We start from the raw sequence: 110,653 nt of genomic DNA, 5'->3' as shown, positions 1-110,653 counted from the left end.
AGAACTGTAATCTTTTCTGCCTCACTGAACTACTTATTCGTCCAGTTTTGCCGCGCAGCGTTGTGTGCGTCAGCAGCAGAGAAACGAGATTATGAAGCACTTTACTTCCCCTGTCAACACCCGCTGCTCTTTTCGTTTCTCTTCGCTCTTGCGAACGACTTAAACTGTTGCATGGTATTCACAGCAACCGAATCATTCCGCAATCTATTCAATCGCTCACTTCTTCAGTCTTGCTTTGCTTCATTTCTCACCCGCTTCTCAGCGGGAGCCGAACTATAGCAAACCTTCTCCCTTCTTTGCAAGTACCTTGGGGAAATTATTTGGATGGTTCTTTGGTTGGGCGGCGTTGGGGTGGTTTTGTAGGGTGCGCTGCGCGCACCGGACTTTGGTTGGCCGTGCCTTGTACATATGTAGATGCAATGGTGCGCATGGCGCACCCTACTATTCTTCCGCATTATCTACTCTCAAGGAAATCCTGATACCCCCCTGTCACATGCGGTTAAAATACGGGATTCATCAAACCATTAATCCAGCCCGTCGCTATTTAAGAGCTAAGAGCAATGGGCGCTTAGTGTTATCCGGACCGAATTTATGTTGCGCATTACCGATTTACAACTCCCGCTGGACCACACCGAAGCCGAACTGAGGACCGCTGTATTGACTGAACTGGGTATCGATGACCAGGAGCTTGTCAGCTTTTCCATTTTCCGCCGTGGTTATGATGCCCGCAAAAAGACTGCGATCATTCTTATATATACGATAGATGTCGTCACTACGCTGGATGAAGAGTTATTGCGCCGCCACAAGAATCGCACTCGCCTGTCCCCCACCCCGGATACGGCATACAAATATGTCACCCGCGCCGGGGATGCGGCATTTCAGCGCCCGGTCGTCATAGGCTTTGGCCCCTGTGGGCTGTTTGTCGCGCTTTTGCTTGCAGAAATGGGTTTTCGCCCTATCGTATTGGAACGCGGGAAACCAGTCAGGGAACGAACCAAGGATACCTGGGGTCTGTGGCGTAAGCGTGAACTGCATCCGGAATCAAATGTACAGTTTGGCGAGGGCGGTGCCGGCACTTTCTCTGACGGCAAGTTGTACAGCCAGATCAAAGATCCCAAACATTATGGCCGCAAGGTATTGACAGAATTCGTCAAGGCCGGTGCGCCAGAAGAGATACTGTATGTGAGCAAGCCCCATATCGGCACCTTCCGTCTGGTCAAGATGATAGAGGAAATGCGCCACAATATAGAAGCCATGGGCGGGGAAATACGTTTCCAGCAAAAAGTGACGGATATCGATGTGGTGGATGGCGAAGTCCAGGGCGTGCGCCTGAACGACAGCGAATATATCGCCACATCGCATGTGGTACTGGCCATAGGTCACAGCGCCAGAGATACCTTCAAGATGATTGCGGAGCGCGGTATCTATGTGGAAGCCAAACCATTTTCCATAGGTTTTCGTATTGAGCACCCGCAATCCGTCATTGACAAGGCGCGCTTTGGCCCGAATGCAGGCAACGAGATTTTGGGAGCCGCCGATTACAAATTGGTTCACCATGCCAGGAATGGCCGCTCCGTTTACAGTTTTTGCATGTGCCCGGGTGGTACTGTCGTGGCTGCCACATCGGAACCAGGCCGGGTAGTCACGAATGGCATGAGTCAATATTCACGCAATGAACGCAATGCCAACAGTGCCATCGTGGTCGGCATTACGCCAGCGGATTACCCTGGCGACCCGCTGGCCGGCATTGATTTACAAAGGAAGCTGGAAGAAAAGGCGTATGCCATGGGCGGTAGCAATTACAATGCCCCCGGCCAGTTGATAGGTGATTTTCTGGCGGCACGTGCGTCGACTGAGCTTGGTAGCGTGGAGCCCTCCTACAAACCGGGAATCACCCTGTGCGATCTGGCCGAAGCCCTGCCCGACTTCGCCATACAGGCCATGCGCGAAGCCATCCCGGAATTTGACAAGAAGATCAAGGGTTTTGCCATGAAGGACGCGATACTGACCGGCGTCGAAACACGGACTTCATCACCCATCCGCATCAAACGCAATGACGGTGATTTGCAGAGTCTGAACACCCGTGGTTTGTTCCCGGCGGGTGAAGGTGCAGGCTATGCGGGCGGGATTTTATCTGCTGCCGTCGATGGCATCCGGGTTGCCGAAGCAGTCGCCATGGATATACAGGGCATTCAAGCCCAGCAAGCAAGCAAGTAGCATACAGGGCAGATAAGCGCCAGGCTTATCTGCCCTGCTTCAGTCTTTCCTGCGGCTGGATTAGCCCAGCAAGTCTTCAAGACCGGCGCTCAGTTCACTCAAAGGCGGCATGTCAACCGTGATCACTTCGGGTTTGAGTCCCAATTTCTGCGCTACATCGGTAGGGAAGGTTGCCTCTTGTTCCTCTTTCGAATAATGATTTTCTTCACCGCGGGCACACCAGGATGCCACATGAACCACGGCACCGATCTGATCAAACTCGGCCTGCTGCAAAGGTTCGGCACAAGCCTTGATCGCCGTCGCAAAACTGTCGGGGAAACGCCAGCGCTTTGACAGTTCGGCACCGACATCAAAAAAATCATACCCAAACGAGGTGCGTTCCACATCTGGCCTGCGGACATCGAGGGGGCCGGCTATTTTATCGACCTGCAGCATTTGTTCAGGCATGCCTGCATGCATAACCAGTTGTCCAATGGCATGCATCAAACCAACGGTAAAGGCAAAGTCTGAATTGGCACGGGCTTTTTTTGCCAGCCATTTTGCTACTACCGCAGTATGCAGGCTGTAACGCCAGAATTGCTTGAGATCGACACCCGGCATAGATTTGAAACCGCTGGTCAGGCCGCTGCTGACGACCAGCGTACGTACCGTCATAAAGCCCAGCATCAATACCGCATCATCGACAGAACCCACCGTTCTTGACGCATGGTAATAGGATGAATTTGCCAGACGCAACAACTTGGCACTGAGTACCTGGTCCGCCGAGAGTTTCCTGGCAATTTCGTCGATAGACACATCATCGTTATTAAAACTGTCTATCACTTCCTGCACAACCTTGGGAATGGAAGGCAAAGCATTTTGTTGCTGGAACAGAGTCTCGATTTTCATAGGGCATCTCCTTTAGATGAGGGGACAGCGACTACATGTCTCTCTTTTTATGTCTGGAAATTGATACGCCAGTCAGCAAATTGCCCAGAACGCATTTCATGAACAGCATGAATGCATTCTAATAATGCAAGAGCATTAATAATTGCTATAAAAAATCATACTCTGATATGCGTTTTTCAGAAATGTTTTTTTTGATATCAGTCGTGATTTAAACAGAAGAACGTGTTTACGATCTGTAGCGAGCGAACGTCAGCGGGGTGAAGAGCCGCGCAAAAAGCGGAATGTACTTAAGACCATGAGCATTTTGAGCAGCGCATGAGCCCCGATCACGCTCGCACAGTAAGATCGCAAACACGTTCTAAGGCACAATTGATACAAGGCACTTATTTAAGACTTACGGTGTGTGTGAAGGTACTTGTCGCCTCCATTTAAATCAAGCTGCTTTCAGGCAGTCCTATTATTTTGCATATGCCGTAAATTTTGAAGATTTTTCATGAATTCGTCTTCATCAGTATCTCATCGCGAATAGAGACTGGCTTTCTTTTCCTGTCTCATCAATTCCAGATGATTTACAAACACTATGCTGTCTTTGCTTCACTTCCTGCCAGACATGGTGGTAAAGTAAGTTTATACACGTCATGCCGTAGTAACCAGACAGGAGACAAATCATGAAAAATGCCCTTGAACTCGCAGCACAAGTCGGTGAAGAACTCAAATCCAGAAAGCTAATACTTACCATTGCAGAATCATGTACCGGCGGTGGGGTCGCCCACGCAATTACAGAAATTGCCGGTTCTTCAGAATGGTTTGACTGTGGTTTTGTCACTTATTCCAATTCATCGAAGATTGAGTTGCTGGATATTCCTGCGGCACTGATTGCGCAGAATGGTGCCGTCAGCGAAGAAATCGCGGCAGCCATGGCGCAAGGTGCGATTGCCAATTCAGAAGCACATATTTCTCTTTCCACCACCGGCATTGCCGGCCCTACCGGTGCGATGCCGGGCAAACCTGTAGGCACCATCTGTTTTGGCTGGCATGTTGGTGGCATCACGCATACAGAAAGGCTGGTCTTTGCCGGCGACCGCCAGGCAGTACGCGAGCAAACCGTAGTGCATGCGCTCGACAAACTGCTCAGGTTTGTCAGGGAGTTGTGATTTGCCAGTAAACACAGGACGTCTCCAAGTATTGCTGGTGGATGATGATGCTGACATAGGTCAATTGCTGAGCAATTACCTGGAAAAATTCGATATCAGTTGTGTTGCCGTACAGGATGGCGTAGCGATGCAGGCAGCAATCCAGGCGCAGGATTTCGATGTCATTTTGCTCGATTTGATGTTGCCGGGCGATGATGGACTGACTTTGCTACGCAAGCTGCGCCGCCATGCAACAACACCGGTCATCATGCTGACGGCAAGAGGCGAATTCGCCGACAAGATACTCGGGCTGGAATCCGGTGCCGACGATTATCTGATCAAACCGCTGGATGCACGTGAACTGGTGGCGCGCATACAAAGTGTGGTCAGGCGCTGCAGCACGGCGGTAAGGCAAACCCATGAAACGGCAGAAAACCAGCCGGCGGAACTGCGTTTTGCATCCTGGACCCTGCATCTGGCGACCCGCCAGTTGCGCAGTCCGGACAAACTGGTGATCCCATTGTCAAATGCCGAATTTCGCCTGCTGCATGCATTCATCCGCCGGCCTGGCCAGGTACTAAGCCGGGATCAGCTACTGGACATTGCCCGCAATAAGTCCAGCGAAGTATTTGATCGCAGCATAGACTTGCTGGTATCCAGATTGCGGCAAAAACTGGGGGATGATCCGCGTCATCCCAGCATGCTGAAAACCATACGTGGTGAAGGCTATATGTTCAGCGCCAGCCTGAAATGAAACGACTGTTTCGCGACACCATTTTCAGCCGCCTGTTTGGTCTGGCCATGGCCGCCGTTGTAGTCAGCCATATCGCCACCTTTATATTGATGTTTGTATTTCTGGGTGATCACCGGCAGCCACCCCGGCCCGGCCCGCATCTGCACCATCATCAGGCACCCGGCTTGCTGGATGGCCCTTTGATGGGCTTTACCCTGAGCATGCTGCTGCAACTGCTGGTGCTGGCAATTGCCGCATGGATAGGCTCACGCAGCCTGGCCCGCCCCATGCAAGACCTGGCTGCCGCTGCCAGTACGCTGGGGGATGCAAAAAAACCCACGCCCATACCTGAGACAGGCCCGGAAGAAGCCCGGCAAAGCGCACTGGTATTCAACCAGATGCAGCAACGCCTGTATCAGCAAATGGAAGAAAGAGAACGCTTTCTGGTTGCGGTTTCGCATGATCTGCGGACACCATTGACGCGCATGAAATTGCGCCTTGTCCAGTTGCATGAAGATGGTAACGGCGAAAAACTCTTGCAGGACATAGAAGAAATGCGTCTCATGCTGGACGCCACCCTGGAATATCTGCGCGGCAGCGAAGAAACACTGCAAATGCTGGATGTCAGTTCCCTCGTCACTGCCATTGTCGACAATATGCAGGATGAAGGCAAAGCCATCAGCATGCAGGGCACGGCCAAGCCACTGCTGGCATTCCCGAACGAACTCAGGCGCTGCCTTTGCAATGTGCTGGAGAATGCCATTTTCTACGGCACGTCTGCCGACATCTGCCTGCAGGACAGCGATGCCGAACTGGTCATACGCATTACAGATCAGGGGCCGGGTATCCCTGAGCGGGAACTGGAAAACGTATTTTCACCTTTTGTCCGCCTGGCCACATCGCGGAATAAAAACAGCGGCGGCGTAGGACTGGGCCTGAGTATTGCCAGGGAAATAGCCAGACGACACCGTGGCTCACTGATACTCAGCAATCGCACGGAAGGGACTGGCCTGGTAGCAGAACTGCATTTGCCACGTCATTAAAATCCAGTCCATTTGTTACAGACCGCGCCTCCTCACCACGCATCTTTACATTTCCCCCGATTTTGTATCAGCACCGATACAAAGCCGACACAAGCAGGCAACATCGTGATGTCACACTGACATCTGACTGATAGTGGTTTGACTTCCAGGAGAATGCGATGACAAGCGTAAGTGGCGTTAGCGGCAGTAGCAATTATTTTTCCCAGGCCAGCAGTGGCGTTCAAAGACATGGGCGCGGCGATCCGGCCAAAATAGCGGACAGTGTATTTTCCAAGCTGGATACGAAAAACCAGGGTTACCTGGAAATCTCGGATCTGGAAACAGCATTTGGAAACATCTCAGATACTTCATCCAGCACGACCAGCTCAAGCACGACCAGTACGGCCAGTAGCACGTCCAGTGCCGGTACGAGCAACACGTCCAGTTCCTCCACCGTCAATGACTTGTTCAAGAAACTCGACAGTGATGGCGATGGCAAGGTCACCAAGGATGAATTCAGCAGCGGCATCAAGAAATTAAGTGATGAGCTGGAAAGCCAGTTCAATGCACGTCGCACCAGCGGCTCGCGTCCGCCACCACCACCCGACGGAGGAGGCGGACCAGGTGGAGACGGCGGCCTGGACAAAACCCAGTTGACAGATCTTGCCTCGAAAGTAGGCGAAAGCAATAGCAGTGCGGGCGCAGCCCTGACGCAGGTGGCACAGAACTTTGAGGCAGCCGATACCAATCAGGATGGCAAGGTCAGCATACAGGAATCGATTGCCTATCTTGAAAAGACTGCCTCCACCAGCAGCACGGCAAGCACTGGTGCCAGCACGACCAGCAGTTCTTCCGGTACCACGACCAGCAACGACAGTACTGGTACTGGCACCAGCACTGGCACTACCTCGGGCACCAGCAGCACGACAGCAAGTTCTGGCACGGACAGCACCAGCAACACCAGTGACGCGGCCATCTTCAAAAAGGCCCTGCAACTGCTGCGCGCCTATGCCGTTCCACCACAAGACCAGACTCAGGGCCTGTCAGTCACTGCCTGAATGGATTGAATGGATTGATATGGCACTGACGTGCTGATACCTCAGTCAGCAGGTTTTAGAAAACAAAAAGCCCGGATAGTCATTGAAGACCATCCGGGCTTTTTTTACACAGCGATCCAGAGCGTGTTGACTAGCGGACTGTAACAGCCCACTAGTCAGGGTCGCGGTTTTGCATGAGCAGCTCATTAATCAATACCGACTCTATCTTGTCGGTTTTCAGGGCCTTGTTCAGACCATCCTTCAATTGTACCCTGACCAGTTCAAACCCCGCTTCCGAATGCAGGTCGTCGGGATTCACCTTGGCCAGCTCAATCTGGTAATAAGTAGCAAGGGTCTTTTTATTTTCGAACAGCCATTCCCTGTCTTCGTCCCTCACCTGTATGGTGACCTTCATACGCACCACCTGTCCCTCCACATACGCCACCTGTTGCGGTAGTTCGATATAGCTAAGACCGGCCGCATTGCCAGTTGGGGTGCGAAAGTAGAAGAAAATTGCCAATAAAATAGCAAATCCACACAAGATAATCAGGGCAGCATAACGACCAAAATGATCGGGTTCAGACGCTTTTGCTACTTTGACAGGTTTTCTTTCCAGCGCCGGTTTCTTGGGTGCCGGGCGCTTGCTCGCTGCGGCTGGTCTTTGAGCAGCCGACGATGCAGATTTGGCAGCGGATGCCGGTGGCTCTACTTCGAATTCCAGCGCACCATTCTCTGGCGCCCCGGATTCGCCATTGATCGATTCAAAATCCAGTTGCTCACTTAACAAGCTCGCCTTTGACCTGTCTTTCGGCATACCTACCTTATCTGGCAAACATTCTGCGTTTGACTGCTACATAATTTTAATGCAATTTTCCACATATTTTTCCATGCGGAAACTTTTTTGAGAAGATAATCCAGCATAAGTTCCCTTTATTTTACTTAAATTAAGTGACCGTTTGATAAAACCGGGGCGGTAATTTTGTCCAAAAAAATGATACACAGTAACTTAAAATCAAATTTCGTTACAAACTAAGGGTGTAAAACACTAGCTGATTTCGCTATCATGACGACATTTCAAGCATTTGTATTAATCGCATGTCAAGCTCCCCCACTCTTTCCGACCGAAATTCCAGCATAGACAATATCAAAGCCGTTTTGATATTTCTGGTGGTTTTTGGCCATCTGATTGAAATATATGTCGGTGAAGATCATGTCTTGCGTTCCATCTGGATTTTTGTCTACGCCTTTCACATGCCGATGTTTGCACTCATGTCTGGCATGTTTTCCAAAGCACAATGGAATGAAAAAAGTGCTGGCCAGCTGATTTCTGGCGTACTCGCGCCCTTGCTGGCCTTTGAAATCATTTATGAGCTGACAGAATTTGCCCTCAGGGGTAGTGTCAGCGTGTATGCCAATCTGGTGGCACCTTACTGGATGCTTTGGTATCTGCTGAGTTTGCTGTGCTGGCGGCTTCTATTGCCGCTGTTTGCGCGCATACAGTTCCCGGTCATGCTGGCACTGGCACTGTCTTTGGTGGGCAGCTATTCCGAACATGCGGGTTATTTCCTTGGCGCATCAAGGACGCTGGTCTTCTTCCCCTATTTTTTATTGGGCTGGCAACTCGGTCATCGTGGGCTGTCAGACAAGAAAAAAGGCAAGCTGATCTTCAGCGCCATCGTGGTAGTGGCCGCCTTCATCGGTTCTTTCATGCTGCAAAGCGATTTTGATTATCGCTGGTTCTATGGCAGTTATTCCCTGCACAGACTGGAAATGGCGACGCTGGCCGGTTCGGCCTACCAGTTACTACAATATGCGGTGTCGACCGTCATTGGCCTGTCTGTCCTGTATTTGCTGGCACAAAAGAATTTGCGTCTGTCCGGCATCGGTCAACGCTCGATTTATGTACTGGTATGGCATGGCATGGCGCTGATCATCTTGCAGGAAACAGGTGTCTTGCGGCATATCTTCAAGCTTGACAACGGACTGGCACTGCTGATTTCTGCTCTGGTATCGATGGCCATCGTCTGGCTGTGCGCGCATGAAAAATGCGAAGCGCTGACCAAACGCTTTATTCTGAACCCCATGAGCTGGCTGCTGACAGCCCAGGGCAACAGCGGCAAACTGGCCCCTGAGACTGCGGCCATGCCGGAACCGGCTGAAAAAGCCCTGCGCCAGGAACCTTAGAAGCAGCAAGCGATGGCCATGCACTGACCTGGCCAAGCTGCTTTTAATCCCTGTGTTGATTTTTCTTGCAGGTCTGTATCGTTTCGCTATCAAACTGCTGGGGGTTCTTGCCTGAAATACCGCAATAGAACTCTTGAATCTGCGCCATGTCGACAGCGATATCCCCTGTAGGCACAAACATCTTGCCTATGCCACCAGCTTTACGCTTGAAATCCAGGTATCCCAGTGCGATAGGAACGCCCGCGCCCACGGCGATGTAATAAAAGCCAGTTTTCCAGTGCGTTACCTTGTCCCGGGTTCCTTCTGGCGGCACGATCACTGTCAGTCGCTGATTCTCATTGAAGGCATCCACCGTACCCTGCACCAGGTTGCCCGATTTGCTACGGTCTACCGCAATCCCGCCCAACCAGCGCATGATGCCGCCTATGACAGGTGGAAACAGGCTGGACTTGCCCATCCAGTACACCCGCAGGCGCAAGGCAAAACAGACTGCCAGCGTGACCGGGAAATCCCAGTTGCTGGTATGCGGTGCCGCGATCAATACATATTTCTGCTCTGTCGGGACGATGCCCTCGACTTTCCATCCTGCCAGGCGCAAACCCAGGAGAGACAGATAGCGCATGAACGCATTGATGAGGGGAGTTTCAAAAATAGTAAGATGCATGCCGCAAGTCTTTGATCACAAAAGAGAATTTTGCCTTCTCTTCAAGCAAGCGGCATTATAGTGATCTACGGCAAATAGAGGGGAGTAAATCGGGAAGTTTTTCCAAATTTCACGAAGTTGTCATACGCATTTCCCAGGCGCCAGAACAATCAACACTAACTATTTTTCAGCCACTTCAAGACTTCTTCCCACTGCGGCAAGTCCTTCTCGACGCGGGATGGAGCCACGTCCCACAGTGTGGCACCATGGGCCGCCAGTTGTATGTAGTTCTGGGTATCGCGCAAAAATCCCAGCACCGGCAAACCCAGTTGGCCGACATAATGGCCCAACTGATCGGCGGCACGGCTGCGGGTATTCACCCGCATGCCCAGTATGCCTATCTGGCCGTTCAGCTTCATTTTGGACAGGGATTTCAAAAAATCCTCAGTCGCCAGAATATCAAAAATCGACGCCTGCAAAGGGACTATGACCTTGTCGGCCAGTTTCAGCACCGCTTCCAGCTTGTTACCCTTCAAGCCAGCCGGGGTATCCAACACCACATGGGTGGTTCCTTTTGGTGGTTTCAACACATTGCCGTCAGCAATATCCCAGGGATGGATAACAGCCAGATTGGCAGGACGTAAAGACAGCCAGGTACGCGATGATTGCTGTACATCGGTATCGCCCAGCATCACCTTGTGCCCCTGCGCAGCAAAATAGCCTGCCAGATTGGTAGCAACCGTGCTTTTTCCTACCCCGCCCTTGGGATTGACAATGGCAATGACTGGCATGTGCGTTCCTTTATTCAATTCACGGAAGCGATACCTGCCAAACAGCAGTTGTGCTTCCCGATTTCATGGTTGAAACCAACAAACTACAAGCAAACCATCTACAGCGCTACTGACTTATTGTCTTTCCTATCCCTATGGTACCAGCAAGCCCAGTTGTTCGGGTGTCAAGTAACACCATTCACCTTCCGCAATACCCAGCGAAGCCAGCGTCAGCTTGCCTAAGGCGGTGCGCTGCAGGGCGGCGCAATGGTTGCCTGCTGCTGCCAGCATGCGCTTGACCTGGTGATACTTGCCCTGTTCCAGCACGATTTCTATCAGATATTCATCCAGCTTCTGGCAATGCACTGCTGCCAGTGGAGCAGGTTCATCATGTAGTTTGACGCCTTGCAACAACAACTTGACCAGTTCCTCTGTCACCGGCTCTGCGGTAGTTGCCTGGTACACCTTGGGCACATGCCGTTTGGGTGAGGATTGTGTATGAATAAACGGGCCGTCATCCGACATCAACAACATGCCGGTCGTGTCATGATCCAGACGTCCGACCGGCTGTACGTCACGCCAGCTAAATTGTTCCGGCAACAGCGTCAACACGCCGGGGTGATGACTGGGCTTGCGCGAGCATTCAAAATTCGGCGGTTTATTGAGCACGATATACACGCGTTCACGGTATTTCCAGTCTTCATCAAAAATATGGAATTGCAGCTCACTGGTTTCAAAGCTCATCTTGGTACTGCGTACCACTTCGCCATTCACGCTCACTTCGCCATCTTCCACCAGATCGCGACAGTATTTCCGGGTTCCAAATCCTTGCGACTGCAAGATTTTATCTAAGCTTAATTTTGTCATGACGCGACTTTATCAGATGTAGCCACTACCACGCTAGCCGGTCCCGGCTTTCATTCGGCGCTGTCTTGCTCATCGTCATTCAGTTTTGGCGACAGCGGCAGGGTGATTCTGAAACTGGTTCCCTTATTCAGCGCACTTTCCACCACGATATTGCCACACAGCACTTCGCTGACCAGGTTATAGGCAATATTCAAGCCCAGACCGCTACCACCTTGCCCCAGTCTGGTGGTAAAGAAGGGGTCAAAAATGCGGCCAAGATTTGCTTCCAGTATCCCCTTGCCATCATCGCTGACGACGATTTCTGCAAATTTCTCATCGACTACCCGTGCCGTGATAGATACAGTCCCACGATAATCCCCTTCAAACGCATGGATGAAGGCATTGTTGATCAAGTTAGTGAGCACCTGCCCCAGAGGTCCGGGGTAACTGTCCATCATCAGCTTGGGTGGCACCTTGAGGATGATATCGTGACGTGTCTTGCGTATTGTCGGCCCCAGCGTAACGATCAGTTCGGACAGCATTTCATCCAGGGCAAACAGGCGACGGTTGGCACTGGTGCGGTCTACCGCCACCTGTTTGAAGCTGATCACCAATTCCGATGCCTTGCTCAAGTTGCGTAACAGCAAGTCAGCCCCGGTCTTGGCATTCCTTAGATATTCTTCCAATACCGAGCGACGCATGCCTTTGTCAAATTCGAGCAAGACATCATCGGTATGCTGCGCCAGCGTACTGGCCACCGTGACACTGGTACCGATAGGGGTATTCAGTTCATGCGCAATACCTGCCACCAGCGAACCGAGTGCCGCCATTTTTTCGGTACGCAACAGCTCGCGCTGGGCGCGCTGCAGGTTTTCCAGCACCACTGTCAATTCGCTATTGGCTGCTTCCAGTGCCTGGGTTCTTTCTGATACCCGTCTTTCCAGCGTGGTATTCATATTCCGGATTTCTTGTTCGTTCTGGCGTTTTTCGGTAATGTCTTCCTGCACCAGGATGATCAGAGGCTCATTTCCCAGCCGTATCATGCGCCCCGATACCTGGCAGAGAATGATTTTTTCTTGCCGGCCACAAGTCAGCCAGGCTTCGTAATCGTGGATTTCACCATCGCGCTCAACAATACGCAGAATTTCAAAGAAATCATTTTCACTGCGCCATAAAGCTTGCTGGGTGTCGGCATCACCCAGGATTTCATCATGTGACCACAAAAACTGCCTGACCCAGGCATGATTGACGTCGATCATGCTGTAATGCTGTGCCTTGCGCAAGACTGTCATGGCGACCGGGGATGCCTGGAAGATGCCGATGAATTTTTCTTCGGTAATCTTCAGTGCCTGCTCAGCACGCAAGCGCTCATTCAATTCCTGTTGCAGAACAACGTTTTGAGCTTCGCGCTCTGTGATTAAACGCCCCAGGTTCAGGCGCATTTTATCCAGCCCCTGCGCCAGGTTACCGATTTCATCCTGCCGCAGCCATTCCAGCGGTTGATCCAGTTTGCCGCGTGCCAGCCGGCCCGTCGCCAGTTGCAATTCCTGTATCGGCCTGACGATACGCCGCTCGAACAGAAACCAGATCAGGATGAATGAAAACACCACCTGCACCACCAGGGCCAGCCCCAGTTTGAGAAAGTCGGCCCACAATTCTTTTTCTATGTGTTCTGTGGTCAGTTCCAGCATGACCGTGCCGATCACTTTGGTTTCCAGCAGGATGGGTCTTTCCTCGTGCAGGAATTTGGCATCCGCTTTCTTGAATTTGGCACTACGCGCAAAGATGGATTTGGACTCGTCAAATACTTCAACGCTGACCACTTCGGGATTGCGCATGACGGCCTGGATAAATTGATTCGCCACTGCCTTGTCCAGCGTCCAGACTGGTACTGCCATGGCCCTGGACAACATGTCGGCATATTGCGACATGGGATTACGTACACGTAATTGCAACTCGCGTTCATAGCGGTCTTGCACCAGAAAACGCCCCAGCACGGTCGCTGGCAACACTATCCCCACTACAACACCAAGAATAAGAATTTGTCTGAGAGAAAGCGTACGCAATGGATTACCTGTTGTCAGCGGCAGCTACTTCGATTGCTGCTTGCGCCATAACTGTATATTCGACACTATCAATTTATTCATCACGTTCTGTTTATCCAGTTTATATACGGCCTTGGCAATTCGCCCGCGCATTTCCGGTGTATTGCAGGGTGATTTATGCGACAGAGTCAGATACAGATTTTCATTCGTGATGGGCGGCGAGACCGTTTTCAGTCCCGTAATATTCAGCTTGGCTACATAGGCCAGGCCAGGGTCTTCTTCATAGATCAGATAATCGGCACGCGACAGGCTCAACATCTTCAAGGCCTGTTCCAGGCTGGGCACCATGGAAATTTTCAGTGATTCCTTGGCATAGCGGTCGAACTCTTCACCAAAACTATTATTGATCACCGTCACACCCTGTTTGCCAGCCAGATCTGCCCACTTCTTGTAAGGCAGATTGAAATTGCTGCGCGTCCAGATCACGGTGCGTGTTTCACGAAAAGCCGGATAGAAATAATCCATGTATTCCAGCCGTGGCTGGGTAAAGAATGCACCGGCCAACAAATCGACACGGCCCAATTTTGCTTCTTCCTGCACCCTGCCCCAGGGACCGACATATTTCACATCAATGGGCACACCGATTTCCTTGGACAGCAGTTGCATCCATTCGGCATTGGCACCTATCAGGCGATTTTCATCTTCAGGGTCACGCCACAGATAGGGAGGATATTCAGGATTGCCGGTTGCCAGCAAGCCCTTGCAGGATTCATTCGCGTGGGCAGCAAAACCTACTGTCATCAATGCTGCCAGTAGCATCCAGCGCACCAGTTGCCGTGCAGTACTATTAGAAGGAGTAGCGTTGCAAGAGTACCGCTTCATAGCACAACCTTCTCAGCAAGAATGGGGTGGACAGTCGCTTAAGTCTAACTGCTGGGATTAGGCTTGGCAAGAATGTAGTTGTGCTTAAGGAACGGTTTCCAAAAAGAAAATAATTGACCGGCTTTTACCGGTCAATTTGCCCGTCGTCACGCACCACAAGCATGCGTTTCCAGACAGGATATGTCCGGTTTAACGTCTGGCGATACTGTTGCCGTTAGTTCTCACCAGATCACCAGAAACCATGCCGGGATCATGCTCAAAACTATAGGTCAGTCTGTTACCGCCTTCAAACACGACCGTGACATTCCAGATCTTGGTCGTTTTTACTTTTTGCTCAATTTTGTGGCCAGCCAGGGCACCACCTGCAGCACCGGCAATAGTGGCCAGGTCACGTCCAGTACCACCACCTACCTGGTTACCCAGCAGGGCACCGGCGACACCACCGGCAATCACACCCAGTGCACCGCCCTCGCCTTCCTTCTCGGCCATCTCTACCGCCACCACTTTGCCACATTCAGGGCAGATCGGTTCTGCCTTGGCAGCCGGTACCGGCAGGGGCTTGCTCATGTTTTGCTTGGCCTGGGCCAGTGCGGCATTGTATTCAGCCCTGGCGTCACGCAGGCATTGCATTCTGGCAGATGAAGTGGAAGCGTCAGCACACAGTTTTTTATCATCGTTATAGCGTACAGAAGCGCGTTTGCTTTCTTCGGCATAACGCTGCTTGGGGGTAGGATTTTGCGCAAATGCGCCTGTCACTGCAGTCAACATCAGGCTGGCTATCAGCACTTTCTTGTTCATGTAAGCTCCTTAATTAATCAAAATTTGTGTCACGGGGTGAAACATATACCCATAACGTCGACAAAGGAAAATTGATGACCTAAATTACAATAATTGACAGTTCCCATCCTACATTAAACCAGAGCTTAACTGGTGGTGCATACGCCCACAGGCGTGCTCGTTGTCGCGGATGGGCTCAGTGACGCCAGGATCTTGTCGCGGCAGATGGACAGGATTTCGTCGGCCAAGGGCGAATCGTCCGGGCAGGCGCGCGACATGACAATGGCACCAACCGCGTGCGCCAGTATATCGAGGGACCTGGCTCGCGCCTGGCCTGCGTCTGCACCGGCCAACGAAGTGTCCGGCTGGCTCAGCGCAGCCAGCTGGATCTCGATGCCGTCCGCAAACGTGGTCCGGACCGCTTCCGGTTGACGCACGGCATCCCCGCACAACGCAGCCATCGTGCAGCCGGTCGCACGGGTGTCGCGGTGCGCGCGCGACAGATAAATCTGCACGAACTCCGACATATCCACACCAGCGGTCAGCGCTGCGGAATGTGCAATGCCGCAGGCTGCCGATTCCGCCATCAGGTCGGCCTTGGAGCCGAAGTGTTTGTAGAAGCCGCCGTGGGTGAAGCCAGCAGCAGCCATCAGATCAGCTACGCCAACCCCATCGTAGCCGCGCTCCCGGAACAGGGTGGATGCCGTCTCGACAACATGTGCCCGGTTGGCCTGCGCCTGGGCCTTGGTGATCTTCATTTCTCGTCCTCGGTGGGTTTATGCATGTATGAAGGCCTCATTATATATTGATGTCAATCGTAATCAAAGTCTTGACAAGATAGATTATGATCGTCATCATTACAGAAATTCCCAACACCTGCGACTGAAACGACATGACCAAGAACACACTTTTCGAAGCATACAAACTGGGCGGTGGCATCGAAGGCGATGTCGACTATCCACCCCTTGCAGACGCTAACGCCCAGTAAGGTCAGCGGGGCCGCGCGCAGGTGCAGCCTCAATTTAGATATCCCCCATAGGGAGCTATGCCCCTTCATCACCCAGAGAGAAAACACATGACTACATCTACTTCCGTTCTTATTACAGGCGCCTCCACCGGCATTGGTGCCACCTACGCCGAGCGTTTCGCCCGGCGCGGCCACGACCTCGTGCTGGTGGCACGCGACAAAGTGCGACTGGATGCCCTTGCAGCCCGCCTACACCAGGAACATGGCGTTGCCGTCGATGTCTTGCCGGCTGACCTTACCAAATCCAGTGACCTGCTACTCGTCGAAGCGCGTCTGCGTGACGACGAACGCATAGCAACGCTGATCAATAATGCGGGGATGGCACAGTCTGGTAGCTTCATCGAGCAAACCCCCGATCAGGTCGAGCGGGTCATTGCGCTCAACATCACGGCACTGGCGCGGCTCTCAAACGCAGTTGCTCCGCGCTTGGCAGGTGCTGGTAAAGGCGCAATCGTCAACATCAGCTCAGTCGTTGGCCTGGCACCTGAATTCAACATGCCGGTCTATGGCGCAACCAAGGCCTTCGTACTGTTTCTTTCGCAAGGCCTGCACTTGGAACTCTCACCCAAAGGCGTCTATGTCCAAGCCGTGCTTCCCGCTGGCACCTACACTGAGATTTGGGAGCGTGCGGGCATCGACATCAGTACCTACGCCGAAATGATGAAAGTAGATGACCTGGTTGATGCTGCACTGGTCGGCTTTGATCGTCGTGAACTCGTCACCATTCCGCCGCTGCAAACCGCTGCACGCTGGGACGCTCTCGATACCGCACGGCAAGCGCTACTTGCGGATCTTCAACAAGCGAAGGTGGCCGAGCGCTATCGACCATAAGCCTGACCTTTTCCGTTTTCACCCCAACCTTACCCAAAGAGCCACGCCATGCCGTCTCTACTAAAAACTACCCTTCGCCTGCTGGCGCTGTCCGTGGTGCTTGTTTCACCGCTTGTTTCACCGTTTGCCGTGGCCAGCGATGCGAATCCAGCGGTCGTCGATACAACCACGGCAACCACTACGGCCACGCCACAGGGGATGACGTGGAAGGATGTGCCTACGCAGAGCCTGTCCGCCGGCGGCGTGGACTTCGCGTATCGTGAACTCGGGCAACAAAACGGTGGCACTCCAGTGGTGTTTCTCGTCCACCTGGCCGCCGTCCTGGACAACTGGGATCCCCGAGTACTTGATGGGTTTTCCGCAAAGCATCACGTCGTGGCATTCGACAATCGTGGCGTCGGTGCATCCTCCGGCACGCCCGCCAACACGATTGAACAAATGGCGGACGACGCCATCACTTTCATCAAGGCCAAGGGGTTCAAACAGGTCGATCTGTTTGGCTTCTCGATGGGAGGCATGATCGCGCAAGAGATAGTACTGAAGGAGCCTGATCTGGTGCGCAAACTGATCCTGGCTGGCACCGGACCTGCGGGTGGCCCGGGTATCAGCGCCGTGGCAGGTGTGGCGAACTACGACTTGCTGCGTGCGACCTTCACCGGCCAGGATCCGAAGCAGTATCTTTTCTTCACGCGCACGCCGAACGGTATCGAGGCAGGGAAATTCTTCTTGAAGCGCTTGCAAGAACGCACAGAGAACCGCGACAAGGAAATCACAGTGCGGGCCTACGTGGCGCAGCTTCAGGCGCTCGGCGCGTGGGGGCAGAAGCAGCCGGCCGATCTCTCGGTGGTCAGGCAACCAGTTCTTGTGGTCAATGGCGATGATGATCGGATGGTTCCGACCAGCAATTCATATGACCTCGCCAAGCGACTGCCGCATAGCCAGTTGATCATCTACCCTGATGCTGGCCATGGCGGGGTGTTCCAGTACCACGAGAACTTCGTACCCAAAGCGCTGGCATTCCTGGCGAACTGAGCTTGCATCCTTTTTTTGCTATCCTGAATGATGCTTAACATACCAACCCTGTACCCCCCAAAGGAGAAATGATCATGACATTCAAGGCACTGCTTACCACCAAAACGGGCGATGTGATTTCCACCGCCCTGGTCGACTTCGATGAAGCTGACCTGATGCCGGGCGACGTCACTGTCGCGATCGACTATTCGACGGTGAACTACAAGGACGCGATGGCGATCAGTGGCCGCTCGCCGGTGATACGCCAGTTTCCGCTGATTCCGGGTATTGACTTCTCGGGCATCGTGGAAGCCTCGTCGCACCCAGGATTCGCGGTGGGTGACCGCGTTGTCGCCAACGGCTGGGGCCTGAGCCAAACCCACCATGGCGGTTTCGCGCAGAAGGCGCGTGTCAGCGGCGACTGGCTGGTCAAACTGCCTGAGGTGTTTTCAACCCGTGATGCCATGGCCGTCGGCACGGCAGGGTACACCGCGATGCTGTCGGTGCTCGCGCTGGAACATGCAGGAGTGACGCCGGACAAAGGCGATGTGCTGGTGACTGGGGCCGGTGGTGGATCCGGGTCAATCGCTATCGCTTTGCTGTCCAGGCTGGGTTATCGGGTGGTCGCCTCGACCGGGCGGCTGGAGGAGTCTGACTACCTGCGCGAGCTGGGTGCGGCTGAGATCATCGACCGCCACACGCTGTCCGAGCCGGGCACGCCGATCGCCAAGGAACGCTGGGCCGGCGCGATCGACTCGGTGGGCAGCCACACACTGGCCAACGTGTTGGCGCAAACCCGCTACCGCGGTGCGGTGGCGGCCTTCGGGCTGGCACAGGGTGCAGACCTGCCCGGCTCGGTGCTGCCCTTCATTTTGCGCAACGTGACCCTGGCCGGTATCGACTCGGTCAATGCGCCGCAGGACGTGCGGCTGCAGGCATGGGCACGTCTGGCCACCGATCTGGACTTGGGTAAGCTGGCACGCGCTACGCAAGTGGTCGGCCTGGCCGAAGTGCCTGGCCTTGCAGGCCCGGTGCTCCAAGGCCAGGTGCGTGGCCGCACGGTCGTGGACGTCAACGCGTGAAGGCCGGTAGCACTACACCCCCGATCAGCCGCATTCGGCGCGAACGTCACAGTTAAAAAAAACCCGCCATCTGGCGGGTCTGTACTGAGGACAACAGGGACGCTTACAGTTTTGCCTTGATCAGTTTGCCGAGTTTTTCCACGCCTTCATTGATGCGCTCTGGTGACACGGTCACGAACGACAGGCGGAAGGTATTCGGGGCCGGGTTATTGGCATAGAAAGGGCCACCTGGAACAAAGGCCACGTTTTGCAGAATCGCTTCATCCAGCAATTGCTTGCTGTCCATATGCGCAGGCAGGGTGACCCAGATGAACATACCGCCTTCTGGCCGGGTCCACTGCACGCTTTCAGGAAAATGTTTGCTCATGGCTTCCAGCATGGCATTGCATTGCTTGGCATACAAAGCACGGATGGTAGGAATATGCTCGGTCAGGAAACCATCCTTGATGACTTCATGCACCACCATCTGCGTCAATTGCGCTGTATGCAAATCTGCCGCCTGTTTGGCTTGTTCCAGCTTGCGTATCAGGGGTGTAGGGCCAACCACATAACCAAGCCGTATGCCGGGTGTCAGCACCTTAGAGAAGGACCCCATATAAATCACACCACCCGGATTCATGTTCAGCATTTTGGGCAAGGGTTCGCCGCTATAACAGAGGTCACCGTAAGGATTGTCTTCGATCAGCGGTATGCCCATGCGTGCGCAGGTTTCCACCAGTTCAAAGCGACGTTCCACGGACAGGGTGCGGCCAGTCGGGTTCTGGAAATTCGGCAAGGCATACATCAGGCGCGCGCCGGCACCCTTGGCGGCAACAGATGCCGGTACAACGCCATGCTCGTCGGTATCCACCGATTCAAATTCAGGACGATACACAGAAAATGCCTGCAAGGCACCCAGGTAGCTGGGCGTTTCCACCAATACTTTACTGCCTTCATCGACCAGTACTTTGCCGATCAGGTCCAGGCCCTGTTGCGAGCCGGATACCATCAGCAATTGATCGGGCAGGATTTTGGAATCACTGGTGGACAAAGAATCAGCCAGAAATTCGCGCAGCGGTGCATAGCCATCGGTAGGTCCGTATTGCAGGGCCGACTTACCCTGTTGTGACAATACTTTGTCAAAGGCAGCGCGCATGCGCTCCACCGGGAAAGTTTCAGGGGATGGCAATCCACCAGCGAAAGAAATGACTTCAGGACGCATGGTCACTTTCAGAATTTCGCGGATGGCCGAGCTTTGCAACTGCTCTGCACGTTGGGAAAATTTCCAATCTATCGGGCTGGGATTCTCAAGTTTCATGCTGGTCTCACTGTATAAGGATTGCCATCACAGGCAGGTTATCGTTTTATTAAATTCAGGCGATTTCGGCGATCAATTCGATTTCCACGCACGCACCCAGAGGGATTTGCGCCACACCGAATGCTGAACGGGCATGCTTGCCCTGCTCACCAAAAATTTCGCCTATCAATTCGGATGCCCCGTTGGTCACCAGATGTTGCTCGATATAGTCAGGCGTGGAATTCACCAGGCTCATGACTTTGACGATGCGTTTGACGCGGTTCAGGTCGCCGCCACAAGCAGCCTGCAAGGTGGCGATCAGGTCAATCGCTACCGCACGTGCCGCCAGTTTGCCTTCTTCGGTGGAAATATTTTTACCTAGTTGACCTACCCATGGCTTGCCCTCTTTTTTGGCAATATGACCAGAGAGGAAAACCGTATTTCCGGTTTGTGCATACATCACATAAGCGGCAGCCGGTGCGGCTACTGCTGGCAGTTCAATGTTCAGTGCTTGAAGCTTTGCATAAAATGACATGTGTTTTTCCAGGAAAAGTTGGACAGCCCGCACTGGCCTACTTGATTAAATTAAATTATTGTTTTTTGCAAAAAAATCTACTTTTGCAAAATGAAGAATCTCGCTCACCAGTCCGGGGAAATGATGGAAGTCTTCTTTATCAGACCTCTATTGTAAGCCCCTGCCACCCCGATTGACACCCCCAAAGCTGGCACTGGAGGCAGATTAAATTTGGTCATGGCATTTTTTCAAGTCGTTTCAGCGCTGAATATTCATGCGCCTGCCAAAGCCCACCACCACGATCACCGCCAGGGCGAACAGGATTTCCCTGCCACTCAGGGTCTCGCCCAGTATCAGGGCGGCCCCCAGCAGACTCAAAAAAGGTTGCAGTAATTGCACTTGCCCGACCCGGGCAATCCCCCCCAGCGCCAGCGCCTTGTACCAAAAGAAAAAACCGATAAACATGGAAAATACAGATACGTAGGCAAACCCGGCCCAGGCCCGGCCCGACGCCTGTACCCCATAGTGCCAGCCCAGCCACAGTGTTAACGGCAACAATACCGGCATCGCCAGCAGCAGGGCCCAGGAAATCACCTGTTGTCCGCCCATACTTTGCGACAGACGCCCGCCTTCGGCATAACCCATGGCAGCGGCGATCACGGCCACGAACAAGGCCAGGTCAGCCATCTGGAAAGAGCCGCCACCCTGCATCAGGACAAACACAATCACCAGGCCACTACCCAGCAAGGCCATCAACCAAAAGCCAGTAGATGGTTTTTCATTAAAGCGCAGTGCCGCAAACAAGGCCGTTGCCAGTGGCAGGATGCCCAGCACGATAGCCCCGTGTGAAGCGGGCACATGGGCCATCGCGATAGAACTGAACAAGGGGAAACCCACCACCACACCCAGTGCCGTAATCAGCAGTGGTTTCATTTGCGCACGTTGCGGCCACTTGCCGCCCTGCATCCATAACAATATGCCGGAACAACAGGCGGCCACCACGGCCCGCCCCAGCGCCACAAACACCGGGTTCAGCTCTGCCACTGCCATGCGGGTAAACGGCAGGGTCAGGCTGAAGATGACGACCCCGACCAGGCCCAATACCATGCCCTTGTTTTCCTGTATCACCATAGCGCGCCTGCTTGTTTAGTAAATAAGTTGTCGTACGCCGGGTTATCCATAATTATGCAGTCACCAGCATGGGGTACAGCGACAACACCAGCAGCAAGGCCATGCCATAGTTGAAGATACGCAGATTGCGTTCCACCTTCAGCAAATGCCTGACTTTGGCACCAAACAACACCCACAAGCTAATACTCGGTAAATTGATCAGGGCAAACAGGCCTGCTGCCAAAGCGACTATCCAAAAACCGCTGGCGGCAGGGACATACGTACTGAAAGCACCCAGTGCCATGATCCAGGCTTTGGGATTGATCCATTGAAACGCAGCCGCACCCATGAAACTCATGGGACTCGCTGTATATTTATCTTCCTGCGCCTTGTTTTCCAGCGGCCCGGCATTGGCGATATTCCAGGCCAAATACAGCAGGTAAGCTGCGCCAACCCATTTCAAAACGACATACAGCCAGGGGAAAACCGCAAACAGGCCGGCCAGGCCCACGCCAACGGCCAGCACCAAGATCATGAAACCCATGTTGATGCCCATCATATGTGGCAAAGTGGCACGAAAACCAAAATTCACGCCTGAAGCCAGCAACATCAGGTTATTCGGGCCAGGGGTGATGGAAGAAACCAGGGCAAACAGGGCAAATGCCATCAGGGTATCAAGTGCCATATCATGCTCTCCCTGTCGTACGGGGCAGCATCGTGTACTCGCTGCATGTCAGTGTCTCGCCCATCATGATTCTCCGTTTTTGTTTTGGTGTTGTGCTATCCTAAACGCAAAAACCAATACAGTACCAATACACTACAACCAATAATATTCATACTGTAATGGCCCTTCATCCATTACAGCACGGAGACATGGCATGCTGACACCGACCTTTTATATCTCGCGCGACTCTGGTGGCTCACTGGTAGAGCAAATCGTCAATGCGGTGGCGAATCGCATCGACGACAAATTGTTGCGCACAGGGGCACGCATGCCGTCGATACGCCAGTTTGCCGATGAGCAGGTGGTGTCGCGTTTTACCGTGGTGGAAGCCTATGACAGGCTGGTCGCCAAGGGTTACCTGGAATCGCGTCGCGGGGCAGGTTTTTTTGTGCGCGAACGTGCTTCCATGCTCAACAATGTGCCAAGCACAACGCAGACGATCATACCCACCCAGCAACTTGATGTGGTGTGGCTGGTACGCAATATGTTTCGCCAGTTACCACCGCAAAAAATGCCGGGATCAGGCGTCTTGCCGCATGACTGGCTGGATGGTGAACTGGTGGCCAATGGCCTGCGGGCTATCAGCCGCCTGAACCAGAATCTGTTACTGCATTACGGCACGCCACAAGGCTTCTTGCCGCTGCGTCAGCAATTGCAACTGAAACTGGCCGAACTGGAAATTGCCGCTTCGCCTGAACAGATCGTCATGACCAGTGGCGTCACCCAGGCGCTGGACCTGGTAGCGCGCGAATTCACCCAGCCCGGTGACACCATCTTTGTCGATGATCCTGCCTGGTTTCTGATGTTTGGTTCTTTCGCCATCCTTGGCACCAAGGTGATCGGCATACCGCGCCTGCATGATGGTCCGGATGTGGCCAAACTGGCAGAACTGGCCGCCTTGCACAAGCCCAAGCTGTATATCATCAACTCGGTTTTGCACAATCCGACCTCGACTTCCCTGTCCGCCGCCAAGGCTTTCCAGGTCTTGAAAACCGCAGAAGAGCATGATTTCATCGTGGTTGAAGATGATGTGTACTGCGACATGCATCCCGGTGCGGCGGTACAGGCGGCGACGCGTATCGCCGCACTGGACCAGTTGCACAGGGTGATCTATCTGGGTGGTTTTTCCAAGACACTGGCGGCAAATCTGCGGGTCGGCTTCATCGCCACCTCGCCTGAACTGGCGATCCGTCTGGCTGACCGCAAAATGCTGTCAACCCTGACCACGACCGAAATTGGTGAACGGGTCGTCTACAAAATCCTGTCGGAAGGACATTACCGCAAGCATGTCGACCGCATACGCGTCAAACTCGATAGCGTGCGTGACGACATCACCAAACGCATTGAACAACTGGGAATGAAGGTGGACTACCGCACGCCGGCAGGCATGTTCTTGTGGACAGAAACTGGCTGCGACACCAACAAACTGACAGAGAAAGCCATGGAGCAAGGTTACTTGCTGGCACCTGGCAGCCTGTTTTCACCTAACCAGTTACCGTCCACCAGGATGCGCATCAATATCGCCGCAATGTCCGACCCTGGTGTGTGGGAATTTTTGAAACGCGAAGTGGCTTGATCGCTGTGTATTCGCGCTTTTGTGAGGCAAATTTCAAGCAAATTTCAATGCAGGCTGGCATTCGCCAGCTTGACGCCAAACCAGACAAACAAGCTACCAACACCACTGGACAGGCTGGCCGACAAACGACGACGCTGGCTAAAGCCGCGTGCCAGGCGTGCGCCCAGAAAAATCAATACCGACAAATACAATGAACTGAACACCATCACCACCGCGCTGAGGATAAGAAAGGGAATCGCCGGTGTCGGGTAGTTCGGATCAATGAATTGCACAAAGAAGGACAGCAGGAACAAAATCGCTTTGGGGTTAAGCAAACTGATGACCAGTGCGCGTTTGAACGGGTTTTGCATATTCAGCGCAACCGCCTGGCTTTCAGTCACCGTCGCCACCTTGTTGCGCCACTTTTGTATCGCAGCCCAGATCAAGTTGATACCCACCCAGGCCAGGTAAGCCGCACCTGCATACTTCACCACCAGGAACAAGGCCGGGTAAGTACGCAAGATACCTGCGGCCCCCAGCGCAGTCAGCATCAGCAAGACGCTGTCACCGACAAAAATACCCATAGCCCCTTTGTAACCCTCACGCACACCACGTGCGGTAGCAACTGCCAGTACATAGATGGAATTCGGTCCTGGTAACAAGACGATACCCAATGCCCCCAGCACATAGGTCAACAAATCGGTTACGCCATAGAAACTCATTTTTTCCTGCCCTCACAGATAGCTGAACGATGCCGTATGTTTGCTACCACTTATACGGATACAGCCTCAAGATTAACAGTTTGTCTTGCTTCCTGCTCGTGCCGGACCAAAGCCTCACCGGCCCTGCGCATCAGGCTAAGGGCGGTATCCCCTTCACGCAGGGTTGCCGTGCGCACTGTAGCGCTGATCTTCATTTCCCTGCCGGATACAGAAATAGGCATGGCCACCACGGTGGCGTGTGCGCGGTCAGCAATTCTATCGGCATCTTCTGCTGACGCTTCCGGCAACAGGACGCAGAATTCTTCACCACTATAACGGGCAATGCAGTCATAGGAACGCATGGCACGTTTGACACGCCGGCTGACCTCGACCAGGATGACATCGCCGACCTGTGGTCCATGGATGTCATTGATATGTTTGAAATCACTCAGATCCAGCACCAGCACCGATAACTGCTTGCCAAGACGCGTATGGCGCTGCAGTTCAACATCGGAAACACGCATGAACTCACGCCAGTTGGCTACCCCAGTGACCGGGTCGGTGCTGGCCTGTCTTTCCAGTTCCTCTTCGGCACTCAGCAATTTTCTTCTATATCTATGCACATAGGCCGCAACCGCATGGCCGGTAATGGCAACGGCGGGCAAGATCAGCACCACGCTGGCCGCCAGGGAAAACGTGCTGGCTTGCTTATACAGCAGCAAGAAACAGGATGCTGCTGCAAATGCAAACAAGGGAACACGCAACTGGTTCAAGGCCAGCGGCAAGGAAATAAAGGCCATCAGCAGCAACCAGGCATCCACCATGTAATGCCCGAAATAATCACGCGGCAAACAGGCATTGCTAATGAATTGTGTCAGCAATACCATCACAATCCAGTGCAGGGCGTAGCGATCCAGCACAGGTACATTTTCCACCCGCGCATATTGCCTGATCAGCCACAGCGAATACGCCAGCACCGACAAGCGCAGCAACAACAGAGCAGCCAGCGGCCAGCCTGTGTCATGAAACAATATATCCACCAGTGCCAGCGGCAAGAATGCCCACAACATGATGCGTACCACCCGGCGTACCTGCGCCCGGTCTTGCTTCGTATATTGAGAACGATAATTCTCTTCGCTGACATCTTTGTAGTTCATTTGGATTCCACAAACTGAATTTTAATGATGTTAATTTCCCGACCAAAAAATTATCCATTTGATACTGCATTTGGCCATCTGCGCATATCTATGCTACATTCTCATTCTGAATTTCCATCGCTTCAGATCAGCCAGATAAAGTCTTACTTAATTATATGCCCCACTTGCCGCAGCAACATGTTAAACATTGCATAGGCGACGCGCCTGTGTCAGGCATGTGCGTGCGCGCAAACATCGTCACGCCGACCGCCGCAGCAATCAGCGCGCCAGTCTTCCACGCTAGCTGTCCTTGTTGTTGAGTCTGCACAATTAACGCAGACAGGCCTGGCCCGGCTCTGCGAAGCTCCAGGCCTCACCCACCACATTTTCAATTTCATATTTTTATAACAAGATGGACATACTTCTCTACGACAATTGGGAACGCCGCCTGCGCCCCTTCAGCCCATTGAACAAAGACTGGGTGGGCCTGTATTGCTGCGGTCCTACCGTGTATGACTATGCCCACATCGGCAACCTGCGCACCTATCTGTTTGAAGACTTGCTGCGTAGGGTCCTGGAATGGAATAACTACACCGTGCGTCATGTCATCAACATCACCGATGTGGGTCATCTGGTGTCCGATGGTGATGACGGTGAAGACAAGATGGAAAAAGGCAGCCGCAAAGCCGGTGAATCTGCCTGGCAGATTGCCGACCGCTTCACAGCTGCCTTCAAGGATGACTTGCAGCGCCTGCACATCCTGGAACCAGCCATCTGGTGCAAGGCCACCGACCATATCGCTGAACAAATCGATTTCATCGCTGCCATAGAAAAAAATGGCTATACCTATCGCACCAGCGATGGCATTTATTTTGACACCAGCAAGCAGGATGACTATGGCTTCCTGGCGCGCATCAAGCGCGACGCCATCAAGGCTGGCAGCCGGGTGGACCTGGGTGAAAAACTGCATGCAACCGACTTCGCCCTGTGGAAATTCAGCCCACCGGATGAACACCGTCAAATGGAATGGGATAGCCCCTGGGGCCGTGGTTTCCCTGGCTGGCATATAGAATGCTCGGCCATGTCGGCCAAATACCTGACGCCCTGGTTTGACATCCATTGCGGTGGTGAAGACCATATCGCCATCCATCACAGCAATGAGATAGCGCAAAACCAGGCTTGCCATGGCACCCGTCTGGCCAACTTCTGGATGCATGGTTATTTCCTGCAAATTGATTCTGGCAAGATGTCCAAATCCAGCGGTGAATTCTTGCGCCTGCAAACCCTGCTGGACCAGAACATCGATCCGCTGGCATATCGCTACCTGTGTCTGACTGCACATTACCGCAGCCAGATGCAGTTCAGCTTTGAAGCCCTGTTGTCGGCACAAACCGCCTTGCAACGCCTGCGTGAAACTTACCATGGCTGGCCAGAAGGCGGCAACGTCAGTGCAGAATACCGCGAGAAATTCACAGCCTTCATCAATGAAGACCTGAACGTCCCGCGCGCTTTGGCGCTGGTCTGGGAAATGCTGAAAGCTGATTTATCCGACGCCGACAAAAAAGCTACATTGACAGAATTCGACAACGTGTTTGGCCTGGGTCTGGCGCAATGGCAACCCACCGTGCTGACAATTCCGGCGGAAGTGCAAAGTCTGGCTGAACAACGTCAGGCTGCGCGCAAGGCCAAGAACTGGGCAGAGGCAGATCGCCTGCGTGGCGAGCTGCATGCACTGGGTTATGAAGTCGAGGATAAAGCCGAAGGCATGCAGATCAAGGCACTATAAAGCTTAACAGTCATACACCACCTGGGGAAACCATCGTTTCCCCATTTTTTTACAAGCCCTTTTTAAACTGCAGGCGTACCGTTGTACTTCCGGTCGTCACCGTGCGGCGCAGCCTGCACCCATCCTGATCACTATATTGCGAAGCCTGCAGCACATCCGGATGCAAGAGATTGCTTACTGACAGGCGCAGGTGCATTTTATTTTATTGAAGTGATGAGGCAGACCTAACCAAGCAAGGCCTACTCAGCAAGAGGTGACTAAGCAGGAGGTGACTGAGCAAGAAGTGACCGGGCAGCTATTTTGCTGGCAGCAATCCTGATTTGGTGTATTTCAAAAAATCATCAACGATGCGGGCGATGCTGCCATCATTCTTCATCGCCAGCAGGTTTGCGCTCAATGCTTTTGAGGTGGTGCTGGAAGCAAATTCCGGCCGCACCCGCATCACATGGGAACCATAGGCAATCACCAGGCTAGGCCCCAATAACTGCATCGACGCATTTCTTTCTGCTGCAGCCACAATGGCCGGCTGGCTACCGACGATACCAGAAATGCGGCCAGCTTCCAGCATGCGCAAACCGTTTTCCAGGGTATTGATTTCAACCTTTCTGATTCGCTCATCCTGCCCGAAGCTGCCATAACTCAGCCTGCGCATCATGCCTATGCCTTTTTCCGCAGACAGTGTAATCAAGTCGTCAAAATTTTTCAGGATTGCACCACGGTGTGCGACAACGACGATGGGGTATTGCGTTACCTCTGACAGGATAACGCCATCCAGATCAGAAAAATTTTCAGCCTGGGAAATGCTATACGCTTCTTTGTCAGCCGGAAACATCGCCACATGGCGGGAACTGGGCACGATCTGCAACTCTATGGACACGCCGGACCGTCTGCGCAATTCATTCACTATACGCACATTGATGCCATCATAAACGTTCTTGCCATCCTTGCTGTCCCTGGCAAAGGCAAAAGGTGCCACTTCTGTCAGGTACAGGTTTGCCGCCATGAGCAGTGGTGTATATCCACACAGCAGACAAAAACCGAGAATATTCACTGCCTTAAACAACATTCAATCACTCCATGCTCATGGCAACAGCAGAAAAGTATTTCGTCATTAATGAAAGTTTAGTAATTTTTTGTAAAAAATACAAATATTCGTGTGCATCGGGAAGTAGTGCCTGTGCATAAAGAATAAATATTTCATGTTTTTTCTACAACGATCTTGAAATCCACTAAAGCGGCCTCACCTACCGTCTGCAAAATCAATGTTGCAATAAAAAGCGGCAAGCAAAATACCCATAAAACATCAATGAAATCTTTGAGGGAAACCATGTCAGAAAAGCAAACCCTGGGCTTTCAGGCCGAAGTCAAACAACTCTTGCAGTTGATGATCCATTCCTTGTATTCAAACAAGGAAATCTTTTTACGTGAACTGATCTCTAACGCTTCCGATGCGGCAGACAAACTGCGCTTTGAAGCCATCAATGATGCCAGCCTGTTTGAAAGCGACCCAGACCTGCAGATTCAGGTCAGCTTCAACAAAGATGCACGTACCATCACCATCGCCGACAATGGCATAGGCATGAGCAAGGCCGATACCATTGAGCATCTGGGCACCATCGCCAAATCCGGCACCAAGGAATTTTTCGGCAAACTGTCGGGTGACCAGCAAAAAGACGCGGCCATGATAGGCCAGTTCGGCGTCGGCTTTTACTCTGGCTTTATCGTTGCCGACCGCATTACCGTCGAAACCCGTCGCGCCGGTCTGCCTGCAGACCAGGCCGTACGCTGGGAATCCGAAGGCGCGGGCGACTTCAGTGTCGAAGACATCGTCAAACTTGGTCGCGGCACCAGCATCACACTGCATTTGCGTGAAGGTGAAGATGAATTCCTGTCGGCATGGAAACTGAAATCCGTGATCCGTACCTATTCCGACCATATCTCACTGCCTATCAAAATGCAGAAAGAAGAATGGGATGAAGAGAAAAAAGAACAGGTATTGAAAGATGAGCTGGAAACCATCAACCAGGCCAGTGCCTTGTGGGCCCGCAGCAAGTCTGACATCACGCCTGAGCAGTATGATGAGTTCTACAAGCATGTCTCGCATGATTACACAGCACCGCTGACGCATACGCATAACCGTGTCGAAGGCCGCAGCGAATATACCCAATTGCTGTATATCCCGGCACGTGCGCCGTTTGACATGTGGGACCGCAACAAGCGTGGCGGCATCAAGCTGTATGTGAAGCGCGTCTTCATCATGGATGATGCAGAACAACTGATGCCAGTCTATCTGCGCTTTGTCAAAGGTGTCATTGATTCGAATGACCTGCCTTTGAATGTCTCCCGCGAAATCTTGCAGGAAAGCCGCGACATCAAGGCGATTCGCGAAGGCTCGACCAAGCGCGTACTGGGCATGCTGGAAGACCTGGCAAATGCCGATGGTGATGACGATGCACAGGCCAAAAAAGACAAGTACGCGACCTTCTGGAAAGAATTCGGTCAGGTGCTGAAAGAAGGCGTAGGCGAAGACAGCGCCAACAAGGAACGCGTCGCCAAACTGCTGCGCTTTGCATCCACGCACAATGACAGCGATGTGCAGAATGTCTCACTGCAAGATTACCTGGCACGCGCCAAAGAAGGTCAGGACAAGATTTACTATGTGACGGCAGAAAGCTATGCCACAGCCAAGAACAGCCCGCACCTGGAAATCTTCCGCAAAAAAGGTGTCGAAGTCTTGTTGTTGACTGATCGTGTGGATGAATGGATGTTGTCCTTCCTCAACGACTTCGAAGGCAAGGAGCTGGCATCCGTCGCCAAAGGTGGGCTGGACCTGGGCCAACTGGAAGATGAAGCTGAAAAGAAACAGCATGAAGAAACGCAGACCGAGTTCAAAGACCTGGTCGAAAAAATGAAAACAGCGCTGGCCGACAAAGCCAAGGATGTACGGGTGACTTTCCGCCTGACTGATTCACCAGCCTGCCTGGTCGCAGATGAACATGATTTGTCTGGCAATCTGGCACGCATGTTGAAAGCTGCAGGCCAAAGCGCGCCAGAATCCAAGCCTATTCTGGAAATCAATCCTGAGCATCCGCTGGTTCAGAAATTGAAATATGAAGAAGCGAAATTCAGTGACTGGTCACACATCCTGTTTGACCAGGCCTTGCTGGCCGAAGGCGGTAACCTCAGCGATCCTAGCGGTTTCGTGAAACGCCTGAATGAATTGTTGTTGGACAAATAAGCAGATTAAATAGGCAATTCGCTCAAAAAAAACGGACTCAGCTTTAAATGAGTCCGTTTTCTTATGTCACATCAATGTCAGCGTACCGGAAAAAATTTTTCCTTTTGCTTTTTGTTGAACCAGTCACGCAGCATCTGTTCTTCATACTGAAAACTGGTATGGCCGCTGGCGACACCCATGCGCGTCAGGAAATTCATGTCCTTCACATCTTCGGTGCCGGATGCCACGGTCTTGCCCTGTTCATCCTTGAGGTCAAAGCGGAAACTCATGCGTGGCCAATATAGATCCTTGATCACACGAATGTCATTTACCATAGGGCTGAAGAAGGGTCTGACATCGCCAGCCAGATCGACATCCGTTACCGTGATGTTCCATTCATAGCCATCCGGCAGTTTTTTTGCCAAGTCGTCAAACATCCGGTCAAATTCCTTGATGACTCTTTCCTGAAAACCGATCTTGCTTTCATTGGTGGGTCGAATATCGGTAAATTTCTCTGGTTCTTGCCAACTGACCTTGGCGCTACCGGCATAGGCCGGTCCCGCCATGGCGGTGGCCAGCAACATTAGGGTACAAATCTTTTTCACTTTGACCTCCTTTTACCTGCTCACTGATGATGTATGGGCGCACCCGGACCCTTTACTATACTTGAATTCCCGCTACGGTCAGCCGATCGCCTGTGGCGGGAGCAAGCACAAAAAAACCTGGTCGCTTTGCTCTTCAAGCATAGTCGATGAAAACAAAAACGACCAGACTGGCTGGTCGTTTCCGGGGATCAAATTTGTGACAAGACTTTTCAGCCCCTGGCATTCATCCGCCAGGGTAAGCAGGCTACTTTATGGCCGAATTCATGCCCGAATTTATGGCTGAATTTATGCCCGAATCAATGTGTTACGCGGGTAGTCCTGCCGTTCGACAGCAAACGTACTCTGTCACCTGCACGGAAGGGTTCATCCGCATCCTGGGTAACGGCGCGCAATTCACCATTATCCAGCTTGACCGTAATTTCCAGACCACGCACCTGGGTCGCGTTCTTTTCTACATTCTGTCCTATCACGCCACCAGCAATCGCGCCGACAATGCCGGCCGCCAGGGAACCATTGCCCTTGCCTATGGATGATCCGGCGGCAATCCCGCCCAATGCTGCACCTGCAGCAGTACCAACACCGCTCTGGCCACGGTCTATGGTGACTTCGCGCAGGGATTCTACATAGCCCATACGTACACTTTGCTCATTCTGAGTCTGTCTGGAGTTATACACACTGCCCGAATTGTGCGACGTGACGGCACAGGCACTCAGGCTGGCTACCGCAACCAGAATAATAAGACGTTTCAAGATACACTCCTTTGTCATTTCAATTAGCATAAAACGCACGACTGTTAATACGGTTGACCGGCATAGGCACAGCTAAGTTCCGTGTTTTAAATTTCACGGGCGAGCGAAATTGACAAATGCTTGCTAAGCTCCCGATTTCAAATAAACATCTCTGAAAGAATAAGGCATGCAGGCCGACACTACTTTGCCACTCTTGCAAGGCTTTCCCCCTGTCATCGATCAGCGCACCCATACGCTGGTACTTGGTAGTTTCCCCGGTGAAGCCTCACTGCATGTCGTTCAATACTATGCGTATAAGCAAAACCAGTTCTGGCGCCTGATGTCAGCCTCGCTGGAAACCGATATGCTGACCCTGGATTATCCGCAGCGGCTGGATTGTTTGCTGGCGCATGGCGTCGGTTTGTGGGATGTCTTTCATTCCTGCCTGCGATCCGGCAGTCTGGATTCGGCCATACGCCAGGGCAAGCTGAATGATTTCAGCAGCTTGCAGGCACGCCATCCACAATTGCGGAAACTCTGCTTCAACGGCCAGACCGCCGGGAAAATGGCTGGCTATTTCAGTGAACGCGGCTACCAGACCGCTATCCTGCCCTCCTCTTCCCCGGCTTATGCCATGCGTTCTTTTGAAGACAAGCTGCGGGAATGGAAGGCAGAATTTCAAACCGGCCTCAAGGCTGAAATGTAAGCAAGTGCTTAACACCCTGACACTGATGTCGCGGATGACAAGGCTGGATTTTTGTCAAATAGCTGGTTTATGTCTGGAAATCTGCTCAAATGAGGCATTTTCAGGCGAAAATCATCACTGGCAACAGGAATCATGTAAATTTCCTTTTTAAGCGCCAGGTGACTGGTTAAAATAAGCCCATGCTAATCAAACGAAAATCCATAGAAGCCGAAGCAAATCATCGTTCCGGCCCCAAAGCTGCGGTTATCAAAAAAGCCAACCGCAAACCCAAATTTGCCCCGGTTACCCTGTCCGAATTCGATGGCGTACGCTTTCTCCATTTTGGTACTGAATGGGTACAAGGTGCCATGCGTCTGCGCAAACCGGATGCCATAGAATTGGAATACGCTCAACAGATGATGGCCTGGATGCTGTTCATCGATACGCCCGTCCATCTGGTGCAACTGGGTCTGGGCACCGGTGCTCTGAGCAAATTCAGCTACCGCCAGTTTGTAGATGCCCGCGTGACCGCAGTGGAACTGAATCCCTCAGTCATTGCCATCTGTGAAAGCATGTTTAAACTGCCGGCCAACGATGATCGTCTGCAAGTGCTGGAAATGGATGCCCTGGATTACGTCAATGATGAAAACAACCATGGCAACATAGATGCCATGCAGGTGGACCTGTATGACGCCACCGCACGTGGCCCGGTACTGGACAGTGCCGAGTTTTACCAGGCCTGCGCTGCCTGCCTGAAAGATGATGGCATACTGACCGTCAACCTGTTTGGTGACCACCCCAGCTATACCCGCAATGTGAAAGCTCTGCGCTTCGCCTTTGAGCAGGTGTTGTGCCTGCCCGAAGTGCATGACGGCAATGTGGTGGCGATCGCCTTCAAGCAAAGACCATCACTGGATTTCGACAGCCTGTATGAACGCGCAGAGAAAATCAAGGCCAGCACCAAACTTCCAGCCAAAACCTGGGTCAACGGGCTGAAAGCAGCCTGCAATCCCAACTGATTATTTGACATACCAAAACAATATGAATAAACCCGTACACCGCAGCCTGAATCTTCAGCAGATTTTTACCTGGCTGATGGCAGATGGCGTCGTCCCCAAAGAAGAAGCAAAAGCGCATTTTAATGCGACCCAGGCATTTCTGAAAAATGGCCCGGCTTCCATGCATCCGCTGACAGCAGTGGCGCAGGCTAAACTACATTCCGCCATTGCCCCACATATTTTATTGACGCTGGACTGGCTGACAGAATGGGCTGCGGGCAAGGTCAACATGCCGTTCTACCGCATAGACCCGCTGAAAATTGACTTTACCAATGTTTCGGACGTGATGTCGTCTTCGTATGCGACCCGCTTCAACATCCTGCCGGTAGAGTCCACTGCCACTACAGTCGTCATTGCCACCACCGAGCCTTTCAATCTTGAATGGCAACAGGAAATCCTTAAATTCACGCGCAAGGAAATCCGCCTGGTCCTGGCGAATCCACTGGAAATTTCGCAATACATCGTCCAGTTTTTCTCGCTGGCGAAATCGATCAAGGATGCACGCAAGTCCAACAAGAATGATGCTGCCCTGCGCCAGAACTTTGAACAACTGGTCGAACTTGGCAAAGCCAACAAGCAGGTGGACGCCAACGACCAGCACGTCATCAATATCGTGGACTGGTTGTGGCAGTTTGCCTTTGACCAGCGCGCCTCGGATATCCACCTGGAACCGAAACGCGATATTTCCATCATCCGTTTCCGTATCGACGGTGTGCTGCATCAGGTCTACCAGGTGCCGGCCACGGTCATGATCGCCATGACGGCGCGTATCAAATTGCTGGGCCGCATGGACGTGATCGAAAAACGACGTCCACAGGATGGCCGTATCAAGACCAGGACCAATGATGGCCAGGAAGTGGAATTGCGTTTATCCACCCTGCCTACCGTCTTTGGCGAAAAAATGGTCATGCGTATTTTCGATCCTGAAGTCGTGGTCAAGACCCTGCCCGAACTGGGTTTCCCCGTCAATGACGCGAAACGCTGGGATCACCTGACCAGCAAGCCGCATGGCATCATCCTGGTGACCGGGCCTACCGGTTCCGGCAAGACCACTACCCTGTACACCACGCTGAAAGCGCTGGCGACACCAGACGTCAACGTCTGTACGGTCGAAGACCCTATCGAGATGGTGGAAGGTTCGTTCAACCAGATGCAGGTGCAGGCTTCCATCGACCTCGGCTTTGCCGACGGTATCCGGGCACTGATGCGTCAGGATCCGGACATCATCATGGTGGGTGAGATCCGTGACTTGCCCACTGCCGAAATGGCGATACAGGCCGCACTGACCGGCCATCTGGTCTTGTCCACCCTGCATACCAATGATGCGCCCTCTGCCATCATGCGCCTGCTGGAACTGGGCGTACCGTATTATTTGCTGGAAGCAACCATCATCGGCATCCTGGCGCAAAGGCTGGTACGTACCCTGTGCATACACTGCAAATCCCCGGACGGAGAAATGCAGGATGCGGTCTGGTCGTCGCTGGTAGAAGACTGGGGTATTCCCAAGCCACAAGCCATTTATCGCCCGGTCGGCTGTCCGGAATGCCGGCAAACCGGCTTCCTGGGGCGTACCGGCCTGTATGAACTATTGACCGTCACCCTGCCGTTCAGCAAGCTCATTACTGAAGCAGCCGATATCCACGCCCTGCGCACACAAAGTGTCAAGGATGATATGAAACCCTTGCGCATTGCCGGTGCCTATAAGATCATAGAAGGTGTCACCACCGCCGATGAAGTGTTGAAAGTGACTTCATCACTGATTTAGCGCAGTTTTCAGGGTACGCAGGAATGCAGCCAGCTCCGTCCAGCACCTCCATCACAACCCGGCAACTGCTACCACACATCCTGGCAGTCGCCTTGGTCTATGCGGTGTTAGGACGGTTTTCGCTGCTGCTGGCCATCCCGCCCGGCTACTCGATCGCCATTTTCCCGCCCGCCGGTGTTGCCCTGGGCGTGGTGTTGACCTGTGGTTACCGGCTCTTGCCCGGGGTGGCCGCCGGTGCTCTGCTTGCCAATCTGCTCATCAATTTTGCCATTAGTGGCAGACTGGATGCCAGTGCCTGGATCGCCTCTTCCGTCGTCGCTACCGGTGCCGTGCTGCAAGCCGCTGCTGGCGGCCGCATGGTGCGCCATTTCTTACAGAATGACCTGTCACTTGGCACCGACAAGCGTATCTTCCAGTTCTTTTTTTACGGTGCCCTGGTCGCCTGCCTGATCAGCGCCAGCATCGGTGTGACCACCCTGGCAGCCCTGAATATCATCCCCTGGCCAGAATTCATCAACAACTGGATAGCCTGGTGGACCGGCGACACCTTTGGGGTGTTGACGATTACGCCCATCGTCATGGTCCTGTATGGCAAACCGCGCGCCATCTGGCGTGCCAGAAGGTGGAGTGTCATGCTACCGCTGTTTGTCTGCCTGCTATTGGTGGTCACGGCATTCGCTTTTACCCGCTATCGCGAAGAGCAAAAACAGCAGCTTGAATTTCGCCTGAAAGCAGAGCGCGTCGGGCAAAGTCTGCAAAACCGGCTGGACAATCACTCCGACATCATGCGCAATATTGAACGTCTGTATGCCAGTTCCAGCCAGGTAAACAGGGGTGAATTCGGCACTTTCGTCAACCACACTTTAGCCAATCAAAAAGCGATTTCCTTTTTGGCCTGGGTACCCAAAGTCACGCTGGCGCAACGGGAAAATTTTGAAGTCTCGGTGCTGCGGGAAGGCTTTGCCAATTTCCAGATACTGGAAATGAATGAACGCCAGTCTCTGGAAGAAGCAAAAGTCAGGGATGAGTATTACCCGATCAAATACATAGAACCATTTCTTAGCAATCAGGCATTCTTCGGCTATGACATGGGTTCCAGCGTATTGCGCAGGAACGCCATCGAAGATGCGCGTGACAGTGGCAGCCTGACCGTCACCGACCCGCTGACATCGCTGGAAGCTGGCGACCAGCAACTGCATGTGCTGTTGTTCGCCCCGGTATATGAACATGGCAAGCCCCTGGATAATATCGACCAAAGAAAAGCTGCATTTTCCGGTACTGCCGTCAGCAAGTTACGCATGGCGGAGCTGGTCAAGGATAACCTCACGTCTGAAGATTTAAAAAATGTCATGGTCAAATTCTATGACCTGTCTTATCCCGGGAAAAAAGGCATCTTCCTTGACGACATCGCAGAAATCGATAATCGTTACCTGTTCCAGGCCACCATCAATTTCGGGGGCAGGCAATATGCCTTCCTGGCCCAGCCTTCGTCCGCATACTGGAAATCCCATGTCGCCTGGATCACCTGGATCACCATGATAGGTGGCCTGCTGTTCACCGGCCTGCTGGGTACCTATCTGCTGGTCGCCACCGCACACACCTATGGCGTCGAAAAACTGGTCGCACAAAGAACCACGCAACTGCACGACAGTGAAGAAAGAATGCGCACCATACTCGACAATGCGGCAGAAGGCATACTCACTACCGATGAATATGGCGTCATCGAATCAGCCAATCAATCGGCGGAAATTCTGCTCACCTATACACATGGCAGCCTGCCTGGGCTGAACTTGCTGACCCTGTTTCCCGATCCTGGTTCGTGCCAGTTACTGGTACGCCATTTGACCAGCTCGCCGCCTGACATGTCATTTGAAGAAAGCGGGAAAAGCGACCGCGAAGAAGTCATGGCCATCAAAAAAGACGGTCAGGAAGTACCGGTAGAACTGGCCATCACCCGCGTCAAGCTTGGGCAGAAAGTGCTGCTGGTCATCATCATGCATGACCTGTCAGAGAAAAAAAGGGCTGAAAAACTGAAATCTGAATTTGTATCTGCCGTTTCGCATGAATTGCGCACACCGCTGACCTCCATACGCGGGGCACTGGGTTTGCTGGTGGGTGGCGTCGCCGGGGAAATCCCTGACAAGGCACGCAGCATGCTGCTCATGGCAAACGACAATGCCACACGCCTGACCAAGCTGATCAATGACTTGCTGGATTTTGAAAAACTTGAATACGGCAACATGCAATTTCATTTTGAAAGCCTGTTGCTGGACGAATTGGTGCAACACACCATACAGTCAAACCTGGGTTATGCCCAAAATTTTGGCGTGGACATACGCTGCAAGCTGCTGGCAGAACGTGCCTTGCCGGTCTGGTTAGATTCGCAGCGTTTTACCCAGGTCTTGTCGAATTTATTGTCCAACGCCATCAAGTTTTCGCGTGAGAACGGACGGGTTGATGTCACCATCATTGCCAATGCAAATCATGCCCGGATTGAAGTGCAGGACTATGGCATCGGTATTTCAGAAGCATTCAAAAGCAGCATTTTTCAAAAATTTACCCAGGAAGATGCCAAGGCTGCCCGCAAATATGCGGGGACCGGGCTGGGCCTCAGCCTGAGCAAGACCATGATAGAAAAAATGGGGGGCGAAATCGGCTTCCACAGCGAAGAAGGTCAGGGTTCGGTCTTCTTTGTCGTCCTGCCGCTGGATTCCAGCGCAGCCAGCACGCCTTCCCTGACCGAGGTATAACGCAGGCGAGCCCCCAGTTCCAGCTTGATGCGCTGATTGCGCAAACGCCGCGATTCCGACATGAAAGACAGCAATACCGGACTGACCTGTTGCGCCAGTTCTGCCCGTGGCAGACGCGGCGGGCGTGGCAGTTCAAAGCTATCCGCCACCAGGTCAAAATAGGCTGCCATCTTCATATCACTGTCGTCCACCGCATGATAAACACGGTTGGGTGAAGCACGAAACAGTGCCAGCCGTATCAACTGCGCCAGGTCATCGGCATGGATATGATTGGTGTATACGTCATCAGCCTCGGTCAGGGCTGGTGTCCCCTTGTGCAAGCGTTCCAGTGGCAGGCGCTCTGCCGCATAAATACCGGGCACGCGCAAGATGGCCAAACAGGACTGGCTGCGCCTGGCCCAGGCACGCAAGCTAAGCTCTGCCGCTACCCGCCGTGTTGCCCGGGCATTCTGCGGTTTCACGCTTCTGGTTTCATCAAACTCGGTACCGCCACAATCACCATACACACCGGTGGTGCTGACATAGACCAGTTGGCTCTGGTCAGCCAAAACTGCAATCAGGTTTTGGGTACGGATGTCGGTATCCCCTTCACTGCGCGGCGGTGCCAGATGCACGACCCGCTTTGCCAAACCGGCCAGCCGGGCCAGGCTATGCGGCTGGTCCAGATTGGCCAGGATGGGCACTGCCCCTGCTGCCCGCAATTCGGCACAGCGGGCCGCCTGGCTGGTCAGGGCAAATACCCGGAAGTGCGTCTGCAACAAAGGCAGCAGGCGCATGCCGACATCACCACAACCCACGATAAGCAAGCGCGGCTTGCCGATTTGCATACATTGTTTTGTCATGTCCAGGATTGTATGCCAAAGTTTCTCTTTATGATTTTTAAGGCAGCCATGGACACATTTTCTTGACCGATCAAACACCATCCGTACACCCGGTGTCGGCACGAGAGAGCGGCACTAAAGAGTGACGCGTTTGCGCAGTAAAAGATTTGCGCTTTTACCACAGTCAAGTTACAAGGAATATGGCACTATTTGTTGCTACATCGCTTAGAACCTTACGATCTTACATCCGGCAGCGGGACTGCATTGCACTCCTGACGTTGACGGGTACAGATGCCTGGGGACAGGCAAGGAACCGGTACAAGGAACAAACAAGGAACAATCAATGAATGTGATGGCCTTGCTACTTGCGACAAATCTTGTCGCAGAAACGCCTGCACCCCTGCAGATTTCAGTCAATGTCGACTCTGCCACCGGGCTTGTTGGCGCGTCCATACTGAGTGAAGTATACAAGCAGGCAGGGCTGCGTTTTTGCGTTATCAACCTGCCGCCCCTGCGAGCCACCAAAGAAGCCAAGGCCGGGCATATTGACGGCGAAGCCCTGCGCCCACCCAATTATGCCGCAGCACACCCGGAACTCTTGCGCATAGACCCAGCCTATATCGTGGTTGAAACACTGGCTTATGCGATAAAAAGCCGCGATCTCAGCATCAACAAGAAAAGTGATTTGCAGACGCTGAAAGTAGGTGTGGTCCGTGGCATCATGAACGCCCAGAATGCCACCGAAGGCCTGCCCGGAATCACGTTTGCAGATACCTCGGAAAGTCTTTTCAAGATGCTGGTGGCTGGCCGTATCGATGTGGCCGTGGATTCCAGGTATAGCGCCTACCGGGCCATGAACAAGATAGCGGGGGCTGACGCCATCTCAGAAAAAATGGTCTTGCTGGTCCAGCCCGCCCATCATTACCTGAATATCAGGCACAAATCGCTGGCGGCGACTATCGCTGGCACCATCAGCCAATTCACAGCCAATGGCGAATTGCAGCGATTGACGAAAATGGCGGAATCCGATCTGCTGAAAAAAGACAGCACTCCAGCGACACTGAGCATAAAAAACTGCCACTGACCAGCGCCGCTTAAGTTCGACCTACCTCGGCCGACCCCTGTCTACCTTGGCGTAGCCCTGCGCACAGTAGTTGCATCCAGCCTGAATACGCTGACGGCATTGGTCAGTTGTACGGCCTGGTCTTGCATGGATTGCGCGGCAGCAGCGGCTTCTTCCACCAGTGCGGCGTTTTGCTGCGTGACTTCATCCATCTTGATGATGGCGGTGTTGACTTCTTCTATGCCACTGCTTTGCTCCATCGTGGCAGAGCTGATCTCGTTGACGATGTCACTGACTTTACGCACGCTGTCGACCACTTCTTCCATGGTGCTGCCGGCTTGGGTCACCAGCTTGCTGCCGGCCCCGACTTTTTCTACCGAGTCATTGATCAATTCCTTGATTTCCTTGGCGGCGGAGGCACTGCGTTGCGCCAGGTTACGCACTTCGCTGGCGACCACGGCAAAGCCGCGCCCCTGTTCGCCGGCACGGGCTGCTTCGACGGCGGCATTCAGCGCAAGAATATTGGTCTGGAAGGCGATGCCGTCAATGACGCTGATGATGTCCACAATCTTGCGGGACGAATCATTGATGGAGCTCATGGTCGCGATCACTTCATTGACCACCTGACCACCCTTGCCCGCCACCGTGGTGGCGGACGCAGCCAGGCTATTGGCATGACGTGCGTTATCTGCATTCTGCTTGACGGTGGAAGTCAGTTCTTCCATCGCCGATGCGGTCTCTTCCAGCGATGCTGCCTGTTGTTCGGTCCTGGCCGATAAATCAAGATTGCCGGTAGCAATTTCTTGCGACGCTGTGCCAATGGCGTCGGTCCCTTCGCGTACCTGGCCTACCAGTTTCTGCAAGCTGGTATTCATCGTTTGCATGGCGCGCAACAACTGACCGATTTCATCTTCAGAACCGGCTTCAATCGATACCGTCAGGTCGCCGCTGGCAGCGCTTTCGGCAATGCTGACTGCGGCACGCAATGGCCGGCTGATCAGGCGTGCAATCCACAGTGCCAGGATCACGCTGAGTACCATGGCAACCGCCAGGATGCCGGCTATCCATAAACGGGACGATGAAAACAGGCTGTCATTGGTCACCAGGGCACGTTCACTTTCCGCCTGGCTCAGTTCCACCAGTTTATCGACCAGATCATTCACGCCACGGAATAATTTGACGGAATCACCGCGGATCGCCTTGCGTGCTTCTTCAGTATTCCCCGCCCGCGACAAGGTCAGCAATTTTTTGCTGGCATTTCCATACGAAGTGAAGGACTGTGCCAGAGAATCGAATATCTGTTTTTCTTCCGGCGAACTGACCAGCAGGCGGTACTTGGATTCATAGCCCATGAATTCCGTGGTGCGGGATTCTATGCTTTTTTCGTAGTAGCTGTAATCAGCTTCTTCGTTGGACAGGATGTGCTGCAGTTCGGACACCCGCATGCGGTTGAGGGTTGCCTTCATCAGCAGGGCATAACGCACGCTGGGCAAGGTGTCGGTAAGAACACCGGTGGAAGCTACATTCAGGCGCGAGATTTGCACAATCCCAAAAATGCCCGTGGCCAGTGTCAGACTCAAGGCCACCAAAAAAGAAAGCAACAATTTGTAGGCGATCTTCAAATTCAGGAACCAGCTCATATCAACTCCTTTAAAGCTTTTACGACGACACTGCCGTCATGTTTCTATTGCGAAGCACCATTTTCTTCGTCAGAACGCATTCTGCAAACAAGAAAACCGGCACTTGAGCCAAGAATGCACTCAATATGACAATTGTACTGGGTTCCCTGGAGGAAATAATTAACATAAGTTAAATACCCCGCAAAAATGGTAAGGTCCGCCCCCTCCTCATTTATACTCAGATACTGATCGTACTCAGCAGATAATATACCGTAACGCGCTCTATTTTCATGCCTTCCTGCCAATAAGTGACGGTCACCCAAGTGCTGTCAGTATGCGCGCTTTTGGTCTTGCCGGATTTACGCTATCATGTGCTCCCGTTTGATTCCTGTCTGCCCTCGTTTGGCAGAGCAAGCCCGGCGTAAGCGTTGCGGTATCCAGAACAGACCCTACTTATTTCAAAACATACCCGATGACTTTTCAAGTAACTGTCACCCCTAGTGGTCGTCAATTCAGCTGTGACGAAGATGAAACCGTGCTGTCAGCAGCCCTGCGCGCTGGCATAGTATTGCCCTACGGCTGTAAAAATGGTGCCTGCGGCTCGTGCAAAGGCAAGGTAGCCAGCGGCACGGTCAAACACGGCCCGCATCAGGTGCGTGCCCTGCCAGAAGCTGAAGAGGCACAGGGCATGTCCCTGTTCTGCTGCGCCAGGCCACAATCCGACCTGACCATAGAAGCACGCGAAATCGTTGCTGACGGTGATTACCCTGTCAAGAAAATGCCTAGCCGCATTGCCAAACTGGAAAAACTGTCTGACGATGTCATGCTCATCGCCTTGCAATTGCCTGCCAACGAGCGCCTGCAATACCGCGCCGGCCAGTACATAGAATTCATGCTGCGGGATGGCAAGCGCCGCAGCTACAGCATGGCCAATGCCCCTCACCTGGATGAACATATCAGCTTACACGTGCGCCATATGCCGGGCGGACTGTTCACCGACCAGGTCTTTTCCACACTGAAGGAACGCGACATCCTGCGTTTTGAGGGCCCGCAAGGCACCTTCTTCCTGCGTGAAGATAGCGAAAAGCCCATTATCCTGCTAGCGTCCGGTACCGGTTTCGCCCCGATCAAGGCACTGGTGGAGCACCTGATCCATATCGAATCCAAACGCCCTGTCAGCCTGTACTGGGGTGGCCGCCGCCCAGCCGACCTGTACATGGATGCCCTGTGCAAGGACTGGGCCGCGCAATTGCCTGGCTTCCTTTATATCCCGGTGATCTCTGATGCCCTGCCACAAGATGGCTGGACTGGCCGTCAAGGCTTTGTACACCAGGCTGTCATAGCCGATCATGCCGACCTGTCGGGCTACCAGGTATATGCCTGCGGCGCACCGGTCGTGGTGGAATCAGCCAAACGTGACTTCACGGCACAGTGCCAGTTACCTGCGGACGAGTTCTATGCAGATTCCTTTACCTCAGAGGCAGATCTGGCGAATTGACCCTGTCAGCCTGCTGCATGTCATAAAAGCATGTGGCAGGTATTGATACAAAAAATCATACAAAATTATTTTGACGCAGTGCGCAAAAAGTCCTACTATCCGTTTTATGAAAATTTTTACTGACATGTCTTCACCAAATATTGCACGACGTCGCGTCTCGCCAAGCGAGCCTGGGCCGATGTAAGAGTGAGCGTGCGCGTAAAAAGCGGCACCACGAATATCCAGCCACAGGTTCCATCCTGTGGCTTTTTTTTATCCTGATTTTTTGTCCTTCCCCCCACTGTAACGACCTTAGGAGTCTTGAAATGGAATTCAGTCAGTACAACGTAAATTCCCTGATGTACATCACACCGCGCCCCGAACTCGTGTTCGTCGAAGGCAAGGGCATGTGGCTGACTGATCACAAGGGCAAGCGATATCTGGACTATCTGCAAGGCTGGGCCGTCAATTGCCTGGGCCACTGCCCCGACGTCATCCACGAAGCCCTGGTCAGCCAGTCCAAAAAACTGCTGAACCCTTCCCCGGCGTTCTATAACGCACCGATGCTGGAGTTTGCCGATCTGCTGACTAAAAATTCTTGCTTTGATCGCGTGTTTTTCACCAACAGCGGTGCCGAAGCCAATGAAGGCGCCGTCAAACTGGCACGCAAGTGGGGGCAGTTGAACAAGAATGGCGCGTTTGAAATCATTACCTTTGACCATGGCTTCCATGGACGTACCCTGGCGATGATGTCGGCGTCCGGCAAACCAGGCTGGGACACGATTTTTGCCCCGCAAGTTAGCGGTTTTCCCAAGGCAGATCTGAACAATATCGCTTCGGTAGAAAAGCTGATCACCGACAAAACCGTCGGCATCATGCTGGAGCCGGTACAAGGTGAAGGCGGTGTCATTCCTGCCAGCCCGGAATTCATGCAAGCCTTGCGCGCCCTGACCAAGAAACACGGCATCCTGCTGATCGTGGATGAAGTGCAATCCGGCATGGGGCGTACCGGTGAACTGTTCGGCTATCAGTTGTCAAATATAGAACCAGACATCATGACGCTGGCCAAAGGTATCGGTGGCGGCGTACCACTGGGTGCCTTGCTGTGCCGTGAAGAAGTGGCCTGCTTCGTTCCTGGCGACCAGGGCGGCACCTACAACGGCGCACCGTTGATGACCGCCGTCGGCATTGCCGTGTTCAAGGAACTGACCAAGCCCGGCTTCCTGGCAGCAGTCAAGGAAAAAGGCGAGTACCTGAGCCAGCAACTGGAGCAATTGTCTGCCGAATTCGGCATGCAGGGTGAACGCGGCTTTGGCTTGCTACGCGCCTTGAAGCTGGGCGACAGCATCGGCGGCAAACTGGTGGAGGCTGCACGCGATATGGAACCGGTAGGCTTGCTGCTCAATTCACCCCGCCCTGACCTACTGCGCTTCATGCCGGCACTGAATGTGACGAAGGAAGAAATTGACCAGTTGATCAGCATGTTGCGTGTGCTGATACAGCAAGTCAAAAACTAAGTTTCACCTTCAGCTAAGTTTCACCTTCAGTTTCAATGAATTGGTCTGTGCGGCGAGAGTTGCACAGACCTTTTTTATTGCAGTAAAAATACTGCCTAAAAAACATTTTTGTCTTTTTTAAAATGTATACAATGCAGAATTCCATTCACGCAATCAAAGCGCACATGCACAATTTTTATAAGCCAGTGGCCTGCAAAATCGCATTCAGCATTTTTAGCAGCCTGTTTGTACTCCACGCCCCGATATCGTATGCGGCGGCTGAGCCCATCCCTATCGCCAGCTTTTTCAAAGAATCCCAGTTCAGCGATGCCCGCCTGTCACCTGATGGTAAAAACATTGCCATGATCATGAAGGGTGCCCATGACCGCATGGTACTGGCCGTACTGGAAGTCGGCAAACTGCGCCCTGAAATTATTGCCAATTATGAAGACAAGGATGTCAGGACTTTCCATTGGATTAATAATGACAGGCTGGTCTATGACCTGACGGATTTGCAATACAAGGAAGCTCAACGCTTTTTTGGCCACGGCCTGTATGCCGTCAACAAAGACCGCAGCAAACGTCTGCGCCTGGTAACACATGAATTCACTGGCAGACATACCAAGGTTGTCGGTAATGAATTACCCTGGTACACCCATTTCCTTGATATTGCCCATGGTTCCACATCGCCGGATATTTATGTGATCCAGGCAGTAGAAGCAGGCTCCGATGTGTTTGATCTGTATCGCCTGAACACCATGACGGGCAATACTGAACTGGTCCCCCGTCCCGGCAAGGTCAATACCTGGCTCATAGACAAGGCTGGCGTAGCACGGATTGCGGTCACGACCGAGAACGAAAAATCCATCATTCATTATAAAGATCCGAAAACAAATGCCTGGCGCACACTGGCCACCTCAACCTGGACTTCGTACGACAGAATTACCCCTGTTTTTTTCAGCCCGGAAGGTGATTTATACGTGCGGGCCAACAATGGTAAAGATCTCAGTTCACTATATCGTTTTGATCTGGAAAAGAATCAATTGGAATCTGAGCCTGTGATTTCACTCAAAGGCTATGATTTTTCCGGGCAACTGGTCTACAACGGGCCACAAAAGAAAGTGCTGGGCCTGCGTTATGAAATGAGCCGGCCAGCCACACTATGGTTTGATGACTCCATCGCAGAGAAACAAAAACAGATTGATGCGCTGCTGCCCGACACGTATAACTCCCTGCATTTTCCTTCTGACCTGAAAACCAATATTGCGCTGGTCCATTCTTATTCAGATATTGCACCAGGTGTATGGCAATTGTTTGATTTCAGCACAGGTAAGTTGGTACGCCTGGGTGTCAGCAAGCCTGACATCAAGCCCGAGCAAATGGCTGAAAAAGCAATGCTGAACTACACGACCCGCGATGGCATGCAGATACCAGTTAATCTGACCCTGCCGAAAAACAGTCCTGGCAAAAACCTGCCCGCCGTAGTGTTAGTGCATGGCGGCCCGTATTTACGCGGCAACCACTGGAGTTGGGATCCACAAGCTCAATTTCTCGCTTCACGCGGTTATGCAGTCATAGAACCGGATTATCGCGGCAGCGTCGGTTATGGCACAAAACATTTCCGCGCCGGCATCAAGCAGTGGGGACTTGCTATGCAGGATGACGTTGCCGATGCGGCCAAATGGGCGGTTGCCCAAGGCTACGTCGATCCCCAGCGTATTTGCATTGCGGGTGCCAGTTATGGTGGTTATGCCACCCTGATGGGCCTGATCAAAGACCCGGACATTTTCCGCTGTGGCATAGAGTGGGTAGGCGTGACGGATATCAACCTGATGTACGACATCCACTGGAGTGATTTTTCAGATGAGTGGAAATGGTTCGGCATGCCTGTACTGATCGGTGACCAGGTCAAGGATGCAGCGCAACTGAAAGCCACTTCACCTTTGCAAAATACCGATAAGCTGACCCGCCCTTTACTGATGGCTTATGGCAAACGTGACCACCGCGTACCGATAGATCATGGCACCAAATTCTATAAGGCGATCAAGGAAAAAAATGCCAATGTGGAATGGGTGGAATACCCTGAAGAAGGTCACGGTTTTTTCCTGCTCAAAAACAATATCGATTTTTGGGGACGGGTAGAGAAATTCCTTGAGCAAAACATTGGCAAAGGCCAGCCACTGGCAGCATCAGACACTGCTAAATAATCGCTCTTGCAAGAAGGCCACGAAAGTGGCCGTCTTCAATGCCAGCCAGTCACGCGCCGGATAAACCGCATACACCGGTGAACCACTGGGCAATTGATAATTGTCCAGCACAGGCACCAATTCTCCGCTTTGCAAGTGCTTGCTGACTATCAGCCTGTCTATCAGCAAAATACCGGCACCAGAACAAGCGGCAGCCACCAGGGCCATGCCATTGTTGGATTGAAAGTGGCTGCTCACTCTGACTTTCCTGGTTTCACCGTGCTGTAGCAAAGTCCATTCATCATTTGCCCTGCCAGCGTTGATATACAGCAGACAGGCATGCCGACTCAAATCCTCGGCCACAACCGGATGGCCCGCGCTTGCCAGATAGGCAGGGGCCGCGCAAAGTATGCGCTGACTATCCACCAGCTTGCGCGCGATCAGGTTGGAGTCATCCAGATGGGCGACGCGAATGGCGACATCAATTTGTTCTGCTATCAAATCCACCAGTCTGTCTTCAACTTGCAGCGCAAAATCAATGTGCGGATAGCGGCGGCAAAACTCGGTCATGACCGGTACCAGCCTGGCAACGGCAGGCATGGGGCAAGTAACGCGCAAACGCCCTCTGACTTCTTGCTGGTGCTGCCCGGCCATTTGTTCAATATTTGCCAGCGCTGTCTCGATGCGCTGCGCTTCATGCAAGACCTGCTCACCGATCTCGGTCAGCGTCAGCTTGCGGGTGGAGCGCTGTAGCAAGCGTGCACCCAAATTCTGCTCCAGGGCGGCCAATTGCCGCGATAGCAGCGACTTGCCGCAGCCCAGTTGTATGGCTGCCTTGCTGATGCTGCCAGTACACACGATGGTGGCAAACACAGCCAGGTGTTGTGGATTCAGCATGGAATCATCCTGTTTATTGTCCCGTTATAAGCAACAATATTATGCGATATGTCTACCTTATCAGGCAACAATATCCTGCCTATACTGTTCTTCATGGTCAGCGCTTTGCTGCTTAACACGTTGCTACCTAACACGTTGCTACCTAACAATAACCGCCAGGGAAAATAGAATGAACACCATCAACTACCAGTTTCAGCTTGCCAGCCGCCCTCAGGGCAGTGTCAAAGCCAGCGATTTCAACTATGTCACCGAGCAACTGCGCGATTTGCAGGACGGTGAAGTCTTGATCAAGAACCTGTATATCTCGCTTGACCCGGCCATGCGTGGCTGGATGAATGAAAGCAAAAACTCTTACATGCCACCTGTCGCCATCGGCGAAGTCATGCGCGCACTGGCAGTCGGCCAGGTCGTCACCAGCAAGAATCCCAAATTTGTCGCCGGTGACCACGTAAGCGGCATACTGGGCATGCAGGAATATGCGTATTCCGATGGCAAGGGCATCACCAAGGTGGATGCCAAACTGGCCCCCTTGCCCCTCTACCTGAGTACGCTGGGCATGCCTGGCATGACGGCTTATTTTGGCCTGCTTGAAGTCGGGCAACCCAAGGAAGGCAATACGGTGGTGATATCGGGTGCTGCCGGTGCTGTCGGTACCGTCGTCGGCCAGATTGCCAAAATCAAGGGGGCGCGTGTGGTCGGTATTGCCGGTGGTGCCGATAAATGCCGTTACCTGACTGAAGAACTGGGCTTTGATGCGGCCATCGATTACAAGACGGAAGATGTGAGCGCCGCTTTGCGCCAGCACTGCCCGAATGGCATAGACGTGTATTTCGACAATGTCGGCGGCGATATTCTCGATGCCGCTCTGGCACAGCTGGCCTTTGGTGCCCGCGTCGTCATCTGCGGAGCGATTTCACAATACAACAACACCACCCCGATCAAAGGACCATCGAATTACCTGAACCTGATGGTGAAACGGGCAACGATGAAAGGCGTGATGGTGTCCGACTTTTACCCACGCGCCATGGAAGCTGCCATGGTCATGGGTGGCTGGATCAGCTCTGGCAAACTGAAAAGCCGTGAAGATATTGTCGAGGGACTGGAAAAATTTCCTGAAACTTTCCAGAAATTATTCACCGGTGAAAACAATGGCAAGCTGATTCTTAAAGTGCTGCAAAGCTGAATTCCTCAGAACGTGTTTACGATCTGATCAAGGCTTCAGCACAAAATGCAACACCGACCGTGCTGGCAGGCTATAGCTGAATTTGTTTTGCGTAATATTGTTCAGGCCGCTTCTGGCAGTTACGGCAGTATTACTGCCGCTGACACCCCAGACCTGGGCCGATTTCAGCGTCACCGGATGGCTGAGCTGGAAACTGCTGCTAAGAGCACTGGCCAGGCGGTTGATGGCAATCACATGGATGACATTCGGGTCACTGGCATCGACTGCCGCATACACCGCTGCATTGGCATTGTTGCTGGCAACAGCCTTGATCGAGGTGGCAGGAAAGACCGATTTATTGCCATCGTAATTTCTATAGATTTTGAAGCCGGAGGCAATAAAACCTTCGGCATCACCAAAATAGGTGGCGAGGTACACACCCTGCCTGCCAAAACTGCCCAGGGCATCAGCCTGTGCAATGGCCCCGGTAATATCTGACTTGCCACCAAAATCATATTCGGTAACCGCCAGTTTGGTACCTGGATAAAAATCCGTGATGGCCTGTTGCAACTTGGGCAGCATTTGCAATCCACGACCATCAGTAAAGCCATTGCCCGACTGGGTGATCCAGGTCGGTTCCACATAAGTGGCATCCCACAGACTACGTGCTGCCTGCACCCTATCGGTGGTGCTGCTGGAAGCCTGCGGATAATAATGGAATGAAAACACATCCAGCAAGCGCTTGCCTGCCGATTGGGAAGCCTGCTGCATCTTCGCCAGATAGGCAGTTGCCATGGTCATGCCGTTGTAGCGATAAAGGTCACCACTACCATTGCTGACATAGGGTTCGACATTGTATTGTGCCCAGTCCGCCGGCTGGTGTGATTGCGAACCATCCCAGATTGCCCACAAGCTGAACAGACCCAGGTAGCCGCTAATGGCCGGGCCATAGGTTTCAGCCCCGCCATCCATGCGTTTGATGGTATTTGCCAGGGCGATATTCTTTTGCAGCACATCGCTGACGGTGCTCACTTGCGGATACAGATTGGCATGGGTGCCACTGTCGCCACTGCTGGTGGCCCAGTGATGCCACAGGTCTGGCTCATTGTCGAGTTCGTAACCCTTGATGCCGCTGGCAGTCGCTGCTGCACCGTACTGTTGCAACAGGAAATTGATTTCTTCATCGATATACACCACCCCATCCGTCAGGCCTGGTGTCAGGCTCAGGGCACCAACAGCGGCCGGCTTGTCATTGACGATGTCTACCCAGCGCGCAGCATCCAGATTGGCCGGCCCAGCCGTGCTTTGCCATAGCTGGGAATTATTGCAGGTAGAAGGTGGATTTAAATTAACGATATCTTTTGGCAACTTGCCAGCGGCAGGCAACTGCAACAGGGAATACGTACCCAGCACCAGTGACTGGTCATGAAAATTCTTGAGAGCAGCGCCAGGCGCATAATAAGCCAGCCCGGCAGCCTGGTTAGGGTCACCGGCACCGGTCATGGCGCTCACGCCAGCATTGGATGAATTGCACCAGTCAGCGCCTGAATTGCTGACACCATTTTCCCAGTTATAGCTGGTCATATTGTTGCCGCCCAGACGGCGCGAGCGCAAGTTCAAGCCTTGCAGGCTGGCCAAACCACCCTGATTTGCCAGGCCAGCCCGGTTGCTGCCGTCGGCATAAGCGTTATATCCATAAATCAGTGGACTGATGGCTTTGCGCTCAACCTGGGTGTCGATAGAGAACGTGACATTCTGTGCCGACGATGTCGAAAATTCTGCCGAAATAAAAAGAATTGCAAGAACTTTGCAAACATTGACTTGTCTCATCATGACTCCTGGCCTGCCACCGCACCATTTCCAATTGGAAATATTAAAGCCAAAGTATGCCAGAAGTTTGCCGCCCACCATCGGCAAAAAACTCATATTGTTTAACAATTGGTGCAATTTTTGCCGTTTTATTAACCAGATTTGCGGCATATTTGACACAAAATTGATACAAAAACGCAAAACCACTCCCGTTCTCTTATATCCAGACAAATACCAGACAAAAATGAGACTTTCGACACTTGCGCTTACCCTCAGCCTGGCCGGCCTGATCACTTCGACATCCATGCAGGCACTGGCCGCGCCGGCCTATTATCGTTTCCCCAGCATACGCGCAGACGCAGTGGTATTTACTGCGGAAGGTGATTTATGGAAAGTGGCAAGTAGTGGCGGGCAGGCACAAAGGCTGACCACGCACCCGGCGGCAGAGATCTTGCCTGCCATCTCGCATGACGGCAAATGGCTGGCATTTTCAGCCGCTTATGAAGGACCGACTGAAGCCTACGTCATGCCCATGAGTGGTGGTGTGCCCAAGCGCATCAGTTTTGAAAATGACCAGGTCAACGTATTGGGCTGGACCACCAGTGGCGAAGTCCTGGTCAGTACACTGAACAGCACTGGCCCCTCTTCCCATCGCGTGGTCGCTGCCATCAACCCGCAGACCATGTTGCGCCGTGTCTTCCCGGTGGCCGATGCGAATGAAGCGGTACTCGACGACAGCGGCAAATACCTGTACTTCACCCGCTTTGGTCTGCAAATGACGAATGATAATGTCAAGCAGTATCGTGGTGGTGCCACGGCACAAGTCTGGCGTTATGACATCCAGGCCAAGACCGAAGCCACCCAGCTGTTTAGCGGCGACACCAGCAATAACCGCCGCCCCATGTGGTGGAAAGGCCGCCTGTATTTCGTCAGCGACCGCAATGGTGCTTTCAATATCTGGAGCGCCAGTCCCGATGGCAGCGATACCCGTATGCTGACCCAGCACAAGGAATGGGAAGTACGCAACGCCAGCCTGGGCGATGGCAAGATCGCCTATCAACTGGGGGCGGACCTGCGCGTGCTGGATATTGCCAGCGCCAAGGACGAACTCATCAACATTGACCTGGTATCTGATTTTGACCAGCAGCGCAAACGCCAGATCAAGACGCCACTGGAATATCTGACGAATGTAGAAATATCCGGTAAGGAAGAGCGCCTGCTGTTCACCGCCCGCGGCCGCGTAACGATAGCCAGCACCGGCCCGCAACGCCGCATCGACTTACCGATTCCAGAAAACGCACGCGCCCGCGAAGCCATTTTTTCGCATGATGACAAGTCGGTATTTGCGATTGTCGATACCAGTGGTGAAAATGAAATATGGAAATTCCCGGCCAATGGCGTAGGCAAGCCAGAAATGCTGACCACCAATGGCAGCGTCTATCGCTACCACATTTTCCCTTCTCCCGACGGTAAGTGGCTGGCACATACCGACAAACGCGGCAAACTGTGGCTGCTGGATCTGGCTACAAAAACCAATCAGGTGATTGATGATGCCGGCAAAATCGGGGCTGACAGACAGGAGGAAGTCGTCTGGTCGCCAGACAGCAAGACCATCGCCATCGTCAGGGCCGACAATAAAATGCAAAGACCGCAGATAGGTCTGTATGCGCTGGACAGCAAGCAATTGCACTTCGTCACCAGCGACAGATACAACTCGCACCACCCTGTGTTTTCACCGGATGGCCACTGGCTGTACTTCTACTCTGAACGCAACTTCCAGGTCAGCAATCGCGCGCCCTGGGGTGACCGCAACATGGGGCCGCATTTTGAAAAACGCACCGGCATTTACGCACTGGCCCTGCAGACTGGCACCCGTTTCCCGTTCAAGGCAGATGATGAACTGAACAAGACGCCAGACAAACAGGCAGACAAACAGGCAGACAAACAGGCAGACAAAGCCACAGACAAAAACACTGATAAAGCCGTCGACAAATCGACTGACAAGCCAGGCGAAAAATCAAACGATAAATCAAATGATAAGGTGACTGAAAAACCTGCTGACAAGGCTACAGACAAAGCCGAGGACAGCAAGAAGCCGGCGAAACCTGTCCTGCCCGCCATTCAATACAGCGGTCTGGCAGACCGGCTGTACCAGGTGCCACTGGCCTATGGCAATTATCGTGAACTGGCGATGGATGACAAGCGCCTGTATTTTACCGAGCTCGACGGCACCGATGGCAAGGCCACACTGAAAACCCTGGCCATCAGCAAAACTGCGCCGCAACCAGACATTTTTGCGGGCAATATACGTCAGTTTGATTTGTCTGCCGACAAAAAGCATGTGTTTTATCGTGTGCACAGCACCACTGGCCCGGGTGATTTCATCATCGTTGAAGCCGGTGCCAGACAACCGTCCGACATAAGCAAGGCCAAGGTCAACATCAGTGACTGGAGTTTCTTCCTCAGCCCCAAACTCGAATGGCAGCAAATGTATGCCGATGCCTGGCGCATGCACCGCGACTTTTTGTTCGATGACAAAATGCGTGGCGTCGACTGGAACAAGGTGCGCAGCAAATATGCGCCGCTCGTGGATCGCGTGACCGACAGGGCCGAGTTGAATGATGTCCTTGGCTTGATGGCCAGTGAAGTCAGCACCCTGCATTCGCAAACCCGCCCTGGCGATGTCCGCCGTGTAGCTGCGGAAGGCCAGGCTGCTTCGCTCGGTGCCGTACTGAGCCGCACCAATACAGGCTACCGTATCGATCATATTTATCATACCGAACCGGAATTGCCATCCGAAAGCACCCCGCTGTCACAACCTGATCTGGATGTCAAGGAAGGCGACATCATCACCGCCATCAATGGCCAGCCAGTGCTGGAAGCGCGCGACATTTCGGACCTGTTGACCAACCAGGCCGATAAACAGGTATTGATGCATGTAAAACGTGGCGACCAGGCAGTTCGTGCCGTTATTGTCACGCCGGTGAATATGATGAAACACGCGAATCTGCGTTACAGCGACTGGGAACAAAGCCGTAGCGAACAGGTCAACAAGCTGACCCAGGGCCGCATCGGCTATCTGCACCTGCGCGCCATGGGGGTGCAAGACATCAATAGCTTTGCCCGTGATTTTTACAGCAATATCGACCGCGACGGCCTGATCATCGACGTACGACGCAATCGCGGCGGCAATATCGACAGCTGGATCATAGAAAAACTATTGCGCAAGGCCTGGGCATTCTGGTCCACACCAACGTCTGCGCCATATGTCAACATGCAGCAAACCTTCCGTGGTCATCTGGTGGTACTGGTGGATGAACTGACTTACTCTGACGGTGAAACCTTTGCCGCTGGCGTCAAGGCATTGAAGCTCGGCCCACTGGTCGGCAAACGTACTGCGGGTGCCGGCGTCTGGCTGTCGGACGGAAATACCCTGTCCGACAATGGCATGATCAGGGCTGCTGAAAATGCGCAATTTGGCACGGATGGCCGCTGGCTGGTGGAAGGTGTAGGCGTGGCCCCGGATGTCGAAGTGGACAATCTGCCGCATGCCACCTTCAACGGCAAGGATCAGCAACTGGAAACCGCCATACAATTACTGGAAAAGAGACTCAAGGAGCAACCGGTCAAAGCGCTGCTACCGCAAGCTATTCCGTCCTTAAAATAAGTACTGAAAGCCAACATGAAAAATCCCCGTAGCAATCGCTACGGGGATTTTTTTATTCCCAACAAGCCAAAAGTACCGTAGACAAAGTGTGTCAGCGTACGGACGTACTGCCAATGACCGAAGAGACTCATGTCTTGGGCATCAATCAGAATATGCCGCATAGAAAGCAGGCACAACATGAACATCTCGCCAGTCGCTTCCGCATCGATACCGGCACTACAAACTGCATCAGACTTCAGCCTGAATGCAGTCAATGCCCTGTCGTCGGGAGCGAGTGCTCATCTGAGTTTCCTGGATGCAATCCAAAGCAATAGTATTATCGTCGACGTTTCTACTTTGGGTGAATTGCTTGCCAGCACGACTCGCCTGCAGAGCAAAAACACGGCGCCAGTGGCGGTAAACGATGCAGTTATTCAGGCCAATACGAACCAGACCAAGCAGACTAAGCTGGATATGGCTCAACTCACGCTGATTGCAGAACTATTGGTAGACAGCTTTAACCGCTTCCAGGCAAGCAACTCCAATCTTGCAGCGTATCCTTTGATACCTACTAGCAACGACAGTTTGCTGCAAGCCATGAATGCCGGTACGTTGAACGCGGCCGGTGAAACTTTATTTGAGCAACTGGCGAAAATAGGTATCAGCTTACAAAATACCGCCCTCCCGGGTAATGACACGCTATTGACCCTGGATATGGTGACATTTCAAAACGCACTGACGAAAGACCCGTCCGCGACGATATCCTTATTGACGCAATCTTTACAACTCCTGGGAAATGCAGAGACCACCCTGATTATCCAAAATCAAGAATTTTCTTCAGGTAATATTTACACTACCACGAGCACACAAAAGACAGCCCTTGCCACTACCAGCACAAGTGCCACGGACGCAACTGGCAACACTCCCCCTTCAAGCGTGACGAATACAAATGAGCTAGTTCCTGGCAACGCGGAGATTCTTCTCAATCAGGTATTGACCACAGAGGCACTCTTGTCAGCAATAGCCAGCACTAACAATCCCCCTGCTGCAACTCTGAATACCAGCCCTGCATCCGATTCCAATGCAGTCATTGACCAGGCTAAAGCTGCGGGCAGCGTTTCACCGGCAAGCCAGATCACTTCAGCAGAATTGCCAGTGACAAATGATGTAGCAATACTGGATCAAACTAATACGCCTGCCATAGCAGAGCCCAATATAGTCTCACCAGCCACTGTATCTTCAAATACAGCAGAAACCGGGAATCTCCCTGCTACCACGGCAGACAGGGATAGTGCGGGTAGTACAGATACGGTTAATCAAGCTCAGTCAAATGTATTGAACACGCCCGCCCTAGATACAGTCACACTGGATAACACAAGCAACTTGCAAGCAAACCAGGCATCGCTGAGCGAGCCTCCCGCGGAACGCCTGTCAGTATCATCACCGTCTGTAAATAGCTTGCCAGAAAATGACGTGGTGACTGTTCCCGTAAAATTGAACAATCTTGTCGTCCCAGAGCAGATTGTCGTCGAAGACCAGATCACAGCCAATCAGGCAATCCGCTTTTCCGAAGCACTGCAAGCTAAAGTTGACCTGGCCAATGCGGCATCAGGCGTGACCAATACCAGGATCGATAGCTCAAGCTTGCCTGCTGCAACAAACATTGCTGCATCAATCCCCGCATCAATCCCAACACCAACAACCAATACCAGTATTCAGCCAAACTCAGTGATGCTTGAGAATGCGGCGACCAATACAGCTGTCAGCGTTAATGGAGTCCAAACTGGAGTACAAACAGGAGTACCAACAGCCGTCAATCCCCTGATTGCTGCAGCAATAGCAGCTTTTCGAATGGGAGATGGAATTGAACAAAAGCTGGCAAAAAGATGGGTGATGCCAGACACCGATGCCGTGACAGCACCAGAAGAGGTAACGGCAGTGCAGCCAGTCAAACTGGACTTGCACGAGCGCCCATACAATCAGCAGCATGATACAGCAGCAGAGCATGCCTATCATCTGGCAGAAGACCTGGGACAGCCAGGAAAAAGGGGTAACACCGCAAGCATCATCAATCTTAACGCTTAGAACCTATCTACGATCTAAGGGCGTGCTGACCTGGAGCTGACGTATTTATTCACTGCGATCTGCCGTTGTGCCAACAACTTCCTTATACGCATGCCAGGTTGCATGACCAATGATGGGCATGATGATCAGGAAACCGAGGTTCCAGGTCATGAAACCCAGTACCACACTGGCGATAATGAGTGACGCCCATACCAGCGTCACCGGCACATTGACGAACAGGGCCACGCAGCTGATGATCATGGACGTGATGGCATCGGTGTCCCTGTCCAGCATCAGCGGTATGGATACCCAGCTAATCGCAAATACCAGGCTGGCGAAAATAAAACCTATACACAGGTAGACACCCAGGAATTCCAGGTTATTCAGGGAAAAAAGCTGCGCCAGAAAACCATGCATGGTGGGCATGCCCTTGTTATAGAACAAAGCAAAGATCACCAGCGAAGCGCGCGCCCACACCATCATGATGACGGCCAATACCAGCGCCAGTACACCGATATTGCTCCAGCGCCCGCGCATGGAAAACACGCTGCCCAACAAACCCGAACGAATATTTTCCAGGCGGCGGCTGATATCGTATAAACCCAGCGCCAGCAAAGGGCCTACCAGCAGGAAACCACAGGTCAGGGCAGACAGATATTCAGGTGCATTATTCAATATCAGTTTCAATACCAAGCCCATGGAAGCAAAGCAGACGCCATAGAATAAGCTGGCACCACCGGATGCACGAAAATCTTGCCAACCCATTTTCAGCCAGGCGAAAGGACGCCATATGCCCACCCGCCGCAAGGGTGGGAATATTGCCTCGTTGTCGATCACGGTCTTGATATCGAGTGGAGCGCTATCTTCGTCCCTACCTTGATTGCTCATTAGCTGTCCCCACTTATTATGATCGTTTGACTGATATCCTAAGTCAGGATGGGTAGCATGGCAATGCTTGTCGCCAATACTTAAGCCTGACTCATTTCAATTTGTCACGCAAAAAACTGCTCAGGGCAGATGACAATTCGGGGGCCAGTGGCAGGCTTGGGTCACCATAAGAAGCTATTTGCTGACTCATGTCGCCAGTCACGATCTTCAGTACATGATTCATATTGTGTACCAGCAGTTGCGTAGCGTCCGGTTTGGCAGCTTTCAGGGCAGTCAATTGTTTTGCGTCGACCTGTATGTCATTGTCACCTTGCAACAGCAAGACCGGGCAATTCAGCTTGCCGATTTCGTTTTCCGGGGTATAGCGAAACCAGGAAATCAGATAGGGTTGTACGCTGTCACGATATAAAGCTTTCAGTTCTGGCGGTACATCACTGACCAGTTTCCCGGCTTGCAGGGCGCTGATGATCTCTTCATTTTTTTGTGCCAGCAAAGGCGGCAATTTACCCTGGAATTGCTGACGCAATATGTCGCCTGCATTTTTCGCCGGGCCAGCAATCGATATCACTGCCCTTACCTGTTCCTGCTGTGCCGACAGGATGGCAATCAGTGATCCCTCGCTATGACCCAGTACGGCCACCCCAGAAAAACGGGCATCGGCTTTCAGCAACTTCAACCAGGCAACCGCATCCTGGACATAGGTTTCAAAACGCAGGTCAGATTCGCTGGTGGCTGCCGCAGCGCTGGCTGCAATAGCACGCTTGTCAAAACGCAGGGACGCAAACCCGGCTGCGGCCATATCTTGCGCCAGCATTTTCAGGGAATTGTTTTTACCCTTCATGCCTGCGGAATTGCCATCCCTGTCTGTCGGCCCGGACCCGGCAATGATCAGTACCACTGGTACTTTACCCTGACCAGCTGGCAAAAGCAGGCTGCCGGCGATCTTGCCGGTGTCGGTCGCAAGGACCATGTCCTGCTCAGTAACTGGTGCTGCTGCCGTCACGGCAGTCGTTGACTGTTCTGCCGCCACGCTAGCTGCGCATAAACTGAAACTGGCAATGCTTAACACGGCAGATAAAATAAGGCGCATGGTTTTATAAGGTCAATGAATTACAAGGTATTGGAATCAGACGTCGTTTATTTAAACTTCATGATGTGCCAAGGCTCTTTCGATGCGGCGATCAGGTATCAGCCAGATCATGGCCATGCTGACGTATAAGGCCATGGAAACCAGCGGGTACCAGAAAGCCAGCAGAATTCCTGCTGCATAGGTAATCGGTGACAGCTTGCCTTTCCAGTCATTGCCAACAGCTTTTTTCAACATAGAATCTGGCCCCTGGGTCGCAATGATCTGTTGCTGCAAGATGAAATAGGCGATGGCCGCCATCAACAACACCAGACCATACAACGCCGCCGGCGCTGAGGAAAAATGATTTTCTCCCGCCCAGCCAGATGCAAAAGGGATCAAGGACAGCCAGAACAACAGATGCAGGTTCGCCCACAGAATGCCACCAGTAACCCGGTGGCACATATGCAGCATATGATGGTGATTATTCCAGTAGATGCCGACGTAGATAAAGCTCAGTATATAACTAAGGAATACTGGCCAGACCGGCAGCAAAGTGTCCAGCGTGCCACCATGTGGCACCTTCATTTCCAGTACCATAATGGTGATCAAAATAGCGATAACGCCATCGCTGAATGCTTCCAGTCTGGTTTTTCCCATTATTCACTACCTCATTCTTTAGTCTTGTCTGTGTGATCGGATATACACATCTACCGCCAGCAGCAAACTGCTACGGTGTTCGTGAGGAACCAGGATGTGCTGCGTCAGTCGCCATGGTATACCGGTCAGCGCCGATTCCAAAGTGCATTTCATCAGACAGCTTTACATCCTGACTCTCAGGTATGCAGCAATCGCCCACCTGCAAATGACCAGTTTTCCCAGGCAGTTTCCCTGAAGCAGACCATGATGTTTTCCGGATTCATGCTCTTGTCGCAGAGTCGCTTCATCAGGCTATCCAGTAATTTTTTCTTGACATTGACACTGCGACCTACCGACCAGAGTATCTCTATCAAGACAAAGTCCTGGTTACGGTTTTTATGCAAGTCAGGATAATGCGGATCGAAACGAAAATTTTCTGTATCCAGTTCCAGGATGCGTTGAAACTTGTCCGTCTCCGGCACACCCGCTTCAACCAGTGCGGCATGCACGGCATTCAATACGGTTTCTTTGAAAAGCAGGGATTTGGGTTTGCAGACGGTGATTGTGACTAAGGGCATGATGTCTCCTTTCCACGCAAATTGTGGCAAGCAAGACGACGCAGGATGTGGTGTAACGTCGCCCGGCTGGCCTTAAGCTGAGGCAGCTCATTCCCTGTATTGGAATGAGTATTACCATTTTATCAAATTATTGAAAATAATTTCAGCTTTAGCAACAAGATGGAATCAACAGGCATCCAGGAACAAGATCACTCAGAATGTTGGCCTAGTCAAGTACCCGGCACAGTGACAGCACGCTCCCCTGGTCCGGGCGCGCAGCACCGCTCAGCATGGTTTCGTAGACCTGACGCACATCGGCTTCACCATAACCGTGGGTGACTTGCATCCATGGTTTTTCAGCGGCCATGACTGGCTGCATGAAGGCTTGCCACGCGTGTGCCAGCCGTGTCTGCACACCACCCGGGCCCCAGTCTGTCATGCGTTTTTTAATTTGTGCCGGGGCAAAAAACAGGGTCGGCCTGGCACCCGGTAAATCGGACGCGCCACTCAGTTCGTCCCAGTGGGTGCCACCAACAGCACAGCTGTATTTCATATTGTCGCCAAAATGATGATGCAACTGGCTGCGTAATTGTCCGTTGCCTGCCATGTCCACATAGACTACTGGCTGGCCGGCTGCCAGCGTGGCGACCTGATCGTAACTGATCACCTGGTCATAGATACCCATATTGCGTACAAATTCGAGGTTCGCCGCCGAGGTCAGGCCGATGATCTTGCAAGCCTTGTCTTTGCGTAACGACAGCATGAATGCCAGGCCATACGCAGTTTTGCTGGAAGCGCTGGATATCAACACAGATTGCGCACCAAAGAACTGATTGTCATCGAGAAAATCGTCAATCATGAAGGAGGTGATAAACAGCGGTCGCAACAAGACCTGCACATCTTCAGATTCTTTGGTGTAGCCCGGATCGGTCGTGGTCCTGACGTAGTGGTTATACAAGCCATGCATGGCCTGGCGATGTTCCGCCCCATCAGTGAAACCGGCATCCGACACCCTGGTGGCATTCACCGTCAGATGGGTCGCCATCGGGTAATAGCCATAGAAACGTTCACCCACACCTACACCGTCGGCCTTTGAGGCCAGCACATCGGCAAATCCCCAGACCGGGATATTGCCCCAGCCCTCTTCCGTAGGAAAGAAATTCCAGTATTGCATGGCCTTGCCAAACGCGGCGTAGGTGACATTGTTGGAGGTAAAGGCAAAACGGTCTATCTGCAACAGCACCTGTCCGTCTTTCAGATCAGCCGGTTCTGGCACCTGTAGCGCTACAAATCTGGCGTCCGGCAAATTGCCTTTATTTACGATGAATTCTTTGGGCTGGATGGTCATGGTCTCGTTATCTGTTTTTTTAAAAAAATCAAGTATTGCATGATTTTGCCATTTTTTCTGCGTCTTCAGTTTCATTTAAATTTCCAAAAAGGCAATACTTCCATCCACTTGTGCGCATCACGCTTCGCGCCGTTTTCAACACCGCTCACACCAAACTTCTGCACCCGGTCGCATAGCCGTTGAGAGCCGGCAGCGGCCTGTTTAGGCTACACCTGTCGCACAAGCCACACCACAATCATCTCTTCAATCTGCACAGGAGCCTCATATGTCCCTCATTCACACCGCCGCCGGTAAAAAATTTGTGCTGGCCAGCAGCCTGTTCTTTGCCCTGTCCACCCAGGCACTGGCGTTTTCAGATACCCAGTTCCAGGCTGCTTTCCAGCAGTTCATACAGCCCGCCAAGGGCAATGAAGAAAGTACCGCGACTGCCTTTAATGAATTGCTGAAGCAAGACCCGGCCAGCCCGCTACTGATGGCCTATGCCGGTGCCAGCACCAGTAAACTGGCAACCACCACGATGTTCCCCTGGAAAAAAATGGCCTATGCAGAAGAAGGTCTGTCCATGCTGGAAAAAGCCCTGCAACTGGCAGCCAATAATGAGAATGCACAGGGACATGGCAGCACGCCGGTCATACTGGAAGTCAAATTTGTGTCGGCAACCACGTTTCTGGCCGTACCCGCCTTCATGAACCGTGGCCCGCGTGGTATCAAATTGCTCAACGAGGTACTGGAACACAAACAATTCGAGAAGGCCGAACCGGGTTTCCGTGGTTCGGTACTGATGCGTGCCGCAGCTCTGGCTAACGAGCAAAAACGGCCTGAAGATGCCAAACGCTATCTGGATGAAGCCGTCAAACAAAACCTGCCACAGGCAGAAGCCGCCAAAGCCATGCTGAAAGGGATTTCATCATGAGCCTGGCACCTGCGATTGAACTGCATGCAGTCCACAAAACCTATCGCCTGGGCGCCCATGTGGTCAAAGCCTTGCAAGGGGTAGACCTGTCACTGGCCCGTGGTGAGCTGCTGGCACTGACTGGTCCTTCCGGCAGCGGCAAGAGCACGATATTGAATCTGTGCGGATTGATCGATGATGCCGATGCCGGCGACATCTTGCTGAATGGCGTCAACATCGACCAGTACAGCGAAACACAAAAAACCCTGCAAAGACGCGACACCATAGGCTTTATCTTCCAGAGTTTTAACCTGGTACCGGTCATGACGGTGGCTGAAAACGTCGATTACCCGCTGTTCCTGACCGGTGTGCCGCTGGCGGAACGACGCGAACGTGTTGCCGCACAATTGAAGGCTGTCGGCCTGCATGAACATGCACAGCATTTGCCGGATGCCTTGTCGGGTGGCCAGCGGCAACGGGTAGCGATTGCCCGTGCGCTGATCAAACGGCCCAGCCTGGTGATCGCAGATGAACCAACGGCCAGCCTGGATTCCCACACTGCTGATCAGGTGCTGGACCTGATGCGTGAACGCGGCCATGCCGAAGGCGTGGCTTTTGTCATCGCCAGCCATGACAACCGCCTGACTAGCCGCAGCGACCGTATCGTGTCCTTGCTGGATGGGAGACTGCAATGAAACAGAGCTGGATCAAATTTGCGTTTTATAACACCCTGCGCAATCGCCGCCGCTCCACGATTACTGTTGCCGTGGCCGCGCTGGGTACGGCAGCCATTTTGCTGGCAGGTGGCTTTGCGTATTCGACCTACGAAGGCCTGGCCCAGATATCGGCCCGCAGTACCGGCCACCTGATCATCGGCAAACCCCAGCATTTCACCAGTGACCAGGATGTGCCTTTGCAGTATGGACTGGACAATGCCGGCGACTTGAAAAACAAAATACTGGCAGACCCTGCCGTGCGCTATGTATTGCCCCGGATTGAATACAGCGGCCTGATCAGCAATGGCGACAAATCCACCATCATGCTGGCGGTAGGCATAGACCCCGATGCCGAATTTTCTGTCAAGGGCCCGACCCTGACAGTCAAGGAAGGCGAGTTGATACAGACGGATTCGACAGAAGCGGAAATCGTCCTGGGCGAAGCCCTGGCACGCAGCCTGAAAGCCAGGCCGGGCAGCAGCCTGACCTTGATGGCCAGCACCACCGACGGTGCGCTGAATGCGGTCGATGTCACGGTCAAAGGCCTGGTCTCAACCGGGGTACCGGATCTGGACAAGCGTCTGGTGTATTCGAATATCAAGACGGCGCAAAAATTGCTGAATACCCAGCGGGTTTCCAGCCTTGGGGTGTTTCTGAATTCCATGGATGCAACCATGCCGGCCCAGGTCAGGCTGGCACAAGCCCTGCCCGGACTGACGGTGCAAAACTGGCTGGAACAGGCTTTCTTTTACAAATCGGTACGCGATTTGTATAACCGTATCTTTGGTGCACTGGGTGCCATCATCAGCTTTATCGTGGTGTTTGTGGTGGCGAATGCCATGGCCATGGCGATTATCGAGCGTACCCGCGAAATCGGCACCCTGCGTGCCATGGGTACTTTACCGGGGCAACTGACACGCAGTTTTTCTTACGAAGGCATGTTGCTGGGTGGCGCAGGTGCAGTACTGGGTGCGGTACTGGCAATCAGTGTGGCTTTGCTGTTGACGGTGTTCCCGGTGCAGATGCCACCGCCGCCTGGACGTTCCAGCGGCTATCCACTATTGATCAGTATTGATGCGACGATGTATGCGATCACCATTTTCACGATGATTGCCTTGTCGATGCTGTCTTCTGCCGTAATCGCCCGCAAGACACTGCGCCAGGCGATTGTTGATGCACTGGCCCACAACTAAAAACCGGAACCTACCATGAAAATCTATACCCGCATCGCTATCCTGCTGCTGGCAGGCACCGCTGGTCTGGCCAGCGCAGATGAAGTCAGTGATTTGTTAAAAACCGCCGACCAGTTTCGCGTAGGCACAGAAAACATGCAGGTGGAAACCGAGATCACCACCTACGCCAAAGATGGCAGCAAGGAAAAGGAAAGAAATTACCTGGTGTTTTCCCAAACCAATCATCAATCACTGGTGTTGATGAAAAGCCCGGCAGAAAAAGGCCAAAAAGTCTTGATGCTGGGTGATGATTTCTGGATGCTGTTACCTGGCAGCCAGCGCCCGCTGCGCATTACGCCTATGCAAAAATTGCTGGGTGATGCCTCCATCGGTGACATCGCCACCATGAGCTGGGCCCAGGACTACACCGGCAAGATCATCGGCGAAGAAAAATGCAATGACAAACCCTGCCTGCATTTGAGCCTGAATGCAGTGCGCAAATCCGTGGCTTACCAGCGCATAGAACTGTGGCTGGGCAAAAGCCGGCATGAACCTGTGAAGGCAGATTTGTATGTGCAATCAGAAAAACTCGCCAAGCAAGCCAGCTTCATTCTCGACAAGCCGCAAGCACCGACTGCCGTCGCCGAAATGCTGTTGCTGGACCAGTTGAGCAGCCATAAAGAGACGCGGGTGCGCTATATCAGCCGCAAGCAAAAAACCGTGCCTGAACAATGGCTGAATCCCATGTTTTTGGCGAAAAACCCCAGCCTGGAGTAAGCATGTCTGACTTGACACATCATGCACTTGGCAGTGTGCTGGCCGTGCTGTTCTGCATCCCCGCCGTTGCCATGGCTGAAGAGGCAGACTTCGGCGGCCAGGTCCGGGGCTTGGTCAACAGCACCAGCAGCAACAGTTCCAGCCAGCTCGCCATTGCGAATCAATTGGCTCCTGGTCTGGCCAGCAGTTATACGCAGTTGGCCGTCATGGAAACCGAGTTGCGCGCCAATGCCAAAGGTATCAATGCGGTCGCCACGGTGCAAGGGCAACTGAACGATGGCGGGCGTACCCAGGCCACGGCCTGGCTGAATGAATTGTATGGCAGCATGGGAGACGGTGCCTGGCAATTCAGCGCTGGTAAAAAAACCATCGCCTGGGATGTCGGCTATGGCTTCAGGCCGAATGATGTAGTGGCGCAGGAAAAGCGCCGCTCACTGATCAGCAATACCGTCATCGGCAAGCCTTTGCTCAGTGCTGAATACTTCGACGCGCATACTTCCGTGTCGGCGGTGTGGGTCAACCCTGGTCACATCGCGACTACCGATGTCGCGGATGAACAAGCGCTCGCCGCCCGGCTTTACCATCATGTCGGCGGTGTCGATTTGCATGGCTTTGCCCGTTACGGGCAAAAGAATGGCGGCAGTGTAGGTGCCGCTGCATCTTGGGTCGCAACCGATGAAATGGAAGTGCATGTATCCCTGCGCTATATGCGGCACAACAACGGCCTGCGCATGAATGCGGACAGCAGCCTTTTGCAAAGCAATACGCCCTGGCAAAACAGCACACAAGATAACGCTGTGCAAGCCATGCTGGGTGCCAATTACACGACCGCATCGCAGCACAGTTTTTTCCTGGAAGCCTGGTGGGACGGTACTGCCCTGTCAGGACGGGAATGGCAAGACTGGAACACGCGCAATCAGGCTTTGCAGAGCAGCGCGACCAGCGTGACTTACCTGCCGCCAATACGCCAGGTGATTGGCTATAACCTGGCCTGGCAAAATCAGGCGCTGTCGGCGTCGGGCAATATCCGCCGCAAGAATGTTTTTGCACGCTGGAGCTGGCAAGAAAACAACTGGCAACCTTCAATGGATATCTTGTGGACGCCGGAAGACCATGGCCGCATCATCACGGCAGCCCTGGGCTGGCAAGGTGACCGCATCAGTATCAATACAGGCCTACGCCTGTATGGCGGCCCTGCCAGGGCGATACTGGCGCAATTGCCGGACAGCAGGATGGCCTATGTGTCTGCCACCTGGGCTTTCTGAAGCCGCGAGCCTGTCTTTAAGAACGTGTTTACGATCTTACTGCGCGGGCGTGATCGGGGCTCATGCGCTGCTCAAAATGCTCATGTACTTAGAGTACATTCCGCTTTTTGCGCTGCTCTTCACCCCGCTGACGCACGCTCGCTACAGATCGTAAACACGTTCTAAGCGATAATAGCGGCTTGTGCCATGATTACTGAAAGCCGCCTTATGTCGAAATCCTATGTTGATGCGAATTACCGTTTCATTGCCGCCAATCAGGAAGTGAATACCCGTATCGCCCAAAGACATCAGGCACTGACGCTGTATGTGACCCTGGTAGTGAGTCTGCTGGCGGCGCTGGTGGCCTTGAAACCGGGCGAGGCGACCAGTAAATTGCCGATAGAATGGCTGGTACTGGGTTTTCCGGTGGCGTCGATCTGCCTGGCATTCTTGAACTATAAGGCCGAACGTTCGATCACCAATCTGCGTCATTTCCTTGCTACTCTGGAAAGACTGGAAAATGCCCACCTGCATCTGCCCAGTTATAACACTGACCCGCGCTGGGCCAGGACAGCCAACAAGGCCAGGCGCTTTCAGGATTATGCCTGCGCGGTACTGGTTGCTGCGGCAAATGCAATAGGTCTGGGGGCGGTCGTGCATATTTACCCGGAGCGCATTGCGGCGAATCAGTTTGTTCTCTGGATCGGTGCCATCACCGCCCTGCTGTCACTGTTTGTTTTACTGTTCATGCCAGCCTGGAGTTATCAGCCAGATGATGAACCGGCCAGCAAGGGCGATACGCCAGCGCCCCCGGCAGAATCTGCATGAGGCGACTGATCCATACGCACCGCATTGCGTCCTGAGAGTTTTGCCGCATACAGCATGCTATCGGCACGCTGGAACCAGGTATCGGTGTCTTCACCCGGCAGTTTTTTGGCGATACCGATGGAAACCGTTACCGGGTAATCACGCAGCAATTCTGTTTTTTCTACCAGTGCACGTAATTCTTCGGCAAAACGGGCCCCGTTGATGTGGTCAGCACCCATCGCGAGCACCACAAATTCTTCACCGCCGTAGCGAAACAGGCTGTCAATGGCACGAATACGCCCACGCAGCAGCGAGCAGAAATTGATCAACACCTGATCCCCTACCGGGTGGCCGAACTGATCATTCACCTTCTTGAAATGATCAAGATCCAGGATCAGCAGACAGGCATTCACGTCGGAATGATCGTCGGCGCAAATTTCGTGCAACTTGCGGTCAAAGGCGCGACGATTGCCTACCCCGGTCAGAAAGTCTTTTTCTGCCTGCTGGTTCAGTTCGGAATGCTGCAGGTTGGTTCTATGGGAAAAAATGGCGGCAAACAGATTGATCAGTACCAGCGTCACGACTATGCTGGACAAATCCAGTACCGACATCGATCTGAACAAAATACCAATCAGGCAAACCAGGGAAACTGAGTTGATCATCAGGGCTTCATTCGCGCGCAAAATGAAGAATGCGGCAATCATGGTGGGATAGACCCAATACACAATCGCCAGCCCTTTGATAGAGATGGCGGCCAGCATACCCAGGGAATAAAACACCGTGACCGCAATGCCTGCAAAGCGCACACGCCGGGTACGCCAGACAAACAGCATAATGCACAGCATGCCGGCAACAATCAACAGATCAACCGTTGCCAGCAACCAGTTATTCTGGAGGATGCGGATAATGCCGAAAGGAAGTATGCTGGGTATGCTCAGGCCGCAGAGCATCAGCAGGATGATTTCTTCTTTTGAGCGTTTTAAAAACATACTGAATTTCCCTGGCAGCTATGCTGGCGAGCAATCAGACATTTCACGCATGCATAGTCAAGCTTGAGTTCAACATTAAGTCTGTCCGTTTCCAGACTAACTCAAGCAGGATGCATATGTCCAACACAAAACGATAGTGTTGGCATGAAAAAAACAGCTTTGAAGTATATTAATTTAAGATTCAGTGAAGCGCCAGTAACCATTCAGCCAGTAATATGCGGATGCAGCAATGCATACATCCAGAAATTGCCGGGCTTGCCACGTACCATGCGGAATGCCCGCAAGTAGCCCTCGCACTGAAAACCCAGGCGCTCCAGTACCCTGACAGAACTGACATTACCTTCCAGTACCGTGGCCTGTATGCGATTCAGCCTGCCCTCGCCGAAGCCCCATTCACACAGGGCGCGGGCGGCGGCGGGCATGATGCGGCGGCCCCAGTATTCGGGAGCCAGGTCATAGGCCAGTTCTGCACTGCGATTGAGATCAGACATGGTATGGAAGCCGACTGTCCCTATCAGCACATCATCTGCCTTTCTGACGATAGCCAGCCGTATCGGTGAATTGACAGCGTCCGTTTCATAAATAGCAAGTTGGGGCAGCAAGTCACCTGCCGACTCCAGATTCCAGCTGGTATGGCGGATGGCGTCAGGGTTCTTCAGGTAGGCATACCATGCTGCAACATCACCGACACGTATATTGCGCAGCGTTAAATCGTCAAAACCCGGATCGGGGATGTTGGTTATCTGCATACAGGATATTGGATATCAGATATTGGCTATCAAAAAGTACCAGCAAATTTATTGTTTGGCGATCAGCTTGCGTATCACCGAATTGAATACTTCAACCATGTGCGGATCGAACTGGCTGTCGCTATTGGCATTGATTTCTGAAATGGCACTCAGCAGGCTACGCTTGTAACTGCGGTCTGAACGTTCGTTGGTGACCGAGCAAAAGGTATCAACGATGGATAATATGCGGGCACCAGGGTGAATCTGCTCACCCTGCAAGCTATTGGGATACCCGGAACCATCAAAACGCTCATGATGATCCAGCACCATGCGTGCCGCCTCGTCCCAGCCACCAAAGCGCAACAGTATCTGGCTGCTGGTGACCACATGTTCCTGGATTTTTTTGACTTCTTCCTTGGACAGTATACCTTCCTTGTTAAAGATGCTATGTGGAATGAAGCTCATGCCCACATCATGCATGAGAGAAGCGACTTTCAGTTGCTGCGCGTCAACAAGAAAATTCAGCGCCTCATTCAGTGATTCTGTCAATTGCGCTACCTGGTCAGTGCGGTTCTTGCGATAGATACTGAGATTATCGATATGCGCGGCAAATTTGCGCATCAGTTCCATGTCAGCCGGTAATTCCAGCCCTACCTTCCGGTTTTTTGACGCGCTGTCATTGTTTTCGGCCTTGCCATCCAGCAAGGCAATGGCGTCCGTGAAGTGCTGAGACTGGAAACCATAGATACTGTTTTTTTGCAGTGCATCACACAAGTCATACAACTGTTTACGCCGTATGTCGCTGGTAAAGCCGCGGACAATCAAATCATTCAACAAATCTTCGACTTCATCGGTCGCCAGCAACAGGAATTCACCCAGTTCGCGGAAATAAGGATCCTGGTTCGCGCGAACTCTGGCGACGATTTCTTCTATGCGGTGCAGTAAATCGGTGAAAGGCCCCAGCCCCACCATCTGGCAATTGCCCTTGAGCGAATGCATGGCACGGAACAGGCGGTGGATATAGGCAGTACCGCCGCCACTATTCAGTTCCTTGACGCAGGCCTCGGCTTCTTCACATGCCTCACGCGTGCAATCGACAAAATCGTCGATGACAGTACGTTCCATGGCCAAAAATTCCGGACAGGTAAAAGTATCAGCGCCGTGCGGTGTATTCATTGTGGAGCGTTCCTGATTGTCCTGCGTCATTCGAATTGAATAAAAAACGGGGAAAATACTAAAGGCAAATGTTAATTACTATTAATTCCTGAAGTGTAGTGGCAGTTTTGCCTGTCGTGTCATAGGAGTTGAAAATTTACCGAAAGAAACATTAACTGAATTACAAATAATTTGCTAAAATAAACACTAATAATGAACTTTTTGCATGTATACCGCTCACTCAACCTGTAAAGCATTCGAATCTGAACAGATAATCCATATCGCCCCATCATGAAAACCAAAATACTGAAAATCGCCACCCCGGTGTGGCATATGCTTCCCAGACAGTTCCGGGAAACCGGTTTGGCAGCACGAATACGACAGCAATTCATACCGGCCCCTGTGCCAGCCCCCGAGCCTGAACTGATACCAGTCATACAAGAACCCGTACCGGAGTTACCAGCAGAAGCACCCGTAGCAGACGTGCCAAATACCATCGAATACATTCAGGCATGGCAAGACCGTTTGACTGCCAGGCATGATTATCTGCAAGATACCGCCCCTCCTCCTCTTCCCGGTTTGCTAAAATCGTCGATGTGTACAGAGCAGGTCATGCGTTCTGAAACCTTCCAGTACTGGACTGTGCGCATGGGCGACCGTCCAGGGCATATGCACAGAAAAATTTGGGAATGGGCGTTTATTACCCAGGCCCTGAAAGAACGCGGCATGCTTCAGGCCGGGCAACTGGGGCTGGGTTTTGCAGTGGGCACGGAACCACTGACTGCCCTGTTCGCCGCCCACGGTGCAAGTATCGTGGCAACCGATCTGTTCACCGAAGAAGCGCAGGCCAAGGGTTGGGTAGAATCGACCCAGCACGCGAATGGCTTTGAAGCCATCAATCAGAGAAACCTGTGTGATGAAAAAGAGTTACACAGGCTGGTCGAATTCAAGTTTGCCGACATGAACAATATCAGTGAAGAACTGCATGGCAAATTCGATTTCCTCTGGTCTTCATGCGCGTTTGAACATCTGGGTTCTATCGAACACGGCAAAAATTTTGTCTACAACGCCATGCATTGCCTGAAGCCAGGCGGGTTTGCCATCCATACGACCGAGTTTAATATGTCATCCAATGACGACACGGTAGACAGTGGTGCAACCGTACTGTTCCGCAAGCGTGATATCGAAGAAATCATCAGCACCTTGCAGGCACAGGGGCACCAGATAGACATAGACTGGGATGAGGGTGATGGCTACGCTGACGGCCATGTTGATCTTGCACCCTACATACAAGATACCCATTTACGCCTGCAGATAGAAAAATATGTGGTGACCTCGATCGGTTTGATCGTACAAAAAGCGCTTTAAAAATGATGGAAAAAAGTCCTGAAACCTTGCTGGTTTCAGGACTTTTTCCATTCAGCCACCATCCAGCCACCATCTCTTATTCAGCAAACACCCTAGTCGCAGGAGTGATGCTGACGGCTTCCGCCTTGATGTTCAATTTGCGGTTACCAATGACGAGGTCTTCATCCAGCAATTCCCTGGGTTTTTCCGAATTGTATTTGATCGCAGAAAAACCATCAGACACCAGTTTGTCTTTCAGGCCCGCCGCATCTTTGGCGATCATGACCACCGACATGTTTTGTGCCGACAGGTGTTTTTTTATGGCAGCATTGACATCGGCAAGACTGAGTTTAGACAAATTATCGCGCATCATTTTCGTGAACTCTGGCGTGCGATACCATTGCGCATCCAGGGCATAACCCAGTTGCTGGTCTTGCGTTGCCGTCATCATGAAGACATTCTTCATCAGGTAAGTACGGGTGATTTCAAACTGTTCTTTGCTCAATCCCTGGTTCACCATCTTGTCGAGTTCGGCGACGGCGACACGCAAGGCCATGTGGGCATTTTCAGGCGCTACCGGGCGTATCCAGATTTCAAACAACTGAGATTGACGGGCACGATTTGGCGTCGGGAAAGACAAGAACATACCACCCGGGAAGGCTTCGATATACGCATAATCACCGTAATTCATCCCGCGTATTTCGCGTATGCGCTGATACAGGTGGGAAGAACTGGAACGATGCTCTCCCAGCCAGGTTTTCGCCAGCCACAGTGCGGCAAAATCAGGATGTGAACGGGTGACTGCAATCGGAAAGCCCATGGAAATCGCGGTTGCCCGGGTATTCTTTTCTATGATTTCAACTTCCATGCCCTGGCTGACTTTGCCAACCGGTGCAGCAATGGCAGCCATGCCAGCACCATCGGGCAATTTGCTCAGGGCTTGCTTCAGGCTGGTCACCATGGCGTCAGATACGTCACCAGAAATACCTACCTTCAGTGCACCTGTGGTATACGCTTTTTTCCAGAATTGTTTGACATCATCCAGGGTAATGGCGTCTATACCCTTGACCGTTCCCAGCACCGGGTGAGCGTAGGCAGAACCAGCAAATACATTGGTCTGCAAACGTTCTTTGGCAAATTCTTCTTCGTTATTGTCTTTCAGGTCCAGCAACAAGGCATTTTTTTGTTCATCCTTGATACGGCGGAAGTCTTCTTCACGGAAGCCTGGTTCCAGCAATTGCGGCAAAGCGATCTGTATGAATTCCTTCCATTTTTCCCTGTGCACGGAACCGCTGAAGCTGGTCATTTCCTTATCTGTCTGGGCCGAGAAACTGGCTGCCAGCGGGAACAGGATTTTCTTGACTTCATCGATCTTGCGCTCTTTGGAACCGGCACTGTCTATCATCGCCGCCGTCATTCTGGCCAGGCCTTCCTTGCCTGCCGGGTCTTGTGCCGAACCGGCAACAAACACCAGCTTGAAGCGGATTTGCGGTAACTTCGATGCCTGCACCAATACGTCGAACTTGCTATCCACAGGCTGGTCATTGAAACTCGCCAGTTTTGGCAAGCTGCTCAACTCCGTTGGCAAGGCCGTATTGGACAGGCTGGTGACGACCATGCCATCGTCTATCAGGTATTTTTTGGCGACCGCCTGCAAATCTGCAGGCGTCAGGCTATCAATCACTTGATAAAACTGATTGATGGTGGCGTAAGAGCGTTTGTAATGGACAAAGCGTGCCAGAGTGCCAGCGATCTGGTCGGTGTTATCGAGGCTGCGTATCAGGCCATATTTGAGTGCGGATTTGGCGTCGGCCAGTTCCTGCCCGGATAAAGGTGCCTGCACAATGCGGGCGATTTTTTGCAGGATGGCGTCACGCACGTACACGGTATCTTCTGCCTTCTTGACGCGTGCACCTATGGTCGCCAGGCCGGGATCTACACTGGGAGGTGTGAAATCAAATAACTGATCGACCTTTTGTTCATCCTGCTGCAAGCGTTTATAAATATCCGAAGTACTGCCGAAAGACAAAGACAGCAACATGCTCAATGCTGCATGTTCCTTGTTCGTCACGGAAAAAGCCGGTGCATGGAAAGAAACGGCGACATACGGCAAGGTCGGGCTGGGCCATGGCACATGCTTGTACAGGGCACCTGTGGCTGGCGGTTCGGCCGGCACTGGTGCCTGGGCTTTACCACGCTGCCATTGGCCCCAGTATTTTTCTATCAGGGCGATGGCGGATTTGGGTTCAACATCACCGGCCACGATGATAGTGGTGTATTCCGGCCGGTACCAGCGATCAAAAAAGGCCTTGGAATACGCATATTGATTCGGCATGTCCTCAATATCCTTGAGGAAGCCCATGGTCGTATGTTTATAAGTATGTTTCTGGAAAGCGGTATCACGCATCACTTCCAGCAATTTGCTGATGGGATTGGCGCTGTTTTTATTGTATTCACCCAGCACGGCGCGTGATTCGGTTTTGAAGTCGCTTTCGCTATACGACAGATGCTGGAAACGGTCTGCTTCAATTCTCAATACCGTTTCCAGATCTTCCTTGGAAAAGGTCGTGTGGTAATTCGTCAGGTCATCGCTGGTATAAGCATTCTGGCGTGCGCCAGTGGCGGTCAGGATATCCTTGTACTTGTCTGCCGGGATTTCCCTGGTGCCGCGAAACATCATATGTTCAAAGAAATGCGCGAAACCGGATTTGCCAGGTTCTACCTCATTGCGTGAACCAGTCTGCACCGGAATCTGTACCGAAACGATATTCGGTAAACCGGTAGGCACGATGATGATTTTCAAGCCATTTGGCAACAGCTTTTCTGTGGCCTGGAATGGCAATACGTCCTTGCTACCCTGTGCTTCCTTGACAGGCTTGTTGGCAGATTTGACGTTGCCAGTGCCAGAATCTTGCGCTTGCAGGGGTAAGGCAAGGCCAGCCAGCGCCAAAGCAAGGGTCAAAACCGGCATGGCAGGTAGCATGTTTTTCATTTTTTCTCCGGATAAGGAAATCATTGAGGTAGATGATATTGTCGTCATAAGACTGCAAATGCAAGAACAAGTTCAGCAAATGCGCAGCCCCTTGGTCAGCACCACAAAAGCAAAACCCCCGCTGCAGTTTCCTGTAGCGGGGGTTTTGATTGTCATCTTGCCATTTACCGTCCAGACGCTTTATTTCTTGCGCTGGGGTGGCAAGTCAGTACAGACACCTTTATACACTTCTGCCGCCATGCCTATCGATTCACCCAGGGTAGGATGTGGATGGATGGTCTTGCCGATATCGACCGCATCCGCACCCATCTCGATTGCCAGGGCGATCTCACCTATCATGTCACCGGCATGCGTGCCGACGATGCCGCCACCGACGATGCGTTTGGTTTCAGCATCGAACAGCAACTTGGTGAAGCCTTCATCACGCCCGTTCGCCACTGCACGACCAGAGGCCACCCATGGGAAATGACCTTTTTCCAGCTTGACGCCCTTGGCCTTGGCTTCATCTTCGGTCATACCTACCCATGCGACTTCAGGGTCGGTGTAAGCAACCGATGGAATCACGCTGGCATCAAAATAAGCTTTTTCACCTGTTGCAGCTTCGGCTGCCACATGGGCTTCATGCACGGCCTTGTGTGCCAACATGGGTTGGCCTACCAGGTCGCCAATCGCAAAGATATGCGGCACATTGGTGCGCATTTGCTTGTCAACATTGATGAAGCCACGCTCAGTCACGGCGACGCCAGCCTTGTCGGCAGCAATCTTCTTGCCGTTAGGGCTGCGGCCTACTGCCACCAGCACCAGGTCATAGACTTGGGGCGCGGGCGCAGTGGCACCTGCTTCGGCAGCTTCAAATGTGACCTTGATACCTTCAGGCAGTGCTTCAACGGCCACCGTTTTGGTTTTCAACATGATGTTGTCAAAACGTTTTTCATTGAATTTTTGCCAGACCTTGACCATGTCACGGTCCGCGCCCTGCATCAGACCATCCAGCATTTCGACGACATCGATGCGGGCACCCAGGGTGGAATACACGGTTGCCATTTCCAGGCCGATGATGCCGCCGCCGATGACCAGCATGCGCTTAGGTACCTGGCGCAATTCCAGCGCGCCGGTACTGTCAACGATACGCGGATCAACCGGTACGAAAGGCAGGTTCACGACCGAAGAGCCAGCCGCGATAATGGCTTGCTTGAACTGCACGGTTTTCTTACTGCCGTCAGCCGCCGTGACTTCAATATGGTAAGGGCTGAGGAACTGGCCTACACCCTGCACCACATTGACCTTGCGGGCTTTTGCCATGCCTGTCAGGCCGGTCGTCATTTTCTTGATGACGCCTTCCTTGTAGCCACGCAGTTTGTCGATGTCGATTTCTGGCTTGGCAAACGTCACGCCGTGTGCCGCCATGGATGCAGTTTCATCAATCACCGCTGCCACATGCAACAGCGCCTTGGATGGAATACAACCTACATTCAGGCAAACCCCGCCGAGGGTGGAATAACGCTCCACCAGCACGGTATTCATGCCCAGGTCAGCAGAACGGAAAGCTGCAGAATAACCACCAGGACCAGCGCCCAGCACCATCATGTCGCATTCGATATCGACCTTGCCGGTGTACCCGGAAGCGATTGGGGCTGGCACCGCAGGTGCTGCTGGCGCTGCAGCAACTGGTGTTGACGCTGCTGCCGGAGCAGCCTGACCTGCCGCCTCAACCAGCAACAGCAAGCTGCCTTCGGCAACCTTGTCGCCGACCTTGACCTTGATTTCTTTTACCTTACCGGCATGGCTGGATGGAATTTCCATACTGGCCTTGTCCGATTCCACGGTGATCAGGGACTGGTCGACCTTGATGCTGTCGCCGACCTTGACCATGACTTCGATGACTTCAACTTCCTTGAAATCACCAATATCAGGTACTTTAACTTCGACTATGCCTACCGGCCCGGCGGGCGCTGCTGCAACAGGGGCTGCGGCAGGTACTGAAGCTGGTGCAGGAGCAGCGGCAATTGCTGGAGCTGCCTGAGCCGCTGGCGCTGCACTTGCCGCAGCACCTTCCGCTTCAATCACCAGCAACAAGCTGCCTTCGGCAATTTTGTCGCCCAGCTTGACTTTCAATTCCTTGATGACACCGGCATGGCTGGACGGGATTTCCATGCTGGCCTTGTCCGATTCGACAGTCACCAGCGATTGATCGACCTTGATGGTATCGCCCACCTTGACCAGCAATTCTATGACTTCAACTTCCTTGAAATCACCGATATCGGGTACTTTGACTTCGATTGTGCTCATGGTCTGTCTCCGTTCACAGCAGGGTTTTACGCAGATCAGCCAGCACATCAGCCAGATAGGCGGTGAACTTGGCAGCCATGGCACCGTCAATGACACGATGATCGTAAGACAGCGACAAAGGCAGCATCAGGCGTGGCTGGAATTGCTTGCCATCCCACACCGGTTTGATACTGGATTTGGACAAGCCCATGATCGCCACTTCAGGCGCATTGATGATAGGCGTGAACGCCGTACCACCGATACCACCGAGTGAAGATATGGTGAAGGTCGCACCCTGCATGTCAGCAGGTTTCAGTTTGCCATCGCGTGCCTGGGCAGACAATTCACCCATTTCAACCGCGATTTGCGACAGGGTTTTCTGGTCTGCGTTTTTGATGACAGGTACTACCAGGCCATTCGGCGTATCGGCTGCAAAGCCAACGTTGTAATACTGCTTGAGGATCAGGTTTTCACCCGTCGCATCAAGCGACGAATTGAATGCCGGGAATTTCTTCAATGCGGCCACACTGGCCTTGATCACAAAAGCCAGCATCGTCAGTTTGACGCCGGATTTGACCAGGGCTTCATTCGAGGATTTGCGGAATTCTTCGAGGTCAGTAATATCGGCTTCATCAAACTGTGTGACATGCGGAATCATTACCCAGTTGCGGTGCAGGTTTGGACCACTGAGTTTTTTGATGCGTGACAAAGGTGAAGTCGTGGTCGCGCCAAACTTGCTGAAATCCAGCGATGGCCATGGCAACAAGTCGAGCCCGACACCACTGCCATTTTTTGCCGGCGCAGAAACCGCAGAGACAGCTGTACTGCCTGCCATGATGCCTTTGACAAAGTTTTGTACGTCTTCCTGGGTGATACGGCCTTTTTGACCGGAGCCGGCAACGCGACCCAGATCGACGCCCAGTTCACGCGCAAATTTGCGTATGGATGGTGAAGCATGCGCCTTGCCTGCACTGGCAGTTGCGACTGGTGCCGCAGATGCCACCGGTGCTGCAGCAGCAGCGACTGGAGCAGGAGCAGCAACCACAGGAGCTGGCGCTGGGGCGGTCTGTGCAGCAACAGCCGCAGCGGGCGCTGCCGCAGGAGCAGCAGCGGCACTTGCGGCAGCATCCACGATCACCAGCAAGGAACCTTCAGCCACCTTGTCGCCTACTTTGACTTTAATTTCAGTCACCACGCCGGCATGGCTGGATGGGATTTCCATGCTGGCTTTATCTGATTCTACGGTGATCAGTGATTGATCGACCTTGATGGTGTCGCCGACTTTGACCATCAGCTCAATGACTTCCACTTCCTTGAAATCACCGATGTCCGGCACTTTGACTTCTACGCTACTCATAATTTTCTCCATTTACACCCTCCTTTTCAAGAAGAGGGCTAGTGTGGGGATGGATTCTTATCCACCCTCAGGCAAGACGCCAGAGGGAGGACATGTCAGTGGGTGTCAAACGTCAAAATTACACAGTCACCGGATTTGGTTTATCAGCATTGATGCCATATTTTGCAATCGCCTGAGCAACGACGGAAGCCGACAGTGCACCTTCATCTGCCAGCGTCTTCAATGCAGCAATCACCACGAAGTAGCGATTGACCTCAAAGAATTCACGCAATTTGGCACGTGAATCAGAGCGACCAAAACCATCCGTACCCAAGACTTTATAGCTACGGTTTTTGGGAACGAAAGCACGGACTTGTTCAGCAAAGGTACGCATATAGTCTGTCGCCACGACGATAGGACCAGTCGTGTCTTTCAGGCATTGGGCGATATACGGCACGCGTGGTTCTGCAGTCGGGTGCAGCATGTTCCAGCGTTCTGCATCCTGGCCATCACGTGCCAGCAAAGTGAAGGATGGTGCAGACCAGACATCGGCAGCAATACCCCAGTCATTTTGCAGCAGTTCGGCACCGGCAATCACTTCACGCAGGATGGTGCCGGAGCCCATCAGTTGTACGCGGTGCTTGGTGGTCTGTTCAGATTTTTGCAACTGGTACAGGCCCTTGATGATGCCTTCTTCCTGGCCCGCTTTCAGACCTGGGTGGCTATAATTTTCATTCATCAGGGTGATGTAATAGAACACATCTTCCTGGTCAGTCACCATACGGCGCAAGCCATCATGCATGATGACTGCCACTTCATGCGCAAAGGTCGGATCGTAAGGAATACAGTTAGGAATGGTGGAAGCCAGTACATGGCTATGACCATCTTCATGCTGCAAGCCTTCGCCATTCAGTGTGGTGCGACCGGCTGTGCCACCGAGCAGGAAACCACGAGCACGCATGTCACCAGCAGCCCAGGCCAGGTCACCGATACGCTGCAGACCGAACATTGAGTAATAGGTATAGAACGGGATCATGACGCGGTTATTGGTCGAGTACGAAGTCGCCGCAGCGATCCATGAACTCATACCACCGGCTTCGTTGATACCCTCTTGCAAAATCTGGCCAGCTTTATCTTCACGGTAATACATGACCTGGTCTTTATCGACCGGCTCATACAACTGACCTACCTGGCTGAAAATACCGATCTGACGGAACAGGCCTTCCATACCAAAGGTACGCGATTCATCGACCATGATAGGTACCACGCGTTGACCCAGGCTGGCGTCGCGCAGCAAGGCAGTCAGGATGCGGACATACGCAGCAGTCGTGGAAATTTCACGGCCTTCTGCAGTCGGTTCCAGCATGGCCTGGAAGGCCGTCAGTTCTGGCACTACCAGTGCTTCGTCGGCTTTTTGACGACGTTGTGGCAGGTAGCCACCGAGTTCTTTGCGGCGTGCATGCAGGTACTGCATTTCCGGTGTGTCGTCGGCCGGTTTGAAGAAAGGAATGTTAGGCAGTTCGGCATCAGCAATCGGCAACTGGAAGCGGTCACGCATGGCCTTGATGGCTTCATCGTCAAGCTTCTTAGTATTGTGCGCGGTATTGCGGGCCTCGCCGGATTTACCAAAGCCAAAGCCCTTGATACTTTTCGCCAGGATGACGGTAGGCTGACCCTTGTTTTCCTGGGCGACTTTGAATGCCGCATAAATCTTGTGCGGGTCATGACCACCACGGGTCAGGCGCCAGATGTCGTCATCCGACATTTTGCTGACCATTTCCAACAATTTTGGATGCTTGCCAAAGAAGTGGCTGCGTACATAGGCACCATCCTTGGCTTTGTAGTTCTGGTATTCGCCATCGACGGTTTCCATCATGACTTTTTGCAGGATGCCGTCCTTGTCTTTGGCCAGCAATTCATCCCAGCCACTACCCCAGATGACTTTGACGACATTCCAGCCGGCACCACGGAAATCAGATTCCAGTTCCTGAATGATCTTGCCATTGCCACGTACCGGGCCATCCAGGCGTTGCAGGTTACAATTAACCACGATCACCAGGTTATCCAGTTGTTCACGCCCGGCCATGCCGATAGCGCCCATGGATTCCGGTTCATCCATCTCACCATCACCGCAGAAGGCCCAGACTTTACGCTTCTCTGTGTCAGCAATGCCACGTGCATGCAGATACTTCAGGAAACGTGCCTGATAAATCGCCATCAAGGGCCCCAGGCCCATGGAGACGGTAGGAAATTGCCAGAAATCTGGCATCAGTTTCGGGTGCGGATAAGAAGACAGGCCCTTGCCATCGACTTCGCGGCGGAAATGCAACAACTGGTCTTCAGTCAGACGACCTTCGAGGAAAGCACGTGCATAGATACCTGGTGATGAATGGCCCTGGATGTACAACAGGTCGCCGCCATGCTCTTCAGTCGGTGCATGCCAGAAATGGTTGAAGCCTATGCCCAGCATGTTCGCCAGCGAAGCAAAACTGGACAGGTGACCGCCAAGGTCGCCGTCTACGCGATTGGCCTTGACCACCATGGCCATCGCATTCCAGCGCATATAAGAGCGCAGGCGTTCTTCGATTTCCAGATTGCCCGGACAGTGTTCGCCCTGGTCAGCAGGAATGGTATTCACGTAAGCCGTATTGCTGGAGAACGGGATATGGGCACCACGACGACGCGCCAGGTCAACCATGCGCTCCATCAGGTAATGGGCACGTTCTGGCCCTTCCGTTTCGATAACGGCTTCCAGCGCATCCAGCCATTCATTGGTTTCAACTACATCGGAATCATTGGCGGCCTGGGCCAGCACCTGGTCTATCTGGGGTGACATAGAGTGGTCTCCTGTTATTGCACGTTTGGGTGAAACGCGCGTGGGCGAATCGACAAATTACGGCTTGAATTTTGTTTTCGCAAGCATTCTAACAGGAGTTTTTAATTTTTCAAATAGCGATATGTGATTCCACATTATGATATTTACGTCGCAACGCAGCAATTTAAAGCTGATTTAAAAGCAATACCCTTATCAATAAATAGCGAGCGCATAAGTCGCACTGCAGCAAGATTGGCCCCACTGACCCTGGCCACTACCCGGACATGGATAAATCAGAGAAATAAGCGGGTTTTCTGGGCACGAAAAAAAAGGGCGATGAATTAATCATCGCCCTTAGAAAGCGCTTATTCAGCGCGATTTATTATTATTTGAATTGATATTTCAGACCAACTTTGAAGTAACGACCCAAGGCGCCGCTAGAATCCATAGGGTTGAAACCCATGGCACCGTAAGTCAAAGGATCCAAAGGAGCAACTTTGTCAAACAGGTTAGAGACGGAACCGAATACTTCCAGGTTTTTCATTGCTTTGTAGCGGAAAGACATATCCAGCGTAGTGAAGGATGCCAGTGTGCAACCTGCTGGGGCATCTGTGCCGTCAGCAAACTTGTTAGCACATGGCTGACCTTCTTCAGAGATGTTTTTCAGGGAGCCACGATAGCTGATGATGCCAGTCACGTTCCAGTCGCCCTTGTCCCACGCCAGTACAAAGTTGACTTTGTCTTTTGGTGTACCAATACAGTTGGAGGTATCGCAGTTACCATGTGTGCCTGCATATTGATGCTGGACCGCACCGTCAACACGCAACCATGAAATAACGTGTGTCCAGTTCAGGTCTGCATTCAGCTTGCCGTATTCGCCCAGGTTGATACGTTGTTTCGCATTGAAATCGACACCCTTGACTTCAGTGTAGCTGGAGTTGGCATAAGGAGCTGCACCACCGATGATGGTACCTGTATTCGGTGTCACCACGCCGTTGATGGTCAGGTTATTATCCTGACGCAACACGCCTGGCAAACCAGCTGCTGTCTGGAAGGACATGGAGTTGATTTCGTTGTTACGACGAATCAACCAGCCATCCACAGCCAGACCGGTGTCAGGCAGCGGATCCCAGACCACGCCCAAAGTGTAACCTTTGGATTTTTCTGGTTGCAGGTTAGGATTGCCGACTTTGAAGCCTGTGAAAGTCGTTGCGCAATCAGATGCCTGTGCGCCTGCCAGTGGCGTGCCATTCGGGCAGCGAACTGGATCCCTGACAGTTGCCGTACCAGCACTGAAGCTTTCTGTACCGGATTCAGGTGCACTTGGTGCACGGAAACCTTCAGAGTAAGTACCACGCAGAGCAAAAGTTTTTACCGGTGTCCACTTGGCACCAACTTTTGGTGTCACGGAAGAGAAGTGAGAATATTTGTCGTAACGCAGCGCGCCGGACAACTCTACTGTCTTGATCACTGGGGCCAGTACTTCTGCATACAGGGCAGATACCGTTTCATCGCCTTTGGCAGCAACATAGCTGCTGTTGATGGAACCGTCTTTGCTACCATCCAGGGATGGCATGTTGTAAGACTCTTTGCGATATTCAGCACCGACCGCCAGACCCATCATACCGCCAGGCAAAGGCATCAGCTCACGAGAAGCCTTGAAGTCGATGATATCCATCTTGGTAGGCGCATCCAGGGTCGCTGTCTTGACCATAGCTGCATACAGGGCAGGATTATTTTTGCTTGCCTGTGTGCCTATGTAGTACGGGAAGTACGGGCTCTTAGGATCACCCAGGGCTGCCTTCAACACGTTCATGTTGATCATGTTGGTGTAATCGAGATGCAGCTTGGATTCGGAATGCAAAATCGCTGTATCGAATTCCCAACCAGCCATGGTACCTTTCAAACCGGCGACAGCGCGATAGAAGGAGTTGTCTGCAATACGGCGATTGGCACCAACGTCAAACATTGAATAGCGCAGGCGAATCGGTGCGCCATATGGGTTTTGTGGATGCTCAGCCGCCATCACGATGACAGTACCGTAATTGATGTTACCGGTCGGGCTGGCCGCGTTTGGCGGGAAGAATACATTGGACGATGTCGCCGGTGGCGTTACCGTGAAGGCAGCCTTACGTTGAGAGTAACCAAATTCTGCATAGGCTTGCAGATCTTCATTGATCTGGAATGTACCGCGGCTGAACAGGTTCACGCCATCGATTTGTGGCAGCATGGAACGGAACTGGTCGGCATACCACAAGCAACCACCGCCTACATCCTGTACTTTGGTGGCAGACAATGTCGCGCAACCTGGCAGGGATACATAATTCAGTGTCTTAGGATCGCGCAAGGAACCTGTAGGGCTTGGGGAAGCACTGTTATTGCCAGCAATGTAACCGTTAGTGAAAGAACCAACCGTGTTCATCGGGTAACCCCAACGACGCCAGTCGCCTGTACCGATCCAGTCACGGTCAGAACGCTGGGAATTCATCAATTCATTGGACTTGTAAGCCTCTGCATTGATGATGATGTTGTATTTGTCTTTTTCCAGATTACCAAAACCGGCAGTAATCGAGGCTTTTGCCTGGTTGGCATCACGTGAACCTGAAGTACCAGCAGTGGCGCTGACTGTCACGCCTTCATAGTTCTTTTTCAGGATGATATTGACCACACCGGCGATTGCATCGGCACCGTAGATGGAAGAAGCGCCATCTTTCAGGATTTCAATACGTTCCACCACTTCCATAGGGATAGTGGAGATATCTGTAAATGCTTTTTGACCATCATCAGCACGACCGAACTGTGCCATGCGGCGACCATTCAGCAATACCAGTGTGGAAGTAGCACCCAGACCACGCAGGGAGATTGCGGTGGAACCGGCAGCAAAACCATTACCGAAGCTGGTAGGCAAAGAACCGGCGCCGTCAGCAGTCAGGGTTTGCAGATATTCAGCGACCGTTGTCTTGCCTGCCTTGTCGATATCGGCACGGGTGATGATCTGTATCGGGGAGGCAGATTCAGCTTCAGCACGCTTGATGCTGGAACCTGTTACCTCTACCCTTTGAACTTTAGCATCATCCTGCGCGAATGCAGGTTGTGCCAGCAAACCGGCCGTGACCACCAAACCGCCAGAAAACATAATGCGCAGCGATCTCGAAATTACTTTTTCCTTCAGCATATATTTCTCCTTTTAATTGATTCTGGGCATTGCGACGTCAAATCCAGGTCGCGATGAAAAACTTTTGAAAATTAATTTTCACAGATGGTATGAAGCCATTCTTAAAATGTGAAGTCAATTACAACTCTGCGAATGCGGTGAGAAAACAACAGACCCATGGCAAACCATAACCAAATGAGAAAAATTTTTTACAAGGAAGTAATCACTGGCAATAAATTTATGACTTTTATAGCAATTTTTACTGTTAAGTAATTCTTGAAAAAAACCGGCCGTGCTCGCGCTGGGGAGTCATTCAGCGCGCATCATTTATAATCGAGGCTGATTTCTACTTATTTCCCACCCCAATTTTTACTTGATCGCCTAATCATGACTGCTCAAATTATCAGCGGAACCCAGCTTTCTCAACAAATACGTGTCGATGTGACCCGCCGCGCAGCCGCACTGACCGCCAAAGGACATCAACCTGGCCTGGCAGTCATCCTGGTGGGTGAAAATCCTGCCTCCCAGGTCTATGTGCGCAACAAAGTGAAAGCGTGTGAAGACTGCGGTTTTTATTCTGTCATGGAAAAATACGAGGCCGATTTGAGCGAGCAAGCTCTGCTGGCCCATATAGACAGACTGAATAAGGACGCAAAGATTAATGGCATCCTGGTGCAATTGCCGCTGCCCGCGCATATCAATGCCAATAAGGTCATAGAAGCGATTGCTGCTGAAAAGGATGTGGATGGTTTCCATATCAGCAACGCCGGTCTGTTGATGACTGGACAACCACTGTTCCGCCCCTGTACCCCGTATGGCGTCATGAAGATGCTGGAATCAATCGATTATCCTGTGCGGGGTGCGAATGCGGTCGTGGTCGGTGCTTCCAACATCGTCGGTAAGCCACAGGCTATGTTGCTCTTGCAAGCAGGCGCAACCGTCACCATCTGCAATTCCAAGACCCGTGACCTGGCAGCCCATACCCGCAATGCCGATATTCTGGTAGTCGCGACAGGTAAGCGCAACATTGTCACCGCAGACATGATCAAACCTGGTGCCGTCGTCATTGATGTCGGCATGAACCGCGACGATGAAGGCAAATTGTGCGGTGACGTTGATTATCTGCCAAGCAAGGAGGTAGCAGGCTATATTACGCCTGTGCCAGGCGGCGTCGGCCCGATGACCATCACCATGCTGCTGGTCAATACCATAGAAGCTGCTGAAAGAATTTAATATGGCCCAAGATAATCCCCTGCTGGACTTTAGTGATCTGCCACGTTTTGCCGATATCCGGGCCGAGCATGTTGGCCCCGCCATTGCCGCCCTGCTGGAGGAGAATCGCGCAGTCATCGCTGAGCTTGAAAAAAATGCAGCCCCGGTAAGCTGGGACAACTTTGTCGAACCGCTGGAAAATGCCACCGAAAAACTGGGCCGCGCCTGGGGTATCGTTGGCCATTTGAACGCGGTGGTCGATACCCCGGAAATGCGGGCTGCGTATAACGAAAACCAGCCTGCGATTACCGAATTCTGGACCGAACTGGGGCAAAACCTGTCCCTGTTCGCCAGCTACAAGGCATTAAAAAATGCGGCTGGCTTTGATGGCTTGCCGCAAGCCAGGCAAACCATCATCCAGAACGCCCTGCGTGACTTCCGCCTGAGCGGTGCAGAACTACCGGAAGCGCAAAAACAGCGCTACGCTGAAATCCAGGAACAGCAAGCTGCCCTGTCGACAAAATTTTCAGAAAACCTGCTGGATGCCACCAATGACTACGGCTTGTTGATCGAAGATGCAGGTGAACTGAAAGGCTTGCCCGAAGATATCTTGCAAGCCGCTAAGACAGCAGCAGAGGCCGATGAAAAAACCGGCTATAAGTTTACCCTGCATTTCCCTTCTTATTATCCCTTGCTGCAATATGCAGAAAACCGCAGCATCCGCGAAACGATTTATCGTGCCAGCGTGACCAAGGCTTCCGAACTGGGTGCCAAGGCAGAATGGGACAACAGCAATATCATGCGCGATCTGTTACGCCTGCGCAAGGAAGAAGCCGGGTTGCTGGGGTATAAAAATTTCGCCGAAGTATCACTGGTCAGCAAGATGGCAGAATCACCGGCACAGGTCAGCCAGTTTCTTGAAGACCTGGCCAGCCGTGCCCGCCCCTATGCAGAAAAAGACCTGGCAGAACTGCGTGCTTTTGCAGCAGAACAATTGGGCATTACTGAGCTGCAGGCATGGGACTATGCCTACGCTTCAGAAAAACTGCGCCAGCAACGCTATGCGTTTTCAGAGCAGGAAGTGAAAGAATACTTCCCGGAACACAAGGTGGTGGATGGCCTGTTCCGCGTCATCCAGACCCTGTTTGCGGTTGAAATCAAGACTGACCAGGCGACCACCTGGCACAAGGATGTCAAATTTTATCGCCTGGAAAGAAATGGCGAACTGATAGGCCAGTTTTATCTGGACCTGTACGCACGCCATGGCAAGCGTGGTGGCGCCTGGATGGATGATGCGCGTGGCCGCAGACTCACCAGCAAAGGCATACAGACACCAGTGGCTTACCTGACCTGCAACTTCAGTGCACCGGTCAGTATGAATGGCGTCAGCAAACCCGCCCTGTTCAGTCACGATGAAGTGATTACCCTGTTCCATGAATTTGGCCATGGCCTGCATCATTTGCTAACCAGGGTGGATGATTTGTCGGTTTCTGGCATTTCGGGTGTGGAATGGGATGCGGTGGAACTGCCTTCGCAATTCATGGAAAATTTTTGCTGGGAGTGGGATGTACTGCAGCACATGACGGCCCATGTTGATACCGGTGCCACCTTGCCACGCGCCCTGTTTGACAAGATGATCGCCGCGAAAAATTTCCAGTCTGGTCTGCAGACTTTGCGCCAGGTTGAATTTTCGCTGTTTGACATGCGCCTGCATGATGCCTTTGATCCGCAGGGCACGCAAACCGTGCAGGACATACTGCATATGGTCAGGGCCCAGGTCTCCGTACTGCACCCACCGGAATTCAACCGTTTCCAGCATTCTTTCAGCCATATTTTTTCGGGTGGTTATGCAGCAGGTTATTACAGCTACAAATGGGCAGAAGTCTTGTCGGCCGATGCCTATGCCGCATTTGAAGAGCATGCCAAAGAAGCTGGCAGTACCCTGTCACGCGCAGTGGGAGAACGCTTCCAGACTGCCGTGCTGGAAGCCGGTGGCTCACGCCCCGCGCTTGCTTCATTCAAGGCATTTCGCGGACGCGAGCCCGTCATCGACGCTCTGTTGCGTCATAATGGCATGAGTGCATAATTTTTTACCCGGAGAAAACGATGAAATCAAGTAAAACAATCCTGGCCCATTCAATGCTGCCAGTGCTGCTACCGGCACTGTTGTCGACGCTATTGTTTAGCGCCAATGCGCAAGCGCAAATGTATAAATGGGTAGGCCCGGATGGCAAGGTCACTTACAGCGATCAGCCGCCGCCTGGCAAGATCAAAGTGGAAAAGAAAAGTTATTCCGAAGGCCCGGACCTTGGTAACCTGCCGCCCGAACTGGCGGTAGTCGTAGCCAAAAACCCGGTCATCCTGTATAGCACCAACAATTGCTCACCTTGCAATGACTCACGTAACTTCTTGAAAACCAACGGTGTCCCGTTTAATGAAAAGACGGTCAGCAATAACGCTGACCTGGACAAACTCAAGCAAGTCAGTGGTGATACGCAGTTGCCGTTCATGTTGATTGCCAAAGTCAGGTTCCCGGGCTTCAATACCGAAGAATGGAGAAAAGCGCTGGACAGTGCCGGCTACCCTGCAACCAGCAAATTACCCAAGGATTACCGCTATCCGGCAGCAGAACCGGCGGCACCGGTGGTAGCGACTGCCGACAAGGATGCCGATGTGGCAAAGAAGCCGGCGGCACCCTTGCCACCGCAAAGACCGACACAGGACAATGGCATACGCTTTTAATCTCGCATGACACGGATCGATTTTCATAGCAATGTGGCCGACAAGCTGAACTACACTTGCCGGCTGATACGCAAAGCACATACGGCCAAAAACAAGATGGTCGTGTTTCATCATGACCGGGTTTTCCTGCAAAGACTGAGCATGGCCTTATGGACACTCACCGAGGCTGATTTCTTGCCGCATGTCATGCTGACCGACCCCTTGTCGTCCTGCACACCCATCGTGCTCAGCTATGACGACAGGGCGGCCTGTCCGCATTACGACGTACTGATCAACCTGACCGCTGAAACACCTGCCAATTTCACCCAGTTTCAGCGCATGATAGAAGTCATCTCCGCTGAAGATGCTGACAAGCTGGCGGGACGCGAGCGCTATCGACAGTATCAGCAGCAAGGCTATCCACTTACTCACTCGGTGGCAAAATAAAATGAAAAATCAAATTGATGCCAGCATTCCGGTATTGACCGAAGTCATCCCCCCGGAAGAGATCTCTGCAACAAAGGAAAATGCAGTTGGGGCTGTCAGTCCGGAAACGGCGGCGGCCACAATCGCCAACGGCACGGCTGGCCGCAGCGAAGAAGACTGGCAGGCACTGGAACAGACCTTGCGCGAAAACGTCTTGCGCCAGGTTCTGGCACGCATTGATTTCGTGCTTGAACACAGGGTCAGGGACAGCCTGGCTGATGTACTGCAAATTGCCGTCGCCAGTCTGGCGGTGGAAATACGCACAGGATTACATAAAACCCTGGAAGAAGTCGTCACCCGCGCCATCACCCAGGAAATCACCAAGGCAAAGTCCTCAAAATAATCAGAAATCTGCAAATTATTTTTATTTTTAAACACAAAACTCAATTTTTCTTTCAAAAATAAAAATCAGGCTATCACTTATGATTACCTGGAAAAGCAAAGTATTTCTACAATCTCCTTACTGTAACAATCAGCATCATGCTTACTCTAGGAGATTTCGGCAATGAAAGTCATCGTTCTCGGTTGCGGCATTATTGGTACGTCTTCGGCCTGGTTCCTGAAAAAACAGGGTCATGACGTCACGGTCATAGACCGTCAGCCTGGCCCGGCACAGGAAACCAGTTTCGCCAATGGCTGCCAGATTTCAGTATCCCATGCAGAACCCTGGGCCAATCCCTCGGCCCCCCTGAAGGTATTGAAATGGCTGGGCAAGGAGGATGCGCCCTTATTGTTCCGTCCCCGCGCCGAATTGCTGCAATGGCTGTGGGGCTTGCAGTTCTTGCGCGAATGCACGCCAGCCCGTACTGCAAACAATATCCGGCAAATTGTCGCCATTTCAGAATACAGCCGGCAAACCCTGCGCGCCCTGCGTGCAGAAACCGGCATACAGTATGATTGCCTGACCAAGGGCATACTGCATTTTTATACCGACCAAAAAGAATTCGATAACTCCCTGCCGGCCGCCAAACTGATGCGCGACCTGGGTTGCCCACGCGAATCCATCGCGGCAGAGGAGGTCGTCAGGCGGGAACCGGCACTGGCAGGCATACGCGACAAGATCGTCGGCGGTGACTATACCGAAACCGATGAATCCGGCGACGTCTACCAATTCACTACCGGCCTGGCAGACCGGGCCAGGGCAGCAGGCGTGCAGTTCCAGTTCAACACCACGATCACCCGCTTGCTGGCCGAAGGTACAGGTGCTGCCGCCAGAATCACTGGCGTGGAAATCATCGACGCGGCTGGCCGCCATCGTGTCCTGAAGGCCGATGCCTTTGTCGTGGCCATGGGCAGCCACGCACAAGCCTTGCTGAAACCTGTGGGCATTTCGCTGATGATTTATCCAGGCAAAGGCTATTCCGCCACCTATCGCATTACCCGGCCGGAACTGGCACCGACGGTGTCACTCACGGATGACGGTTATAAGCTGGTGGTGTCACGTCTGGGCGACCGCCTGCGGGTGGCTGGCACCTGTGAAATCAATGGTTATGGCCGTGACCTGAACACGGCCCGTTGCGCAGCCATCACCCGCCGCACACGTGAACTGTTCCCGGATGCCTGCGATTATGAAAGTCCCGTTTACTGGACCGGCTTGCGTCCGCTGACGCCATCGAATGTGCCCTACATAGGCAAAACCCGGTTCGATAATCTGTTCCTCAATACCGGTCACGGCACGCTGGGCTGGACCATGGGAGCAGGCTCTGGCCGCGCCATCGCAGATATTGTCTCCGGCCTGACGCCCGAAGTCGATTTTGCCTTTACCGGCATTGCCCGGAACCAACAAAAAAACCTGCTGCAGCCGGCCTGATGGCTGGATATACCAAACCGCACCAAACCACACCAAACCATGCCCTACCAGTTGCCCAAACGGAGCTTAAGCCCTCACGCCAGTTGCTATTCAGCATCACAAGTGCAGTAACTGGCGTTCTTTTGTCATCCAGGCGTCTGCTCACCGCGTTTATGGAGTAAATTATTTACCTGTGCGCACGGGCAACTCGGCTGCCTTTTCATCAAATGCGATACGGGTGGTGAATTTGGCTCTCTTCATAGGGAAACGTGAATGGAAATGACGGACATTGCCAGACCCCGAAATCGCGCGCCGCACAAACTGGTAGTAAGCGTCCATGTCGATCACATGCACCACCAGGAAATAATCATACTCCCCAGACACAAAATAGCATTGCATGACTTCGGCTTCCTTGTTCATGCGGGCTTCAAATTCACGCATGTATTCGTCGGCCTGATTGGTCAGGGACACCTCCAGAAAGGCCAGCATGCCATAGCCCAGCGCAAAGCTGTCGACCATGGCCACTTCGGCGCTGATGACCCCGGCTTCACGCAGCTCACGGATACGTCGCAGACAGGTCGGCTGCGAGATATGCAGCTTGTCGGCCAGGACTCTGGTAGGGATTTGGTTGTCTTTCTGGAGCAGGTTCAAAAGCTTGCGATCCAGCTTGTCGAGGGTGCGATATTGGGGCATATAAAAAACGTCAGTTTGGAGAAAAAACCACACAAAATAGCTTTGCGAAATATTTTTTCTGTTGTACCTTCTTGCTGTTCAGTTATCTGAATAAGTCAGAGATGCAGTGTTGTTATCCTACTTTTTTATTCCTTAGGAGTATGTTCATGTCGTTCAAAACTAAAATGATTCCACTGGCTGGCGCAATTGCATTCGCTTTCGCTGGTGCTGCGGCAGCTCAAGATCTGGTTGTTAAAATTGGTCACGTTGGTCCGATTTCCGGCCCAAGCGCCCACTTGGGTAAAGATAATGAAAACGGCGCCAAAATGGCGATCGAAGAACTGAACACCAAAGGTGTCATGATCGGCGGCAAAAAAGCAAAATTCGAACTGCTGGCTGAAGATGACGCAGGCGATCCAAAGCAAGGCACAACCGTAGCACAAAAGCTGGTTGACGCAAAAGTAAATGGTGTTATCGGTCACTTGAACTCTGGTACAACTATTCCTGCATCCAAAATCTACAATGATGCCGGTATCCCGCAAATCTCCCCATCTGCCACTAACGTTGAATACACTAAACACGGTTACAAAGGTGCATTCCGTGTAGTAGCAAATGACGGCCAGTTGGGTGGCACACTGGGCCGTTTCGCGGTTCAGATCAACAAAGCGAAAAAAGTCGCTGTCATTGATGACAAAACAGCCTATGGCGAAGGCGTCGCACTGGAATTTATCAAAGGGGCCAAGAGCAAAGGTGCTGAAGTGGTTGTGCAGGAACATACTACTGACAAATCCACAGATTTCAGCGCTATCCTGACCACCATCAAAGCGAAAAAACCAGACGTCATCTTCTTTGGCGGTATGGATTCTGTTGCCGGCCCTATGCTGCGCCAGATGAAAGCACTGGGCATTACAGCCAAGTTCATGGGCGGCGACGGTATCTGCACCACAGATCTGCCTAAACTGGCTAGCGATGCAATCGGCGACGGCCAGGTGGTCTGCGCTGAAGCAGGCGGTGTTCTGGAAGGTCAGAAGAAAGCCAATGATGACTGGAAAGCTGCTTACAAGAAAAAATTTGGTATCGAAGTACAGATCTACGCACCGTATGTTTATGATGCTCTCATGACGATGGTTGACGCGATGGTACAGGCTAAATCTGCTGAACCGGCAAAATACCTGCCAGTCCTGGCTAAAATCAAGCACAAGGGCATCACAGGCGATATCGCATTTGATGCCAAAGGTGACGTTAAAGATGGCACGCTGACTTTGTACACATACAAAGGTACTAACCGTGAATTGCTGCAAGTTGTGAAGTAATTACTTCTCGATGCTTGTAATAACAGCCGGCGCAAGCTGGCTGTTTTTTTATCTGCAGCCAAAACCCGTCAAACATAAAAAAACCAGGACAGATATCCTGGTTTTTTTATGCGGCTGCCTGGCATGCCACTAAATTCCGTGCTTATCAATAAGATAAGTATACCAAGTAGGTCGGGGCTTGCCTCAGAGCTTGTAAGAAGCAAATCCTTATTTCAAGTTCAAAATCCATTTCACCAGCGTCCTGGCTTCGGCTTCAGTTACCTGTGCATTCGCTGGCATGGGAATCGCACCCCAGGTACCGGTACCGCCCTTCAATACCTTTTGCACCAGCATGTCTTCGGCTTTCTTGTTGCCAGCGTATTTCTTGGCCACATCCTTATAGGCGGGACCAACAATCTTGGTATCCACCGAGTGGCAAGCCATGCAGTTTTTTGCTTTTGCCAAATCCATATTTGCCATCGCTGAACCAGAAGCCATGACCGCCAACACAGAACCTACCAACAAAGAATATTTCATTGCTTTCTCCAGGTTAAAAATTATTCGCCATTTTACTGCTTTTTCCAACATCTAACGTTCTCGGCAAACCAAAGGTTGACCTGAAGCAGGTTTGGGATAGGGAGGTATAATGGAATTACGCAAATTTCAGCTCTTATGTTGCAGCCAGAGCTGAAGACAAGGACTTTTCTGCACAAGTCCTATACAAAAAGGAAGTTAGCCATGTTCGCCATCATTGTCCTGTTTTTACTGCTGGTCTTGAAATTCGCAGAAATATCCATTTTTGCCACTTTGTCCTGGTGGTGGATAGTCGGTGGTGCTTTTGCCGTTTTTCTATGGTTTGAAGTCTTTGAACGCGTGTTCGGACTGGACAAACGCAAAGACCATGCACATTACGAGAAAATCCAGAAAGAGCGGGTCAAACGCGCTTTCGAGAAAAAAAGTGGCAGACGCTGATCAGGCCAGCAAAACAGGCTGGTTGGCCATTAGGTTAACCATCACTCGGCGCAAATCCGCCTGAAACACGCCATGCCGATACCAGAAACAAGACATCTTGAATTGCGTCAGTTGCGCTATTTTCTTGCTGTTGCCGAAGAAATGCATTTCGGCAAAGCAGCAGCGCGGTTGCACATGACCCAGCCACCACTGTCACAGGCGATACAGGCACTCGAAAGCATACTGGGTGCTGACCTGTTCATCCGCAATACCCGCAATATTGCCTTGTCTTCTGCCGGATTGGCACTCTTGCCCGAAGCCAGGCGGCTCATACAACAAGCGCAAGCCCTGCCACAACTGGCACAACTGGCCGCCAGTGGCGCCAGTGGCCAGTTGTCGCTGGCCTTTGTGTCGATTGCCGACTACAGCATCTTGCCGCCGGCGCTGCGCGAGTTTCGCCAGCAACATCAGGCGGTGCACATAGAACTGCGCGAAGCAACCACCGACGTGCAACTGGATGCGCTGGAAAAAGCCGAAATCGATGCCGGCTTCCTGATTCCCCCCATCCCGGAAAAGCTGCAACATCTGTTGAGCTACCAGAAAGTCTTGTCGGAACCGCTCATGCTGGCGGTACCGGAAAGCTTTGCCAAAGGACGCAGCAGCATGAGCCTGGCAGAATGCGAAAACATGCCCCTGATCCTGTTTCCGCGAAAAATTGCTCCTGCATTGCACGATGCCATACTGGGCTGCTTTCATAGCGCCGGCCTGACGCCCGAGATCGGCCAAGAGGCAATACAGATGCAGACCATCGTTGGCCTGGTGTCGGCTGGCATGGGAATCGCACTTGTGCCACAATCCGTGTCGAACCTGCAACGCCCCGGCGTTCTGTACTTTGATTTACCGGACAGCACGGCTGTGGTGGAAATTGGCCTGGCCTGGCACAAAAACAATCATTCAGCAGTACTTGATGCCTTTGTGCATCTGTTTAACCAATAATTGAATTTCATGCTCATTCATCCAAATCCTGACCCTGTTGCATTTTCCTTAGGCCCGGTTTCTGTCCACTGGTACGGCATCATGTATCTGGTGGCGTTTGTCCAGTTCATTATCCTTGGCCGCGTCAGGCTGCGACAACCGCATATTGCGGCTAAAGGATGGACCCGCGAGCATATCGACGACATGCTGTTTTTTGGGGTATTGGGCGTCATCATAGGCGGTCGCCTGGGCGAAGTCCTGTTCTATGGCTTTTCGTACTATGCCTCCCATCCGCTGGAAATTTTCGCGGTGTGGAAAGGGGGCATGTCTTTTCACGGCGGTTTCCTGGGGGTGCTGGTCGCCATGTACTTGTGGGCGCGCAAAGCCAAGTTCCACCTGGCCGATGTGTATGACTTTATTGCGCCGCTGGTGCCGCTGGGTTATGCCGCTGGCCGTGTCGGCAACTTCATCAATCATGAATTGCCGGGACGTGTGGCGTCTGCGGACTTGCCCTGGGCGATGATGTGGCCGGGCATCACTTACCCGGTCCACCCTTCGCCGATTTACCAGGCGTTGGTGGATGGCGTCCTGGTTTTCATCATCCTCTGGCTGTTTGCCATGCGACCAAGACCGCGCCTGGCCGTAGGTGCCTTGTACGTGACCCTGTATGGCTGCACGCGCTTTTTTACCGAATACTTCCGCACGCCGGATTATGAAGTTGACTTCCTTGGGTTCACGATATCGGCAGGACAGATGTTGTCGCTGCCGATGATACTGGCTGGCTTGTTATTGCTGTTTTTTTCCTACAAATTTGCTGCCAAACCGGTACGCAAGCCCTGACCGGGAACAGGCGAAAAACAAATGAGGGATGAGTGCACAGGACCGTATCCTGTGTACCCATCTTTTCAAGCAGATCGAGGTGCCAGTAAATTCTGCTTGACGAAAGTGCCGGATATCTTTTACATTAAGCACATGAACTTTCTTACCTACACATCTGATGCGCACACCGCGACTACTGGCAAGCTCTTGCCAGCGGTACAGATGTCTATGTCGGTAACACTATCTCTACTACCTGCACTATCTGGCGCGCTACTATAAACTTTATAGGTTTCCTTAGCTTCGCCTTTCAGTTGTACCTCCAGTTTCACTTCCACAGTTTGTTTAGCACTACCTTTAGCGATTTCCTGTATCCAGGAAAAAAACAGCATGACACATTTGATCAACTCAGCAAGGATTTCTGCCGGTGACCAGTTCACCGTGACGGCGATCGTCCCTGCTGCCTGCATGCTGCGCCTGGCTGCGCTACGACTACTGATCGGTTAACCGGCCTCGTATTTTTCCGTGGCCGCCGGTTAGCCTGAAGCCACTCTTTCCCTTGCAATCAAAACAGAAATCAGTGCATTGCTGAGGTGCTTTGCTGCCCATTGCTACCCCTCTGCCCTTTACAAAGAGAACAAGATGATCATCGACCCGAGTAAAAAATATCAAGCCTTCCCTACCGTTGATCTGGCAGACAGGCAATGGCCCAGCCGCCGCATACAGCAGGCACCGATCTGGATGAGTACCGATTTGCGTGATGGCAATCAGGCCCTGATCGAACCCATGGATGCGATAAAAAAACTGCGTTTCTTTGAGATGCTGGTGAAGATAGGTTTGAAGGAAATTGAAGCCGCCTTCCCTTCCGCCTCGGAAACCGATTTTGCCTTTGTGCGAAAACTGATAGAAGAACAGCGCATCCCGGCCGATGTCACCATCGAAGTATTGACACAGTCACGTGAAGACCTGATCCGTCGCACCGTTGAATCGGTCAGAGGCGCAAGGCGCGCCATCGTGCATTTGTACAATCCGATTGCGCCGGCTTTTCGCCGTATCGTGTTTGGCAAATCGCGTGAAGAAATCAAACAGATCGCCACCGATGGTACCCGTCTCATCAAACAATTGACAGATGCCATGCCAGAAACGGAATGGGTATTTGAATATTCACCTGAAACCTTCAGCATGGCTGAACTGGATTTCTCGAAAGAAGTATGCGACGCCGTGCTTGCCATCTGGAAGCCGACACCAGAGCGCAAGATGATCATCAACTTGCCGACGACAGTTGAATGTGCGACACCGAATGTGTATGCCGACCAGATTGAATGGATGCACCGACATCTGGCACAGCGCGATGCCATCATCCTTAGCGTACATCCGCATAATGACCGGGGCACTGCCGTTGCCTCTGCCGAACTGGCGCTGATGGCAGGTGCCGATCGTGTCGAAGGCTGCCTGTTCGGCAATGGTGAACGCACTGGCAATGTGGACCTGGTGACGCTGGCCTTGAATCTGTACACCCAGGGTATACATCCTGGCCTGGATTTTTCCGACATCGACAGCGTGCGTCAGTGCGTGGAAGCGTGCAACCAGTTGCCGGTCCATCCGCGGCACCCGTATGTGGGTGACCTGGTGTTTACTGCCTTTTCTGGCTCGCACCAGGATGCCATCAAGAAGGGCTTTGCCCAGCAAAGTAGGGATGGTATCTGGGAAGTCCCGTATTTGCCGATAGACCCGGCAGACCTGGGCCGTGACTACGATGCGGTGATACGCGTCAACAGCCAGTCAGGCAAAGGTGGCATGGCATTTTTGCTGGAGCAGGAATATGGCATCAACCTGCCACGCCGTCTGCAAATCGAATTCAGCCGGGTGGTGCAAGCCTTTGCCGATCAAAGTGGTAAAGAAATGCATGCACAGCAGATACACCAGATTTTCAGTGACACCTATCTGCAACTGGCAAACCCTTTAAGTTATCAGGCACATCATGCAAACCCTGTCCCGCATCACGGGACCACGCCATCTGATTCAGCGCACATATCCCTGCGCATGGATCTGCTGTACCAGCAACAGCCACAAGCTGTGCACGGTACAGGTCATGGTATTTTTGACGCACAGATACAGGCATTCCAGACCATGGGCTTTAGCATCAACATCATGGACAGGAGCGAGCAACAGGTAACGCGCAATGGCAAACAACAATCAGTCTGCATCATTGAAGCACGCATCAATGACGGGGTCAGCCAGCATGGTGCGGCCATCGCTGATGATGCAACGACGGCCAGCATCAAGGCCATTATCAGTGCCATCAACCGGCATGCGCTGCTGACCCCGGCAGAGCCTGACATGCTGGCTGCCTGAACAGCATTGCAATGATTTCATGCAGTGTGCGCTGTGTGTGCTGTGTGCGGGTCTTGATTGAAAAGACTGGCCAGCAGCATCACACTGCGTTCTATCTCAGCGATATCCAGTGCAGCAAAACCCAGTAACAAGCCGGGGGGATGGCTGCCAAACTGTCCAGCCTGACCAGCCTGCCCCGGTATGCCGACATAATGCGACAAGCCACGCAATTCCAGACCGAGCGCCAGCCCGGCCTGAATGATGCGTTCTTCGTCGCGGTTTTTTTTGAAATACACGGCCAGGTCCAGCCCACCGTCTTGTGCCCCACATTCCAGTTCATCATTCAATACATGCCGTATGCAGTTGACCAGGCAGGCCTGACGTTCGGCATAGATTTTGCGCGTGCGTTTGATGTGCCTGCCAAAATGGCCTTCTGCAATAAAGTCAGTCAATACCATTTGTGGCATAACGGCAGTCAGCTTGTCGATCACGGATTTTCCCTGTACCAGCGGCTCGCGCAATTTCTCTGGCAAGACCATATAGCCAAGACGCAAACTGGGAAACAATACCTTGGACAAGGTACCGACATAAATCACGCATTGCCGGGTGTCCAGGCTTTGCAGGGATGCCAGCGGCGAACTACCGAAACGGTATTCACTATCGTAGTCATCTTCCACTATCCAGGCCGCATTTTGTTGTGCCCAATCCAGCAAGGCCATGCGTCTTTGCAGGCTCATGGTCATCCCCAGGGGCATCTGGTGCGAGGGAGTGACGAAGGCCAGTTTCGCTGCGGGGAAATGGGTGGCGGCATAGGCAACATCCATGCCTTCTGCATCTACCGGCACCGGGCACATCTGCGCCTGTGCTGCATGCAGGGCTGCAGTGGTGCCGCGATAACAGGGTGCCTCTACCCAAGCCTGTTCGCCGACATCCAGCAACATGGTAGCAAGCAGGTAGAGTGCCTGTTGCGAACCCGACGTGATCAAGATTTGTTCTGGTGTGCAATTGACGCCACGTGCGGCTTTCAGATTCACCGCCAGCAATTCACGCAGCGGCCGGTAGCCGGCAGGATCACCGTAACCAAGCTGCCCTTTGTGATGACGGTAATGCCGCGCTTCCAGTCTGGCCCATACTTCAAAAGGGAACAGGCCAAGGTCGGGCATGCTGACTCTGAAGGCGCGCACCTGTCCCTGATGGAAACGGGTAAGGCCGCGCGGATCAATATAATGCTGGCCTCGTGACGAAATGCACTTGCCATTTTCAGCCGTCACACTGTCCGTCAGTTGCAGGTCAGTGGATTTGCCCTGTTCCACCAATGCCGGCAAGTCTTCATTCACAAAGGTGCCCTGCCCGACCGTGCCACGCAGGTAACCTTCCGCCAACAATTGATCATAGGCGTTCAGCACGGTTTGCCTGGAGATACCCAGGGCCACACAAAATTCACGGCTGGGCGGCAATTGCATGCCCGGCAGCATCTGGCCACCGAGTATGGCCTTTCTGATTTCGCCATATAACTGCCGGTACAAGGGCAAGCCCTGTTGTCGGTCCAGCGTAATGCTGGCTATCAATGAAGATACATGCATGGGATTAAAACTTACTCAGGTAAATTGGTATTCTTATTTTATTCAAAATTGGTACTTTTAAATAGCCAATACTAAAACTAAGATTAACTTAATTTCTTCTACCCGGAGTAAAAAATGCATCAATATCAGGCAAACATTGCTTGGGAACGTGGTCAGCAGGTATTTACTGACAACCAATACAGCCGTGCCCATCAGTGGGAATTTGATGGCGGATTGCGCGTACCCGCCTCATCTTCGCCGCTGTCGGTGCCGTTGCCGATGTCAGAACCCGCGAATATCGACCCGGAAGAAGCGCTGGTTGCTGCGCTGGCGTCCTGCCATATGCTGTTCTATCTATCCTTCGTGGCGCAGCGCGGTTATGTACTGGACCGGTATCAGGACCTGGCAGTCGGTATCATGGATAACAATGCGCAAGGGAAGCTCGCTATCACACGCATCCATTTGCGCCCGCGTGAAAGCTATACAGGTGCCCGGCAGCCTGACTTGCAGGAGCGCAAAGAACTACATCATAGGGCGCATGAGCAATGCTATATCGCCAATTCCATTCACGCAGAAGTCATCATAGAAATCGAATAAACATGTATTTACCAGATCATTTTTCCGAACAGCGCCTGGATGTCTTGCATGCCCTGATACAGGCACATCCTCTGGCCGCCATGGTCACACACAATGAGGATGGCCTGGATGCCAATCATCTGCCTTTTCTGGTGACGCCACCGACTGCAGATGCCCCTTATGGCGTCTTGCGCGGCCACGTTGGCCGCAGCAACCCGGTATGGCAAAACGCGGCTACGGGCAAAGACTTGCTGGTGATTTTCCAGGGTGCGCATGCGTACATCAGCCCGCGCTGGTATGCAGAAAAAAAACATAGCGGTGCCGTCGTACCTACGTATAACTATGTGGTCGTGCATGCCCATGGCCCCCTGCGCATCGTCGAAGATCGCCAGCAATTCCTGGCCTTGCTGACGCAACTCAGCGCACATTTTGAACACAAGCTGGATCAGCCATGGAAAGTCAGCGATGCGCCGGCAGAATACATAGACCGGATGATGGACCTGATCGTCGGTATAGAAATCCCCATACAACGCATCTGCGGCAAATGGAAAACCAGCCAGAATAAGACTACCGGTGACCGCATGACGATTGCGAACGGCTTGCGCGAAAGTGGTAATTCTGAAGTGGCGGATATGGCAAGCATCATGGAACAACAACTGTTTATTTAAAACCTTTGGGAACCTGTCTTATGAACAAAAACATTCTGGTCAGATCTGTCAAAAAAGAAGACTTTGCCGCCTGGTCTGTCCTGTGGGATGGCTATAACCGTTTCTATGAACGCACAGGCCCGAATGCGCTGCCGGATGCCGTCACGCAGATGACCTGGTCGCGGTTTTTTGATGGCTATGAACCGCTGCAAGCACTGGTGGCAGAACAGGACGGGCAGTTGCTGGGGCTGGCACATTACCTGTTCCACCGCACCACCAGTCGCATCGAAGCCAGTTGTTATCTGAACGATTTGTTCACGACACCGGAAGCGCGCGGCCAAGGCGTGGGACGGGCGCTGATCGAAGCTGTCTATGAACAGGCAAACCTGGACGGGAGCACCGTGGTGTACTGGCAAACCCATGAAACCAACACCACTGCCCAGCGGCTCTATAATCAGGTGGCCGACCGGTCCGGTTTTATTGTCTACCGCAAGAGCCTGGTCTAGCCTGGCCTGCAATTCAGCCTATGCCCCAGGCCTATCTGGATAACTGATCACGGTTGATAACAAATCTTCAATATTGCGACGCCAGGCAATCTGGCAAACGCCTATTTTTGCCGGGGTGCAGCATAAAAGTTCTTTAAAATGGCTGAACTTTGCGCAAGTTAAAGCATCTACCTTTCCTGATCCAACATCCATATACAGGAAATATTATGTCGCGCACCCTGATTTCTCTCGCACTGGCTAGTCTGTTTGCCAATGCCGGCATGGCCACCGCCTTTGCTGACAATGCTGCGCCCGCCACAGCAGCCAGCCACAAACTGGTTTCCGGCATTGATCTGCAATGGCTGGATAAAAGCGTGCGGCCGCAAGATGATTTTTTCCAGTTCATGTCAGGCAAGTGGCTGGCAACGGCAGAAATTCCGGCAGACCGCGGGCGCTTTGGTTCGTTTGACCAGTTGCGTGAACTGTCCGAGCAAAGGTCTTACGACATCATTCAGGCACTGGCCAATGACAATAAACTGGTCACCGGTTCGAATCAGAAAAAAATTGCTGATTTGTACAATAGCTTCATGGATGAAGCCCGCGCCAATGCGCTGGATATCAAACCCTTGCAGACCGAATTCGCGCGTATAGATGCATTGAATGACAAGAGCAAACTTGCTGCCCTGATGGCAGACCTGAGCAAGCTGGGTGTCAACCTGCCCGTGGCGGCAGGCATCAGCCTGGATGCACGTGATTCCAGTCGTTACGCGCTGTACCTGAGCCAGAGTGGCCTGACCATGCCAGATCGCGATTATTACCTGAAGGACGACGATGCCAAGCTCAAGGGTTTTCGTGATGCCTACCTCACGCATCTGGAAAAAATGCTGGGCATGAGCGGCCAGGCCGCCCCGGAGAAAAGTGCAGCCGCCATCCTGGCACTGGAAACACAGATCGCCAGAATACAGTGGACCAAGGTAGCCAATCGTGATCCCATCAAGACGTATAACAAGACCGACCTGAAGCAACTGGCGCAACTGATGCCAGGCTTTGACTGGGCTGCCTACTTCACCGCCAATGACGTGGCAGGCAAGGTCGACTATGTGATCGTACGTCAGCCTGATTTTTTCAGCGAACTGGCAAAATTAGTCGATGTGACCCCACTGGATACCTGGAAAACCTATTTGAAATGGCAAGTCCTGAATGCCTATGCACCTTTCCTCAGTCAGCGTTTTGTCGACCAGGATTTTGAGTTCAGCCACAAGACCCTGCGCGGCGTGCCTGCCAATCAGGTCCGCTGGAAACGTGGTGTCGCCCGGGTAGAAGACGCCATGTCGGAAGCGCTGGGGCAATTGTATGTGGAAAGATACTTCCCGCAAGAAGACAAGGCGCGCATGCTGACGCTGGTGAATAACCTGCTGCAGGCTTACAAACAAAGCATACAAACCCTGAGCTGGATGAGCCCGGAAACCAAGAAGGAAGCACTGGCGAAACTGGCTAAATTCAATCTCAAGATTGCTTACCCTGACCAGTGGCGCGATTATGGCAAGCTGAATATCGTCAAGGATGATCTGGTCGGCAATGTCATTCGTGGGCGGGAATATGAATCCCGGCGCCAGTTGAGCAAGCTGGGCCAGCCGGTCAGTCGCACAGAATGGAATATGAGCCCGCAGACGGTCAACGCCTATTACAATCCACGCCTGAACGAGATTGTGTTCCCGGCGGCGATATTGCAGCCACCATTCTTCAATCCGGCGGCGGATGATGCCGTCAACTATGGCGGTATCGGTGCTGTCATTGGGCATGAAATCAGCCATGGCTTTGATGACTCCGGCCGCCAATCTGATGGTGACGGCAATTTGCGCGACTGGTGGACCAAGGAAGACAAGGCCAACTTCGGCAAACTGACTACGGCCATGATCAGCCAGTACAACGCCTATAGTCCACTGCCTGGCTACCATGTGAATGGTGCCTTGACCCTGGGTGAAAATATCGCCGATAACTCTGGCCTGTCGATTGCGTACAAGGCTTACCAGATTTCTCTGGGTGGCAAGCCAGCACCGGTGATTGACGGTTTTACCGGCAATCAGCGTGTGTTCATGGGCTGGGCACAGGTCTGGCGCAGCAAGTCACGCGACGATGAATCCATCCTCAGAATCAATACCGACACGCACTCGCCTGCCGCCTTCCGTGGCAATGGTCCACTGACGAATTTGCCTGCATTCTATTCCGCCTTCGGCGTCAAGGAAGGTGACAAGATGTATGTAGCGCCAGACAAGCGCATCACCGTCTGGTAAGCCCGGTAGCAGCCAAGCTGCTGCGCTGTCGGGCCTGATGCAGGATATATCCCTGCATCAGGCCCGGCCCATTCACGCACAAACCCTACTGAAAACCTTTCCATTCCAGCACTAGGTTTGGAAGCGGGTCATTTTTTAAGCAAGCCATATCAAGATTATCATTGTCACAACGACTGGAACATTCAGCTGTGGCAGAATAAGCTCTGGAATCCTTAATTCTTGAAAGTCCATTTATGAGTTTTGTGCGCCGTATCCAACAAGATCAGTATGATGTCCATGACAACGACGACGTGCATGCTCGCTTACACTTTTTCAAGCACCTGCAAACCATCACGAATGCCATCCATTCGACCAGCAATATCGAACAGATCATGCTCGATATGTCGCAGAGTATTTGCGAGCTGTTTGAATGTGAACGCCTGACGCTGTATTCCGTCAATTACAAGAAAAATGCGATTGAATCCAAGGTCAAGACCGGCCTGATTTCCTTCAAGGATTTTGCTCTGCCGATCTCGGAAAAAAGTGTTGCCGGTTATGTGGCCATGACCAAGAAAACCATCAATCTGACCAATGTCTACGACGAAACCGAGTTAAAAACCCATTCGCCAAATCTGGAATTTTTGCGCAGGGTAGACCAGCGCACCGGTTTTCGCACCAAGCAAATGCTGGTTGGCCCGCTGGTGCATGAACAAAGCAATGAATTGCTGGGGGTACTGCAGTTGATCAATTACCGCAATGACTGTCAGTTCCCGCAATTGCTGGAAGAGGGATTCCGTTATCTGCGCAATACCCTGGCAGTGGCATTTTCCCAGCGCCTGATGTCGCCACAGGTGATTCATACCAAGTTTGACAGCCTGATCAAATCTTCGATATTGTCGATTCCCGAACTGGGCCTGGCTGCACGCGCAGCGCGACGCAAGGGTGTGGATGTGGAAGATATACTGGTCGATGAATTCGAGGTCAAGCCTGCCGATCTCGGCCAGTCACTGGCGGCTTATTTTGAGTGCGGGTACCAGCCTTACAAGACCGACCGCGTGCGTCCGGATGCCTTGAAAAACTTCAAGCGTGCCTATGTTGAAGACCATCACTGGATCGTCCTGGAAGAAAGCGCTGACAGCCTGGTCATCATGACCACCGACCCGGAACGCGTAATGGCATCGCGCATTGTGCATAGCCTGTTCCCGATTGCAAAGATACAGTATTGTGTGACCACACAACGCGAGTTCAAACAGACTGTGGATCAATTCTTTGGCGACAGCGAGAACACTGTCACCCACCTGGAAGCAGCGAATCAGGATGCCATCGAAACCGTGACAGCTGCTGAAACTGCCATGCTGGCACAAGTCAGGGAAACCATCGTCGATACCTTTGGCAAACACCACCCTGAATTCCAGATCGATGTGCGTTCACGCGAAGACAAGACAGTCAGTCGCATGCACAAGGATGGCTCGGTACAGCGTATCGCGGGCCAGGTGATTGTTGATTTTCATGTCGATTTTCTGGATACCGGCATGAGCGCATCGGCCTGAATACGTCACAACAAATTCGCCTGCTGCCCACCTTCTGCAAAGCGTGCCAGGTCTGGCCGCTGTCTGGCGATGGATTGCCAGACTAGCCGGGATTCGACATACGCGCGCCTGCCTTGCAGCGTGGCGGCATACAATATCCAGTGTCGTTACTATGAAGCTATCAGTCAGAGGATAAAGGAACACAGGATGCAAGATCAACAAGCGGGCCACCGCCCCATGCAAAGCTATCGGGGCAGTTGCCACTGCGGTGCCGTGCGTTTTGAGATAGAAACGGATTTCCCTGAACTGACCATGTGCGACTGTTCAATGTGCCGTCGCAAAAATGCCTTGATGGTCAAGGTGCATGAAAGCCGTTTCAAGCTGCTGGCAGGTGCAGAATCGCTGAGCGAATACCAGTTTCACAGCCATACGGCACGCCATTATTTTTGTAAGACTTGCGGTATTTATCCTTTTCATCGCAAGCGCGTCACGCCGGACAATTTTGGCATCAATGTGTACTGCCTGGAGAATTTTGACCCGGCGGGTATCCCGGTACGGCAGGCGACAGGTGCCGCCATGCTATAAGGCGATACCGTTTTTCAGCAATGCAGGATTTTAACCGTGCCTTCATTTGGCGCAATGTTGCTGAGCTTAGGCTAGCATGCAGGCTACCTGATTGTCAGTTGCGGGTGGGGCAATGACGATTCAGATTCAGGTCAGCAGATTTTTTTCCATGAAGATACTCAAGGGGTCTTCTTCATAGTCACCAAAAGCGGCCCGTTCGGCATAACCAAGGCGGAAGTACAGGCCCAGGGCCTCGGGTTGCTTGATGCCGGTTTCCAGCCTGGCGACGCGTATATCATGGGCCAGCAAGTGGTCTTCCAGCGCCCGCATGATGAGTTTGGATAAACCCTTGCCACGAAATTCATCCGGCACAAACAGACGTTTGATTTCGCCATAGCTCAATTGGGCATCGTCATCAAACAGTATCTTGACAGCACCGCATGCAGCCAGTTCTTCATCGATGTGGCAGCCGAAAAACATCACATTGTCTTGCGCCAGTGCGGTGGCGCTTTCGAGGTGATTGCTTTCGGCCGGATAGAGCGCAGCCATATACGCATCAGACAGGGCAATCAACCTGCCTGCCGCGTCTGATGCCGGGTCCAGTCTTTCTACCTTCATTTTCTGTCAGGGTTTGTTCGACCAGGGTTCCGCATTTCATGCCGCCTTTTGCTGTACACCGATGCTGATGATCTTCTTCAGTTCAGGTACACAAGAGCCACAGTTGGTACCGCACTTCAGTTTGCCCTGTAAGGCAGTCAATACGTCGGCTGGCAAGCCATCCATGCCAGTCAGGGCTGCATTGATTTCTGTATCGGTCACGTTCAGGCAACTGCAAATCACTTTGCCGCGTGCAGCAAAGCCTTGCGGTGGCGTGGTGCTCGGCATCAGCAACAAGCGTCCCAACCTGGCGACGGGTTCCTGCGCCTGCAGGAAATCCTTGAGCCAGCTTTCAGCCGCGACGTCACCAGCCAACGCCACGGCAGCCAGGCTGCCGTCTTTCACCAGGATATGACGCGACACGCTGCGCCGTTTGTCGTCATAGCGCAAAACATCAGTGCCATGGATACCAAACAAGTGTTCAATTTTTTCCAGCACGTCACCGGCCACGGCTTCTTCATTGGCAGCGCGGAAGATAACGCCGACTTTGTCGCGGCCAAACGGGGTGCACGATGCATAGGCAAATTCGCGCATATACGGTCGCAAGGCAGTCTGTACCTGGTAGGCATCTTCACTATCGAGCCAGGCAAATACCACGAAACGCCAGGGCAATTCGGCCTTCAGTATCTTGACGGCAGCGGCTTTCAGTTCCGGCTGTTTGGAACTGGGGTCGATGGCCGGTGAGGTCAGGGCATTCACGCCATAGCTGGCATTCTGTGCATGGCCACGACCAGACACATATTCTTCACCCCAGTGCATGGCGATGAAAACCTGGCCGGCACGCTGCTCGTCACTTTCAACGATGGGCAAAATAACGGTGCCACGACGGCTGCTGACGTGCACCAGATCACCAGTCTTCAGGAAGCGTCTTTGCATATCGGTGGCTTCCATGCTGATGCCAGGTTCGGCCACGTGGGCAAACAGTTGCGCCACGGTGCCGGTGCGGCTCATGCCATGCCATTGATCGCGCAGGCGGCCGGTGTTCAATGAGAATGGATAACGCGCATCAACAGCGTCCTTGACCGGCTGATACACGGTATTGACGAAACGTGCGCGACCGCTGGCGGTAGGGAAGATACCGTCTTCATACAAACGCTGCTTGCCCATGCTGGCACCAGCCGGGTAAGGCCATTGCTGTGGCCCCTGCTGTTCAAGTATGGCATACGACAGGCCGGTGATGTCGAGATCACGGCCACGGGTGCTGTCGCGGTGTTCATTCCAGACCTGTTCGTCGCTGTCATAAGCAAAGTTTACCGGGGATTTGTCCAGCAAGGGCGCCAAAGCTTGTGCAAACTGGCTGGCAATTTGCCAGTCATGCCTGGCTTCACCTGGTGCGGGTATGACAGGGCGCACGCGCGATATGCGACGTTCTGAATTGGTGACGGTGCCGGTCTTTTCGGCCCAGGTGCTGGCTGGCAAAAGGATGTCAGCATACGGCACGGTGGCGGTACTGGCATAGGCTTCCTGCACGATGACCAGTTCGGCTTTTTGCAAGGCTTCGCGTATCAGGTTTTGCTCTGGCATGGATTGCGCCGGATTGGTACAGACTATCCAGATGATCTTGATCTCACCCTGCCTGACTGCTTCAAACATTTCCACTGCGGTTTTACCGGGTATGGCTGGTACGTCATCGACGCCCCAGTAGGCAGCTATTTCTGCGCGATGCTCCGCATTGCCAAGGTCGCGATGACCAGACATCAGGTTGGCCATGCCGCCGACTTCGCGTCCGCCCATGGCGTTTGGCTGTCCGGTCAGGGAAAACGGCCCTGCACCTGGCTTGCCGATTTGATGGGTAGCCAGATGCAGATTGATCAGGGCTGCATTTTTTGCAGTACCCGACGAAGACTGATTCAAGCCCTGGCAATACAACGACAGGCTGGCTTTGGACTGGCCAAACCAGCGTGCTGCCTGTACCAGATCGGCCTCCTTGATGCCACAGGTCTTGGCCACGGCTGCCGGCGTGTAGTCACGCACGGTTTGCTTGAGTTCGGCAAAGCCTTCGGTATGCGCCTGGATGTAGTCGATATCGATCAGGTCTTCCCACAGGCACAGATGCAGCATGCCATTGAACAGGGCAACGTCGGTACCGGGCAAAATCGGCAGGAACAAATCGGCTTCGCGCGCAGTATCGGTACGGCGCGGATCAGCAACAATCACTTTCAGGGCCGGATTTTTTTCCCTGGCCTGTTCCAGGCGGCGATACAAGATAGGATGGGCATAGGCCGTATTGGAGCCAACGATAAAAATAACCTCAGCCAGGTCTATATCTTCATAACAGGCAGGTGGTGCATCGGCACCCAGTGTCTGTTTGTAACCAGCCACGGCGCTGGACATGCACAGGCGTGAATTGCTGTCGATATTATTGGTGCCTATCAGGCCCTTGGCGAGTTTGTTGAAGACGTAATAATCTTCGGTCAGCAACTGGCCGGAAATATAAAAAGCCACACTGTCGGGGCCGTGTGCCTTGATGGTGTCGGCAAACTTGCTGGCCATGCTGGCGATGACCGTATCCCAGTCACTGCGCTGGCGTGTCTGATCCCGCCCAGAAGATGGCGCCCGCATTTCGGGATAAAGTGCCCTGACCTGTTGCTGTATCCTGGCATCTGCCGACAGATGCAGGGTGCTGCCCTTGCTGCACAGGCGGCCAAAATTAGCTGGGTGATCCGGGTCACCACGCACCCCCACAACCTGCCCGCCTTCGCTTTCAATCACTACACCGCAACCAACGCCGCAATAACAACAGGTAGATTTGGTTTCAGTCATAAACGCCTTTAAGTGCTCGCTGCATCACCATCATAGATGATGCAGCGCATTTTTTCTAAGCCTCTACTGCGAGCGTGCGCAACTCATTGCCATCCAGATATACCTGATCTGCATCCACTTTCAAACTGAATTTTTGCGTGCAGCCTTCATCCGGTGCAATTGCACAGCCAGTGGGTAATTCAATATTCCAGTTGTGCAGTGGGCAAGCCACTTTTTCACCAAAGACGATACCTTGTGACAAGGGCCCACCCTTGTGTGGACACTTGTCCAGCAAAGCAAAAACCTTGTTTTCACTATTCCGGAAAATGGCCACATCCGGTTTAGCGGCACGGGCCACTACCCGCGCACCCAGTACGGGAATATCTTCAACACGACAAATTACTTGCCAATCCTGACTCATGTTTCTTTTCCTCTCAACTAAAACGGCGTTATGCTGGCAAGCGTTCAAACTGACGCGTATCGACCTGGGCTTTTTCTGGCTCATGCCATGGATCAGACTCACCTTCCAGTGCAAACAGCAGACGCTGATACAGGTCTTTGCGACGCTCGTCATCTTCCAGTATGATTTTCTTTACATAGTCAAGACCGACGCGGGCGAGGTAATGTACGGTACGTTCCAGATACCAGCCTTCTTCACGATACAACTGCAGGAAAGCGCCTGTATATTCCATGACTTCTTCATGGGTTTTCAGTTTGACCAGGAATTCTGCGACTTCGGTTTTGATACCGCCGTTACCGCCTACATAAATTTCCCAACCGGAATCAACACCGATGACACCGACGTCCTTGATACCAGCTTCGGCGCAATTACGCGGGCAGCCAGATACGGCCAGCTTGACCTTGTGCGGCGAATACATGCGTGCCAGTTCACGTTCCAGTTGCTGCCCCATGAGGGTGGAATTTTGGGTACCGAAGCGGCACCATTCACTGCCCACACAAGTTTTCACGGTACGCAGGCCCTTGGCATACGCAAGGCCGGATGGCATGCCCAGATCTTGCCACACGGCGCGCAAGTCTTCTTTCTTGACACCCAGCAAGTCGATACGCTGACCGCCAGTAACCTTGACCGTCGGTATCTTGAATTTATCGACGACATCAGCAATCCTGCGTAATTCGCTGGCATTGGTTTCACCGCCCCACATGCGCGGGATGACGGAGTAAGTACCATCCTTCTGGATATTCGCGTGTGAACGTTCGTTGATGAAACGCGATTGCGGGTCATCCTTGGCTTCACGCGGCCAGGTAGAAATCAAATAATAATTGAGGGCAGGACGGCAACTGGAGCAACCGTTAGGTGTGCGCCAATCCATGAATTCCTGTACGCCAGCGACGGTCAACAGCTTGTTGGCCTTGATGGCATCACGCACTTGCTGATGGCTATGATCAGTACAAGAGCACATGGGTTTGACTTTCGACGCAGTCGAATAATCACCACCGGCAGTAAACATGATGATCTGCTCGACCAGGCCGGTACAGGAACCGCAGGATGCCGATGCCTTGGTATGCTTGCGCACATCATCCAGCGTGAACAAACCTTTTTCCTTGATGGCCTTGACGATGGTGCCCTTGCAGACACCGTTACAGCCACAGACCTCGGCCTCATCCGGCATGCCCGCAGCCTTGGTATGGCCTTCATGGCCAACGTCACCGGTATTCGATTCACCAAACATCAGGGAATCGCGGATTTCGGAAATGTTCTTGCCTTCGCGCAGCAATTTGAAATACCAGCTGCCATCCACGGTGTCGCCATACAGGCAGGCACCGATGAGCTTGTCGTCTTTCACTACCAGCTTCTTGTAGACACCGCCTATGGGGTCGGACAAGATGATTTCTTCGGTATCTTTACCACCCATGAATTCACCGGCAGAAAACAGATCGATACCTGTCACTTTCAGTTTGGTGGATGTGACTGAGCCCTGATAACGACCAATACCAAAATTCGCCAGATGATTGGCGCAGACCTTGGCCATTTCAAACAAAGGTGCAACCAGACCGTACACCGTGCCGCGATGATTGACGCATTCACCAACAGAATAAATGCGCGGGTCATAGGTCTGCATGGTGTCGTTGACGATGATGCCGCGGTTGCAGTACAGGCCGGCAGATTCTGCCAGCGCCGTGTTCGGGCGTATGCCGACAGCCATGACGATCAGTTGTGCCGGGATTTCCAAGCCATCGGTAAAACGTATGGATTTCACATGGCCATTCTCGTCACCGGTAATGGCTTCGGTATTTTTTTCAAGCAGGAAATTCAGGCCACGGTCTTCCAGGGATTTTTGCAGCATCTTGCCGGCAACAGGGTCCAGTTGACGTTCCATCAACCAGCCCGGCAAATGCACGACAGAGACACTCATGCCGCGCATTTTGAGACCATTGGCAGCTTCCAGCCCCAACAGGCCGCCACCGATGACGACGGCGTGCGTATGCTTCTCGGCTGCGTCTATCATGGCATTGGTGTCATGAATATCGCGGTAGGCGATC

At 52.6% G+C, this 110,653-nt stretch carries 90 protein-coding genes and 2 pseudogenes (1 of these 92 running past the window's edge); 49 read left to right on the top strand and 43 right to left on the bottom strand.

Annotated elements, in window-relative coordinates; all coding sequences use genetic code 11:
* The first annotated feature begins 591 nt into the window (after positions 1-591).
* Positions 592-2,217: an NAD(P)/FAD-dependent oxidoreductase gene (locus ACO0K9_RS17580; RefSeq protein ID WP_422987245.1), complete on the top strand. Its 1,626-nt coding sequence runs from the start codon at positions 592-594 to the stop codon at positions 2,215-2,217.
* 60 nt (positions 2,218-2,277) lie between these two features.
* On the opposite strand, the gene ACO0K9_RS17575 is transcribed toward ACO0K9_RS17580, so the two are convergent.
* The gene (locus ACO0K9_RS17575) at positions 2,278-3,105 is read right to left on the bottom strand and encodes an HDOD domain-containing protein (protein WP_422987243.1); all 828 of its coding nucleotides are present in this window, start codon (positions 3,103-3,105) and stop codon (positions 2,278-2,280) included.
* 668 nt (positions 3,106-3,773) lie between these two features.
* Between ACO0K9_RS17575 and ACO0K9_RS17570 the strand changes: the two genes are divergently transcribed.
* The 4 genes from ACO0K9_RS17570 to ACO0K9_RS17555 all read left to right on the top strand — a co-directional run bounded on the left by ACO0K9_RS17570 (position 3,774) and on the right by ACO0K9_RS17555 (position 7,051).
* Positions 3,774-4,259 (top strand): CinA family protein, encoded by a 486-nt coding sequence (locus ACO0K9_RS17570; RefSeq protein ID WP_422987241.1) that lies wholly within the window; start codon positions 3,774-3,776, stop codon positions 4,257-4,259.
* Between the two features lies 1 nt (position 4,260).
* Positions 4,261-4,992: a response regulator gene (locus ACO0K9_RS17565; RefSeq protein WP_422987239.1), complete on the top strand. Its 732-nt coding sequence runs from the start codon at positions 4,261-4,263 to the stop codon at positions 4,990-4,992.
* A complete protein-coding gene (locus ACO0K9_RS17560; protein ID WP_422987237.1) occupies positions 4,989-6,014 on the top strand; it encodes an ATP-binding protein in 1,026 nt (341 codons plus the stop codon). The genes ACO0K9_RS17565 and ACO0K9_RS17560 overlap by 4 nt, the downstream gene beginning before the upstream one ends.
* 158 nt (positions 6,015-6,172) lie before the next feature.
* Positions 6,173-7,051: an EF-hand domain-containing protein gene (locus ACO0K9_RS17555; protein WP_422987235.1), complete on the top strand. Its 879-nt coding sequence runs from the start codon at positions 6,173-6,175 to the stop codon at positions 7,049-7,051.
* Between the two features lie 151 nt (positions 7,052-7,202).
* Here the strand turns inward: ACO0K9_RS17555 and ACO0K9_RS17550 are convergent, their stop codons facing one another.
* Complete coding sequence (locus tag ACO0K9_RS17550) at positions 7,203-7,862, bottom strand: flagellar basal body-associated FliL family protein (RefSeq protein WP_422987233.1); 660 nt, start codon at positions 7,860-7,862, stop codon at positions 7,203-7,205.
* A 263-nt stretch (positions 7,863-8,125) separates the two neighbouring features.
* Here ACO0K9_RS17550 and ACO0K9_RS17545 point away from each other — a divergent pair, with 263 nt between their 5' ends.
* A complete protein-coding gene (locus ACO0K9_RS17545; protein WP_422987231.1) occupies positions 8,126-9,214 on the top strand; it encodes an acyltransferase family protein in 1,089 nt (362 codons plus the stop codon).
* 43 nt (positions 9,215-9,257) lie between these two features.
* On the opposite strand, the gene ACO0K9_RS17540 is transcribed toward ACO0K9_RS17545, so the two are convergent.
* The 7 genes from ACO0K9_RS17540 to ACO0K9_RS17510 form a co-directional block, all read right to left on the bottom strand.
* Positions 9,258-9,878, bottom strand: a complete 621-nt coding sequence (locus ACO0K9_RS17540; protein ID WP_422987229.1) for a lysophospholipid acyltransferase family protein — start codon at positions 9,876-9,878, stop codon at positions 9,258-9,260.
* A gap of 155 nt (positions 9,879-10,033) precedes the next feature.
* Positions 10,034-10,648, bottom strand: a complete 615-nt coding sequence (locus tag ACO0K9_RS17535) for an AAA family ATPase (RefSeq protein ID WP_422987227.1) — start codon at positions 10,646-10,648, stop codon at positions 10,034-10,036.
* A 132-nt stretch (positions 10,649-10,780) separates the two neighbouring features.
* Complete coding sequence (locus tag ACO0K9_RS17530) at positions 10,781-11,494, bottom strand: pseudouridine synthase (RefSeq protein WP_422987225.1); 714 nt, start codon at positions 11,492-11,494, stop codon at positions 10,781-10,783.
* Positions 11,495-11,544: 50 nt separating this feature from the next.
* Positions 11,545-13,539 carry an ATP-binding protein gene (locus ACO0K9_RS17525; RefSeq protein ID WP_422987223.1) on the bottom strand — a complete coding sequence of 665 codons (1,995 nt, stop codon included), beginning with the start codon at positions 13,537-13,539 and terminating at the stop codon, positions 11,545-11,547.
* Between the two features lie 24 nt (positions 13,540-13,563).
* Positions 13,564-14,400 (bottom strand): substrate-binding periplasmic protein, encoded by an 837-nt coding sequence (locus ACO0K9_RS17520; RefSeq protein ID WP_422987221.1) that lies wholly within the window; start codon positions 14,398-14,400, stop codon positions 13,564-13,566.
* Positions 14,401-14,589: 189 nt separating this feature from the next.
* The gene (locus ACO0K9_RS17515) at positions 14,590-15,198 is read right to left on the bottom strand and encodes a glycine zipper 2TM domain-containing protein (RefSeq protein ID WP_422987219.1); all 609 of its coding nucleotides are present in this window, start codon (positions 15,196-15,198) and stop codon (positions 14,590-14,592) included.
* Between the two features lie 125 nt (positions 15,199-15,323).
* Positions 15,324-15,935, bottom strand: a complete 612-nt coding sequence (locus tag ACO0K9_RS17510) for a TetR/AcrR family transcriptional regulator (protein ID WP_422987217.1) — start codon at positions 15,933-15,935, stop codon at positions 15,324-15,326.
* A gap of 317 nt (positions 15,936-16,252) precedes the next feature.
* Here ACO0K9_RS17510 and ACO0K9_RS17505 point away from each other — a divergent pair, with 317 nt between their 5' ends.
* The 3 genes from ACO0K9_RS17505 (at position 16,253) to ACO0K9_RS17495 (ending at position 19,128) form a co-directional block, all read left to right on the top strand.
* Positions 16,253-17,035: an SDR family NAD(P)-dependent oxidoreductase gene (locus ACO0K9_RS17505; protein WP_422987215.1), complete on the top strand. Its 783-nt coding sequence runs from the start codon at positions 16,253-16,255 to the stop codon at positions 17,033-17,035.
* 198 nt (positions 17,036-17,233) lie between these two features.
* A complete protein-coding gene (locus ACO0K9_RS17500; RefSeq protein ID WP_422987251.1) occupies positions 17,234-18,067 on the top strand; it encodes an alpha/beta fold hydrolase in 834 nt (277 codons plus the stop codon).
* A gap of 74 nt (positions 18,068-18,141) precedes the next feature.
* Entirely contained in the window at positions 18,142-19,128 is a 987-nt protein-coding gene (locus ACO0K9_RS17495; protein WP_422987213.1) for an MDR family oxidoreductase, read from the top strand.
* Positions 19,129-19,231: 103 nt separating this feature from the next.
* Here ACO0K9_RS17495 and ACO0K9_RS17490 read toward each other — a convergent pair whose 3' ends face one another.
* From ACO0K9_RS17490 to ACO0K9_RS17475, 4 genes are all read right to left on the bottom strand, one after another.
* Positions 19,232-20,425 (bottom strand): PLP-dependent aminotransferase family protein, encoded by a 1,194-nt coding sequence (locus ACO0K9_RS17490; RefSeq protein ID WP_422987211.1) that lies wholly within the window; start codon positions 20,423-20,425, stop codon positions 19,232-19,234.
* Positions 20,426-20,480: 55 nt separating this feature from the next.
* The gene (locus ACO0K9_RS17485; protein ID WP_422987209.1) at positions 20,481-20,939 is read right to left on the bottom strand and encodes a RidA family protein; all 459 of its coding nucleotides are present in this window, start codon (positions 20,937-20,939) and stop codon (positions 20,481-20,483) included.
* Positions 20,940-21,176: 237 nt separating this feature from the next.
* On the bottom strand, positions 21,177-22,049 hold the full coding sequence (locus ACO0K9_RS17480; RefSeq protein WP_422987207.1) for a DMT family transporter: 873 nt from the start codon (positions 22,047-22,049) through the stop codon (positions 21,177-21,179).
* Positions 22,050-22,101: 52 nt separating this feature from the next.
* Entirely contained in the window at positions 22,102-22,713 is a 612-nt protein-coding gene (locus ACO0K9_RS17475; RefSeq protein ID WP_422987205.1) for a LysE family translocator, read from the bottom strand.
* Positions 22,714-22,906: 193 nt separating this feature from the next.
* Between ACO0K9_RS17475 and ACO0K9_RS17470 the strand changes: the two genes are divergently transcribed.
* Positions 22,907-24,328, top strand: coding sequence for a PLP-dependent aminotransferase family protein (locus ACO0K9_RS17470; RefSeq protein ID WP_422987203.1), 1,422 nt, complete (start codon positions 22,907-22,909; stop codon positions 24,326-24,328).
* Positions 24,329-24,372: 44 nt separating this feature from the next.
* Here the strand turns inward: ACO0K9_RS17470 and leuE are convergent, their stop codons facing one another.
* A complete protein-coding gene (leuE, locus tag ACO0K9_RS17465; RefSeq protein ID WP_422987201.1) occupies positions 24,373-25,029 on the bottom strand; it encodes a leucine efflux protein LeuE in 657 nt (218 codons plus the stop codon).
* Between the two features lie 50 nt (positions 25,030-25,079).
* A complete protein-coding gene (locus ACO0K9_RS17460) occupies positions 25,080-26,165 on the bottom strand; it encodes a GGDEF domain-containing protein (RefSeq protein WP_422987199.1) in 1,086 nt (361 codons plus the stop codon).
* A 391-nt stretch (positions 26,166-26,556) separates the two neighbouring features.
* On the opposite strand from ACO0K9_RS17460, the gene cysS reads away from it, so the two are divergent.
* Complete coding sequence (gene cysS / locus ACO0K9_RS17455) at positions 26,557-27,930, top strand: cysteine--tRNA ligase (protein WP_422987197.1); 1,374 nt, start codon at positions 26,557-26,559, stop codon at positions 27,928-27,930.
* 295 nt (positions 27,931-28,225) lie between these two features.
* Here the strand turns inward: cysS and ACO0K9_RS17450 are convergent, their stop codons facing one another.
* Positions 28,226-28,996 carry a hypothetical protein gene (locus ACO0K9_RS17450; RefSeq protein WP_422987195.1) on the bottom strand — a complete coding sequence of 257 codons (771 nt, stop codon included), beginning with the start codon at positions 28,994-28,996 and terminating at the stop codon, positions 28,226-28,228.
* 261 nt (positions 28,997-29,257) lie between these two features.
* On the opposite strand from ACO0K9_RS17450, the gene htpG reads away from it, so the two are divergent.
* Positions 29,258-31,168 carry a molecular chaperone HtpG gene (gene htpG, locus ACO0K9_RS17445; protein WP_422987193.1) on the top strand — a complete coding sequence of 637 codons (1,911 nt, stop codon included), beginning with the start codon at positions 29,258-29,260 and terminating at the stop codon, positions 31,166-31,168.
* 77 nt (positions 31,169-31,245) lie between these two features.
* On the opposite strand, the gene ACO0K9_RS17440 is transcribed toward htpG, so the two are convergent.
* Both ACO0K9_RS17440 and ACO0K9_RS17435 read right to left on the bottom strand, forming a co-directional pair.
* A complete protein-coding gene (locus ACO0K9_RS17440; RefSeq protein WP_422987191.1) occupies positions 31,246-31,752 on the bottom strand; it encodes a DUF3016 domain-containing protein in 507 nt (168 codons plus the stop codon).
* 296 nt (positions 31,753-32,048) lie between these two features.
* Positions 32,049-32,519 (bottom strand): glycine zipper 2TM domain-containing protein, encoded by a 471-nt coding sequence (locus ACO0K9_RS17435; RefSeq protein ID WP_422987189.1) that lies wholly within the window; start codon positions 32,517-32,519, stop codon positions 32,049-32,051.
* A 148-nt stretch (positions 32,520-32,667) separates the two neighbouring features.
* Here ACO0K9_RS17435 and ACO0K9_RS17430 point away from each other — a divergent pair, with 148 nt between their 5' ends.
* The 6 genes and pseudogenes from ACO0K9_RS17430 (at position 32,668) to ACO0K9_RS17405 (ending at position 38,738) form a co-directional block, all read left to right on the top strand.
* Positions 32,668-33,186 carry a DNA-deoxyinosine glycosylase gene (locus tag ACO0K9_RS17430; protein ID WP_422987187.1) on the top strand — a complete coding sequence of 173 codons (519 nt, stop codon included), beginning with the start codon at positions 32,668-32,670 and terminating at the stop codon, positions 33,184-33,186.
* A gap of 179 nt (positions 33,187-33,365) precedes the next feature.
* Positions 33,366-34,184: a spermidine synthase gene (locus tag ACO0K9_RS17425; RefSeq protein ID WP_422987185.1), complete on the top strand. Its 819-nt coding sequence runs from the start codon at positions 33,366-33,368 to the stop codon at positions 34,182-34,184.
* A 22-nt stretch (positions 34,185-34,206) separates the two neighbouring features.
* Complete coding sequence (locus tag ACO0K9_RS17420) at positions 34,207-35,988, top strand: GspE/PulE family protein (RefSeq protein WP_422987183.1); 1,782 nt, start codon at positions 34,207-34,209, stop codon at positions 35,986-35,988.
* Positions 35,989-36,011: 23 nt separating this feature from the next.
* Positions 36,012-37,352, top strand: a pseudogene (locus ACO0K9_RS17415) (CHASE domain-containing protein); the annotation flags it as partial.
* Positions 37,338-38,213 (top strand): annotated as a pseudogene (locus ACO0K9_RS17410) (histidine kinase dimerization/phospho-acceptor domain-containing protein); the annotation flags it as partial. The pseudogenes ACO0K9_RS17415 and ACO0K9_RS17410, both read left to right, overlap by 15 nt.
* A 15-nt stretch (positions 38,214-38,228) precedes the next feature.
* Positions 38,229-38,738 (top strand): sensor histidine kinase, encoded by a 510-nt coding sequence (locus ACO0K9_RS17405; RefSeq protein WP_422987249.1) that lies wholly within the window; start codon positions 38,229-38,231, stop codon positions 38,736-38,738.
* Here the strand turns inward: ACO0K9_RS17405 and ACO0K9_RS17400 are convergent.
* On the bottom strand, positions 38,663-39,580 hold the full coding sequence (locus tag ACO0K9_RS17400; RefSeq protein ID WP_422987181.1) for an SDR family oxidoreductase: 918 nt from the start codon (positions 39,578-39,580) through the stop codon (positions 38,663-38,665). The two genes, ACO0K9_RS17405 and ACO0K9_RS17400, sit on opposite strands and share 76 nt — an antisense overlap.
* A gap of 322 nt (positions 39,581-39,902) precedes the next feature.
* Here ACO0K9_RS17400 and ACO0K9_RS17395 point away from each other — a divergent pair, with 322 nt between their 5' ends.
* Complete coding sequence (locus ACO0K9_RS17395; RefSeq protein WP_422987179.1) at positions 39,903-40,643, top strand: substrate-binding periplasmic protein; 741 nt, start codon at positions 39,903-39,905, stop codon at positions 40,641-40,643.
* Between the two features lie 41 nt (positions 40,644-40,684).
* Here the strand turns inward: ACO0K9_RS17395 and ACO0K9_RS17390 are convergent, their stop codons facing one another.
* The gene (locus ACO0K9_RS17390) at positions 40,685-42,262 is read right to left on the bottom strand and encodes a methyl-accepting chemotaxis protein (protein WP_422987177.1); all 1,578 of its coding nucleotides are present in this window, start codon (positions 42,260-42,262) and stop codon (positions 40,685-40,687) included.
* Positions 42,263-42,713: 451 nt separating this feature from the next.
* Between ACO0K9_RS17390 and ACO0K9_RS17385 the strand changes: the two genes are divergently transcribed.
* From ACO0K9_RS17385 to ACO0K9_RS17375, 3 genes are all read left to right on the top strand, one after another.
* Entirely contained in the window at positions 42,714-43,739 is a 1,026-nt protein-coding gene (locus tag ACO0K9_RS17385; RefSeq protein WP_422987175.1) for a CDP-6-deoxy-delta-3,4-glucoseen reductase, read from the top strand.
* A 305-nt stretch (positions 43,740-44,044) separates the two neighbouring features.
* Positions 44,045-45,235, top strand: coding sequence for an acetylornithine transaminase (locus ACO0K9_RS17380; protein WP_422987173.1), 1,191 nt, complete (start codon positions 44,045-44,047; stop codon positions 45,233-45,235).
* A 164-nt stretch (positions 45,236-45,399) separates the two neighbouring features.
* Positions 45,400-47,421: an alpha/beta hydrolase family protein gene (locus ACO0K9_RS17375; protein ID WP_422987171.1), complete on the top strand. Its 2,022-nt coding sequence runs from the start codon at positions 45,400-45,402 to the stop codon at positions 47,419-47,421.
* Here the strand turns inward: ACO0K9_RS17375 and ACO0K9_RS17370 are convergent.
* Positions 47,404-48,297 carry a LysR family transcriptional regulator gene (locus ACO0K9_RS17370; RefSeq protein ID WP_422987169.1) on the bottom strand — a complete coding sequence of 298 codons (894 nt, stop codon included), beginning with the start codon at positions 48,295-48,297 and terminating at the stop codon, positions 47,404-47,406. The two genes, ACO0K9_RS17375 and ACO0K9_RS17370, sit on opposite strands and share 18 nt — an antisense overlap.
* Positions 48,298-48,466: 169 nt before the next feature.
* Between ACO0K9_RS17370 and ACO0K9_RS17365 the strand changes: the two genes are divergently transcribed.
* A complete protein-coding gene (locus ACO0K9_RS17365) occupies positions 48,467-49,480 on the top strand; it encodes an NADP-dependent oxidoreductase (RefSeq protein WP_422987167.1) in 1,014 nt (337 codons plus the stop codon).
* Positions 49,481-49,507: 27 nt separating this feature from the next.
* Here ACO0K9_RS17365 and ACO0K9_RS17360 read toward each other — a convergent pair whose 3' ends face one another.
* Positions 49,508-51,289 carry a glycoside hydrolase family 44 protein gene (locus tag ACO0K9_RS17360; protein WP_422987165.1) on the bottom strand — a complete coding sequence of 594 codons (1,782 nt, stop codon included), beginning with the start codon at positions 51,287-51,289 and terminating at the stop codon, positions 49,508-49,510.
* Positions 51,290-51,512: 223 nt separating this feature from the next.
* Between ACO0K9_RS17360 and ACO0K9_RS17355 the strand changes: the two genes are divergently transcribed.
* Entirely contained in the window at positions 51,513-54,935 is a 3,423-nt protein-coding gene (locus ACO0K9_RS17355) for a S41 family peptidase (protein ID WP_422987163.1), read from the top strand.
* Positions 54,936-55,112: 177 nt separating this feature from the next.
* The gene (locus tag ACO0K9_RS17350; protein ID WP_422987161.1) at positions 55,113-56,999 is read left to right on the top strand and encodes a hypothetical protein; all 1,887 of its coding nucleotides are present in this window, start codon (positions 55,113-55,115) and stop codon (positions 56,997-56,999) included.
* A 45-nt stretch (positions 57,000-57,044) separates the two neighbouring features.
* Here the strand turns inward: ACO0K9_RS17350 and ACO0K9_RS17345 are convergent, their stop codons facing one another.
* The 5 genes from ACO0K9_RS17345 to ACO0K9_RS17325 form a co-directional block, all read right to left on the bottom strand.
* A complete protein-coding gene (locus tag ACO0K9_RS17345) occupies positions 57,045-57,866 on the bottom strand; it encodes a DUF2189 domain-containing protein (protein ID WP_422987159.1) in 822 nt (273 codons plus the stop codon).
* A gap of 91 nt (positions 57,867-57,957) precedes the next feature.
* Positions 57,958-58,956, bottom strand: coding sequence for an alpha/beta hydrolase family protein (locus ACO0K9_RS17340; protein WP_422987157.1), 999 nt, complete (start codon positions 58,954-58,956; stop codon positions 57,958-57,960).
* Between the two features lie 51 nt (positions 58,957-59,007).
* Positions 59,008-59,592 (bottom strand): TMEM175 family protein, encoded by a 585-nt coding sequence (locus ACO0K9_RS17335; RefSeq protein WP_422987155.1) that lies wholly within the window; start codon positions 59,590-59,592, stop codon positions 59,008-59,010.
* Positions 59,593-59,768: 176 nt separating this feature from the next.
* Entirely contained in the window at positions 59,769-60,149 is a 381-nt protein-coding gene (locus ACO0K9_RS17330) for a tautomerase family protein (protein ID WP_422987153.1), read from the bottom strand.
* A 205-nt stretch (positions 60,150-60,354) separates the two neighbouring features.
* A complete protein-coding gene (locus tag ACO0K9_RS17325; RefSeq protein WP_422987151.1) occupies positions 60,355-61,551 on the bottom strand; it encodes a DUF2855 family protein in 1,197 nt (398 codons plus the stop codon).
* 190 nt (positions 61,552-61,741) lie between these two features.
* Here ACO0K9_RS17325 and ACO0K9_RS17320 point away from each other — a divergent pair, with 190 nt between their 5' ends.
* The 6 genes from ACO0K9_RS17320 to ACO0K9_RS17295 all read left to right on the top strand — a co-directional run bounded on the left by ACO0K9_RS17320 (position 61,742) and on the right by ACO0K9_RS17295 (position 67,105).
* Positions 61,742-62,389, top strand: coding sequence for a hypothetical protein (locus ACO0K9_RS17320; RefSeq protein WP_422987149.1), 648 nt, complete (start codon positions 61,742-61,744; stop codon positions 62,387-62,389).
* The gene (locus ACO0K9_RS17315) at positions 62,386-63,063 is read left to right on the top strand and encodes an ABC transporter ATP-binding protein (RefSeq protein WP_422987147.1); all 678 of its coding nucleotides are present in this window, start codon (positions 62,386-62,388) and stop codon (positions 63,061-63,063) included. The genes ACO0K9_RS17320 and ACO0K9_RS17315 overlap by 4 nt, the downstream gene beginning before the upstream one ends.
* Complete coding sequence (locus ACO0K9_RS17310) at positions 63,060-64,277, top strand: ABC transporter permease (protein WP_422987145.1); 1,218 nt, start codon at positions 63,060-63,062, stop codon at positions 64,275-64,277. Before ACO0K9_RS17315 ends, ACO0K9_RS17310 begins: the two co-directional genes overlap by 4 nt.
* Before the next feature lie 15 nt (positions 64,278-64,292).
* Positions 64,293-65,033, top strand: a complete 741-nt coding sequence (locus tag ACO0K9_RS17305) for an outer membrane lipoprotein-sorting protein (RefSeq protein ID WP_422987143.1) — start codon at positions 64,293-64,295, stop codon at positions 65,031-65,033.
* A 2-nt stretch (positions 65,034-65,035) separates the two neighbouring features.
* Positions 65,036-66,298 carry a hypothetical protein gene (locus tag ACO0K9_RS17300; RefSeq protein ID WP_422987141.1) on the top strand — a complete coding sequence of 421 codons (1,263 nt, stop codon included), beginning with the start codon at positions 65,036-65,038 and terminating at the stop codon, positions 66,296-66,298.
* A 207-nt stretch (positions 66,299-66,505) separates the two neighbouring features.
* Positions 66,506-67,105 carry a hypothetical protein gene (locus tag ACO0K9_RS17295; RefSeq protein WP_422987139.1) on the top strand — a complete coding sequence of 200 codons (600 nt, stop codon included), beginning with the start codon at positions 66,506-66,508 and terminating at the stop codon, positions 67,103-67,105.
* Here the strand turns inward: ACO0K9_RS17295 and ACO0K9_RS17290 are convergent.
* The 3 genes from ACO0K9_RS17290 to ACO0K9_RS17280 form a co-directional block, all read right to left on the bottom strand.
* Complete coding sequence (locus ACO0K9_RS17290) at positions 67,042-68,073, bottom strand: GGDEF domain-containing protein (protein WP_422987137.1); 1,032 nt, start codon at positions 68,071-68,073, stop codon at positions 67,042-67,044. The genes ACO0K9_RS17295 and ACO0K9_RS17290 overlap by 64 nt on opposite strands.
* 203 nt (positions 68,074-68,276) lie before the next feature.
* The gene (locus ACO0K9_RS17285; RefSeq protein ID WP_422987135.1) at positions 68,277-68,822 is read right to left on the bottom strand and encodes a GNAT family N-acetyltransferase; all 546 of its coding nucleotides are present in this window, start codon (positions 68,820-68,822) and stop codon (positions 68,277-68,279) included.
* Between the two features lie 48 nt (positions 68,823-68,870).
* On the bottom strand, positions 68,871-69,977 hold the full coding sequence (locus ACO0K9_RS17280; RefSeq protein WP_422987133.1) for an HD-GYP domain-containing protein: 1,107 nt from the start codon (positions 69,975-69,977) through the stop codon (positions 68,871-68,873).
* A 270-nt stretch (positions 69,978-70,247) separates the two neighbouring features.
* Here ACO0K9_RS17280 and ACO0K9_RS17275 point away from each other — a divergent pair, with 270 nt between their 5' ends.
* Positions 70,248-71,324, top strand: coding sequence for an SAM-dependent methyltransferase (locus ACO0K9_RS17275; protein WP_422987131.1), 1,077 nt, complete (start codon positions 70,248-70,250; stop codon positions 71,322-71,324).
* A gap of 76 nt (positions 71,325-71,400) precedes the next feature.
* On the opposite strand, the gene ACO0K9_RS17270 is transcribed toward ACO0K9_RS17275, so the two are convergent.
* The 5 genes from ACO0K9_RS17270 to ACO0K9_RS17250 all read right to left on the bottom strand — a co-directional run bounded on the left by ACO0K9_RS17270 (position 71,401) and on the right by ACO0K9_RS17250 (position 83,889).
* Positions 71,401-74,295 carry a M16 family metallopeptidase gene (locus ACO0K9_RS17270; RefSeq protein WP_422987129.1) on the bottom strand — a complete coding sequence of 965 codons (2,895 nt, stop codon included), beginning with the start codon at positions 74,293-74,295 and terminating at the stop codon, positions 71,401-71,403.
* A gap of 180 nt (positions 74,296-74,475) precedes the next feature.
* Positions 74,476-76,584, bottom strand: coding sequence for a dihydrolipoyl dehydrogenase (lpdA, locus tag ACO0K9_RS17265; protein WP_422987127.1), 2,109 nt, complete (start codon positions 76,582-76,584; stop codon positions 74,476-74,478).
* 13 nt (positions 76,585-76,597) lie between these two features.
* Positions 76,598-77,920 carry a dihydrolipoyllysine-residue acetyltransferase gene (gene aceF / locus ACO0K9_RS17260; RefSeq protein ID WP_422987125.1) on the bottom strand — a complete coding sequence of 441 codons (1,323 nt, stop codon included), beginning with the start codon at positions 77,918-77,920 and terminating at the stop codon, positions 76,598-76,600.
* A gap of 118 nt (positions 77,921-78,038) precedes the next feature.
* Positions 78,039-80,735, bottom strand: coding sequence for a pyruvate dehydrogenase (acetyl-transferring), homodimeric type (gene aceE, locus ACO0K9_RS17255; RefSeq protein WP_422987123.1), 2,697 nt, complete (start codon positions 80,733-80,735; stop codon positions 78,039-78,041).
* Positions 80,736-81,099: 364 nt separating this feature from the next.
* The gene (locus tag ACO0K9_RS17250; protein WP_422987121.1) at positions 81,100-83,889 is read right to left on the bottom strand and encodes a TonB-dependent receptor; all 2,790 of its coding nucleotides are present in this window, start codon (positions 83,887-83,889) and stop codon (positions 81,100-81,102) included.
* Positions 83,890-84,255: 366 nt separating this feature from the next.
* On the opposite strand from ACO0K9_RS17250, the gene folD reads away from it, so the two are divergent.
* The 6 genes from folD (at position 84,256) to ACO0K9_RS17220 (ending at position 90,097) form a co-directional block, all read left to right on the top strand.
* Positions 84,256-85,101, top strand: a complete 846-nt coding sequence (gene folD / locus ACO0K9_RS17245; protein ID WP_422987119.1) for a bifunctional methylenetetrahydrofolate dehydrogenase/methenyltetrahydrofolate cyclohydrolase FolD — start codon at positions 84,256-84,258, stop codon at positions 85,099-85,101.
* A gap of 1 nt (position 85,102) precedes the next feature.
* Entirely contained in the window at positions 85,103-87,166 is a 2,064-nt protein-coding gene (locus ACO0K9_RS17240) for a M3 family metallopeptidase (protein ID WP_422987117.1), read from the top strand.
* 20 nt (positions 87,167-87,186) lie between these two features.
* Entirely contained in the window at positions 87,187-87,822 is a 636-nt protein-coding gene (locus ACO0K9_RS17235) for a glutaredoxin family protein (RefSeq protein WP_422987115.1), read from the top strand.
* A 6-nt stretch (positions 87,823-87,828) separates the two neighbouring features.
* The gene (locus tag ACO0K9_RS17230) at positions 87,829-88,248 is read left to right on the top strand and encodes a DNA polymerase III subunit chi (protein ID WP_422987113.1); all 420 of its coding nucleotides are present in this window, start codon (positions 87,829-87,831) and stop codon (positions 88,246-88,248) included.
* 1 nt (position 88,249) lies between these two features.
* The gene (locus tag ACO0K9_RS17225; RefSeq protein WP_422987111.1) at positions 88,250-88,630 is read left to right on the top strand and encodes a hypothetical protein; all 381 of its coding nucleotides are present in this window, start codon (positions 88,250-88,252) and stop codon (positions 88,628-88,630) included.
* A 162-nt stretch (positions 88,631-88,792) separates the two neighbouring features.
* Complete coding sequence (locus tag ACO0K9_RS17220) at positions 88,793-90,097, top strand: D-amino acid dehydrogenase (RefSeq protein WP_422987109.1); 1,305 nt, start codon at positions 88,793-88,795, stop codon at positions 90,095-90,097.
* A gap of 162 nt (positions 90,098-90,259) precedes the next feature.
* Here the strand turns inward: ACO0K9_RS17220 and ACO0K9_RS17215 are convergent, their stop codons facing one another.
* The gene (locus ACO0K9_RS17215) at positions 90,260-90,769 is read right to left on the bottom strand and encodes an Lrp/AsnC family transcriptional regulator (protein ID WP_422987107.1); all 510 of its coding nucleotides are present in this window, start codon (positions 90,767-90,769) and stop codon (positions 90,260-90,262) included.
* A gap of 146 nt (positions 90,770-90,915) precedes the next feature.
* On the opposite strand from ACO0K9_RS17215, the gene ACO0K9_RS17210 reads away from it, so the two are divergent.
* Positions 90,916-92,061, top strand: a complete 1,146-nt coding sequence (locus tag ACO0K9_RS17210; RefSeq protein ID WP_422987105.1) for a branched-chain amino acid ABC transporter substrate-binding protein — start codon at positions 90,916-90,918, stop codon at positions 92,059-92,061.
* Between the two features lie 207 nt (positions 92,062-92,268).
* Here the strand turns inward: ACO0K9_RS17210 and ACO0K9_RS17205 are convergent, their stop codons facing one another.
* Positions 92,269-92,577, bottom strand: a complete 309-nt coding sequence (locus ACO0K9_RS17205) for a c-type cytochrome (RefSeq protein ID WP_422987103.1) — start codon at positions 92,575-92,577, stop codon at positions 92,269-92,271.
* 201 nt (positions 92,578-92,778) lie between these two features.
* Between ACO0K9_RS17205 and ACO0K9_RS17200 the strand changes: the two genes are divergently transcribed.
* The 3 genes from ACO0K9_RS17200 to lgt all read left to right on the top strand — a co-directional run bounded on the left by ACO0K9_RS17200 (position 92,779) and on the right by lgt (position 94,806).
* On the top strand, positions 92,779-93,012 hold the full coding sequence (locus ACO0K9_RS17200) for a TIGR04438 family Trp-rich protein (protein WP_422987101.1): 234 nt from the start codon (positions 92,779-92,781) through the stop codon (positions 93,010-93,012).
* A gap of 72 nt (positions 93,013-93,084) precedes the next feature.
* A complete protein-coding gene (locus ACO0K9_RS17195) occupies positions 93,085-93,987 on the top strand; it encodes a LysR family transcriptional regulator (RefSeq protein ID WP_422987099.1) in 903 nt (300 codons plus the stop codon).
* Between the two features lie 9 nt (positions 93,988-93,996).
* Positions 93,997-94,806: a prolipoprotein diacylglyceryl transferase gene (lgt, locus tag ACO0K9_RS17190; RefSeq protein ID WP_422987097.1), complete on the top strand. Its 810-nt coding sequence runs from the start codon at positions 93,997-93,999 to the stop codon at positions 94,804-94,806.
* A gap of 146 nt (positions 94,807-94,952) precedes the next feature.
* Here the strand turns inward: lgt and ACO0K9_RS17185 are convergent, their stop codons facing one another.
* Positions 94,953-95,252 (bottom strand): hypothetical protein, encoded by a 300-nt coding sequence (locus ACO0K9_RS17185; protein ID WP_422987095.1) that lies wholly within the window; start codon positions 95,250-95,252, stop codon positions 94,953-94,955.
* A 172-nt stretch (positions 95,253-95,424) separates the two neighbouring features.
* Here ACO0K9_RS17185 and leuA point away from each other — a divergent pair, with 172 nt between their 5' ends.
* Positions 95,425-97,137 (top strand): 2-isopropylmalate synthase, encoded by a 1,713-nt coding sequence (gene leuA / locus ACO0K9_RS17180; RefSeq protein ID WP_422987093.1) that lies wholly within the window; start codon positions 95,425-95,427, stop codon positions 97,135-97,137.
* 17 nt (positions 97,138-97,154) lie between these two features.
* Here leuA and ACO0K9_RS17175 read toward each other — a convergent pair whose 3' ends face one another.
* Complete coding sequence (locus ACO0K9_RS17175) at positions 97,155-98,699, bottom strand: PLP-dependent aminotransferase family protein (protein ID WP_422987091.1); 1,545 nt, start codon at positions 98,697-98,699, stop codon at positions 97,155-97,157.
* Between the two features lie 114 nt (positions 98,700-98,813).
* On the opposite strand from ACO0K9_RS17175, the gene ACO0K9_RS17170 reads away from it, so the two are divergent.
* From ACO0K9_RS17170 to ACO0K9_RS17145, 6 genes are all read left to right on the top strand, one after another.
* Positions 98,814-99,275: an OsmC family protein gene (locus ACO0K9_RS17170; protein WP_422987089.1), complete on the top strand. Its 462-nt coding sequence runs from the start codon at positions 98,814-98,816 to the stop codon at positions 99,273-99,275.
* Positions 99,276-99,277: 2 nt separating this feature from the next.
* Positions 99,278-99,922, top strand: coding sequence for an FMN-binding negative transcriptional regulator (locus tag ACO0K9_RS17165; protein ID WP_422987087.1), 645 nt, complete (start codon positions 99,278-99,280; stop codon positions 99,920-99,922).
* A gap of 20 nt (positions 99,923-99,942) precedes the next feature.
* Entirely contained in the window at positions 99,943-100,407 is a 465-nt protein-coding gene (locus ACO0K9_RS17160; RefSeq protein ID WP_422987085.1) for a GNAT family N-acetyltransferase, read from the top strand.
* A 206-nt stretch (positions 100,408-100,613) separates the two neighbouring features.
* On the top strand, positions 100,614-102,680 hold the full coding sequence (locus ACO0K9_RS17155; RefSeq protein ID WP_422987083.1) for a M13 family metallopeptidase: 2,067 nt from the start codon (positions 100,614-100,616) through the stop codon (positions 102,678-102,680).
* A 233-nt stretch (positions 102,681-102,913) separates the two neighbouring features.
* Positions 102,914-104,209 (top strand): GAF domain-containing protein, encoded by a 1,296-nt coding sequence (locus ACO0K9_RS17150; RefSeq protein ID WP_422987081.1) that lies wholly within the window; start codon positions 102,914-102,916, stop codon positions 104,207-104,209.
* Positions 104,210-104,395: 186 nt separating this feature from the next.
* Positions 104,396-104,773, top strand: coding sequence for a GFA family protein (locus ACO0K9_RS17145; RefSeq protein WP_422987079.1), 378 nt, complete (start codon positions 104,396-104,398; stop codon positions 104,771-104,773).
* A 126-nt stretch (positions 104,774-104,899) separates the two neighbouring features.
* Here ACO0K9_RS17145 and ACO0K9_RS17140 read toward each other — a convergent pair whose 3' ends face one another.
* The 4 genes in view from ACO0K9_RS17140 to nirB are tightly spaced (at most 55 nt apart) and all read right to left on the bottom strand, a layout consistent with a single transcriptional unit that may run on beyond the window.
* Positions 104,900-105,370, bottom strand: a complete 471-nt coding sequence (locus ACO0K9_RS17140; protein ID WP_422987077.1) for a GNAT family N-acetyltransferase — start codon at positions 105,368-105,370, stop codon at positions 104,900-104,902.
* A 36-nt stretch (positions 105,371-105,406) separates the two neighbouring features.
* Positions 105,407-108,172 carry a molybdopterin-dependent oxidoreductase gene (locus ACO0K9_RS17135; protein WP_422987075.1) on the bottom strand — a complete coding sequence of 922 codons (2,766 nt, stop codon included), beginning with the start codon at positions 108,170-108,172 and terminating at the stop codon, positions 105,407-105,409.
* 55 nt (positions 108,173-108,227) lie between these two features.
* Positions 108,228-108,572: a nitrite reductase small subunit NirD gene (nirD, locus tag ACO0K9_RS17130; RefSeq protein WP_422987073.1), complete on the bottom strand. Its 345-nt coding sequence runs from the start codon at positions 108,570-108,572 to the stop codon at positions 108,228-108,230.
* Positions 108,573-108,600: 28 nt separating this feature from the next.
* Positions 108,601-110,653 carry the 3' portion of a nitrite reductase large subunit NirB gene (gene nirB / locus ACO0K9_RS17125; protein WP_422987071.1) on the bottom strand. It continues 377 nt past the right edge of the window, so only the last 2,053 of its 2,430 coding nucleotides appear in the window; its start codon lies beyond the right edge, outside the window; the stop codon is at positions 108,601-108,603.

The sequence above is a fragment of the Undibacterium sp. Ji50W genome, from assembly GCF_049340445.1.
Lineage (GTDB): Bacteria > Pseudomonadota > Gammaproteobacteria > Burkholderiales > Burkholderiaceae_D > Undibacterium.
The sequence above is the reverse complement of the archived record's forward strand: the minus strand, read 5'-3'. Positions and strand labels throughout refer to the sequence as shown.

Coding starts and splice junctions, on each gene's coding strand:
- ACO0K9_RS17170 (WP_422987089.1), top strand. CDS start 98,814: ATGCATCAATATCAGGCAAACATTGCTTGGGAACGTGGTCAGCAGGTA.
- aceF (WP_422987125.1), bottom strand. CDS start 77,920: ATGAGTAGCGTAGAAGTCAAAGTGCCGGACATCGGTGATTTCAAGGAA.
- ACO0K9_RS17405 (WP_422987249.1), top strand. CDS start 38,229: ATGCAATTTCATTTTGAAAGCCTGTTGCTGGACGAATTGGTGCAACAC.
- ACO0K9_RS17355 (WP_422987163.1), top strand. CDS start 51,513: ATGAGACTTTCGACACTTGCGCTTACCCTCAGCCTGGCCGGCCTGATC.
- folD (WP_422987119.1), top strand. CDS start 84,256: ATGACTGCTCAAATTATCAGCGGAACCCAGCTTTCTCAACAAATACGT.
- ACO0K9_RS17515 (WP_422987219.1), bottom strand. CDS start 15,198: ATGAACAAGAAAGTGCTGATAGCCAGCCTGATGTTGACTGCAGTGACA.
- ACO0K9_RS17390 (WP_422987177.1), bottom strand. CDS start 42,262: ATGAGCTGGTTCCTGAATTTGAAGATCGCCTACAAATTGTTGCTTTCT.
- ACO0K9_RS17185 (WP_422987095.1), bottom strand. CDS start 95,252: ATGCAGGCAGCAGGGACGATCGCCGTCACGGTGAACTGGTCACCGGCA.
- ACO0K9_RS17295 (WP_422987139.1), top strand. CDS start 66,506: ATGTCGAAATCCTATGTTGATGCGAATTACCGTTTCATTGCCGCCAAT.
- ACO0K9_RS17315 (WP_422987147.1), top strand. CDS start 62,386: ATGAGCCTGGCACCTGCGATTGAACTGCATGCAGTCCACAAAACCTAT.
- ACO0K9_RS17350 (WP_422987161.1), top strand. CDS start 55,113: ATGAACATCTCGCCAGTCGCTTCCGCATCGATACCGGCACTACAAACT.
- ACO0K9_RS17330 (WP_422987153.1), bottom strand. CDS start 60,149: ATGCCCTTAGTCACAATCACCGTCTGCAAACCCAAATCCCTGCTTTTC.
- ACO0K9_RS17370 (WP_422987169.1), bottom strand. CDS start 48,297: ATGCTGAATCCACAACACCTGGCTGTGTTTGCCACCATCGTGTGTACT.
- ACO0K9_RS17560 (WP_422987237.1), top strand. CDS start 4,989: ATGAAACGACTGTTTCGCGACACCATTTTCAGCCGCCTGTTTGGTCTG.
- leuE (WP_422987201.1), bottom strand. CDS start 25,029: ATGAGTTTCTATGGCGTAACCGATTTGTTGACCTATGTGCTGGGGGCA.
- ACO0K9_RS17290 (WP_422987137.1), bottom strand. CDS start 68,073: ATGTTTTTAAAACGCTCAAAAGAAGAAATCATCCTGCTGATGCTCTGC.
- ACO0K9_RS17275 (WP_422987131.1), top strand. CDS start 70,248: ATGAAAACCAAAATACTGAAAATCGCCACCCCGGTGTGGCATATGCTT.
- ACO0K9_RS17270 (WP_422987129.1), bottom strand. CDS start 74,295: ATGAAAAACATGCTACCTGCCATGCCGGTTTTGACCCTTGCTTTGGCG.
- ACO0K9_RS17535 (WP_422987227.1), bottom strand. CDS start 10,648: ATGCCAGTCATTGCCATTGTCAATCCCAAGGGCGGGGTAGGAAAAAGC.
- aceE (WP_422987123.1), bottom strand. CDS start 80,735: ATGTCACCCCAGATAGACCAGGTGCTGGCCCAGGCCGCCAATGATTCC.
- ACO0K9_RS17235 (WP_422987115.1), top strand. CDS start 87,187: ATGAAATCAAGTAAAACAATCCTGGCCCATTCAATGCTGCCAGTGCTG.
- ACO0K9_RS17200 (WP_422987101.1), top strand. CDS start 92,779: ATGTTCGCCATCATTGTCCTGTTTTTACTGCTGGTCTTGAAATTCGCA.
- ACO0K9_RS17460 (WP_422987199.1), bottom strand. CDS start 26,165: ATGAACTACAAAGATGTCAGCGAAGAGAATTATCGTTCTCAATATACG.
- ACO0K9_RS17570 (WP_422987241.1), top strand. CDS start 3,774: ATGAAAAATGCCCTTGAACTCGCAGCACAAGTCGGTGAAGAACTCAAA.
- ACO0K9_RS17400 (WP_422987181.1), bottom strand. CDS start 39,580: ATGACAAAACAATGTATGCAAATCGGCAAGCCGCGCTTGCTTATCGTG.
- ACO0K9_RS17215 (WP_422987107.1), bottom strand. CDS start 90,769: ATGCCCCAATATCGCACCCTCGACAAGCTGGATCGCAAGCTTTTGAAC.
- ACO0K9_RS17555 (WP_422987235.1), top strand. CDS start 6,173: ATGACAAGCGTAAGTGGCGTTAGCGGCAGTAGCAATTATTTTTCCCAG.
- ACO0K9_RS17325 (WP_422987151.1), bottom strand. CDS start 61,551: ATGAAACTGAAGACGCAGAAAAAATGGCAAAATCATGCAATACTTGAT.
- ACO0K9_RS17135 (WP_422987075.1), bottom strand. CDS start 108,172: ATGACTGAAACCAAATCTACCTGTTGTTATTGCGGCGTTGGTTGCGGT.
- ACO0K9_RS17175 (WP_422987091.1), bottom strand. CDS start 98,699: ATGCATGTATCTTCATTGATAGCCAGCATTACGCTGGACCGACAACAG.
- ACO0K9_RS17450 (WP_422987195.1), bottom strand. CDS start 28,996: ATGTTGTTTAAGGCAGTGAATATTCTCGGTTTTTGTCTGCTGTGTGGA.
- ACO0K9_RS17145 (WP_422987079.1), top strand. CDS start 104,396: ATGCAAGATCAACAAGCGGGCCACCGCCCCATGCAAAGCTATCGGGGC.
- ACO0K9_RS17530 (WP_422987225.1), bottom strand. CDS start 11,494: ATGACAAAATTAAGCTTAGATAAAATCTTGCAGTCGCAAGGATTTGGA.
- ACO0K9_RS17500 (WP_422987251.1), top strand. CDS start 17,234: ATGACGTGGAAGGATGTGCCTACGCAGAGCCTGTCCGCCGGCGGCGTG.
- ACO0K9_RS17250 (WP_422987121.1), bottom strand. CDS start 83,889: ATGCTGAAGGAAAAAGTAATTTCGAGATCGCTGCGCATTATGTTTTCT.
- ACO0K9_RS17300 (WP_422987141.1), top strand. CDS start 65,036: ATGTCTGACTTGACACATCATGCACTTGGCAGTGTGCTGGCCGTGCTG.
- nirD (WP_422987073.1), bottom strand. CDS start 108,572: ATGAGTCAGGATTGGCAAGTAATTTGTCGTGTTGAAGATATTCCCGTA.
- ACO0K9_RS17365 (WP_422987167.1), top strand. CDS start 48,467: ATGAACACCATCAACTACCAGTTTCAGCTTGCCAGCCGCCCTCAGGGC.
- htpG (WP_422987193.1), top strand. CDS start 29,258: ATGTCAGAAAAGCAAACCCTGGGCTTTCAGGCCGAAGTCAAACAACTC.
- ACO0K9_RS17510 (WP_422987217.1), bottom strand. CDS start 15,935: ATGAAGATCACCAAGGCCCAGGCGCAGGCCAACCGGGCACATGTTGTC.
- ACO0K9_RS17155 (WP_422987083.1), top strand. CDS start 100,614: ATGTCGCGCACCCTGATTTCTCTCGCACTGGCTAGTCTGTTTGCCAAT.
- ACO0K9_RS17165 (WP_422987087.1), top strand. CDS start 99,278: ATGTATTTACCAGATCATTTTTCCGAACAGCGCCTGGATGTCTTGCAT.
- ACO0K9_RS17380 (WP_422987173.1), top strand. CDS start 44,045: ATGGAATTCAGTCAGTACAACGTAAATTCCCTGATGTACATCACACCG.
- ACO0K9_RS17240 (WP_422987117.1), top strand. CDS start 85,103: ATGGCCCAAGATAATCCCCTGCTGGACTTTAGTGATCTGCCACGTTTT.
- ACO0K9_RS17375 (WP_422987171.1), top strand. CDS start 45,400: ATGCACAATTTTTATAAGCCAGTGGCCTGCAAAATCGCATTCAGCATT.
- ACO0K9_RS17140 (WP_422987077.1), bottom strand. CDS start 105,370: ATGAAGGTAGAAAGACTGGACCCGGCATCAGACGCGGCAGGCAGGTTG.
- ACO0K9_RS17150 (WP_422987081.1), top strand. CDS start 102,914: ATGAGTTTTGTGCGCCGTATCCAACAAGATCAGTATGATGTCCATGAC.
- ACO0K9_RS17480 (WP_422987207.1), bottom strand. CDS start 22,049: ATGGTGATACAGGAAAACAAGGGCATGGTATTGGGCCTGGTCGGGGTC.
- leuA (WP_422987093.1), top strand. CDS start 95,425: ATGATCATCGACCCGAGTAAAAAATATCAAGCCTTCCCTACCGTTGAT.
- ACO0K9_RS17285 (WP_422987135.1), bottom strand. CDS start 68,822: ATGCAGATAACCAACATCCCCGATCCGGGTTTTGACGATTTAACGCTG.
- ACO0K9_RS17385 (WP_422987175.1), top strand. CDS start 42,714: ATGACTTTTCAAGTAACTGTCACCCCTAGTGGTCGTCAATTCAGCTGT.
- ACO0K9_RS17495 (WP_422987213.1), top strand. CDS start 18,142: ATGACATTCAAGGCACTGCTTACCACCAAAACGGGCGATGTGATTTCC.
- ACO0K9_RS17420 (WP_422987183.1), top strand. CDS start 34,207: ATGAATAAACCCGTACACCGCAGCCTGAATCTTCAGCAGATTTTTACC.
- ACO0K9_RS17205 (WP_422987103.1), bottom strand. CDS start 92,577: ATGAAATATTCTTTGTTGGTAGGTTCTGTGTTGGCGGTCATGGCTTCT.
- ACO0K9_RS17210 (WP_422987105.1), top strand. CDS start 90,916: ATGTCGTTCAAAACTAAAATGATTCCACTGGCTGGCGCAATTGCATTC.
- cysS (WP_422987197.1), top strand. CDS start 26,557: ATGGACATACTTCTCTACGACAATTGGGAACGCCGCCTGCGCCCCTTC.
- ACO0K9_RS17340 (WP_422987157.1), bottom strand. CDS start 58,956: ATGCGCCTTATTTTATCTGCCGTGTTAAGCATTGCCAGTTTCAGTTTA.
- ACO0K9_RS17490 (WP_422987211.1), bottom strand. CDS start 20,425: ATGAAACTTGAGAATCCCAGCCCGATAGATTGGAAATTTTCCCAACGT.
- ACO0K9_RS17580 (WP_422987245.1), top strand. CDS start 592: ATGTTGCGCATTACCGATTTACAACTCCCGCTGGACCACACCGAAGCC.
- ACO0K9_RS17230 (WP_422987113.1), top strand. CDS start 87,829: ATGACACGGATCGATTTTCATAGCAATGTGGCCGACAAGCTGAACTAC.
- lgt (WP_422987097.1), top strand. CDS start 93,997: ATGCTCATTCATCCAAATCCTGACCCTGTTGCATTTTCCTTAGGCCCG.
- ACO0K9_RS17395 (WP_422987179.1), top strand. CDS start 39,903: ATGAATGTGATGGCCTTGCTACTTGCGACAAATCTTGTCGCAGAAACG.
- ACO0K9_RS17345 (WP_422987159.1), bottom strand. CDS start 57,866: ATGAGCAATCAAGGTAGGGACGAAGATAGCGCTCCACTCGATATCAAG.
- ACO0K9_RS17305 (WP_422987143.1), top strand. CDS start 64,293: ATGAAAATCTATACCCGCATCGCTATCCTGCTGCTGGCAGGCACCGCT.
- ACO0K9_RS17430 (WP_422987187.1), top strand. CDS start 32,668: ATGCAGGCCGACACTACTTTGCCACTCTTGCAAGGCTTTCCCCCTGTC.
- lpdA (WP_422987127.1), bottom strand. CDS start 76,584: ATGAGCACAATCGAAGTCAAAGTACCCGATATCGGTGATTTCAAGGAA.
- ACO0K9_RS17520 (WP_422987221.1), bottom strand. CDS start 14,400: ATGAAGCGGTACTCTTGCAACGCTACTCCTTCTAATAGTACTGCACGG.
- ACO0K9_RS17575 (WP_422987243.1), bottom strand. CDS start 3,105: ATGAAAATCGAGACTCTGTTCCAGCAACAAAATGCTTTGCCTTCCATT.
- ACO0K9_RS17545 (WP_422987231.1), top strand. CDS start 8,126: ATGTCAAGCTCCCCCACTCTTTCCGACCGAAATTCCAGCATAGACAAT.
- ACO0K9_RS17505 (WP_422987215.1), top strand. CDS start 16,253: ATGACTACATCTACTTCCGTTCTTATTACAGGCGCCTCCACCGGCATT.
- ACO0K9_RS17225 (WP_422987111.1), top strand. CDS start 88,250: ATGAAAAATCAAATTGATGCCAGCATTCCGGTATTGACCGAAGTCATC.
- ACO0K9_RS17470 (WP_422987203.1), top strand. CDS start 22,907: ATGCTGACACCGACCTTTTATATCTCGCGCGACTCTGGTGGCTCACTG.
- ACO0K9_RS17475 (WP_422987205.1), bottom strand. CDS start 22,713: ATGGCACTTGATACCCTGATGGCATTTGCCCTGTTTGCCCTGGTTTCT.
- ACO0K9_RS17160 (WP_422987085.1), top strand. CDS start 99,943: ATGAACAAAAACATTCTGGTCAGATCTGTCAAAAAAGAAGACTTTGCC.
- ACO0K9_RS17435 (WP_422987189.1), bottom strand. CDS start 32,519: ATGACAAAGGAGTGTATCTTGAAACGTCTTATTATTCTGGTTGCGGTA.
- ACO0K9_RS17310 (WP_422987145.1), top strand. CDS start 63,060: ATGAAACAGAGCTGGATCAAATTTGCGTTTTATAACACCCTGCGCAAT.
- ACO0K9_RS17425 (WP_422987185.1), top strand. CDS start 33,366: ATGCTAATCAAACGAAAATCCATAGAAGCCGAAGCAAATCATCGTTCC.
- ACO0K9_RS17485 (WP_422987209.1), bottom strand. CDS start 20,939: ATGTCATTTTATGCAAAGCTTCAAGCACTGAACATTGAACTGCCAGCA.
- ACO0K9_RS17320 (WP_422987149.1), top strand. CDS start 61,742: ATGTCCCTCATTCACACCGCCGCCGGTAAAAAATTTGTGCTGGCCAGC.
- ACO0K9_RS17540 (WP_422987229.1), bottom strand. CDS start 9,878: ATGCATCTTACTATTTTTGAAACTCCCCTCATCAATGCGTTCATGCGC.
- ACO0K9_RS17360 (WP_422987165.1), bottom strand. CDS start 51,289: ATGAGACAAGTCAATGTTTGCAAAGTTCTTGCAATTCTTTTTATTTCG.
- ACO0K9_RS17220 (WP_422987109.1), top strand. CDS start 88,793: ATGAAAGTCATCGTTCTCGGTTGCGGCATTATTGGTACGTCTTCGGCC.
- ACO0K9_RS17335 (WP_422987155.1), bottom strand. CDS start 59,592: ATGGGAAAAACCAGACTGGAAGCATTCAGCGATGGCGTTATCGCTATT.
- ACO0K9_RS17280 (WP_422987133.1), bottom strand. CDS start 69,977: ATGAATACACCGCACGGCGCTGATACTTTTACCTGTCCGGAATTTTTG.
- ACO0K9_RS17195 (WP_422987099.1), top strand. CDS start 93,085: ATGCCGATACCAGAAACAAGACATCTTGAATTGCGTCAGTTGCGCTAT.